The 85,119-nt window shown below is 74.8% G+C and carries 77 protein-coding genes and 1 pseudogene; 45 read left to right on the plus strand and 33 right to left on the minus strand.

The features are described 5' to 3' along the window. Positions 1-101: 101 nt before the first annotated feature. From pcp to ACZ7RU_RS34535, 5 genes are all read right to left on the minus strand, one after another. Positions 102-788: a pyroglutamyl-peptidase I gene (gene pcp, locus ACZ7RU_RS34515; RefSeq protein ID WP_470345010.1), complete on the minus strand. Its 687-nt coding sequence runs from the start codon at positions 786-788 to the stop codon at positions 102-104. 179 nt (positions 789-967) lie between these two features. Further along, the gene (locus tag ACZ7RU_RS34520; RefSeq protein WP_470344940.1) at positions 968-2,179 is read right to left on the minus strand and encodes an alpha-hydroxy-acid oxidizing protein; all 1,212 of its coding nucleotides are present in this window, start codon (positions 2,177-2,179) and stop codon (positions 968-970) included. Positions 2,180-2,356: 177 nt separating this feature from the next. Further along, on the minus strand, positions 2,357-3,604 hold the full coding sequence (locus ACZ7RU_RS34525; RefSeq protein ID WP_470344941.1) for an MFS transporter: 1,248 nt from the start codon (positions 3,602-3,604) through the stop codon (positions 2,357-2,359). An 84-nt stretch (positions 3,605-3,688) separates the two neighbouring features. After that, a complete protein-coding gene (locus ACZ7RU_RS34530; protein ID WP_470344942.1) occupies positions 3,689-4,486 on the minus strand; it encodes a MerR family transcriptional regulator in 798 nt (265 codons plus the stop codon). A 54-nt stretch (positions 4,487-4,540) separates the two neighbouring features. Then, complete coding sequence (locus ACZ7RU_RS34535; RefSeq protein ID WP_470344943.1) at positions 4,541-5,455, minus strand: alpha/beta fold hydrolase; 915 nt, start codon at positions 5,453-5,455, stop codon at positions 4,541-4,543. 208 nt (positions 5,456-5,663) lie between these two features. Here ACZ7RU_RS34535 and ACZ7RU_RS34540 point away from each other — a divergent pair, with 208 nt between their 5' ends. The 5 genes from ACZ7RU_RS34540 (at position 5,664) to ACZ7RU_RS34560 (ending at position 11,264) form a co-directional block, all read left to right on the plus strand. Further along, the gene (locus ACZ7RU_RS34540) at positions 5,664-7,157 is read left to right on the plus strand and encodes a DUF2079 domain-containing protein (protein ID WP_470344944.1); all 1,494 of its coding nucleotides are present in this window, start codon (positions 5,664-5,666) and stop codon (positions 7,155-7,157) included. A gap of 95 nt (positions 7,158-7,252) precedes the next feature. Then, positions 7,253-7,690 carry a GntR family transcriptional regulator gene (locus ACZ7RU_RS34545; protein WP_470344945.1) on the plus strand — a complete coding sequence of 146 codons (438 nt, stop codon included), beginning with the start codon at positions 7,253-7,255 and terminating at the stop codon, positions 7,688-7,690. Between the two features lie 86 nt (positions 7,691-7,776). Further along, positions 7,777-8,742 carry an ABC transporter ATP-binding protein gene (locus ACZ7RU_RS34550; protein ID WP_470344946.1) on the plus strand — a complete coding sequence of 322 codons (966 nt, stop codon included), beginning with the start codon at positions 7,777-7,779 and terminating at the stop codon, positions 8,740-8,742. After that, positions 8,739-9,740: a hypothetical protein gene (locus tag ACZ7RU_RS34555; RefSeq protein ID WP_470344947.1), complete on the plus strand. Its 1,002-nt coding sequence runs from the start codon at positions 8,739-8,741 to the stop codon at positions 9,738-9,740. Before ACZ7RU_RS34550 ends, ACZ7RU_RS34555 begins: the two co-directional genes overlap by 4 nt. A gap of 498 nt (positions 9,741-10,238) precedes the next feature. After that, a complete protein-coding gene (locus tag ACZ7RU_RS34560) occupies positions 10,239-11,264 on the plus strand; it encodes a hypothetical protein (protein WP_470344948.1) in 1,026 nt (341 codons plus the stop codon). A 27-nt stretch (positions 11,265-11,291) separates the two neighbouring features. Here the strand turns inward: ACZ7RU_RS34560 and ACZ7RU_RS34565 are convergent, their stop codons facing one another. After that, the gene (locus tag ACZ7RU_RS34565) at positions 11,292-12,398 is read right to left on the minus strand and encodes a GlxA family transcriptional regulator (protein WP_470344949.1); all 1,107 of its coding nucleotides are present in this window, start codon (positions 12,396-12,398) and stop codon (positions 11,292-11,294) included. Between the two features lie 109 nt (positions 12,399-12,507). Between ACZ7RU_RS34565 and ACZ7RU_RS34570 the strand changes: the two genes are divergently transcribed. Both ACZ7RU_RS34570 and uppS read left to right on the plus strand, forming a co-directional pair. Continuing rightward, positions 12,508-13,098 (plus strand): isochorismatase family protein, encoded by a 591-nt coding sequence (locus ACZ7RU_RS34570; protein ID WP_470344950.1) that lies wholly within the window; start codon positions 12,508-12,510, stop codon positions 13,096-13,098. A 137-nt stretch (positions 13,099-13,235) separates the two neighbouring features. Next, on the plus strand, positions 13,236-15,020 hold the full coding sequence (gene uppS, locus ACZ7RU_RS34575; protein WP_470344951.1) for a polyprenyl diphosphate synthase: 1,785 nt from the start codon (positions 13,236-13,238) through the stop codon (positions 15,018-15,020). On the opposite strand, the gene ACZ7RU_RS34580 is transcribed toward uppS, so the two are convergent. Next, the gene (locus ACZ7RU_RS34580; RefSeq protein ID WP_470344952.1) at positions 14,974-15,645 is read right to left on the minus strand and encodes a hypothetical protein; all 672 of its coding nucleotides are present in this window, start codon (positions 15,643-15,645) and stop codon (positions 14,974-14,976) included. The two genes, uppS and ACZ7RU_RS34580, sit on opposite strands and share 47 nt — an antisense overlap. 383 nt (positions 15,646-16,028) lie before the next feature. Here ACZ7RU_RS34580 and ACZ7RU_RS34585 point away from each other — a divergent pair, with 383 nt between their 5' ends. Genes ACZ7RU_RS34585 through ACZ7RU_RS34600 form a run of 4 tightly spaced genes read left to right on the plus strand, consistent with a single transcriptional unit; the run spans position 16,029 to position 18,636 of the window. Beyond that, positions 16,029-16,808, plus strand: coding sequence for a DUF2071 domain-containing protein (locus tag ACZ7RU_RS34585; protein ID WP_470344953.1), 780 nt, complete (start codon positions 16,029-16,031; stop codon positions 16,806-16,808). Then, positions 16,805-17,662: a class I SAM-dependent methyltransferase gene (locus ACZ7RU_RS34590; RefSeq protein WP_470344954.1), complete on the plus strand. Its 858-nt coding sequence runs from the start codon at positions 16,805-16,807 to the stop codon at positions 17,660-17,662. Before ACZ7RU_RS34585 ends, ACZ7RU_RS34590 begins: the two co-directional genes overlap by 4 nt. After that, the gene (locus ACZ7RU_RS34595) at positions 17,659-18,081 is read left to right on the plus strand and encodes a hypothetical protein (protein WP_470344955.1); all 423 of its coding nucleotides are present in this window, start codon (positions 17,659-17,661) and stop codon (positions 18,079-18,081) included. Before ACZ7RU_RS34590 ends, ACZ7RU_RS34595 begins: the two co-directional genes overlap by 4 nt. A gap of 48 nt (positions 18,082-18,129) precedes the next feature. Continuing rightward, positions 18,130-18,636 (plus strand): hypothetical protein, encoded by a 507-nt coding sequence (locus ACZ7RU_RS34600; protein ID WP_470344956.1) that lies wholly within the window; start codon positions 18,130-18,132, stop codon positions 18,634-18,636. Positions 18,637-18,656: 20 nt separating this feature from the next. Here ACZ7RU_RS34600 and ACZ7RU_RS34605 read toward each other — a convergent pair whose 3' ends face one another. Then, the gene (locus ACZ7RU_RS34605) at positions 18,657-19,304 is read right to left on the minus strand and encodes a response regulator (protein WP_470344957.1); all 648 of its coding nucleotides are present in this window, start codon (positions 19,302-19,304) and stop codon (positions 18,657-18,659) included. Then, the gene (locus tag ACZ7RU_RS34610; RefSeq protein ID WP_470344958.1) at positions 19,289-20,509 is read right to left on the minus strand and encodes a sensor histidine kinase; all 1,221 of its coding nucleotides are present in this window, start codon (positions 20,507-20,509) and stop codon (positions 19,289-19,291) included. The genes ACZ7RU_RS34605 and ACZ7RU_RS34610 overlap by 16 nt, the downstream gene beginning before the upstream one ends. 160 nt (positions 20,510-20,669) lie before the next feature. Between ACZ7RU_RS34610 and ACZ7RU_RS34615 the strand changes: the two genes are divergently transcribed. Both ACZ7RU_RS34615 and ACZ7RU_RS34620 read left to right on the plus strand, forming a co-directional pair. After that, positions 20,670-21,449, plus strand: coding sequence for an ABC transporter ATP-binding protein (locus ACZ7RU_RS34615; protein ID WP_470345011.1), 780 nt, complete (start codon positions 20,670-20,672; stop codon positions 21,447-21,449). After that, positions 21,449-23,824: an FtsX-like permease family protein gene (locus tag ACZ7RU_RS34620; protein WP_470344959.1), complete on the plus strand. Its 2,376-nt coding sequence runs from the start codon at positions 21,449-21,451 to the stop codon at positions 23,822-23,824. Before ACZ7RU_RS34615 ends, ACZ7RU_RS34620 begins: the two co-directional genes overlap by 1 nt. Before the next feature lie 18 nt (positions 23,825-23,842). On the opposite strand, the gene ACZ7RU_RS34625 is transcribed toward ACZ7RU_RS34620, so the two are convergent. Beyond that, positions 23,843-24,616 (minus strand): alpha/beta hydrolase, encoded by a 774-nt coding sequence (locus ACZ7RU_RS34625; RefSeq protein WP_470344960.1) that lies wholly within the window; start codon positions 24,614-24,616, stop codon positions 23,843-23,845. Between the two features lie 200 nt (positions 24,617-24,816). On the opposite strand from ACZ7RU_RS34625, the gene ACZ7RU_RS34630 reads away from it, so the two are divergent. Continuing rightward, a complete protein-coding gene (locus ACZ7RU_RS34630) occupies positions 24,817-25,623 on the plus strand; it encodes a mechanosensitive ion channel family protein (RefSeq protein ID WP_470344961.1) in 807 nt (268 codons plus the stop codon). 4 nt (positions 25,624-25,627) lie between these two features. Here the strand turns inward: ACZ7RU_RS34630 and ACZ7RU_RS34635 are convergent, their stop codons facing one another. Next, on the minus strand, positions 25,628-25,981 hold the full coding sequence (locus ACZ7RU_RS34635) for a DUF6401 family natural product biosynthesis protein (protein WP_470344962.1): 354 nt from the start codon (positions 25,979-25,981) through the stop codon (positions 25,628-25,630). A 217-nt stretch (positions 25,982-26,198) separates the two neighbouring features. Here ACZ7RU_RS34635 and ACZ7RU_RS34640 point away from each other — a divergent pair, with 217 nt between their 5' ends. The 4 genes from ACZ7RU_RS34640 to ACZ7RU_RS34655 all read left to right on the plus strand — a co-directional run bounded on the left by ACZ7RU_RS34640 (position 26,199) and on the right by ACZ7RU_RS34655 (position 29,500). Next, positions 26,199-26,867, plus strand: a complete 669-nt coding sequence (locus tag ACZ7RU_RS34640) for an AAA family ATPase (protein WP_470344963.1) — start codon at positions 26,199-26,201, stop codon at positions 26,865-26,867. Between the two features lie 94 nt (positions 26,868-26,961). Further along, on the plus strand, positions 26,962-27,951 hold the full coding sequence (locus ACZ7RU_RS34645; protein ID WP_470344964.1) for a zinc metalloprotease: 990 nt from the start codon (positions 26,962-26,964) through the stop codon (positions 27,949-27,951). A gap of 186 nt (positions 27,952-28,137) precedes the next feature. Continuing rightward, positions 28,138-28,599 carry a universal stress protein gene (locus ACZ7RU_RS34650; protein ID WP_470344965.1) on the plus strand — a complete coding sequence of 154 codons (462 nt, stop codon included), beginning with the start codon at positions 28,138-28,140 and terminating at the stop codon, positions 28,597-28,599. A gap of 52 nt (positions 28,600-28,651) precedes the next feature. Continuing rightward, entirely contained in the window at positions 28,652-29,500 is an 849-nt protein-coding gene (locus ACZ7RU_RS34655; protein ID WP_470344966.1) for a DNA-formamidopyrimidine glycosylase family protein, read from the plus strand. Here ACZ7RU_RS34655 and ACZ7RU_RS34660 read toward each other — a convergent pair. Further along, a complete protein-coding gene (locus ACZ7RU_RS34660) occupies positions 29,448-30,083 on the minus strand; it encodes a nucleoside/nucleotide kinase family protein (RefSeq protein WP_470344967.1) in 636 nt (211 codons plus the stop codon). The genes ACZ7RU_RS34655 and ACZ7RU_RS34660 overlap by 53 nt on opposite strands. 86 nt (positions 30,084-30,169) lie before the next feature. After that, the gene (locus ACZ7RU_RS34665; RefSeq protein WP_470344968.1) at positions 30,170-31,465 is read right to left on the minus strand and encodes an outer membrane protein assembly factor BamB family protein; all 1,296 of its coding nucleotides are present in this window, start codon (positions 31,463-31,465) and stop codon (positions 30,170-30,172) included. 179 nt (positions 31,466-31,644) lie between these two features. Here ACZ7RU_RS34665 and ACZ7RU_RS34670 point away from each other — a divergent pair, with 179 nt between their 5' ends. Continuing rightward, positions 31,645-32,211: a Uma2 family endonuclease gene (locus ACZ7RU_RS34670; RefSeq protein WP_470344969.1), complete on the plus strand. Its 567-nt coding sequence runs from the start codon at positions 31,645-31,647 to the stop codon at positions 32,209-32,211. Between the two features lie 8 nt (positions 32,212-32,219). On the opposite strand, the gene ACZ7RU_RS34675 is transcribed toward ACZ7RU_RS34670, so the two are convergent. Continuing rightward, entirely contained in the window at positions 32,220-32,552 is a 333-nt protein-coding gene (locus ACZ7RU_RS34675) for a DUF4326 domain-containing protein (RefSeq protein WP_470344970.1), read from the minus strand. Between the two features lie 135 nt (positions 32,553-32,687). On the opposite strand from ACZ7RU_RS34675, the gene ACZ7RU_RS34680 reads away from it, so the two are divergent. The 6 genes from ACZ7RU_RS34680 to ACZ7RU_RS34705 all read left to right on the plus strand — a co-directional run bounded on the left by ACZ7RU_RS34680 (position 32,688) and on the right by ACZ7RU_RS34705 (position 41,075). Beyond that, complete coding sequence (locus ACZ7RU_RS34680) at positions 32,688-35,216, plus strand: SpoIIE family protein phosphatase (RefSeq protein ID WP_470344971.1); 2,529 nt, start codon at positions 32,688-32,690, stop codon at positions 35,214-35,216. Positions 35,217-35,349: 133 nt separating this feature from the next. Beyond that, positions 35,350-37,017: a sensor histidine kinase gene (locus tag ACZ7RU_RS34685; RefSeq protein WP_470344972.1), complete on the plus strand. Its 1,668-nt coding sequence runs from the start codon at positions 35,350-35,352 to the stop codon at positions 37,015-37,017. Positions 37,018-37,187: 170 nt separating this feature from the next. Beyond that, a complete protein-coding gene (locus ACZ7RU_RS34690) occupies positions 37,188-37,859 on the plus strand; it encodes a response regulator transcription factor (RefSeq protein ID WP_470345012.1) in 672 nt (223 codons plus the stop codon). 553 nt (positions 37,860-38,412) lie between these two features. Then, on the plus strand, positions 38,413-39,156 hold the full coding sequence (locus tag ACZ7RU_RS34695) for a transglycosylase family protein (protein ID WP_470344973.1): 744 nt from the start codon (positions 38,413-38,415) through the stop codon (positions 39,154-39,156). 434 nt (positions 39,157-39,590) lie between these two features. After that, positions 39,591-40,364, plus strand: coding sequence for an SDR family NAD(P)-dependent oxidoreductase (locus ACZ7RU_RS34700; protein ID WP_470344974.1), 774 nt, complete (start codon positions 39,591-39,593; stop codon positions 40,362-40,364). A 111-nt stretch (positions 40,365-40,475) separates the two neighbouring features. Continuing rightward, complete coding sequence (locus ACZ7RU_RS34705; RefSeq protein ID WP_470344975.1) at positions 40,476-41,075, plus strand: TIGR03086 family metal-binding protein; 600 nt, start codon at positions 40,476-40,478, stop codon at positions 41,073-41,075. 63 nt (positions 41,076-41,138) lie between these two features. On the opposite strand, the gene ACZ7RU_RS34710 is transcribed toward ACZ7RU_RS34705, so the two are convergent. Then, positions 41,139-41,606 (minus strand): (2Fe-2S)-binding protein, encoded by a 468-nt coding sequence (locus ACZ7RU_RS34710; RefSeq protein ID WP_470344976.1) that lies wholly within the window; start codon positions 41,604-41,606, stop codon positions 41,139-41,141. A 15-nt stretch (positions 41,607-41,621) separates the two neighbouring features. Next, a complete protein-coding gene (locus ACZ7RU_RS34715) occupies positions 41,622-44,036 on the minus strand; it encodes a xanthine dehydrogenase family protein molybdopterin-binding subunit (RefSeq protein ID WP_470344977.1) in 2,415 nt (804 codons plus the stop codon). A 538-nt stretch (positions 44,037-44,574) separates the two neighbouring features. Here ACZ7RU_RS34715 and ACZ7RU_RS34720 point away from each other — a divergent pair. After that, the gene (locus ACZ7RU_RS34720) at positions 44,575-45,837 is read left to right on the plus strand and encodes an MFS transporter (RefSeq protein WP_470344978.1); all 1,263 of its coding nucleotides are present in this window, start codon (positions 44,575-44,577) and stop codon (positions 45,835-45,837) included. Positions 45,838-45,994: 157 nt separating this feature from the next. Next, positions 45,995-46,807 carry a Mut7-C RNAse domain-containing protein gene (locus ACZ7RU_RS34725; RefSeq protein WP_470344979.1) on the plus strand — a complete coding sequence of 271 codons (813 nt, stop codon included), beginning with the start codon at positions 45,995-45,997 and terminating at the stop codon, positions 46,805-46,807. Positions 46,808-46,886: 79 nt separating this feature from the next. On the opposite strand, the gene ACZ7RU_RS34730 is transcribed toward ACZ7RU_RS34725, so the two are convergent. Further along, positions 46,887-47,966, minus strand: coding sequence for a restriction endonuclease (locus ACZ7RU_RS34730; RefSeq protein ID WP_470344980.1), 1,080 nt, complete (start codon positions 47,964-47,966; stop codon positions 46,887-46,889). Positions 47,967-48,087: 121 nt separating this feature from the next. Then, positions 48,088-48,903, minus strand: coding sequence for a hypothetical protein (locus ACZ7RU_RS34735; protein WP_470344981.1), 816 nt, complete (start codon positions 48,901-48,903; stop codon positions 48,088-48,090). 120 nt (positions 48,904-49,023) lie between these two features. Between ACZ7RU_RS34735 and ACZ7RU_RS34740 the strand changes: the two genes are divergently transcribed. Then, positions 49,024-49,524 carry an inorganic diphosphatase gene (locus tag ACZ7RU_RS34740; RefSeq protein WP_470345013.1) on the plus strand — a complete coding sequence of 167 codons (501 nt, stop codon included), beginning with the start codon at positions 49,024-49,026 and terminating at the stop codon, positions 49,522-49,524. Positions 49,525-49,586: 62 nt separating this feature from the next. On the opposite strand, the gene ACZ7RU_RS34745 is transcribed toward ACZ7RU_RS34740, so the two are convergent. Next, positions 49,587-50,855, minus strand: coding sequence for a pyroglutamyl peptidase (locus tag ACZ7RU_RS34745; protein WP_470344982.1), 1,269 nt, complete (start codon positions 50,853-50,855; stop codon positions 49,587-49,589). A 69-nt stretch (positions 50,856-50,924) separates the two neighbouring features. On the opposite strand from ACZ7RU_RS34745, the gene ACZ7RU_RS34750 reads away from it, so the two are divergent. The 3 genes from ACZ7RU_RS34750 (at position 50,925) to ACZ7RU_RS34760 (ending at position 54,107) form a co-directional block, all read left to right on the plus strand. Then, a complete protein-coding gene (locus ACZ7RU_RS34750; RefSeq protein ID WP_470344983.1) occupies positions 50,925-52,118 on the plus strand; it encodes a cytochrome P450 family protein in 1,194 nt (397 codons plus the stop codon). Positions 52,119-52,331: 213 nt separating this feature from the next. Next, positions 52,332-53,378, plus strand: coding sequence for a TerD family protein (locus tag ACZ7RU_RS34755; protein WP_470344984.1), 1,047 nt, complete (start codon positions 52,332-52,334; stop codon positions 53,376-53,378). Positions 53,379-53,492: 114 nt separating this feature from the next. After that, entirely contained in the window at positions 53,493-54,107 is a 615-nt protein-coding gene (locus ACZ7RU_RS34760) for an SUKH-4 family immunity protein (RefSeq protein WP_470344985.1), read from the plus strand. 71 nt (positions 54,108-54,178) lie between these two features. Here the strand turns inward: ACZ7RU_RS34760 and ACZ7RU_RS34765 are convergent, their stop codons facing one another. Further along, the gene (locus ACZ7RU_RS34765) at positions 54,179-54,811 is read right to left on the minus strand and encodes a TetR/AcrR family transcriptional regulator (RefSeq protein WP_470344986.1); all 633 of its coding nucleotides are present in this window, start codon (positions 54,809-54,811) and stop codon (positions 54,179-54,181) included. A 135-nt stretch (positions 54,812-54,946) separates the two neighbouring features. On the opposite strand from ACZ7RU_RS34765, the gene ACZ7RU_RS34770 reads away from it, so the two are divergent. Further along, positions 54,947-55,984 carry an aldo/keto reductase gene (locus ACZ7RU_RS34770; protein WP_470345014.1) on the plus strand — a complete coding sequence of 346 codons (1,038 nt, stop codon included), beginning with the start codon at positions 54,947-54,949 and terminating at the stop codon, positions 55,982-55,984. A gap of 137 nt (positions 55,985-56,121) precedes the next feature. Here the strand turns inward: ACZ7RU_RS34770 and ACZ7RU_RS34775 are convergent, their stop codons facing one another. Further along, on the minus strand, positions 56,122-57,090 hold the full coding sequence (locus ACZ7RU_RS34775; RefSeq protein ID WP_470344987.1) for an NAD-dependent epimerase/dehydratase family protein: 969 nt from the start codon (positions 57,088-57,090) through the stop codon (positions 56,122-56,124). Positions 57,091-57,473: 383 nt separating this feature from the next. Here ACZ7RU_RS34775 and ACZ7RU_RS34780 point away from each other — a divergent pair, with 383 nt between their 5' ends. The 7 genes from ACZ7RU_RS34780 to ACZ7RU_RS34810 all read left to right on the plus strand — a co-directional run bounded on the left by ACZ7RU_RS34780 (position 57,474) and on the right by ACZ7RU_RS34810 (position 66,770). Continuing rightward, positions 57,474-60,233: an SdrD B-like domain-containing protein gene (locus ACZ7RU_RS34780; RefSeq protein ID WP_470344988.1), complete on the plus strand. Its 2,760-nt coding sequence runs from the start codon at positions 57,474-57,476 to the stop codon at positions 60,231-60,233. A gap of 147 nt (positions 60,234-60,380) precedes the next feature. Continuing rightward, entirely contained in the window at positions 60,381-61,286 is a 906-nt protein-coding gene (locus ACZ7RU_RS34785; protein ID WP_470344989.1) for a hypothetical protein, read from the plus strand. 188 nt (positions 61,287-61,474) lie between these two features. After that, positions 61,475-62,365: an ABC transporter substrate-binding protein gene (locus ACZ7RU_RS34790; RefSeq protein WP_470344990.1), complete on the plus strand. Its 891-nt coding sequence runs from the start codon at positions 61,475-61,477 to the stop codon at positions 62,363-62,365. A 31-nt stretch (positions 62,366-62,396) separates the two neighbouring features. Next, the gene (locus ACZ7RU_RS34795) at positions 62,397-63,401 is read left to right on the plus strand and encodes an amino acid ABC transporter permease (protein ID WP_470344991.1); all 1,005 of its coding nucleotides are present in this window, start codon (positions 62,397-62,399) and stop codon (positions 63,399-63,401) included. Beyond that, positions 63,398-64,198, plus strand: a complete 801-nt coding sequence (locus ACZ7RU_RS34800; protein WP_470344992.1) for an amino acid ABC transporter ATP-binding protein — start codon at positions 63,398-63,400, stop codon at positions 64,196-64,198. The genes ACZ7RU_RS34795 and ACZ7RU_RS34800 overlap by 4 nt, the downstream gene beginning before the upstream one ends. A 29-nt stretch (positions 64,199-64,227) precedes the next feature. Then, on the plus strand, positions 64,228-65,883 hold the full coding sequence (locus tag ACZ7RU_RS34805) for an N-acyl-D-amino-acid deacylase family protein (RefSeq protein ID WP_470344993.1): 1,656 nt from the start codon (positions 64,228-64,230) through the stop codon (positions 65,881-65,883). Next, a complete protein-coding gene (locus tag ACZ7RU_RS34810; protein ID WP_470344994.1) occupies positions 65,880-66,770 on the plus strand; it encodes a serine hydrolase in 891 nt (296 codons plus the stop codon). Before ACZ7RU_RS34805 ends, ACZ7RU_RS34810 begins: the two co-directional genes overlap by 4 nt. A 73-nt stretch (positions 66,771-66,843) precedes the next feature. Here ACZ7RU_RS34810 and ACZ7RU_RS34815 read toward each other — a convergent pair whose 3' ends face one another. Then, the gene (locus ACZ7RU_RS34815) at positions 66,844-67,767 is read right to left on the minus strand and encodes a LysR family transcriptional regulator (protein ID WP_470344995.1); all 924 of its coding nucleotides are present in this window, start codon (positions 67,765-67,767) and stop codon (positions 66,844-66,846) included. A 9-nt stretch (positions 67,768-67,776) separates the two neighbouring features. Next, positions 67,777-69,168 (minus strand): diaminopimelate decarboxylase, encoded by a 1,392-nt coding sequence (gene lysA / locus ACZ7RU_RS34820; RefSeq protein WP_470345015.1) that lies wholly within the window; start codon positions 69,166-69,168, stop codon positions 67,777-67,779. Between the two features lie 179 nt (positions 69,169-69,347). Here lysA and ACZ7RU_RS34825 point away from each other — a divergent pair, with 179 nt between their 5' ends. The 4 genes from ACZ7RU_RS34825 (at position 69,348) to ACZ7RU_RS34840 (ending at position 73,835) form a co-directional block, all read left to right on the plus strand. After that, a complete protein-coding gene (locus tag ACZ7RU_RS34825) occupies positions 69,348-70,016 on the plus strand; it encodes a GntR family transcriptional regulator (RefSeq protein ID WP_470344996.1) in 669 nt (222 codons plus the stop codon). Positions 70,017-70,139: 123 nt separating this feature from the next. After that, positions 70,140-71,387, plus strand: coding sequence for an MFS transporter (locus tag ACZ7RU_RS34830; protein WP_470344997.1), 1,248 nt, complete (start codon positions 70,140-70,142; stop codon positions 71,385-71,387). A 304-nt stretch (positions 71,388-71,691) separates the two neighbouring features. Further along, positions 71,692-73,197, plus strand: a complete 1,506-nt coding sequence (locus ACZ7RU_RS34835) for an MFS transporter (protein WP_470344998.1) — start codon at positions 71,692-71,694, stop codon at positions 73,195-73,197. Continuing rightward, positions 73,194-73,835: a maleylpyruvate isomerase N-terminal domain-containing protein gene (locus ACZ7RU_RS34840; protein WP_470344999.1), complete on the plus strand. Its 642-nt coding sequence runs from the start codon at positions 73,194-73,196 to the stop codon at positions 73,833-73,835. The genes ACZ7RU_RS34835 and ACZ7RU_RS34840 overlap by 4 nt, the downstream gene beginning before the upstream one ends. 26 nt (positions 73,836-73,861) lie before the next feature. Here the strand turns inward: ACZ7RU_RS34840 and ACZ7RU_RS34845 are convergent, their stop codons facing one another. Further along, complete coding sequence (locus ACZ7RU_RS34845) at positions 73,862-74,692, minus strand: ABC transporter permease (protein ID WP_470345000.1); 831 nt, start codon at positions 74,690-74,692, stop codon at positions 73,862-73,864. Beyond that, complete coding sequence (locus tag ACZ7RU_RS34850) at positions 74,689-75,612, minus strand: ATP-binding cassette domain-containing protein (protein WP_470345001.1); 924 nt, start codon at positions 75,610-75,612, stop codon at positions 74,689-74,691. The genes ACZ7RU_RS34845 and ACZ7RU_RS34850 overlap by 4 nt, the downstream gene beginning before the upstream one ends. Before the next feature lie 125 nt (positions 75,613-75,737). On the opposite strand from ACZ7RU_RS34850, the gene ACZ7RU_RS34855 reads away from it, so the two are divergent. Further along, entirely contained in the window at positions 75,738-76,964 is a 1,227-nt protein-coding gene (locus ACZ7RU_RS34855) for a sensor histidine kinase (protein ID WP_470345002.1), read from the plus strand. 5 nt (positions 76,965-76,969) lie between these two features. Further along, entirely contained in the window at positions 76,970-77,635 is a 666-nt protein-coding gene (locus ACZ7RU_RS34860; RefSeq protein WP_470345016.1) for a response regulator, read from the plus strand. Between the two features lie 67 nt (positions 77,636-77,702). Here the strand turns inward: ACZ7RU_RS34860 and ACZ7RU_RS34865 are convergent, their stop codons facing one another. From ACZ7RU_RS34865 to ACZ7RU_RS34900, 8 genes and pseudogenes are all read right to left on the minus strand, one after another. Next, positions 77,703-78,542: an SAM-dependent methyltransferase gene (locus ACZ7RU_RS34865; protein ID WP_470345003.1), complete on the minus strand. Its 840-nt coding sequence runs from the start codon at positions 78,540-78,542 to the stop codon at positions 77,703-77,705. Positions 78,543-78,656: 114 nt separating this feature from the next. Further along, complete coding sequence (locus tag ACZ7RU_RS34870) at positions 78,657-79,406, minus strand: hypothetical protein (protein WP_470345004.1); 750 nt, start codon at positions 79,404-79,406, stop codon at positions 78,657-78,659. A 278-nt stretch (positions 79,407-79,684) separates the two neighbouring features. Beyond that, entirely contained in the window at positions 79,685-80,695 is a 1,011-nt protein-coding gene (locus ACZ7RU_RS34875; protein WP_470345005.1) for a DUF1648 domain-containing protein, read from the minus strand. After that, a complete protein-coding gene (locus ACZ7RU_RS34880; protein ID WP_470345006.1) occupies positions 80,692-81,039 on the minus strand; it encodes a GntR family transcriptional regulator in 348 nt (115 codons plus the stop codon). The genes ACZ7RU_RS34875 and ACZ7RU_RS34880 overlap by 4 nt, the downstream gene beginning before the upstream one ends. Positions 81,040-81,112: 73 nt before the next feature. After that, a complete protein-coding gene (locus ACZ7RU_RS34885; RefSeq protein WP_470345007.1) occupies positions 81,113-81,781 on the minus strand; it encodes an oleate hydratase in 669 nt (222 codons plus the stop codon). A gap of 19 nt (positions 81,782-81,800) precedes the next feature. Next, on the minus strand, positions 81,801-82,376 hold the full coding sequence (locus ACZ7RU_RS34890) for a hypothetical protein (protein WP_470345008.1): 576 nt from the start codon (positions 82,374-82,376) through the stop codon (positions 81,801-81,803). A 110-nt stretch (positions 82,377-82,486) separates the two neighbouring features. Beyond that, a complete protein-coding gene (locus ACZ7RU_RS34895) occupies positions 82,487-82,615 on the minus strand; it encodes a hypothetical protein (protein ID WP_470345009.1) in 129 nt (42 codons plus the stop codon). A gap of 670 nt (positions 82,616-83,285) precedes the next feature. After that, a pseudogene (locus ACZ7RU_RS34900) lies at positions 83,286-84,494 on the minus strand (LysM peptidoglycan-binding domain-containing protein); the annotation flags it as partial. Positions 84,495-85,119 lie beyond the last annotated feature (625 nt).

Below are 85,119 nucleotides of genomic sequence, written 5' to 3' on the forward strand. Positions count from 1 at the left end.
GGGGACCCTGTGGGAGAGTAGGACGCCGCCGAACAATCATTGCTGAAGAACCCCCATCCGGTTTCCGGATGGGGGTTCTTCGCGTTTCCGGGCCGACACCGTCAATTGCCGCCCCGGCGGGACAGCCAGCTCCGTCGGCGCGGTGCGGCCACCGTGCCGGAGGTCGGCGGGTGGAGGGCGGCCACGGCGCTGCGGATCAGGATGCGCACCCCCTCGGCGGCCGTCTCCGCCGCCATCGACGCGCTCTTCTCCTGACCGGACGTCTGGCTCGGCAGGTACGGCAGGCGCGCGAAACCACCGCGCAGGTCCGGGCGTTCGGTGGCGATCAGGTGTGCCAGCCCGTAGAAGACGTGGTTGCAGAGGTGGGTGCCGGCGGTGTGCGAGAGGGTTGCCGGGATCCCGGCCTGCTGGACGGCTTCCACGCAGGCCTTCACCGGCAGGGAGGAGAAGTACGCGGCCGGGCCGTCCGGCACGACCGGCTGATCGATCGGCTGGTGGCCCTTGCGGTCCGGGGTCCGGACGGCGTCGTCGAGGTTGACCGCCACCCGCTCGACCGTGAGGTCCGGGCGGTTGCCGCCCTGGCCCGTGGCGATGACCAGGCCCGGCTCGAACCGGGCCACCGCCCGGCGCAGTTCGGTGATCGAGTCGCCGAACGCCCATGGCAGTTCGGCGAACTCCAGGGCCACTCCGGCCGGCGGACCGGCGGCGACCAGCCGGCCCGCCTCCAACGACGAGTTCAGACGATCGCGGCCGAACGGTTCGAAGGCGGTCAGCAGGACGCGGATGATGGTGGACCTCCGAGCTTACGGGATCGTGCGGACCCGATTTGTGCCGTTCGAGCGTAGAGCCGTCCCGAATGTCCCGGCAAGCCCCACTGGTCCCCGGTGGACACCATGACCTGAATTCACATCAGATCCGGCTCGGCGCATCAGGTAACGGGGCGGTGCACCAGGCCGGTCACGCCGCATCAGGTCCGGCGCAGCGCGCCGTCCGCCCGCAGGGAGGCGAGGGTGGGGTAGCCGTCGACGGCCATCAGGAGGTCGGCCTCGGCGAGCAGGGAGCGCAGCACGTGGACGATGCCGTCGGTGCCCTCCAGCGCCAGGCCGTAGGCGTACGGGCGGCCCACGCCGACGGCGGTGGCGCCGAGGGCGAGCGCCTTGACGACGTCGGCGCCGGAGCGGACGCCGGAGTCGAAGAGGACGGGCAGGCCGTCGGCGGCCGCGACCACGTCGGGGAGCAGGTCGAGGGCGGCCAGCCCGCCGTTGGCCTGGCGGCCACCGTGGTTGGAGCAGTAGACGGCGTCGACGCCGCAGTCCCGGGCGCGGCGGACGTCCTCGGGGTGGCAGATGCCCTTGAGGAGGATCGGCAGGTCGGTGAGCGAGCGCAGCCAGGGCAGGTCGTCCCAGGTCAGCGGATTGCCGAAGACGCCGGCCCACTCCAGGACGGTGGCCTGCACGTCCTCCTCCGGCGCCTTGGCGAGGCGGGCGCGGAACACCGGGTCGGAGGTGTAGTTGGCCAGGCAGTGGCCGCGCAGCTGCGGGAAGTTGGCGGTGGCCAGGTCGCGCGGGCGCCAGCCGGTGACCCAGGTGTCCAGGGTGACGACGATGCCCCGGTAGCCCGCGGCCTCCGCCCGGTGCACCAGGCTCTCGGCCAGCGCCCGGTCGGTCGGGGTGTAGAGCTGGAAGAAGCCGGGGGTGTCGCCGAACGCGGCGGCCACCTGCTCCAGCGGATCGACCGTCAGGGTGGAGGCGACCATCGGCACGCCGGTCCGGGCGGCGGCCCGGGCGGTGGCCAGGTCCCCGTGGCCGTCCTGGGCACACAGGCCGATCACCCCGATCGGCGCCATGAACAGCGGGGTCGGCAGGCGCAGGCCGAACAGCTCCACCGACAGGTCCCGCGTGCTCGCGCCGACCATCATCCGCGGCACCAGGCCCCACCGCTCGAAGGCGGCGACGTTCGCCCGCTGGGTGGACTCGTCGCCGGCCCCGCCCGCGACGTAGGAGAGCACCGAGGGCGGCAGCGCGGTGCTCGCCCGGGCCTCCAGTTCGGCGAAGGCCATCGGCATCGTCGGCAGCACGCCGCCGAGCCCGCGCAGGTAGATCTCGGTCTGGTAGTCGCCGAACCGCCCGTGGAACGCCTGGTGCCCGTCGAACGCCTGGTGGGTCTGCTGGCTGTCCATCCGCCGGCCGTCCTTCCGCCTCTCGCCCGCCCGGGACCGTCCCGGCCGGGGTGCCGTCCGCCCCGCCCCGCCGCACGGGCGGGAGGGCGGACGGCACCCCGGCATTCTCACCACGGACGGACCGGACGGCCAGGGTCCGGCGGGCAGGTGCGTGGCGGCGGCGTCCGATGGGCCGGGTCACGGCGCCGGCTCGGGGCGGACCCGGAGGCCGTACCGCCCCACGGCGGCGGCGGCGAGCAGGGCGACCGACCCGCCGAGCACCATGACGGTGCCGGGGGAGGAGTGGTCCACCACCAGGCCGCCGGTCAGTGCGCCGATCGAGAAGCTCGCCTGGAACGCGGAGGTGAACACCACGCCGGCGCCCTCCGGGGCGTGCGGCGCCGCGGCGAGGAACCAGCTCAGCGAGCAGACCGGGACGGCGCCGTACGCCACGCCCCAGAGCGTCAGCAGGACGGCGGCGCCCGGCCCGCCGGTGCCCAGCAGGGGCAGCAGCAGGGCCGCGCCGGCGAGCAGCACGGCCGCCGCGCCGAACACCGGCCGCAGTGCCCTGGCGGCCCGGCCGCCGGCCAGCAGGTTGCCGAGCAGCCCGGCGGCCCCGTAGGCGAGCAGCAGGGCGGTGATCAGGCCGGTGCCGGCGTGGGTGGTGTCGGCGAGGAAGGGCGTGACGTAGGTGTAGCTGCCGAAGTGGGCGAGCACGATCAGGAAGGTCACCGCGATGCCGGTACGGGTGCCCCGGCCGGCCAGCAGACCACGCAGCACGCCCAGTCCGGTGACGGTCAGCGGGGGCAGCGGCGGCAGCGACCGCAGGAGGGCGGCCAGCGCGAGCAGGGTCAGCGCGGCCATCGCGAGGAAGGCCGACCGCCAGCCGGCCAGCGAACCGAGGAACACCCCCGCCGGCACGCCGAGCACCGAGCCGAGCGGGACGGCGGAGAAGATCACCGTGTTGGCGCGTGCCCGCCGGTGCTCGGGGACGAGGCGCGGGGCGAGCCCGGAACCGATCGACCAGAACGCCCCGATGACCAGGCCGAGGGCGACCCGGGCGGCCAGCACCGCCCAGTAGGCGGGGGCGAACGCGCTGAGCAGGTCCGCCAGGGTCAGGACCAGCAGCAGCGCGCAGAGCATGGTCCGCCGGTCCGCCCGCCTGGTCGCGACGGTCACCACGGGTGCGGCCACCGCGGCGACGATGCCCGGCAGGGTCATCATCAGCCCGGCCGTGCCGGCGGAGATCCGGAAGGTGGCGCCGATCGGGGTCAGCAGACCGATCGGCAGGATCTCGGTGGTGACGATGGAGAACACGCCGGTGGTCACGGCGAGCACGGCGAGCGTGCCGCCGTCCCGGGCGCGCGGCTTCGGGCCCGGCGGCCGCAAGGCCGGCGGCTTCGGGGCGGGTGAGGACGCGGGGTGGTGGGTGGTGCCGGTCGGCATGGCGGAGGTCCCGTCGACGGGTGGTGGGTGTGTGACCCGAAGTCCACCAAGTCGACGGGGGGTCGGGCTGGCGTGAATCCGACGTCAACGCTTCCGTGCCGGGCCCGCGGTCGGGCCTTGTGCGGCGGCCCGGCGTTCCCCGGCGCGCTCGCGCTCCGCGGCGAGACGGCGCTGCTTGGCGCGGTGGACGAGCACGTCCAGGATGCGCTGCCAGGTCGGCGAGGCCTCGGCGATCCGGGAGAAGATCACCTCCTGGTTCCCGGGCCGGCTGCTGTCCCGCCCGTGGGCGACCTCCCAGGCGTCCAGGTCGTCGATCAGCCGGTCCACCCGCGGATCGTCCGGTTCCCAGTCGAGCGACTGGTCGCAGAGCAGGAACAGCCGCAGCGTCCCGGGGTCGTCGAAGCTGGCGTTCTTGTCCCGGACGCCCTGGCGCATGGCTTCCGGGTCCAGGGTCTGGAGCAGGATCCAGGTGTCGCGTTCGAGCAGGACGGACCGCTCGCTGACCCCGAGCGCGCGCATCCGGTCCAGGATGGCGACCACTTCCGGCGGCAGGGCGAGCCGCTCGCCGCTCGCCAGGTCGGCGATCCGGCGGCGGTGCTCGGCGAGTTGGGCGATCCGGCGCTCCAGTTCGGCGTCGAGGTCGGTGACGGCGGCGGCGAACTCCTCCGGCTCCGCCCGCAGCAGCGCGTCGATCCGGGCCAGCGGCACCCCGGCGTCGGCGAGCGTCCTGATCCGGATGAGGTCCACTGCCGCCTGCGCGCTGTACCGGCGGTAGCCGGAGGCGTCGCGCTCGGGCTCGGGCAGCAGCCCGACCTGGTGGTAGTGGCGGACGGTGCGCACGGTCACGCCGGCGGTCGACGCGAGTTGACTGATCGTTAGCACCGGTTCCGCTCCCACCCTGTTGAGACCCGCCGAGGTCGAGGTCGAGGTCGAAGTCTAGGCGCGGCCCGCCCGGTCCACGACGTCGCGGATCGCCTGGACCACGTCGTCGGCCCGCTCGAAGACGAACTGGCTGTGGCCGGTGTCGGGGAGGATGCGCTGCTCCCCGTTCGAGACCGAGTCGGCCATGTCCGCGTACAGCCGGGTCTTGCCGTCGTGCATGGTCCGGAGGAGCTCCTCCGACATCAACGCCTGCTGGCCAGGGTCGATGCCCAGCGGGGTGAGCGCGATCAGCGGGACGTCGGGCAGGTCCGCCCCGGCCCGCAGTTCGACGGCCAGGTCGGCCATCGAGGCGCGCTCGGCCATGCCGGCGTGGATCCAGCGCTCGCTCACGTGGTACTCGACCACCGCGTCCCGGACGTCCGCCGGATAGTCCACGAGGAGCTCCGCGGCCATCTGCCGGATCGCCGGGAGGGCCTGCCGCAGCTGCTCCTCGGTGGGCGACATCCGCACGCTGGCGGCCAGGTGGGCCTCGGCGGGCATGTAGTCGTCCCAGTCCCGGTGGAACGCGTCCAGCCAGACCAGCCCGGCCACGTCCTGCGGGTAGAGCTGCGCGAACCCGTGGGCGTAGGCGCCGCCGAGCGAGTGCGCGACCAGGACGTACGGGCCGGGAACGCCCTGGGCGCGCAGCAGTTCGTGCAGTTCGGTGGCGACCTCGGCGGCGGTGCGCGGCAGCGGGGCGTCGTCGCTGAAGCCCGTGCCGGCGCGGTCGTACACCACGGCGGTGGTGAACTCCGAGACGCCCCGCTGGACGGCGAAGTAGTCCAGGCCGATCGCGCTGGCGCCGGGCAGGAGGACGACGGCGGGTCCGCCGCTGCCCTGCCGGTGCAGGTAGAGGCGGCGGCCGTCGACCTCCTGGAAGCCGCCGACCGGGGGGTGGAGCGGGGTGGGGGTGGTGCGCTCGTTCGTCATGCGGCAAGCCTCCAACCCTGACGTAGCGTCAAGGTCAAGCGGCTGTCTCCGGGTGCTTCCCGCGGTCACGTCCCCGGCTTTTCGGGGGTGGCCTCCGAGCCTTCGCGGGCAGCCCGAAGGCCCGGCCGGCGTCGTCCGGCCGGGTTTGACGGCTGTCCGGGCATCCATCACCCTTCCACTAATCGAATAGTGAAAGGGTACTTTGCCGATGCCCGCTTCCTTCTCCCCACTCGCGCCGTCCGCCCACACCGCGCAACCCGCCCGGCCCGAGCGGTCCGCCCGGCCTGCGCGGTCCGCCGTGCTCGCGCTGGCCGTCCGGCGGGTGAGGCCCCTCGCCCGCCGCCCCGCCGTGCTCGCCTGGGGCCTGGCGGCCGGGTTCGCCGCGCTCTACGCCTGCGTCGCCGTCAACAGGCACCGACGCGGCCTCACCAAGGCCTACGACCTGGGCATCTTCGAGCAGGCCGTCCGGGCGTACGCCCACGGGCAGGCGCCGATCGTGCCGCTCAAGGGCTCCGGCTACCACCTGCTCGGGGACCACTTCCACCCGCTGATCGCGGTCCTCGCCCCCGTCTACCGGGCCTTCCCGGGCCCGCTCACCCTCGTCGTCGCCCAGGCGCTGCTGATGGCGTCGGCCGTCGTCCCGCTGACCCGCTGGGCCCACGAGGTCGCCGGGCCCCGGGTGGCGCTGCTCGTCGGCTGCGCCACCGGGGCCTCCTGGGGGATCGTCCGGGCGGCGGCCGACGACTTCCACGAGATCGCCTTCGCCGTCCCGCTGCTCGCCTTCGCCGCCACCGCGCTCGGCCGGCGCCGACCGCTCGCCGCCGCGCTCTGGTCGCTGCCGCTGCTGCTGGTCAAGGAGGACCTGGGGCTGACGGTGGCCGCCGTCGGCGCCCTGATCGCCTGGCAGGCCCGGCGGGAGCGGCACCGCAGCCCGCTGCCCGGGCTCGTCCTCGCCGCCGTCGGCCTCGCCGCGACCGCGCTCGCCGTGCTCGTCGTCCTGCCGGCGTTCAACCCGGGCGGGGGATTCGACTACTGGCGGCAGCTGGACGGCGGCGGGCAGCCCTCGCCCTGGTCGCTGCCGCTGCGGTTCGCCTGGCCGCCGGTCAAGTGGCTGCTGCTGTTCCTGCTCGCCGCCACCGCCGGCTTCGTCGGCCTGCGCTCCCCTCTCCTCCTGCTCTGCGTGCCCACCCTCGCCTGGCGGCTGGCCTCGTCCAACTCGCACTACTGGGGGGTCAGTTACCACTACAGTGCGGTGCTGATGCCGATCGCGCTCGCGGCCCTGGTCGACGCCCTCCGCCGGGTGGACGCGCGGCGCGCCAGGCGGGCGCTCGCCGTCAGCGCCCTGGTGACCGCCGTGACGCTGCCGCTCTACCCGCTGCACGAGGTGGTGATGCCCGAGGCCTGGCGCACCTCGCCCCGGCTCACCGAGACCCGGGCGCTGCTCCACCGGATACCCGACGACGCCACGGTGGCCGCCTCCAACCGGCTCGCGGCCCAGCTGACCGGCCGGGCGGAGGTCACCCTGGTGTGCCGGGCGCCGGAGGGCCCCGGGCCGCAGTGGGTGGCCGTCGACCTGCGCGATCCGAGCGTGCAGTCCCCGTGCGCCACCGCCGACACCGCCCGGATGCTGGCCGGCTACCGGGAGCGCGGCTACCAGCCGCTGATCGAGCGGGACGGCCTGCTCCTGCTGCAACGCCCCTGAGCGTTCCGCACGGGACGGACCCCCGGTCCGGCTTGACCCAGGCACCGCAGTGGGCCACCATTCCACTATTGAACTAGTGAAAGGCCGAATCGCCGGTGATCGAGTACCGCATCGAGCGGCGCAGCGGCGTCTCCACGTACCAGCAGATCGTGCAGCAGACCAAACAGGCCCTGCGGCTCGGGCTGCTGCAGCCCGGGGACAAGCTGCCGACCGCCCGTGAGGTGGTCGAGCTGACCGCGATCAACCCCAACACCGTGCTGAAGGCCTATCGCGAGCTCGAACGCGAAGGGCTGGTCGAGCCCCGCCCGGGGCTCGGCACCTTCGTCCGGCGCTCGCTCGCCCGGCCGGAGGCGGCGGCGGACGGGCCACTGCGCGCGGACCTGGTCGGGTGGGTGGACCGGGCCCGGGGAGCCGGACTGGAGCGCGAGGACATCGCCGCGCTGATGGCCTCCGTCCTGGAGCAGCGCTTCGACACCGGGGTGTCCGGCGCAGGCACCGGAGCCGGGGGCACGGGCTCCGACGCCGGGGCCTGAGGCCCCGACCCGGGGCCGCCATGGACCCCGGCACCGGGGACCGAGCCTCCCCGGCAACACCGAACCGAGAACAGTGGGGGGACCGGGTGGACGACCCGACGACCCCGGCGCCCGCGTCGGCGCCGGTGCAGGAGATGCCGCGGCAGACCGCGCAGGCGGCGGCACGGCAGGCGGCGGCCCTGGAGGCCGACGGCCTCGGCAGGAGGTACCGGGGCGGCTGGGCCCTGCGCGGCTGCGACGTCGCCGTCCCGGCCGGGCGGATCTGCGGCGTGGTGGGCCCCAACGGCGCGGGCAAGAGCACCCTGCTCTCCCTCGCCGCCGGTCAACTCCAGCCCACCGAGGGCGAGTTGCGAATCCTCGGCGCCACGGCGGGTGCGCCCGAGCTGCGCGCCAGGGTCGCCTACGTACCGCAGGACAAGCCGCTCTACCCGGGGCTCACCGTCGCCGAGACGCTGCGGATGGGCCGCGAACTCAACCCGGTGTGGGACGAGGTGCTGTCCCGACAGGTCATCGACCAGGGCGAGTTGAACCCCAAGGCGCGGATCGGCTCGCTCTCCGGCGGCCAGCGCACCCGGGTCTGCCTCGCCCTCGCCCTCGGCAAGCTCCCCGACCTGCTGCTGCTCGACGAACCGATGGCCGACCTCGACCCGCTCGCCCGGCACCAGCTGATGGGCACCCTGATGTCGGCCGCCGCCGAGCGCGGCACCAGCATCGTGCTGTCCTCGCACATCCTCCCCGAGCTGGACGGCGTCATCGACCACCTGCTCCTCGTCCAGCGCGGACGCATCCGGCTGGCCGGCGACCTGGAGGAGATCCTCGACGGGCACCAGCTGCTCACCGGCCCGGCCGCCCAGGGCGCCCCGGTGGCCGCCGGGGCGGTGGTCGAGCAGCGCGTCAGCGGCCGCCGGGCCGTCGCGCTGGTCCGCACCGACGAGCCGGTGGACGGCGCGTGGGAGAGCGAACGGCCGAGCCTGGAGGACCTGCTGCTCGGCTACCTCCGCGCACCCGCCGACCCGGACGACCCGAACGACCCGAACGAGGTGGCCGCATGAGCACGACCGTCCTGCCCGACCGCGCCACCACGCTGACCGCCCCCGCCGAAGCGCCCCGCCTGCGCGGGCTCTTCTGGCTGGTGCTCCGGCAGAACCGCCTCGTCCTCTGGATCCTGGGCGCACTGCTGCTCCTGGTCGTGGCCGACCTCCTCTGGATCCACGTGGCCTGCCGCCACGTCGTGGACGTGCTGCGCCGGACCGGCTGCTACAGCCCCACGTCCTGGTCCGACAACTACTGCTGGAACCTCCTCTCACCGATCCACCGCCCGGCCTCCTGGTACGTCCAGGTCCTCCAGCCCGCCGTCACGGCCGTCCCGCTGCTGGTCGGCGTGTTCATCGGCGCCCCGCTGCTGGCCCAGGAGTACGAACGCGGCACCATCCGGCTGATCCGCGCGCAGTCCGTCAGCCCGACCCGCTGGCTGGCCGTCCGCCTCGCGGTCCCGGGCCTCGCCGTCCTGACCGTCGGCGGCGTGCTCGCCGCGATGATGACCTGGGTGTGGTGGACCGACATCGTGCACGGGCCGTCCGCCTTCGACCCGCCGTTCCAGTTCTTCACCTACCCGGTCCTCGGCCTCGCCCCGATCGCCTGGTCCCTGTTCGCCCTGGTCCTCGGCGTCCTCGTCGGCCTGCTCGTCCGCCGCACCCTGCCCGCGATGTTCCTGACCGGCGCCCTCGTCGCCACCGCCCACGGCCTCGTCTACTGGGCCCGCCCCTCCTTCTACCCCGTCGTGGACCAGGTCGCCCCCGTGGGCACCCCCCAGCCCACCAACGCCTGGCTCCTCGGCCGCGGCATCGTCCTGCCCGACGGCACCCGCGGCAGCACCGACACCTGCCTCTTCTCCTACCACGACATCCCCAGCTGCAACGTCGCCACCGCCTCCTGGGCCCGCTTCCACCCGGCCGACCACCTCGTCCCCATCCAACTCGTCGAGGCCGGCATCCTCGTGGCGCTCACGGCATCGATGCTGGTCGCCGTCTTCCGCCTGATGCGGTCCTGACCCCCCACGGCCGGCCCATCCGAGGAGGACGGCGGACGGGCCGGCGGTGGCCGGTGTCGGGGGTGGGCTTGCCGGGCTTGCCGAACGTCTGCCGACGTGCTCGTCGACCGAACTCGCGGCGAGGAGGAGTCGGGCGACGGTCGGGTTGTCGTGGCCCCCGCCCATCAGGGCGAGCACCTCGCGCTCGCGTGGGGTGAGGGCCGCCGGCGGGGTCGGGGACGGTGCGGTGGGCCATCGGCTGGGGGGATGACCTCTGGGGCCGGGGAGTCGTGCGCGGCGGACCGGGGGCGGAGCGGACGGCCGATCGGACCGTGGGCGCGCGGTCCTGGAGGCGACAACCCTGGTGGCTCGCCCTACTGTTCAGTGCCTCCGAGCCTCCGCGCCGATTTTTCGACCGCCCTGACACCGGCCTCCAGAGCGGCTGCGGCCTGCGGCCCTTCCCTCGGCAGCGGGTCACCTCCACAATGGGGCGGTCGATCGCGGAAGTGGGGGACCGGGGTGGAATGGCTGCTGGGGATCGGTGGCGCCCTGCTGCTCGGGGTGGTGACCAATCTGGTGTACGACTTCGCCAAGTTCGGCAGCTCGCGGCTCGGTTCCCGCGTACCGGTGCCGCGCGTCCGGCGGGCGAGTCTGACGGCGGCGGCCCGGGCGCACGACGTGCGGGCGGACGGGCTGGCGCCGCTGGTCACCTGGTCGGCGACCCGGCCGCTGACGCCGAACACGCTGGTGACGGCGCACCACGGACGGGTGGAGCACCCGCACGTGCTGGACGCGGTCGGATGGGCCGACGAGGTGGCGCGTCAGCGGGCGGCCGGTGCGGCGGGCCGGACGGCGTACATCACGCGGCTGACGGTCGATCACGGCGAGCACGGCGGCGCGCGGGTCTGCGAGGTGGACATCGCCGAGAGCGACTACGCGGAGTGCATGGCGACCACCCGGCTGGGCCGGGAGGACCCGGAGGTGGCCCGGCTGCTGCGCGAGGCGCTGGACCAGGGCCTGACGAGCTTCGTGGCCGTCGCGCCGCCCACCATGGTCAGCGCCTGCGTCGCGGTGCGGGACCGGCTGGGCCGGCTGCTGCTGCTCCGCCGCTCTCTGGCGGTCAACACCTTCCCCGCGCAGTGGACGGTCGGCATCAACGAGACGATGAAGTACCGCGACGAGCCGGGCGCCGCCGAGGACTTCTACGGGCTGGTCCGGCGGGCGCTGGAGGAGGAGCTGGGGCTGCTGCCGGAGGACGTCGGGCCGACCGTGATCACCTGGCTGGGCTGGAGCGAGCCGGCCTCCTGCTACACCCTGGTGGCCACCGTCCGGTCCCGGCTCGACGCGGCCGAGATCGACCGCCGCCGCGAGGCCTGCCACAGCACCTTCGAGCACGACATGGCCGTCTGGGTGCCGTTCACCCGTCGTACGGTCTCCGAGCTGGTCGAGGGAGGCACCTGCCCGGACGGCTCGCGGCGCTGGTCGTACCTCGCGCCGCTGGTGGCCTGGGAGGCCTGGCGGGCGGCGCAGCAGGAGCGGGCGTAGACCGGCACGGGCCCGGCCGCGCGGTGTTCACCGTACGGCTGCCGTGACCTCCTGCTCCGCCGCGGAGGCCGCCGCCGAGGCCGTCCTGGTCGCTGTCGCGGGCGTCGTCGCCGTCGTCGTCCGGAACCGCTGCCGGTAGTCGGTCGGGGTGGTGCCGAGGCGGCGGCGGAACGCGCGGACCAGGGTGTCGATGGTGCCGAACCCGCAGGCGGTGGCGACGCGTTCGAGTGTGTCGTCGGTGGACTCCAGCTGGTGGCGGGCCAGTTCGACCCGGGCCGACTCGACGTAGGCGCTCGGGGTGGTGCCCAGCTCGGTCTTGAAGATCCGGGTCAACTGCCGCTCGCTGACGTGGGCGTGGGCCGCGAGGTCCGGGACGGTGAGCCGCCCGGAGAGGTTGCGCAGGATGTGGTGGCGCAGCTCCTCGATCCGCCGGGTGGTCGACACGGGCTCCAGCGGGACGCTGAACTGGCTCTGGCCACTGGGACGTTTGAGGTACATGACGAGCTGGCGGGCGACCCGCAGGGCCAGCTCCTCGCCGAAGTCCTCGGCGACCAGCGCGAGCGACAGGTCCAGGCAGGCGCTGATGCCCGCGCCGGTCCAGACCCCGCCCTCCCGGATGAAGATCGGGTCCGCGTCGACCTCGACCTCCGGGTGCTCCTCGGCGAGCTGGCCGGCCGTGGACCAGTGGGTGGTGGCGCGCCGTCCGTCCAACAGTCCGGCGGCGGCGAGCAGGTGGGCACCGACGCAGACGCTGGCGACCCGGCGCGAGCGGGCGGCCAGCGTACGGACCCGCTCGACCACCGCGGGGTCGGTGAGCGCGCGGACCCGGCGGCGGTCGTCCACCTCGACCGAGCCGGGCACCAGCAGGGTGTCGATCCGGCTCCGGGCGGCCTCGTCGAAGGTGACGTCGGGCAGGATGCGCACGCCCGCCGCGGTGGTCACCGGGGCCGTCGTCTCGGCGGCGAGCACGACCCGGTAGCCGGTGGCGTCGTCGGTCTCCCGGCGGACCAGGGAGAACACCTCGGGCGGGCCGGTCACGTCGAGGAGGTCGACGCCCTCGAACAGCACGATGACGATCAGCCGCCGCACGGCCTGGGTGGTCACGGTTCCCCTCCTCGATGTCGGAATCTGCATGTTAGGCGACATTGCCGACACCCGAGCGCCGCCCGTAGCGTTCGAGAGGCCGGTCGCACCAGGTGTGACCTGCGAGAACCCCGACTCCTGACCGTGAAGGCGGTACCCCGTGCCCACCACGACCCTGCGCACCCTCAACGGCCTCGACGAGACGCCGGCCGCGCTCGGCGACTCGACCCTGATCATGATCGACTACCAGAACACCTATGTGCGCGGCGTGATGGAGCTGGCGGGCTGGCGGGAGGCGCTGGACGCCGGCGCCGACCTGCTCGCCCGGGCCCGGGCCGCCGGAGCCACCGTGATCCACGTGGTCAACGACGGCGGCGAGGGCACCCCGTACGACGTCCGGGCCGAGATCGGGCAGATCCACCCGAGCGTGGCGCCGGGCGAGGGCGAGCGGGTGGTGGTCAAGCGGGCGCCGGACGCCTTCGTCGGCACCGACCTGGGCGAACTGGTCGACGCGGCCGGCCACCGGGATGTCGTTCTCGCCGGCTTCATGACCCACATGTGCGTCGCCTTCACCGCGGCCGGCGCCTTCCTGCGCGGCAACCGCCCCACCGTGGTGGCCGCCGCCTGCGCCACCCGGCCGCTGGAGTCGGCGGGCACCGCGCTGACGGCCGCCCAGGTCCACCGCGCCGCGCTGGCGACGGTCGACGACCTGTACGGGGTGGTGGTGGAGTCCCCGGCCGACCTCGGCTGACGTCGGCGGAGACCGGCCGGGCGGCCGTTCGACCGCCACTCGACGGCTGCTCGCCGGCGGCCGCCCGGATCGCCACCGATCGGCCCCCGCCTCGTTGACCAGACGGCGCACGGTGTCGGCGGCGGGAGGGAACGGCCATGGCGGGGAACGGGCCGGCGGTGGTGGGCGGCTCGCCGGAGCCGGCGGAGTCGTACCGGGTCTGCGAGCAGGAGGTGGCCGGTCACCTGCCCTCGCTGCGGGCGATCACCGACATGCTGCCGCCCGAGGTGCGTCCGCACTTCCACGCCGTCAACGCCTTCGCCTCCCGGTCCGACCGGATCGCCGACACCGGGGACGCCGATACCGGAGACGCGGATACCGACGGCGCCACCGTGCCGGCCGCCGACCCCGCCGAGCGGCAGCACCGGTTCGCCCGCTGGCGGGCCGACACCCTGGCCGAGCTGGCGGCCGGCCACAGCGGGCACCCGCTGCGCCGGGCCTTCGTGGACACCGTGCGCCGCTGGGAGCTGGACCCGGCCCTGGTCGAGGAGTTCCTGGACGCCACCCTGGCCGACGCCGCGCGCCCACCCGCCTTCGAGACCCCCGCGGACCAGCGCCGCCACCTGCGGGGCGTCGCGGGGACGATCACCGAGCTGTGGGCCCCGCTGCTGGGCGCGCGCGGCCCGCGGGCGGCGGGCGCGCTGTCCGCGCTGGGGGAGGCCTGCCAGCTGGCCGACATCCTGGAGGACCTCCCGCTCGACCTGGCGGCCGGACGCTGCTACCTGCCGCAGGGGGAGCTGCGTCGGCTCGGCCTGACCGCCGCCGACCTCGGCCGGGCCGGAAACCAGGCCGGAAACCAGGCCGGAAGCCGGGCCGCAAGTCCGGAGGACCACCCGGACCGGGACGCCTTGGACGAGCTGGTCGAGGGCCAACAGGCCCAGTGGCACCGGCTGTTGGAGCAGGCCCTGCCCGCCACCTGGCTCGCCGCACCCGGCTGCCGCCCGTTCCTGCACACCCTGCTGCTCGGGGCCCAGCTCCAGTACGACGAGATGACGCTGCTGCGCTCACGCGTCCTGACCGACGGCCTCACGCCGCTGAGCGCCGACGGCACCACGCCCCGCCGCCGCACCAGGCCCGAGCCCTCGGAGGGCGCGCCCGCCCACGTCGCCGTGATCATGGACGGCAACCGCCGCTGGGCCGAGGCCCGACGGCTGCCCGCCCAGCACGGCCACCGGGCCGGGCAGCGGGCCGCGCTGCGCCTGGTCAACGCGGCGCTGCGGCTGGGCATCCGGCACCTGAGCCTGTACGCGTTCTCCACCGAGAACTGGGGCCGCCCGCCGGAGGAGCTGACCGAGCTGTTCGACTCGCTGGCCGACGGCCTCACCCGCAGTGCGGAAGGCCTGCACGCGCTCGGCGTACGGATCCGCTGGTGCGGCCGGCGGGACCGGGTGGACGAGTCGCTGGCGTCCTCGATCGCGCTGGTGGAGAGCATGACCTCCAACAACGGGACACTGACCCTGACGGTCTGCGTGGACTACGGCGGACGGGAGGAACTGGCCGCTGCGGCGCGGAACCTGGCCGCCGAGGCGGTGGCCGGCGGAATCCGCCCGGAGGCGATCGGCCCGGCCGACCTCGCCCGGCACCTGTACCTGCCGGACCTCCCGGACGTCGACCTGCTGATCCGCACCTCCGGAGAGCAGCGGATCAGCAACTTCCTGCCCTGGCAACTCGCCTACGCCGAGCTGCTGTTCGACCCGACACCGTGGCCCGACTACGACCTGGCCCGGCTGCGCGCGGCGGTCCGGGCCTACGGGGCCCGGGAGCGCCGCTTCGGCGGCGTGCCCACCCAGTCCCGGCAGCCCCCGCAGGCCTCGCAGCCCCCGTCGGCCGCCCGCGCTACTCCTGCGCGGCCGGGGGAGGGGTGTACGTCCCCTCGGCCGTGACGTACCCCAGCACGGTGTCCACGGTGACCTGGTGCGGGCCGTAGTTCGTGGTGTACGCGTCCACCGCCTCCTGGGTGGGGCGCAGCGGCACCCCGCTGAGCCGGACCTTCATCGGCTGCCCGGCCGGCACCGGCTGGGCCGTCAGCTTCCCCTCCGCCAGGCCGCAGCGGAAGGCGGAGCGGTGCCCCATCTCGGCGCCGCCCACCTCGCACCGGCCGGAGGCCAACCCGTCCCGGATCGCGCCGACCAGCTTCACCACCTGGTAGTCGCCCTGGGCGGTGCGGACGGCGACCCCGCCCTCCAGCGCCCCGTCGCCCTGGGCCTTCGGCGGGTTCGCGAGGGACGGGTCGCCCTGGGCCGAGCGGATCGGCAGGCGCACCCCCGGGCCCCATTCGTCCGGTACCAGGCGTGCCGGGGCGACCACGTCCACCTTCGCCTGGAAGCGGTCCAGTTGGGCCTGGGCCGCCGGTGTCCAGCGCACCTCCAGCCAGCCGTCGGTGAGCGTGCCCAGGCTTCCGGAGCGGCCGGTGCCGTCGTCGACGGCACCGGCCGCCGCCCCGGTGAGCCACCCCAGCAGAGGGGTGGCCAACGCCGCGCCCAGCAGCGTCCGTCGCGTCGTGCTCATCGTCCCGATCCGTCCTTCCCGGGCCCGCCGAGTACGGCCCCGGGACGGATCATCGGTCCACCGGCCGCCCCCGGGGCCCCGCGAAGGGGGAAACCACCCGGGTGGGGGGCGCGGCGGTGTGGTTCCGGGTGGCGCGCCCGGAGAACAGCGCCCCCCGGGTGTCCGCACACCCCCTCGCCGACCGACGCGCCCGGCGACCGTCCAGGGGATCACCCCACCCTGAGTTGAACGCGTTCAAAGTCGTGCGCCATGATGAGGCCGCGCGAGAACACCCCCACCGCGGCCTGCGGCGAAGGGCGCCCGTGCTCCTCCGCAACGCCTCGAGCCCCGCAACCCCCGCACCCCGCAACCCCCCAACCCCGTACCGGACCACGGAGTCGACCGTGCGACACCTGCTGCAACGCCACCCCTTCGCGATGCGCACCCACTTCGCGCACTCGCTCGTCCTCACCTACGCCGTGCCGCCGCACCTGCTCACCCCGCTGGTACCGCCGGGCCTCGCCCTCGACACCTACACCGACCCCGACGGCACCGAGCACGGCTTCGTCGCCGCCGCCGTCGTGGACGCCCGGGCGCTGCGGCCGGCCGCGCTGCCCGCCCGCCTCGGCCGGGACTTCGTCCTGACCGGCTACCGGGTCTTCACCCGCTTCCCGACCCCCGGCGGCCGCACCATGCGCGGCCTGCGCATCCTGCGCTCCGACACCGACAGCCGGATGATGGCGCTCGGCGGCAACGCCTTCTCCCGCTACCACTACCGGCATGCCCGGATCGGCACCCGGCTGGTCGACGACACCCTGGAGTTCAAGGTGGTCAGCGGCGACGGCCGCGCCGACCTGCACGTGCGCGCCGACCTCGGCAGCGCCCCCGCCGCCCTGCCGCCGGGCAGCCCGTTCGCGGACGCCCGGGCCGCGCGCCGCTTCGCCGGGCCGCTGCCGTACACCTTCGAGTACGAGCCGCAGACCCGCTCGATGATCGTGGTCAGAGCCACCCGCGCCCACTGGGACCCGGCCCCGGTGGCCGTCGAGGTGCCCCGGCTCACCTTCTTCGACCAGGGTCCGCTGGCCGGCAGCCGGCCGGTGCTCGCCAACGCCTTCCACGTCGCCGGCCTCGACTACGGCTGGCACGCCGGAGAGCGCCGCACCCTCACCGGAGCCGCCCGATGACCAGCACCCCCGTCCCGTCCGGGCCCCACCCGCCCAGCGCTCGTCCTTCCGCCGGCTGCGCGGCCGTCCTCTGCCCGTCCACGGCCGGGCTCGCCGGCCCCCGTCCGTCCGGCGTGCTCGAAGTCGTCCGCTACAACTGGCCGATGTACGCGGCCGGCGCGTTCACCGTCGCCGCCGGCCGGGTGCTGGGCCGCCGACTGCCCGGCCCCGCCGCCGCGCTCGCCCGGACCGCCGCCGCCACCGCCGCCGGGTACCTCGCCCTCAGCACCCTCGCCACCTGGTGCGTCTACGACCGCTCCGAGCTCCACCGCTACGACTGGCTGCCCGAGTTGCTGCCCGACGGCCCCGGCGACCACCTGGTGGTCAGCACCGGCCTGGACGAGGCCAGCCGCCCGCTCGCCGCCCACCACCCCGAGGCCCGAGGGCGGCTCGCCGACCTGTACGACCCGGCGCTGACCGCGAGCGGCTCGATCCGCCGCGCCCGCCGTCACGTCCCGCCAACCCCCGGCGGCATCCCGGCCCGCCCGGACGCGCTGCCCGCCGCGACGGGCGCCCTGGACACCGTGGTCGCCGTCTTCGCCGCCCACGAGCTGCGCCGGCCCGCCGACCGCACCGCCCTGTTCGCCGAGGCCGCCCGCACCCTGCGCCCCGGTGGCACCCTGCTGCTGGTCGAGCACCTGCGGGACGCCGCCAACACCGCCGTCTACGGCCCCGGCGCCTGGCACTTCCTGACCCGCGGCACCTGGCTGCGGCACGCCGCCGAGGCGGGCCTGCACCGGGCCGCCGAACGCCGGATCGCCGGCCTGGTCACCGCCTTCGCGTTCCGGAAGCCGACCCGGGCCGACGCGTCATGACCGGACTGCTCACCCTCGAAGGCCAGTTGCGGCTGGTCGGCGCCGCGCTGCTGACCCTCGGCCTGGTCCACGCGGTACTGCCCCGCGCCATCGGCTGGCCCGCCGACCTGTCCGGCACCACCCTGCTGACCCGCCAGGTCTCCTACGCCCACCTCTTCTTCATCGGCCTCGCCTGCGTCCTGCTCGGCCTGCTCCCGCTCCTCCTGGCCCCCGAGCTGCTCGCCGGCGGCCGGCTCGGCACCGCCCTGCTGGCCGGCCAGACCCTCTTCTGGGGCCTGCGCTGGCTCTTCGAGTTCGCCTACTTCTCGCCCCGGCTGTGGCGCGGCGACCGCCTGCGCACCGCCGCCCACCTCGGCCTGTCCGTGCTGTGGACCTGGGTGGCGACGGTCTTCGCCGCCGCCCTCTGGCACACGGTCTAGGATCAGTCACGACCTCAGGAGCCCACACACCCCCTCAAGGATCATGCGGTGACCGTTGCTTTTCCCCGTGCTCGCGCCGTGCGGTCGGCCCTGTCGGCCGGCGCCGTCCTGCTGGCGGCCACCTCCTGCTCCGGTTCGGCCGAGGCCCCGCTGACCGGCGCCCAGGCCAAGCAGCAGACCGACAAGTACTTCAGCGAGACGTTCCTGGCCTTCCCGAAGCCGATCTCGCCGGTGGTCGAGCGGGACGGGGAGGAGAAGTGCTTCAAGAAGGACGCCCCCTCGGAGCCGGACGGCCGGGTCAAGGCCGTGACCTACCGCTTCCTGCGGGACATCCCGGCCGACCACCACGACACGATCTTCGACGCCTTCCGCGGCCACCTCGTCGTCGCCGGGTTCAAGGTCACCGACAGCAGGCCCGGCGTGATCGTCCTCACGAACCCGGACAACGGCTTCAAGGCCTCCATCTCGGACGGCGACAACTGGCCCGCCACGCTGGTCGCCGGATTCGAGTCCCCCTGCGTCTGGCCCGGGGGCACCAAGCCGCCCACCGGGTGAGCCGGCCGGCCCCGCCGCTCTCATGCCCCCAGGTAGCGCAGCACCGCCAGGACCCGCCGGTGGCCGTCCACGTCCATCGGCAGGTCCAGCTTGGCGAAGATGTTGCCGATGTGCTTGTTCACCGCCGCGTCGCTGATGAAGAGTTCCGCCGCGAGCGTGGCGTTGGAGCGCCCCTGGGCCATCAGCGCCAGCACCTCGCGCTCGCGGGCGCTGAGCCGCTCCAGCGGGTCGTGCCGAAGCCGCACCAGCTGCTGGACCACCTCCGGGTCCACCACCGTCCCGCCGCCGGCCACCCGTTCCAGGCCGGCCATGAAGTCGGCGACCGCGCCCACCCGCTCCTTCAGCAGGTAGCCGACCGAGCGACCGCCGTCGGAGTCCAACAGCCGCATCGCGTAGGACTGTTCGACGTACTGGCTGAGCACCACCACCGGCAGCCCCGGGTACTCCCGGCGCAGCTCGACGGCCGCCCGCAGGCCGTCGTCGCGGTTGTCCGGGGGCATCCGGACGTCCGTGACCACGAGGTCCGGCCGCTCCGCGCGCACGGCGGCGACCAGGGCGTCCGCGTCCCCGACGGCGGCCAGGGTCTGGTGTCCGAAACGGTGCAGCAGGCCGACCAGCCCCTCCCGGAGCAGGACGGCGTCCTCGGCGACGATCACCCGAAGTGGCACGGTATCTCCACGTGGAGCAGGGTCGGACCGCCGACCGGGCTGGACACCCGCATCCGGCCGTCGACGGCGGTGAGACGGTCGGCGAGCCCGGTCAGCCCGCTGCCGAGCGCCGGGTCCGCGCCGCCGCGGCCGTCGTCGGCGATCTCCAGGACGAGCAGGTCCGCGTGGTAGCGGCCGGAGACCCGGGCGCGGTCGGCGCCGCTGTGGCGGGCGATGTTGGTCATCGCCTCGCTGATCAGGTAGTAGACACCGGTCTCCAGCTGCCGGGGCAGCCGGCCGGGCAGGTCCAGGTCGACGGTGACCGGGATCGGGAACCGGCTGGCCTGCTCCCGGACGGCCGCGGCCAGCCCGTGGTCGGCCAGTACCGGCGGGTTGAGGCCGCGCACGATCCGGCGCAACTCCTCGTGCGCGGCGCTGAGTTGCTCCTGCGCCCGGGCCAGCTGCGGACCCAGCGGCGAGCCCGGCGGCACGTCCAGGTGCATCAACCCGAGCGTCATCCCCAGCGAGACCAGCCGCTGCTGCGCGCCGTCGTGCAGGTCCCGCTCGATCCGCTGCCGCTCGGCGTCGAAGGCGTCCACCAGCCGCGCCCGGGAGGCCTTCACCTCCCGCAGCTCCGCGCCCAGCTCCGCGTCGCGCGGGGCGAGCAGGGTCCGGGCGAGGGCCGCCCGGGCGCCCGCCCAGGAGGTCACCGTGTACGGGGAGGCCAGCAGCACGAAGGCCCCGAAGACCGACCACGGCCAGGTGGAGCCGTCGACCGACGAGAAGCAGAGCGCCGGCACCCCGAAGGAGAAGGACAGCACCAGCAGGTCCAGCCACCACAGCGCGGCCGCCGAGACCAACGCGAAGCCCAGTTCGCGCCAGGTCGCCGGCTCGGTCAGCCGGGTGGCCGCCCAGGAGCGCAGCCCCGGAGCGTCCGGCGCCCGGTGCGGGTCCTCGGCCGGGTCCAGGTCCACCAGCCGCAGCCGGCGCCGCTCGACGGCGGCGACCGCCACCGCCGACAGCACCACTCCGACCAGCGGCGCCACCCCCACCAGCAGCACCAGCAGCACCGCGCCCGCCACCAGCCCGGTGGCCAGCACGGCCAGCGCCGCGGCCCCCACCAGCACCCCGCTCGCCAGGTACGCCAGTGAGCGCCACGGCCACGCGGACGTGAGGAAGCTCAACGGCCGTTGGGCCATCGCCTGCCATGCCGTTCTCGGACGCATGCGACGAACGATAGTGCGGCGGGGCGCCGGGCGGGGTAGTGCAGGCACTACCTTGCCGGTAGTGCCCGGATCAGTGCCCCCGGCCTGCGGCTTCGCTGGAATGGCCGGCATGACGAACCATCGGGAACCCGCGGCGGACGGCGCCGCCGCACAGCACGACATGGCGGAACGGCACGACGTGGTGGAACACCGCGGCGTGGTGGAACTGCACGACCTCCGCAAGGTGCACGGCACCGGCGAAGGGGCCGTGACCGCGCTCGACGGGGTGACGCTCGGCTTCCCCCGCGGCACCCTGACCGCGATCATGGGGCCCTCCGGCTCCGGGAAGTCCACCCTGCTCCAGTGCGCCGCCGGCCTGGACCGGCCCACCGGGGGCCGGGTGCTGCTGGCCGGCCTCGACCTCGGCGCCCAGAGCGAGCGCCGGCGCACCGAACTGCGGCGCCGACGGATCGGCTTCGTGTTCCAGGCGTACAACCTGGTCGAGTCGCTGACCGCCGCCCAGAACGTCGAGCTGCCCTCCCGCTTCGCCGGCCGCGGGGACGGCGGGCCGGTCGGCCGCGCGGAGGTGACCGCCGCGCTGGGCGCCGTCGGACTGGCCGACCGCGCCGGGCACCGGCCCAGCCGGCTCTCCGGCGGCCAGCAGCAGCGCGTCGCCCTGGCCCGGGCCCTGGTCACCCGCCCCGACGTGCTCTTCGCCGACGAGCCCACCGGCGCGCTGGACACCCGCACCTCGGGCCAAGTCCTGCGGCTGCTGAGGCGGTTGGTGGACGAGCAGGCGCAGACCACGGTCATGGTCACCCACGACCCGACGGCCGCCGCCGTCGCCGACACCGTGGTCTTCCTCCAGGACGGCCGGGTCGCCGACCGGCTGGACCTGGACGGCGACACCGCCCGCTCCGCCGCCGCCGTCGCGGCCCGCATGGCCCGGCTGGAGGCGTGATGCTGATCCTCGCCAACATCCGTGAGCGCTGGGCCGGGTACCTCTCCTGCTGGCTCGCCGTACTGGTCGGCGTCGCCCTGATCACCGCGACCCTGACGATCCACGAGTCCGCCCGGCCCGCCGTCCAGCCCCGCCTCGCCGCCGCCCCCGCGCTGGTACTGCCGCCGCAGGCCACCGACCGCGGCGGCAGCCCGAAGGACCGCGTGCCGTGGAGCCCCGCCGAGGCGCAGTCCCTGACCGAGCGGCTGCGCGCGGTGCCCGGCGCGGCCGCCGTCGTGGTGGACCGCGTCTTCTACGCCCAGGCCGTCCGCGACGGCCGGCCGCTCCCCGACGACGGTGCGGCCGAGGCCGGCCACGGCTGGTCCTCGGCCCGGCTGGCCCCGTACCGGCTGCTCACCGGCCGGGCCCCCGACACCGCCGACGAGGTGGTGGTCGACCAGGCCCTCGGCGTCCCGGCCGGAGCCCGGCTGACCGTCAACCTGACCGCCGGACGCAGCGAGTTCACCGTCGTCGGCACCGTGGACGGCCCGGGCTACTACCTCAGCGACGCCGCGGCCGCCCAGCGCGACCCCGGTGTCCGGACGATCGCGCTGCTCCCCACCCCCGACACCACGCCCGCCCGCCTGGCCGCGGCGGCCCGTACGGCCGTCGGGGACGGGGCGACCGTGGTCACCGGCGACGGCCGCGCCGCGCTCCAGCCACGCCACGTCGAGCACCGGCGCTTCCTCGGCACCCAGCTGATCGCCGCGCTGGCCGCCCTCGGCCTGTTCACCACCGGCTTCGTGGTCGCCTCGGTGCTCGTCCTCGCCACCGGCCTGCGGCGCCGCGAACTCGGCCTGCTGCGCACCCTCGGCGCCACCCCGGGCCAACTGCGTCGGATGGTCCTCGGCGAGGCCGCGGTGGTCGGCCTGCTGGGTTCGGCGGCCGGCTGCCTGGCCGGCCTCGCCGCCGCCCCACTGCTGCGGGACGCCCTGCTGCGCCTGGACGTCGCCCCGCCGGGGCTCGCCGTCCGGGTGACGGCCTGGCCGCTGCTCACCGCCGCCGCGGTCGGCGTCGGCGTCAGCGTGCTGGGTGCCTGGGCGGCGAGCCGCACGGCCGTCCGGGTCGCACCGCTGGAGGCGCTGCACGAGGACCGCGCGGGGGAGCGGAGGCCGAGCCGCGCCCGGCTGGGCGCCGGACTGGCCGTGCTCGGCCTCGGTGCCGGCTGCGCGGTCCTCACCGCCACCTCCGCCGCGGACCGCCGGGTGGGCCTGGCGATCACCGCCACCATGGTGCTGATCACGGCCGCCGCTCTGCTCGCCCCGGTCCTGGTCGGCCCGGTGGGCCGGGCGGTGACCGCACCGCTGCGGCGGCTCGGCACGGCCGGACCACTGCTGCTGCGGGCCGGACTGACGGCCGGCGCGGGCCGCGCCGCCGCCACGGCGGCCCCGGTGATCGCGGCCGTCGGGTTCGCGGTGCTGCTCAGCGGTGCGGTGGAGACGATGCGGGTGGCCTACCCGGCCGGCCAGGCGCTGCGGCTCTCCGGCCAGGCGATCGTCACCAACGACGGCACCCCGGGCCTCACCGACGAGGCGGTCGCCGCCCACCCGGTCGGCAGGGCCGCCCTGCCGACCCGCGCCTTCGTCCACCGCTCCGACGGGACGACCGCCGTGATCGACGCCCTCGGCTCCCGCGACCCCGCCTGGGACCGGCCCGGCGAGGCGGTGCTGGGAGAGTCGATGGCGACGTGGCTGGGCGTGACGGCCGGGCAGCAGTACCCGGTCCGCTTCGCCGACGGGGCCACCGTCCCGCTGCGCGTCGCCAAGATCTTGCCGGACGACCCCGCCCGCGGCGACTTCGTCCTCGCCCGGAGCCTGGTCCGCACCCACGACCCGGCCGCCCTGAGCGACGACGTCTTCGTCCCGGCGGGCACCGAGGCCGTCGCCGTGGTCCCCGGCACGGCCGTCCACGACGCCGTCCGCTACGCCCTGGACGACTACGACACCGACGCCCGGCTGACCGACAGCCTCGCCGCGATGCTGATCGCCGTCGCCGTCGGCTACAGCTCGATCGCCACCGCCAACAGCACCGCGCTGTCCGCCCACGGCCGCCGCCGCGACCTCGCCGTCCTGCGTTCCACCGGCGGCACCGTCCGCCAACTGGTCCTGCTCGCCGCCGCCGAGGCGGCCCTGGTGACCGCTGTCGCCACCCTGCTGGGCCTGCTGGCCACCCTGCCACCGCTGGCCGGCCTCGCCTCCGGCCTCTCCCAGAGCACCGGAGCCCCGGTCACCCTCCACCTGAACCCGGCCGCCCTGGCCGCCGTGACCTGCGCCTGCCTGCTGTTGGCGAGTGCGACGAGTGCGGTGGTGACGTGGCGCTCGCTGCGCCGGCCGTGAGGCGGGGACCGGCCGGGTTCAGCCGTGACGCGCTTCCGCCGGGAGGGCAGGGGTGCGGCGGGGCTGGGGCGGGAGGGGGAGGGTGAGCGCCTCGGGGGAGGCGGCCGGGAGGGCGAGCGCGGAGGCGGTCTCGGCGGGCAGGGGGCGGAGGCCGAGGAGGGCCGTGGTGAGGCGGGTGGTGGCGCGGTGCCAGTCGGGGATCCGCTGGAGCATCGCGTGGCCGCTGCCGGTGACGGTGTAGCCGCAGACCCGGGCGCCGGCCGCGCGGCTGCGGGCGGCGAAGGCGCGGGTCTCGGCGGGCGGGGTGACGGTGTCGCGATCCCCGTGCAGCATCAGCACGTCCCGTCCGGCGAGCTGGTCGCACGGGTCGTCGGCCGGGCACCACGGTGCGAGGGCGACCAGGCCGGTGACGGACGGGTGCCCGCCGGCCCGGAGCGCGGCGCGCCCGCCCATCGAGTGGCCGACCAGCACGGTCGGCACCGGCCCGAGCAGCGCGGCCAGTTCGTCGAGCGCGGCGGTCGCGTCCCGAGCGGCGTCGGCCCGTTCGCCGTTCCATCCGCGGTGCCGGTAGCGGACGGTCCCGACGGCCACCCCGGCGTCCGCGGTCGCCCTGGTGAGTCCGCGCAGGAAGCCGTGCATCCGCAGCAGCGGGAGGTTGAGCCGGCCGGGCCGGGCGAGGTTGTGTTCCTCGCCGCCGTGCAGCACCAGGACGGCGGCCCGCGCCGCCTCCGGCCGGACCTGCCAGTGCAGCGCCCGGTGGTCCACCGCGCGCTCCGCCGCCGTACCGCTCACTGCCGCACCGTCCCGTCCGTCCCGCCCGTGGCCCGTCCCCCCTGGATCGTCACTGTACGCGCGCGGACGACCGGACCGTTCACCCGAGGGGACCATCCCGGACACCGGGCGCGCGCGGCCGGAGCGGGCGCCTGCTATCCACGAAGGGTGGGGGGCCGGAAGCGCCGCTCGTGGCGCCGTGTCACCGAGTGGAGGACTCCGTGGCTCAGCAGCTCGCACTGTCCGTCGACTTCGGGTCGGGTTTCACCGACGCCTGGTCGAAGGTCGCCAAGGTCATTCCGCAGTTCATCGCCTTCCTGGCGATCCTGGTCATCGGCTGGTTCGTGGCCAAGGCGATCGCCAAGATCCTCGACCGGGTGCTGCGCCGGGTCGGCTCGGAGCGGGTCGCGGCGCGCTCCGGCGTGGCCGGCTACCTGGCCGGCTCCAAGTACGACATGACCGGCATCATCTGCAAGGTCGTCTACTACATCGTCCTGCTGATGGCGCTGCAGCTGGCGTTCGGCGTCTTCGGCCCGAACCCGATCAGCACGATGATCCACAGCATCGTGGCCTGGCTGCCGCGCGCCATCGTCGCCCTGGTGATCGTGGTGGTCGCGATGGCGATCGCCAACGCGGTGCGCGACATCGTCGGCAACGCGCTGTCCGGCGCCTCGTACGGCCGGACGGTCGCCACCCTGGTCTGGGCGTTCATCGTCGGCCTCGGCGTGATCGCCGCGCTGGGCCAGGCCGGGATCGCCACCGCGATCACCGGGCCGGTGCTGATCGCCGCGCTCGCCACCGTCACCGGTGTGCTGGTGGTCGGTGTCGGCGGCGGCCTGATCATGCCGATGCGCCAGCGCTGGGAGCGGTGGCTGGACAGCGCCGAGCGGGAGACCGCCCGGCTGCGCGGCAGCTCCTACCAGGCCGGGCGCTCCGACGCGCTGTCCAACCAGCCGGTCCGGCCGACCACCCAGACCGGCCCGGGCACCCCGCCCGCGCCGGGCATCGACCCCGGCGACATCAGGTGAGGTCTCAGACCTCCAGCAGGCCCTGCTCGCGCACCAGCCAGCAGATGGCGGTGAGCCGGATCACGGCGTAGTCGTAGCCGACCGGCTCCCGCCAGCCGATCTCGGCGAGCGCGTCCAGGAAGCCCAGCGCGTAGTCCGACAACTCCTCACGGTCCAGGGGCCGGGGCGCGAGCTCCGGCCCCTGCGCGTACAGCAGCTCCCGCAGCATCGCGGCGTGCTGGTCGACCGCCGCGACGAAGCCGGGCTCGAAGGCGAACTCGGCCAGCCGGGGCGTGAAGGCCGTCACGATGCCGGGCAGCGGGCAGCCGGCCGGCTCGTCGGGGGAGCGCCGGAAGGAATCGTCGGAGGTGGCGAACATCCGTCCACGTTAGGCGAGCCCCGGCGCGGGAACGGGCGCCCGTGACGGTTCCGTGCTGAGACCTTGGCCACCCCGGCGACGCGCCCGGGACGTTCCGTGTTCCGGCGGATCCGCTCCGCCGACCACCGGGTGGTCCGTACCCGCCCCGACCTCCGCCCTTTACTCGCCCTTGGGAATGCGACATGCTCCTCGGAGGGGAACGGCGGGGGGAGACCGGGTGAGCGGGACGAGAACGGTGCGGACGGCGGCGGTGCCGACGGTGCCGCCGCCGCGTGCCGCCGGGGAGCGGGTCGTCCTGCCCGTGCCGCACGACCCGCCCGTACGGCACGAACTGCGCGGGCCCGGGCCGACGGTCCTGCGCTACCCGGCCGGGGACCTGCTGGTCGTCACCGGTCTGCCCGGCAGCGGCAAGAGCACCCTGATGCGCCGCTGCGTCCGCGCCCCGCTGATCGACTCCCAGCTGGTCCGCGAGGAGTACGAGGCCCGGCTGCCCGGCCGGCTGCCGTACGCGCTCTACCGCCCGCTGGCCCGGCTCGCCCACTACCGTCGGCTGCGCCGGGCGGTGCTGGACGGCGGGCCGCTCGCGGTGCACGACTGCGGCACCCAGCCCTGGGTGCGGGCCTGGCTGGTCCGGGCCGCCGCCCGGCAGGGCCGCCGGGTGCACCTGCTGCTGCTCGACGCCGACCCGGCCGAGGCGCTGGACGGGCAGCGGCGGCGCCGGCGCGTCGTCTCGCGCTACGCCTTCGCCCGGCACCGGGCCGCGGTCGCCCGGCTGCGCCACCGGGTCCTGGAGGCCGGACTGCTGCCGGCCGGCTGTGCGTCGGCCGTGGTACTCGACCGGGCCGCCGCGCGCGCCCTGCGGGAGATCGACTTCACGGCGTCGTAGTCTCGGCGAGTCCGCGCCGGGCGCCGGCGGGTCCGGCCGGAGCAGGCCCGGAGCGCGGCCGAGACTCCGTCAACTCCCCCCGTCAGGAGCGCTGATGCGCCGTACTGCCCGGGTGCGCTCGCGTGCCCCCCGCCTGTTCCCCTGCGCCGCCGCGCTGGTCGCCACGGCCGGTCTGAGCCAGTTCGCCGCCCCGGCTGCCCCCGCCCCGCAGCGCGCCGCCGCCGCTCCGCCCGTCGCCCCGGCGGTCGGGTGCGCGGACGACGGCGCCGGTGCCGCCGCCCGGCTGCCGGCCGGCAGCCGGGCGAAGCGGGACCCGAACGAGGTCAGCGCCGCGCAGGCCCGGGCGATGCAGGCCGACCTCGACCGGCGGCTCGCCGAACTGGGCACCGGCCGGGTCCGGGCCGGCACCACCGTCACCGTCCCGGTCTTCTTCCACGTGATCCACGACGGCGACGCCGGACGGCTGGACCAGGCCGCCGTGTCCGGCCAGATCGACCACCTCAACGAGAGCTACGGCGGCCAGGGCGAGGGCAACGTCGGGAGCCCGTTCCACTTCGAGCTGGCCGGCACCGACTGGAGCGACAACGCCTCCTGGTACACCGGCATGACCCCGGGCTCGGCGGCCGAGCGGGAGATGAAGACCGCCCTGCGCAAGGGCGACCAGGGCACCCTCAACCTCTACACCGCGCAGCTCGGCGAGTCCCTGCTCGGCTGGTCGACCTTCCCGAACGCGTACCGGACGAACCCGACCGACGACGGCGTGGTGGTGCTCGACGCCTCGCTGCCGGGCGGCGCCGCCACCCACTACGACGAGGGCGACACCGCGACCCACGAGATCGGCCACTGGCTCGGCCTCTTCCACACCTTCCAGGGCGGCTGCCGGGCCCCGGGCGACTACGTGGACGACACCCCGGCCGAGCGCAGCGCCGCCTCCGGCTGCCCCGAGGGCCGCGACACCTGCACCGGCCCGGGGCCCGACCCGATCCACAACTTCATGGACTACAGCTACGACGCCTGCATGACCCGGTTCACCGCCGGGCAGGTCAGGCGGATGGCCAACGCCTGGTCCGCCTACCGGAGTTGAGCGGCGGACCGGCCCAGCGGAACACCAGGGGGAGCGGCGGCCGGACCTCCTCCGGCCGGTAGCCGCCGACCGCGCCGGAATCGAACGCCGGAGGCCGCTTCCGGCGTGGCAGGGACCGGCCGTTTGTCCGATTTGATCTATGTTCGGAGGGTCGGGACCGATCAGAGCAACCGAAGGAGCAAGGGCATGAGTGCCAATCCCCGGATCGTCGTCGGCGTGGACGGCTCGCCCGCCTCGGAGCAGGCGCTGCGCTGGGCGATCGACTACGCGCAGGCCGTCGGCGGGACGGTCCACGCGATCGCCGCCTGGGAGTACCCGGCCTTCTACGGCTGGGCCGGGCAGGGCGTGCCGACCGTCGAGACCTTCAACCCCGAGGAACTCGCCGGGAAGACCCTCGGCGACACCATCGCCAAGGTGGCCGGCGACGGCGCCGGCGTGCGGATCACCGAGAGCGTGATGCCCGGCAACGCCGCCCAGGCCCTGCTGGAGGCCGCCAAGGGCGCCGCGCTGCTCGTCGTCGGCAGCCGCGGTCTGGGCGGCTTCTCCGGGGTGCTGCTCGGTTCGGTCAGCCGCCACCTCACCGAGCACGCGCCCTGCCCGGTGGTCGTGGTGCGCGAGGCGCACGGCGCCGCGCAGCAGTCGGAGTAGTGCGGAGGGGGCCGCCGCCCCCACGGGCCGCCGCGCGGACCAGAATGGAGACATGCCAGAAGGTGACTCCGTCTACCGCGTCGCGGCCCGCCTGCACGAGGCCCTCGCCGGACAGCCGCTGACCAGCGCCGACCTGCGGGTGCCCGCGCACGCCACCGCCGACCTCACCGGCCGCCGGGTGCTGGAGGTGGCCCCGCGCGGCAAGCACCTGCTCGCCCGCTTCGAAGGCGGCCTCACCCTGCACACCCACCTCCGGATGGACGGCCGCTGGGAGGTCTACCGCCCGGGCGAGCGGTGGACCGGTGGCCCCGACTGGCAGATCCGCGCCGTCCTCGGCACCGACCGGGGCACCGCCGTCGGCTACCGGCTGCCCGTCGTCGAACTGCTGCGCACCACGGACGAGCAGCGGATCGTCGGCCACCTCGGCCCCGACCTGCTCGGCCCCGACTGGGACCCGGTCGAGGCCGTGCGCCGGCTCCTCGCCCGCCCGGGCCGCCCGGTCGTCGAGGCCCTGCTCGACCAGCGCAACCTCGCCGGGATCGGCAACGTCTACGCCAACGAACTGTGCTTCGTGGCGGGCGTCACCCCGTGGACCGAGGTCGGCGAACTCCCGCACCCCGAGCGGCTGGTGGAACGCGCCCGGCAGATGCTGGAGGCCAACAAGCTGCGCCCCGGCCACATCACCACCGGCGACACCCGGCCCGGCTACCAGCACTGGGTCTACGGCCGGGCCGGACGGCCGTGCCCGCGCTGCGTCACCCCGGTGGCCGCCGGACGCCAGGGCTCGCCGCCGCGCGACCGGGTGGTGTTCTGGTGCCCGTACTGCCAGCGCGGGCCGGCCCCGGAGGTCAGGGCCGCTCGACCAGCGCGGGGTGGCGCGGGTCGTCCACCCGGACGGTGACGTCGGCGGCCCCGGTGGGCTCGGTCTCCGCCTCGTAGCGGGCGAAGGCGGGCAGCGTCCACTGCTGGTCGGCCGGGGTGCGGCGGGCCAGCGCGGCCGGGCTGAGCGCCAGGTGGACGGTCAGCTCCAGCGGCAGCCAGCGGCCGAGCAGCAGCGCGCCGTCCAGCAACAGCACGCCGCCGGGCGGGAGTTCGGTGTACGGGGCGCGGGTCGAACGGTCGGTGACCGGGTCGCGCAGGGAGGGCAGAACCCGGCCGCTGCCGCCCGGCTCCAGCGGGTCGAGCACCTCGCGGGCCAGGGCGCCGTCGTCCAGCCAGAGGTCGTGGAAGGCGTCCGCGTCCCGGTGGCCGTACTCCAGCCGGATCGAGGCCGGGCGCAGGAAGCCGGAGGCCGAGACCCGCAGCGCCGGGTGGCCGCGCAGCCGCAGCGGCTCCACCAGGGCGTCGGCGAGCGCCTCGGGGCGGGCGGCCGCCGCGCCGTCCACGGCCACCCGCAGGCGCCGGGCGCGGGCCTCGGGCAGGGCGGCGATGCGGTCGGCGAGCAGCTCGGCCAGGTTGTCGGGGGAGATCGGGCGTACCTGCATCGGGCCATCCTTCCGTTCCATGCCGTCCTTCCGTGTCGGGCCGTCCTGCCGTTCCGTGCCGTCCTGCCGCTTCGTCGGGGGCGCGCTCAGTTCAGCGGGAGGGCGTGCAGGACGTCGTCGTGGCCCGCGTAGAGGCGGCCGCCATCGGAGGCGAGGGTCCAGACGTCCTTGCCGGGGCCGGAGTCGTGGAAGGTCCAGCCGAGTTCGCCGGTCGAGGTGTGGATCGCGCCGACCCCGCCGACCGCCGTACCGGGGACGAACAGGGTCCTGTCGCCGGTCAGCGGACGGCTGCGGCGGTCCAGCGGGAACGGCAGCCGGCAGGACCAGAGCACGGCGCCGGAGGACGAGTCGTGGCAGGTGACGACGCCCTGGTCCCACGGGATGTACACCTGGGGGCCGTCCGGGACGGGCGCCAGCGCCCGCCGGGAATCGCCCCGGGCGGGGGAGTGCGTCCAGGCCGGCTCGCCGGTGGCGCGCAGCGCCCGTACGCCGCCGTTGCCGTCGGGGACGAGGAAGCCGCCCACGTCGCTGACGCACCAGCGCAGGTCCTCCTCACCGGGGGCGGTCCACAGCTCGCGGCCGGTGGCGGCGTCCCGGACCACCAGCTCGGCGCGGCCGCCGAGGAAGCGGACACAGGCGAGCAGGCTGCCGCCGCTGTGGGTGGCGGGGGTGACGGGCTGTTCCTCCTGCTCGGTGCGGACGGACCAGAGCAGGGAACGGTCGGTGACCCGCAGTGCGAAGACCCGGTTGTCCGCCGGGGTGCCGTCGGCCCGCGGGCGGCCCCAGGAGTAGCCGTAGAGGACGCCGGGGTCATGGCGGTCGTAACCGGAGAGCCGGGTCTGCCCCTGGAGCTCGTCGGGCAGCGGCAGGCTCCAGTCGGCGGCGGGGTCGGTGAAGTGGCGGGCCTCGACGTGGCCCTGGAACGTGGTGAAGAGGTGGTCGGGTCCCAGCACCAGCTTGCCGAGCGTGTCGAGGTCGCTGGGCCAGTTGCGGGAGGTCGGCGGGTCGAAGACCAGTAGCCGGCCCGGGGTGCCCTTGGCGGGGTCGAGGACCTGCAGACCGTTCCTGGAGAGGTAGAGGGGTCGCCTCGGCGGGTCGGTGAGCCGCTCCGGCGTCATCGCCTCCGGGCCGCGGTACGTCCAGAGCGGCGCCGGCCCGGACAGCGCGGTCGGAGTGGGCCTGGTCGGTTCCGGCGCGGGGAGGGCGCCGCCGCCACCCGAACGGCCGAACGCCCAGGCGGCTCCGCCCGCCGCGAGCGCCCCGGCCCCGACCAGCAGCCGCCGCCGGCTCGGCCGCAGCCGCTCCCCGCCGCCCGAGACCACGTCCTCGCCGGCCTCTCCTCCGCCCGTTTCCCCGTCCCACTGCCACGACGACTCGCGCACGGCCTCCCCGGACGACGGCGACTGCATACGGCTCTCGATTCCCCACCGGCGGCCCCACGCCACCACCCGCCCGGAGAATATCGAACGGTTCCCGAACCGTCCGAAACCCCCGCAACGCCCGTACTAGGCTGTGTGGCACACAGCACGACACCCGCCCAGCAGCCCAGGGGAGGTACGCCGTGACGGCCGAGATGACCGCACCCGAGTGGATGCACCGGCAGATCACCAGCGAGCAGTACGACTCCTGGACCGACGAGCAGTGCGCGGGCATCGAGGTCGTCGACGGGATGGTGGTCGTGTCCCCGAGCGCTCCCAAGCGGCACAAGCGGCTCGCCCGGTTCCTGGCGAACGCCCTGGACGTGGCGGGCGGCGTCGAATGGAACGCCGACACCGACTTCGACGTCCGGTTGCAGGACGTGCCGCTGAACAACCGCCGGCCGGACGTGGTGGTCTACCGCGCGGACACGATCGACGAGTCGCCGACCAGGCCCGACAACGTCGTGCTGCTGGTCGAGGTGGTCTCGCCGGGGTCGGAGACCACCGACCGGGTGGTCAAGCTCGACCAGTACGCGAAGGCGCGCATCCCGTTCTACTGGCGGGTCGAGCAGGCCGCCGGCCGGGTGCCGATCGTCCACACCTACGTGCTGGACGCGGCCGAGGACGCGTACCGGGCGGGGGAGCTGTTCACCGGGCTGGTCAGGGCCGTGGTGCCGTACCCGGTGGAGGTGGACCTCTCCGGGCTCTGACTACGGTGTCAGTGCCCGCCCGGCGGGTGGTCGGCCAGGTCGGCGAGGACGTCGGCGTGGCAGGGGAGCGGGGCGCACCAGCAGCCGAGGCGGTGGCCGCGCAGGGGCGGCACGAGGGCCAGCAGCTCGGGGTGGGCGAGCAGGTGGGCGCGGTACTCGACCAGCATCTCCTCCCGGGTGAGGTCCGGTCCCGGGCGGTACGGGCAGTGCAGCGGGGACTCGGCGAGGTGCCAGCCGCCGCGGTGCATGGCGCGGCCGACGTAGACGACGTCCTGGTACCCGGGGTCGTCGCGGTGGCCCTTGAGGTTGACCACGGTGGTGCGGCGGGATTCGCTCGGCATGCCGTCCATGCTGGTGCACGCCCCGCCCCGGGGCAGCTCGGGGCGTGTCCCGCGGACCTCCGCCGGGCCCGGTGAGGCCCGGGGCCGGTGCGGGCTCGCCTTGACACGGTTGCGGGCCGGGCGTAGCAAAAGAGCATGCGCCATCCGCACGCGACCGGTGGGGCCCCTGGTGCGCGGCCCGGTCCGGACCGGCCGCAGGAGCCCGGAGCCGGCGCGGAGGCGGACCGGCCGGTCCCGCGGTCCGTCCAGGACACCGCCGGGCAGGCGGACCACCGGCGGGACGAGCTGTTCGCCGAGGCGGTGCGCCAGGTGCTCGGGACCACCGGGGCGTACGGCGCGCTGGTGTACCTGCCCTCGCGGGACCGCCGGTCGCTGGTGCTGCGCACGGTCGCGGGCGTGCCGCTGGCGGTGATCAACCCGTTCCGGCGGGTGCCCGCCGCCGGGCGGCTGCCGGTCGCGGTCTGCTTCCGGACCGGGCACGTGATCACCCTGACCGACACCGAGGACACCATGCGGCGCTTCCCGCAGCTCGCGGTGGGCATGCCGTACGACTTCGCCTCCGCCTGCGTGCCGGTGGCGCACGGCGGCGAGCGGTTCGGGGTGCTGAGCGGGCTGTGGCCCGCCTCGGACGAGGGGGTGCCGGAGCCGGCCGTCCGGCAGCTGGCCGAGCTGGCCGACCGACTGGGCGGCGAACTGGCCGGGTTGGCGGAGCCCGCGCAGTCGGTGGAGCCGGGCGGCGAGGTGGCCGTGGTGGAGCTGCCGCCGCCGGCGGTGCCGACCACCCGGGTCGGGCTGTTCGACTGGGACGTGGCCACCGGGGCGCTCGCCGCCGACGAGCGGTTCCGGGAGATCTTCGGCTTCGGGCCGGGAGAGTTCGACGGGACGGTGGCCGCGCTGAACAGCCGGGTCGCCCCCGGCGACCTGCCGGAGTTCCGGGCCGCCGCCCGCATCGCGCTGGATCGCGGCGAGGTGCTGGCCGCCCGGGTCCGGGTGCTCGGACCGGACGGCGAGCCGTACCCGGTGGAACTGTGGGCCCGGGTGCCCGTGGCGATCTCCGACGGCCGGACCCACCTGGTCGGCGCGGTGCTGGACGTACGGGCCCTCACCGCCGCCGCGGCCGCCGTCGAGCGGCTGCACGAGGGCGTGTTCTCGCTCGACCCGGACGGCCGGATCCGATACGCCAACCGCGCCGTCGAGCCGCTGCTCGGGGCCCGCCGCGAGGACCTGCTCGGCCACCACCCCTGGGACGTGCTGCCCTGGCTCGCCGACCCCTTCTACGAGAACCGCTACCGCGCCACCCTGCTCTCCCAGCGGCCCACCGCCTTCCTGGCCGCCCGCCCGCCGGACGGCTGGCTCGCCTTCTCCCTCTACCCGGACGCCCACGGCGTCACCGGCCGGGTGGTCGCGGCCGATGCGCCGCCGGGCGCCGCCGAGCCGCCCGCCGTCCCGCCGTCCGCCGCCCCCACCCGGGTGGGCGGCACCCACCACGTGCTCCAGCTGGCCAGCGCACTCACCGAGGCCGTCACCGTGCGGGACGTCTGCCGGGCGGTGGCCGAGGAACTCCTGCCGGCCTTCGGCGGCCAGGAGCTCGCCATCTACGCCGTGCGCGAGCAGCGCCTGCACCTGCTGTCCCAGAGCGGTTACCCGGACGGTTTCCTGGACGCCTTCGAGGACACCCCGATCGACGCCCGGGTGCCCGGCGCGGAGACGCTCGGCACCGGCACCCCGATCTTCTTCGAGTCGGTGCGCGAACTCGCCGCCTCCTACCCCGGCCTGGCCCTGGACGAGATGGGCGCCTGGGCCTTCCTGCCGCTGATCGCCTCCGGCCGGCCGGTCGGCAGCTGCATCATCGGCTTCGACCTGCCGCGCCCCTTCACCGTGGAGGACCGCGGTCTGCTCACCGCGCTCGGCGGCTTCATCGCCCAGGCCCTGGAGCGCGCCCGGCTGTACGACGCCGAGTTCACGCTCGCCCGCGGCCTGCAACAGGCGCTGCTGCCGCACCGGCTGCCCGAGGTGCCGGGCATCCGGATCACCGCCCGCTACCTGCCCGGCACCCAGGGCATGGAGATCGGCGGCGACTGGTACGACGCGATCGTCACCGGCGGGGACGTCACCCTGGTGATCGGCGACGTCGAGGGCCACAGCGTGGGCGCGGCCGCCACGATGGGGCAGCTGCGCAGCGCCGTGCGCGCCTTCGCCACTGGCGGCGACCCGCCCGACGAGGTGCTCGCCCGCACCAACCGGCTGCTGCTCGACCTCGACCCCGGGCTGCTCGCCAGCTGCTGTCTGGTCCGGCTGACCCCGGCCCTCGGCCTGGCCCGGTTCGCCCGGGCCGGCCACCTCCCGCCGGTGCTGCGCCACCCCGGCGGCCGGGCCGAGGCGCTGGACATCCCGGGCGGGCCGCTGCTCGGGGTGGACGAGCGGGCCGACTACCCGGTCAGCGATCTGCGGCTGGGTCACGGAGCGGTGCTCGCCCTCTACACCGACGGGCTGGTGGAGGACCCGGCGGTGGCGATCGACCAGGGCGTGGACCGGCTACGGGCCGCCCTGGCCCGGGCCCCGGAGGGGGAGGGACTGGAGCAGGCGGCCGATCGGCTGCTGCGCGAGGTCGGCTCGACCCGACGGGTGGACGACGTGGCGCTGCTGCTCACGGCCTTCGGCTGAGCGGCCGCCGGGGCGAGCCGCTGGGCGGGCTCACCGGGCGGACCCGGGCGGCCGGACCAGGCGACTTTCGTCGGCACCGGGCGGCGACGAAGGAGGACGGCGGGTGCCCCGGCCGGACCGATAGCCTCGACGGGTGGAAGCGATCGCGCGGGCCTGGAAGACAGTGGTACGGACGGCGCTGCCGGGGCCCTGGCGGCCCCGGCGGGTGGTCGGCGAGGCGGTGCTCGCCCTGCTGATGGGCGGATTCGCCGCACTGCTGGAACTGCTCTCCGACAGCGGTCTGGCGGTGTCCTTCGGCCTCGCCGTCGCGGTGCTGTGGGTGCTGCGCAAGGGGCTGCCGGCCACGGTGCTGCTCGCCGCCGCGGCCCTCGCCGGCTGGGCGGTCGGGCCGATGCCGCTGCTGGTCTGCGCGGGATGGACGGCCGGGGCGCGGATCCGCCGGGTCTGGTCGCTGGTCGGCGCCTTCGCCGGGGGCTGGCTGCTGTTCACCGCCACGGGCGTACTGAAGGACTCCACCTCGCTCTCGCCGAAGCTCGTCCTGCCGCTGTCGCTCGGCTTCTTCCTGGTGTCCGCCGTGCTGCCCGCGCTCTACGGCCGCTATCGGGCGCAGCGCCGCGCCCTGCTGGACGCGCTGCGCGAGCGCAACGAGCAGCTGCTGCGCGAGCGGGTCATGGTGGTGCACCAGGCACGGCTGCGCGAGCGGCACCGGATCGCCCAGGACATGCACGACAGTCTGGGCCACCAACTGGCGCTGATCTCGGTGCACTCGGGCGCGCTGGAGGTGGACCGGACGCTCACCGACCGGCAGCGCGAGGCGGTCGGGGTGCTGCGGCAGGCGGCGGTCGCGGCGATGCGCGAGCTGCGCGAGGTGGTCGGGGTGCTGCACGACGAGTCGACGGCGGTGCCGCCCACTCCCGGGCCGGCCGCCGCCGGGCCGCCGGCCCGGGGCGGGGTGGACGGGGTCGGGGAACTGGTGGAGTCCTCCCGGGCGGCCGGGACGGAGATCGAGCTCACCGTGGAGGGCGAGCGGCGTCCGCTGTCGGCCTCCGTCGACCACGCGGCCTACCGGATCGTGCAGGAGGCGCTCACCAACGCGCACAAGCACGCCCCCGGCGCGCCGATCGGCGTCGCGCTGCGGTACGAGCCGGACGCGCTGGTCGTGGAGGTGACCAACACCCGTGCGCCGGAGCTCGTGGGGGCACGGGTCGGCGCGGGCGCCGCGGTCAGCGGCGGTCAGGGGCTGACCGGCCTGCGGGAGCGCGCCCGGCTGGTCGGCGGCATGGTGCACGCCGGTCCCACGCCGGAGCAGGGCTTCCGGCTGGCGGCCGTCCTCCCGTACGAAGGGGCGGAGCAGGACGCGGCGGCGGCGACGGGCGGGGCCGAGGACTGGATGGTGGACGGCCTGCCGCCGGTCGAGGAGGCGGAGGGCCGGCGGCGCAGCCCGGCGATGGGCTGCGCCCTCGGGGTGGTCGTGGTCGCGCTGATCGTGCTCGGCCTGCTGGTCTGGGGCGTGGTCGCCTTCGTCAAGGGCACCAACGACGCGACCGTGCAGAAGCCGATGTACGACCAGATCCGGGTCGGCACCGCGGAGTCCGAGCTGATGCAGACGCTGCCGCGCGGCAACGACTTCTTCACCGACTCCTATAAGGGGACGGGTCCCGAGGTGCCGGCGGGCGCGCACTGCCGCTGGTTCGTCCTGAGCGGTGCGCCCGGCGCCGGCTGGAACGAGGAGCACGTGGCGCGATTCTGCTTCCGGGACGGGGCGTTGGTGGAGAAGCAGGAGTACGTCGCCCGGGTCTGAGTGCTCCCGTGCGCGGGCGGGTGCTCCAGCCGGGCGGTCCGGTCCGGTTTCGGATCGGACCGGTTTCGGATCCGGGTGGGGTGGTCCGGATCGGGGTGGTTCGGAGCGGCCCCGCCGGGATGTGAGGATGGTGCCGCAGCCGAAGCACCGTTCGAGGGGGAATGACCAGCGTGATCCGAGTCCTCGTCGCCGACGACGAGCCGCTGATCCGGGCCGGGATCAGGATGATCCTCGGCTCCGCCGACGACATCGAGGTGGTCGCCGAGGCCGCCGACGGGCGGGAGGCGCTGGAGCTCGCGCGGGCGCACCGGGTGGACGTGGTGCTGCTGGACATTCAGATGCCGGTGATGGACGGGCTGACGGCGCTCGCGGAGCTGGCGAAGGTCGCCCCCGGCGCGCGGGCGTTGATCCTCACCACCTTCGGGGAGCGCGAGAACGTCCTGCGCGCCGTGACCGAGGGCGGGGCCGGCTTCCTGCTCAAGGACACCGCGCCGAACGAGCTGATCCAGGCCGTCCGGGCGGCCGCGGGCGGCAACGCCTTCCTCTCCCCGGCCGCCACCCGGCACATCGTCGACTCGCTGGCCTCCGGGCGCAGCGCCTCGCTGGCGGCCCGCGCGGTGGCGGCGCGGCGTCGGCTGGAGGTGCTCACCCCGCGCGAGCTGGAGGTGTTGGCGCTGCTCGGGGAGGGTCTGTCGAACGCCGACGCGGGGGCGCGGATCCACATGAGCGAGGCGACGGTGAAGACCTACGTCAGCCGGATCCTGGCCAAGCTGGGCTGCGAGAACCGGGTCCAGGCGGCGCTGCTGGCGCGGGACGCGGAGCTCGACGGGCGCCACGGATAGTCACTTCGCGGTATCGGTGCGTAGTGGTCGTGACGGATCCCACTCGGGGGCGGTGCGGAACCGGGAACTCCGGGTGCGGTGGTGACGGTCCGTCAGCGGACGATTCCTCAGTGTGGGTGGCGTGTGGGCTTTCTCGGAGGGATAGATGTGAGCGAGGGCACGGAATTCGACCATTTGATCTTGTAAATTCGGTCAGAAGTGGTCAAATCGGGCACCTTTTCTTGATCTTTACCGCCGGTAACAGTCAACTGACCTGCGGCGTCCAAGAATTGCTTGCTGCGTCCGGGTGATGCCCCCTAGCTTCGTTGGCGGCGCAACGAGCGCCACCCGGGTTCACCCCGACGCACTGCCCGCCGCCTGACCAGCGGCGCGAGGGCGGTGCCCGCCGACCAGGCCGGCTCGAACAGGCCGTCGGCGTGCGGAGGTGACCGGGGCGGCACGGCACGTCCGACACGTGTCCGGCCGCCCGTCGAGTGAGGTGAGCGAAAAACTGCCGGCCCATGTCCCGGGCCTGGTTCCGCATGCCCACCCGGGACTTGTCGAGAGGACCTGTATGAATTCCCGTCACGAGACCGCCGCTGCCACCGACACCACCGCCACCGCCAAGCGCCGCCGCGTTCGGATGGCGGTCGTCGCGGGCGCCGCCGTCGCGGCCCTGCCGGTGGCCGGCCTCGTCACGGCCACCTCGGCCTCCGCCGCTACCGCCTCGACCTGGGACGCCGTCGCCCAGTGCGAGAGCGGCGGGAACTGGAGCATCAGCACCGGCAACGGCTTCCACGGCGGACTGCAGTTCACCCCGTCCACCTGGGCCGCGTACGGCGGGACCGCCTACGCAGCCCAGGCCAGCAAGGCGACCAGGGCGCAGCAGATCGCCGTCGCGGAGAAGGTCCTCGCCTCGCAGGGCCCGGGCGCCTGGCCCGTCTGCTCGCAGAAGGCGGGCCTGGGCAGGGGCGGCGCCCCGGCCGCCGTCGACACCTCGGACGATGCGCCGGCCAAGCCGGCCAAGCCGAGCACGAAGGCGGCGAAGCCCGCGGCCAAGCCCGCTGCCGCGCCCGCCGCCAAGCCGGCGGCCAAGCCGCAGGCGCCCAAGGGGCAGCCCTCGGCCAAGCCTGCGCAGTCCGCGCCGGTCGCGCCGAAGAACACCGCGGCGGGTGGCTACACCGTCAGGAGCGGTGACACCCTGAGCGGCATCGCGGCCAAGTTCGGCACCGACACGGACAGCCTCTACCGGAACAACGTGCGCACCATCGGCGGCGACCCGGACCTGATCTTCCCGGGCCAGACGCTGGCCGTCTGACGGCTGACGCCTGACGGAGCCTTCGAGCCGGCCGAGCGGCCACCCTGGACGGGGGTGGCCGCTCGGCCGGCTCCGTCGCGTCAGCGGGCCGTTCACGGGCCGTCGTTGGGCCGTTCCAGGGCTGTTCCGCTGTGGCTCCCCGCGCGGGGGCGCCTGTTCGCCGTGCCGGCTCCCGCCGGCGGGAGTCGCCAGGAATCGGCGGCTCTCGTGCGGGACGGCGGACGGAAGGTCGCGCCGCCCTCCGGTCGCGCCGGAGCCGACCCGGCGGCCGGCGGTCGGGTCGTACGACCGGTGGCCGGTGTGCACGCCGGGGCGCGGGGTGCGTCGAGGTTTTGTTGAACATTGAACGCAACGTCCGAATACCGCCGGAGGTTTGAAGCGCCTCGCACCAGGATCGAGTCATGTCCGAGATCGGAACGAGGAGTTCTGGAGAGATGACCATGAACGGTGCGGCAGTGCGCGACGGTGGCAACGGCCTCGACGGCAAGGTGGCCCTGGTGACCGGCGGCAGCCGGGGGATCGGGGCGGCGGTCGCCCTGCGGCTGGCGGAGGACGGCGCCGACGTGGTGCTGACCTACCAGGGCGGTGCGGAGCGGGCCGAGGAGGTCGCCGCGAAGATCACCGCGATGGGGCGGACCGGCTGGGCCGTACGGGCGGACAGCGCCGACCCGCAGGCGGTGCAGGGCGTCGTCGAGGCCGTCGTCGAACGGTTCGGAAGGCTGGACGTCCTGGTGAACAACGCGGGCGTCGGCGTCCTCGGCCCGATCGGCGACCTCACGCTGGAGGACGTCGACCGGACGCTGGAGGTCAACGTCCGGGCGCCCTTCCTGTACGCCCGGGCGGCCTCCGCCCACCTGGCCGACGGCGGCCGGATCGTCACCGTCGGCAGCTGCATCGCCCAGCGCGTCGCCTTCCCCGGCGCCACGCTGTACGCGACCAGCAAGGCCGCGCTGATCGGCCTGACCAAGGCGCTGGCCCGGGAGCTCGGGCCGCGCGGGATCACCGCCAACCTGGTCCACCCCGGGCCGATCGACACCGACATGAACCCGGCCGACGGCCCCTCGGCGGAGTTCCAGAGCGGGCTCACCGCGCTCGGCCGCTACGGCACCGGCGCGGAGGTCGCCGCCGCCGTCGCCTACCTGGTGGGCGGGGACGGCCGGTACGTCAGCGGCGCCGAGCTGGCGGTGGACGGCGGCTTCGCCGCCTGACGCCCGGGGGTCCGCACGGTGTCGTGCCGGGCGGTGGTCGGCGCCCGCGCTTACGATCACCCGGCACGACACCGCGCTCCCGCACCGGGACCCCGTACCGAGAGGTGTGCCATGACCGCAGCGGAAGACCCGATCGGGCTGCTCGCCCGGGCCCTGGCGCAGACCGCCGGGCTGATCGACGGAACCGGCGTCGAGCTGGCCGGCCACCCGACGCCCTGCCGCTCCTGGGACGTCGGTGACCTGGTCAGCCACCTCCTGTACGACCTGCGGCAGTTCACCGTACGGGCGAAGGGCGGGCAGCCGGACTGGTCGCAGCCCTTCGACCGGGTGGAGGAGGACTGGCTGCACGCCTTCGAGGCCGGGGCCGAGGAACTGGTCGACGCCTGGCGGGCGGCCGGTGACCTCGGCGGCACCCTGGAGGTGCCCGGCCTCGGCACCCTGCCGGCCCGCTTCCCGGTGGACCAGCAGACCGCCGAATTCGCGGTCCACGGCTGGGACCTGGCCCGCGCCACCGGCCAGTCCACCGAGGGCCTGGACCACGAGGTCGCACTCGCCGCGCTGGCCTGGGCCGAGGGTGCGCTCAAGCCCGAGTACCGCGGCGCCGAGGAGGACCGGCACGCCTTCGGCCCCGCCGTCGCCGTGCCCGAGGACGCCCCGGCGTACGACCGGCTCGCCGCGTTCTTCGGCCGCGACCCCCGGGACGCGCCGTAGGTCCCGTTCTCGGATCAGCGGGCGGACCGGACGGCGAGGCCGGCCGGCGTTGCCGCGCGAGGGTCAGTGCTTGGTGGCCTGCCGGGTGGCGGCCTGCTTGATCGCCTCGCGGATGCGCGGGTAGGTGCCGCAGCGGCAGATGTTCTGGATCTGGTCGATGTCCGCGTCCGTCGGGTCCGGGGTGCGGCGCAGCAGGGCGACGGCGGTCATGATCTGGCCCGGCTGGCAGAAGCCGCACTGGGCGACGTCGCAGGCGATCCAGGCCTCCTGGACCGGGTGCAGGTCCTCGCCGTCGGCCAGGCCCTCGATGGTGGTGACGGTGTGGCCCGCGCAGTCCTTGACGGACCGGGTGCAGGGCTGGAACTCCCGGCCGTCCAGGTGGCTGGTGCAGGCGCGGCAGACGCCCACCCCGCAGCCGTACTTGGGGCCGGTGACGCCGAGCTTGTCGCGCAGGACCCAGAGCAGCGGCATGTCGTCCGGGGCCTCGACGGTGACGGGCCGCCCGTTGAGGACGAAGGTGTGGGTGGGCATGGGGGTCGGGGTTCCTCAGAAGTCGATCGGGAAGGAGCGCGGGCTGGTGCCGGTCGCCCGGGCGTAGGCGTTGGCGACGGCGGCGGAGGCGGCCGGGACGCCCACCTCGCCCGCGCCGCCGGGCGGTCCGCTCGGCGGCATCAGGTGGATCTCGACCACCGGCGGGGTGTGCCGCTGCCGGGCGTAGTGGAAGTCGCCGTAGCTGCCCTCCCGGAAGGCGCCGTTGTCGAGGTGGTTGCCGGCCTGGAGGATCACCGAGATGCCGTCGACCAGCGCGCCGGTCAGCTGGGCCTCCAGGCCCCTGGGGTTGATCACCCGGCCGACGTCGGCGACGATGACGGCCTTGGTCACCCGGGGGTCGGCCCGGTCGGTGGCGTCCAGCTCGACCAGGTAGCCGACGCAGGTGCTGTGCTCGTCGTGGTAGCCGATGCCCTGGGCCTGGCCACGGGGCATCGGGCGGCCCCAGCCGCCCCGCCGGGCGAGCTCGTCCAGCACCGCCCGGCCGGCGGCGCCGCGCATCCGGGCGCGGCGGAAGGCCAGCTCGTCCTCGCCCATCCGGCGGGCGAGTTCGTCCATCATGATCTCGTCGGAGACCCGGACGGTGCCCGAGTAGACCGAGCGCCAGCTGCCGGTGTTCAGCTCCAGCGGCAGTTCGGCGAGCAGCTGGGTGGGCACCCCGACGTCGTACGGGATCTTCTCGGTGAGCAGGAAGAACAGTTCGGAGGCGGTGAGCCCGGCCAGTGGGAGGTTGTAGCCGGCGGCGGTGAGCATGTCGCCGAGGCCGTGGCCGAGGTCGGTCCGGACGCCGGCCACGTGGTGCTCCCAGCTGAACACCCGGCCGAGGCCGTAGGTGGCCCGGACGAGGTGGTGGCTGGCCGGGCGGACCCGGCCGTGGCGCATGTCGTCGCCGCGGGTCCACATCAGCTTGACCGGGCGGCCGGCGGCCTTGGAGACCTGGGCGGCCTCCAGGGCGGCGTCGAAGAACAGCCGACGGCCGAACGAGCCGCCGCCGCGCACCACGTGGACGGTGACGGCGTTCTCCGGCAGGCCGAGTTCGGCGGCGATGGCGCCCTGGGCGAGGATCGGGCTCTGCGCGGCGAACCACACCTCGGCCCGGTTCGGCCGGACGTCGGCGACGGCGGTGAGCACCTCCATCGGGGCGTGGTTGACGAAGGCGAAGTCGAACTCCCCCTCCACCCGGTGGGCGAGCAGCGGCGGCGGGAGCGACGGCCGCTGGGCGGCGCGCAGGAGGGACCGTACGTCGGCGTCGGACAGGTGAGCGACCGGGCCCGGGTTCCAGGTGGTGCGCAGCGCGTCGCGGGCCTTGAGCGCCTGGTCGAAGGTCTCGGCCAGGACGGCGACGCCGCTCGGGATCCGCACCACGCCGAGGACTCCGGGCATCGCGCGGGCGGCGGAGGCGTCCAGGGACCTGAGCGTGCCGTTGACGGTGGTCGGGCGGGCGACCACGGTGGGCACGGCGCCCGGGATCCTCAGGTCCCCGGCGTACTGGGCGCGGCCGGTGACGATGTCGCGGGCGTCGATCCGGCCGGTCGGCCGGCCCACCAGGCGCATCCGGTCGGGGTTCTTGGGGATGGCCGGGACGGCGGGGGCGGTGACGCCGGCCGCCTCGGCGGCGAGGTCGCCGTAGCCGAGGCGGCGGCCGTCGGGGGCGAGGACGGCGGAGTCGGCGGTGCGCAGGGTGGTCGCGGGAACGTTCCAGCGCTCGGCGGCGGCGGTCACCAGCCGGGCCCGGGCGGCGGCGGCCGCGGCGCGCACCGGGTCGTACAGCGAGCGGATCGAGTTGGAGCCGCCGGTCAGCTGGTTGAAGAGCAGTTCGGGGCGGGCGTCGGAGAGCGGGACGTCGACGTCGGAGAGCCGGGCGTCGAGCTCCTCGGCGACGATCACGGCGATCGCGGTGGTGAGGCCCTGGCCGACCTCCAGCCGGGGCAGGTGGAGGACGGTGCGGCCGGCGGGGGTGACTTCGAGGACCAGCAGGTGCGCGGTCGGCAGCCCGGCGATGATCATCGCGTCGCCGAGGTCGACGATGTCCGGGATGCCGGGCAGGCCGACCAACTGCTGGGGGAGGGCGGTCTCGTGGACCGGCCCGGCGCCCGCGGGGGGAGTGGGGGGAGCGGGGACGGCGGCCTGTGCGGCGGCGGGCGCGGCGGTGTCGACGCCGAGGCCGGCGGCGACGGTGAGGGTGGGCGCGGCCAGCAGGTAGGTGAGGAAGCGCCGGCGGCGGGGGCCGCCGTCCGGGAGGGCGTGGGTGCGCGGGTGTCCGGGGTCGCCCGGCTGGCCGGTGGAGTCCGAGGGGGCGATGGAGGTGCTGATGGGAGGACACCCTTCGAGCCGGAGACGGCGACGGAACGGGCGGCCGGGGCGGCCGGGGCGGCCCCGGCCCGGTGCCGGGTCGCGAACGCCGTTGAGCATAGGAGCGCGCTACAGACGGGTCAACACGGTCAAAGCGGGCCCCGGGGCTGCCCGATCACGGTTTCGCGCGGGCCGGCGGAGGCCGATTCGGAGCGGGTACGGACGGTGCTTCGCAGGCGCGGGCGAGGCCGGTGCGGGACCGCCCCGAAGGGCTCGGAGGCGCCAACTGACGCTCCTCGCACGCGGGTTCAGCGGTCGGTCGGCGGTACGGCGGCGCCGTGGATTGGCCCAGGGAATTCCTTGATCACTGGACCGGTCCACTGGGCCGGTCCACCCGTAGGGTGAGGGGCGCACCGGAACCGGCCGTCGCGGAGACCGACTCCGCGCGCCGCCCGTCCGGGCGCAGCGAACAAGGGTGACGGTCCGTGAGGACGTTTACGGCGGTGGACGCGTGCGGGTGACGGACCGTGAGGACGTTCACGGCCGTGGGCCCGCGCGGGTGACGGACCGTGAGAACGTTCACGGCCGTGGGCCCGCGCGGGTGACCGTCCGTCCGGGTCCGGCGGGTGATTCCCCGCGAACGAGTGAAGGAGAATCAGTGCCGACCGACCGAGCCGCCCGTTGGGGCGCCCTGCCGCCCGCCGGGCCCCAGCGAACCCTCGCGGCCGCCCAGTTGGCCGCCGCCGTCGGCGACGGCGCCTACTACACCTGCTCCGCGCTCTACTTCACCCGGGTGGTCGGGATGTCGCCGACCGCCCTCGGGCTCGGCCTCACCCTCGCCTGGGCGCTCGGCTCCCTCGCCGGCGTCCCGCTCGGCTCGCTCGCCGACCGGCGCGGCCCGCGCCGCACCTCGGTGGCGCTCGCGCTCGGCACGGCGGCCGTGGTCGCCGCCTTCCTGGTGATCCGCTCCTACCCGCTGTTCCTGCTCGCGGTCTGCCTCTACGCCACCGCGCAGTCCGGCCTCACCGCAGCCCGGCAGGCGCTGGTCGCCGCCCTGGTGCCGCCCGCGCAGCGGACCGCGCTGCTCGCCCACATCCAGTCGACCCTCAACGGCGGACTGGCCGTCGGCGCGGCGATCGGCGGCATCGCGCTCAGCGTCGGCACCCGTACCGCCTACCTGGCCGCCTTCGCCGTCACCGCGCTCGGCTTCCTGATCGGCGCGCTGGTCCTGCGGCGGCTGCCCGAAGCCCCGCCCGCGGCAGGGCCGTCGGACGCCGGGCCGCGCCTCGCCGTGCTGCGCGACCGCCGGTACGCCGCCGTCACCGCCGTCAACGCCGTCCTGCTGCTGCGGATGCCGCTGCTCAGCCTGATCATCCCGCTCTGGATCGCCGCCCGCGCCCCCGGGATCGGCTGGCTCGGCTCGGCGCTGTTCGTGCTCAACACCCTCGCGGTGCTGGCCTTCCAGGTCCGGGCGGCGCGCGGCATCACCGGCCTGGACCCGGCCGCCCGGGCGGTGCGCTCCGCCGGGCTGCTGCTGCTCGGCTCCTGCGCCGTCTTCGGACTGTCCGCACTGGACGTGCCGGTGTGGGCGGTCGGCGCGCTGCTGGTCGCCGCCTCCGTCCTGCAGGTGGCCGGGGAGATGCGGCAGTCCGCCGGCAGCTGGCAGATCGCCTTCGACCTTGCCCCGCCCGGGCGGATCGGCCAGTACCAGGGCTTCTTCGGCACCGGTGTCGCCGTCGCCCGCACCCTCGGGCCGCTGCTGCTCACCGCGCTGCTGCTGGAAGGGGGCCTGGCCGGCTGGCTGGTCCTGGGCGGGGTGTTCCTCGTGGCGGGGTACGCGATGGGGCCGGTCGCCCGCTGGGCGGCGCGGGACCGCGGTCACGCCGTGTCACCGTCGGCGCGAGTGGCCGCGGGCGCCTGACCGCGGGCCTCGCGACGGTGCGACGGCGGAAGCCGGCGTGGCGGCCGGGTCGTCGCGGTGGCGGGCACGGCGGTGGCGGGCATCGGGTGGCGGGCACGGCGGTGGCGGGCCGGAAACCGGGTGGCCCCGGCCCGCCGCCCGCTGGCATGCTGGCCGCGTGGACCGACCCCAGATCTCGCTCGACTTCGCCCCCGAGCTGCACCTCTTCGTCTCCGCGCCCCGGCGGGCCGGCCGCACCGCGCTGCGCACCGACGGCACCTCCACCCTCGGCCACGTCGTCGAGTCCCTGGGCGTCCCGCTCACCGAGGTCGGCGCGCTGCTGGTGGACGGCCGGGCCGTGCCCGACACCCACGTCCCGGCCGACGGCGAGGAGATCGCCGTCCGGGCCGTGGCCAGGCCGCAGCCCTCGCCCGTCCCGGCGCGGTTCCTGCTGGACGTCCACCTCGGCACCCTCGCCCGCCGGCTGCGCCTGCTCGGCGTGGACGCCGCGTACGAGAACCCCGACATCGGCGACGCCGCCCTGGCCGCCCGCTCGGCCGCCGAACAGCGGATCATGCTCTCCCGCGACCGCGGCCTGCTGCGCCGCCGCGAACTGTGGGCCGGCGCCTACGTCTACAGCCACCGCCCCGCCGAGCAACTGCGCGACGTGCTCTCCCGTTTCGCGCCGCCGCTCGCCCCCTGGAGCCGCTGCACCACCTGCAACGGCATCCTGCTCCCGGCCACCAAGACCTCGGTGCGCGAGCAGCTGCGGGACGGCACCGAGCGCTCCTACGACGCCTTCGCCCGGTGCACCGACTGCGGCCAGGCCTACTGGCGCGGTGCCCACCACGCCCGGCTGGAGGCGATCGTCACCGAGGCGGTGCGCGACTTCGGTGGCGGGACGGGCGCGACGGCCGGGCCTGGCGGGGCCGGCGCGACGGGCCAGGAGTCCGGGGACGGCCAGGACCGGATCGAGGCCGTCTCCGGGTAGCGCACTCCGGCGGACGGCCCGTCGTCGTAGCACACCAGGTCCGTCGTACGGGGCGCCCGGCCCGGGCGCCCCGCCCCCGTCAGGCGTCCACGACCTCCAGCCCGTACGCGATTACGGCCTGGCGCAGCCCGCCCGGGTACCCGGCGAGCGCCGGGGTGAACTCCCAGTCCCCGGACGGCTCGCGGTCGAACCGGCCGAGCCGCATCGCGGTGTTGGTCTCCGCGCCGTCCGCCAGGTGCACCACGGCCGCGTCCTGCCCGGAGCCGGCTTCCAGGATCAGCGCGGGCCCGGCGAACCCGCCCATGGTGGCCTCCGGGTGGTTCTCGGTGTCGGCGGCGGCGATGACGACCAGCCGGTCGACCTCGGCGGGCAGCGCGTCGAAGTCGACCATCAGACAGGCGTTCGCGTCGCCGTAGCCGGTCACCAGCCGCACCGAACCGTCGGGCGTCGAACCGTTGTTGTAGAACACCAGGTGGTCGTCGGAGAGCGCCACGTTCCCCGTGCAGACCAGGGCGGCGATGTCGTACTCCTCCTCCCCGGTCCAGTGCAGCAGCAGCCGGGACGGCTCGGCGGCCACCTCGATCGCGGGCAGCCCGTCCAGGCCGGCGGCCCCGGGGGCCCCGTCCTCGGCGTCCGCGTCCGCGAAGACCTCGTGGAAGCCGTGGTGCTTGAGCAGCCCGACCAGCTCGGCGCCGTTGAGCAGGGTGATCGGCTTGCCCGCGACGAACTGGTGCGAACTGGGGCCGAACCTGCTGGTGGTGACCAGGACGGCCTTGGTCGCGGCCTGGTCGTGCCGCAGCGTCCCGTACAGGTCCCGCACCGCGGAGGGCGCCACCGTGTCCCGGTACCGCTTCACCTGCACGATGACGTTCCCGCCGCGGAACGGGTCCGGGTCGATGCCGCGGACGTCCACCCCGCCGTCCCGCGACCGGGCGGTCAGCTCGACCTTCATGCCCATCGCCTCCATCAGCCGGGCGATCAGACCCTCGAACTCGACCGGGTCCATCGCCAGCAGCAGCTGGAGTTCGCGGACGCGCCTGGCCATCCGGCCGCGGTTGGCGTTGGTGTCGTCGCGCAGGTGCCGGAACAGCGCGCGCTGGGCGCGGCGTTCGTCGGTGTCGGGGTTGCTGAGGCGGTGGAGCTTCCGGCTCCGGGACATGGGCGTGCCCCCTCTTGCGTGGTGACGGTTGTTGCAGGCGTCACCGTAGGGGAATCGTGGACGAAGAACTGTCGGGCCGTCAGTTCGCCGCACAATCGAGACCTGGGACGATGCGCGGCCGCTACGGCGCCCGCAGGTCCAGGGTCCAGGCGTGGGTGGTGTAGGCACCCATCCGGGTCGGGTGGCGTTCCACCAGGTTGACGGTGAGGCGGTCGGCGGTGCGGTGCAGCGAGCCGCTGAAGCGCGGCCGGTCCTCCGGGGCCAGCGGGAGCAGTTCGGCCAGCACGGCGTCGTCCAGGTCCCGGTCGACCGCGCGCAGCACGCCCGCGTCCAGCACCAGCAGGGTGCCGTCCGGCAGCACCAGTGGCGCCGGGGTCTGCGGGTCGGTGAGCCGCGGGCCGGGCTCGATCCGGCCGCCGGGCAGCAGGCGGACCACCCGGCTCCCGGTGGGGTGGCGGCGGTCCGTCTCGACCACCCGCAGGCCGCTGCCGACCACGTAGTGGCCGTAGCTTCGCCAGGAGTCGACCAGGGCGCCGTCCCGGTCGTACGCCCAGGTGTCGAAGGTGTCGTAGCCCTCCAGGCCGAGCACGAAGCGGCCGCCGCCGAGCGCCGCGCCGCGCTCGCCGCGCAGCTCGGCGACGGTGCGGCCGTCGGCGAGGTCCAGCAGCATGGCCGGGCCGAGGTGGCCCCAGGCGGTGTACTCGAAGGAGTCGGTGGTGACCAGCGCCCGTCCGGAGGACAGGTGCGCCGCGTTCGGACGGCCCGGGCAGGACCGCCGCCAGCGGACGCCGCCGGTGGCGTCGACGCGGACGAGTCCGCCGTCCCGGACGTGCAGTTCCACCCCGTCCCGGCGGGCCAGCGGCCCCTCCGGGAGCCCCTGCGGCCGACCGCCCCCGCGGCGACGTTGGTCCAGGACAGTGACCCGCCAGCTCCCCATGGGCGGGATGCTAGTGGAGCCGGCTGAACGGCGGGGGTGCTTTCGGTGACCGCCCGGACGGCGGACAATCCCCGCAGAAGCCGAGGAGGAGCCGAGGAGGAGGCCGCGGTGGAGTTCGAGGTGGAGTTCGAGGTCATGATCGAGACCCCGCAGGGGTCGCGGAACAAGTACGTGATGGACTTCGTCGCGGGCCGGATCCGGCTGGACCGCACCCTCTTCACGGCCACCGCCTACCCCACCGACTACGGCTACGTCGAGGGCACCCTCGGCGGCGACGGCGAGCCGCTGGACGCCCTGGTGCTCGGCGGCGAGCCGGTCGTCCCCGGCTGCGTGCTGACCTGCCGGGCGGTCGGCCTGTGGGTGATGCGCGACGAGCGCGGCCCGGACCAGAAGGTGCTCTGCGTCCCGGCCCGCGACCCGCGCTACGCGGACCTGCGGGACATCGGCGACCTGCGCGAGTTCGACCTGCTGGAGATCACCCACTTCTTCCAGGTGTACAAGGACCTGGAGCGCGGCAAGTCCGTCGAGGGCTCGCACTGGGCGGGCCGCGACGCCGCCTACGCCGAGATCGCCGAGTCGCGCGCCCGCGCGGCGGGCACCCGCTACGCCGACCCGGCGTAGCGGGCGCCGAGGTCCCGGCCGGGCCGTCGTTGCTGCTCGGCCCGCCGTAGCCGGCCGGGCCGTCAGAGCCGGGCGGTGATCAGGATCGCCCGCACCTCGTCGCCGATCGCGGCCTCGTTCCGCTCGAACTCCGGGGCGGTGAGCAGGTTCGGGTCGGACGGCAGGCCGGTCAGCACCGGGGTGTGCAGATGGCCGCCGGGCAGGTCCGGGGCGAGGAACGCGCGCAGCCGGTTGGAGCGGTAGGCGACCTCGTTGGAGAGGTACCCGCCGCCGCCACCGGCGACCGCGCGGGAGCCGGGGGTGGGGCCGTCCGGCCGGAAGACCGGGGCGGTGGCGCCCGCCGGGATCTCGGTGACGAAGGCGTTGACCAGCACCGGGAAGGGCTGCTGGACGGCCGTCATGGCGTCGGTCGGCAGTGTGGTGCGGATGAACTGCGGGCCGGGGCCCAGCCCGGGGGCGTCCACCGGGTGCAGGGAGGTGCCGCCGGAGAGCGCGGCCGCGTTGTCGGTGGCCGGGTCGGCGGAGCGGGCGCGCCCGGCCCACTGCTCCAGGGTGAACTTGCCCGGGTAGCCCTGGCTGATGCTGGTGATCAGGTCGGCGGACTGCCGGCCCGGCCGCAGGTGCGGGGTGAAGGCGCGCTCCACGATGCCGTCGTCGAAGTCCCGGTAGCGCACCGGCAGCACGACCGCCCGGACCTCGGCGGTTCTGCCGTCGGCGAGCGTGATCCGCTGCCCGTGCAGCTGCAGGACGGCCGAGCCGGACGGGTTGGCGCGGCGCGGCTCGGCGTCCAGGCCGAACGGGTCGAAACCGCTGACGAAGATCCGCCGGACGCCGGGGGCGGCGCTGAAACCGTCGTCCAGACCGCGCGAGGCGTCCTCGAAGCGGGCCCGCAGCGCGGCGTGGTCGACATCGAACCGGGGCTGCCAGCGCGCCAGTTGAACGGTCATGGCGAGCCTGGTCCAGTACAGCGGGCGGTCGTCCCGGGCGGGCAGGTCGCCGCTCGGCCGCCGGCCCTGGGCGCGGTCCAGGCCGGCCTGCCAGAGCGTCCGGCCCCAGGCGGCCACCGCCCGCTCGGCCTGCCGGGCGTTGCGGGCGGCGCACAGGGCGGCGGGGAAGGCCCCGGGCAGCTCGCCCAGGCCGGCGCGCTCGGTGAAGCCGGCCGTACGGGTGTCCCGGAGGCGGGCCTGCTCGGCGTCCAGCGGGACGGTGGCGGAGGTGCGGCAGCCGGCCGGGGCGGCCGGGGCGGCCTGGGCGGCGGCCGGGGCCAGCAGGGCGGCGAGCGTTCCGGTGAGGGCGGCGGCCAGACCGGCGGCGCGGCGTAGACATGTCATGTCCGCTGACAATAGGTCCGGACCTGACGGCACGCCAGGGTGCCCGCGCGGTGCCCGTAGGCTGGGCCGGTGACCTCGCCCGACCTCTCCCTGAAATCCCTGATCGCCGACCCGTACGGCGGCTACACCCGGCTGCGCGCCGACGCCCCGGTCCACCGGGTCGTCGGCCCGGACGGCCTGCCGTTCTGGCTGGTGACCCGCTACGCCGACGTCCGCCAGGCGCTCGCCGACCCCCGGCTCGCCCTCGACAAGGCGCACGCCGCGCCCGGCAACTACCGGGGCTTCGCGCTGCCGCCCGCGCTGGACGCCAACCTGCTCAACATGGACCCGCCGGACCACACCCGGATCCGCCGGCTGGTCTCCCAGGCCTTCACTCCGCGCCGGGTCGCCGCACTGCGCGGGCCGATCGAGAAGGTCGCCGAGCAACTGCTCGACGCCATCGAGCCGCTCGGCCGCGCCGACCTGCTCGCGACCTACGCCGCGCCGCTGCCGATCACCGTCATCTGCGACCTGCTCGGCGTCCCCGAGGACGACCGGCACGACTTCCGCGCCTGGACCGACTCCCTGATCACCCCCGACCCCGACCGCCCCGAGGCGGCCGGGGCCGCCGTCAAGGCGATGCTCGGCTTCTTCACCGGCCTGATCGAGCGCAAGCGCACCGAACCCGGCGACGACCTGCTCTCCGACCTGATCGCCGCCCGGGACGACCAGGAGGGCGGCGGACGCCTCAGCGAGGACGAGCTGACCTCCCTCGCCTTCCTGATCCTCTTCGCCGGCTACGAGAACACCGTCCACCTGATCGCCAACGCCGTCCTGGCCCTGCTCACCCACCCCGGGCAGCTGGCCGCCCTGCGCGCCGAACCGGAGCTGATCGGCGGAGCGGTCGAGGAGTTCGCCCGCTTCGACGGCCCCGCCCCGCTGGCCATCCGGCGCTTCCCGCGCGAGGACCTCGCCATCGGCGGCGTCACCGTCCCGGCGGGGGAGACCGTGCTGCTCGCGCTCGGCTCCGCCAACCGCGACCCCGAGCAGTTCACCGACCCCGACCGGCTCGACCTGCACCGCCGGGAGACCGGCCACCTCGCCCTCGGGCACGGCATCCACTACTGCCTGGGCGCGCCGCTCGCCCGGATGGAGACCGCCCTCGCGCTCACCGCGCTGCTGCGCCGCTTCCCCGGCCTCGCCCTGGACGTGCCGGTCGAGCGGCTGCGCCACCGGCCCACGCTGCGCGCCCGGGGGCTGCTGGAGCTGCCCGTCCGGTACTGAGACCGGTGCCGAGAGGGTCGCCGAGGGGTGCCCGGGTCGTCGGACCGGGGCGCCCCTCGGGGTCTTCCGGTGCCGGTCGGGCGGGGTTGCGCCGCTGGTGGGACGGTGTTCCGCGATGACGGAAATCCGGCGGTTCGCCCGGGAACCGATGCGAGTTCTACAGCGTTGTCGAGGTTGAAACAGCGGTACTCGTACGGTGGTGGAGGAAGTTCCATGAGCGTGGCCCTGACGAAGGGCGGCAACGTCTCCCTGGGCAGGCAGGCCCCCGGGCTACAGGTGGTCCGGGTGGGCCTCGGCTGGACGGCCGGGGCCGGGTACGACCTGGACGCCAGCGCGCTGCTCTGCGGGGCGGACGGGAAGGTCGCCTCGGACCAGCACTTCGTCTTCTTCAACAACCTGAGGAGCCCGGACGGCTCGGTCCGCCACCAGGGCGCGGCCGGCGGCGCCGACCGCGAGCAGATCGAGGTCCGGCTCGCGGAGGTCCCCGCCGGGGTGGAGCGGATCGTGTTCGCGGTGGCGATCTACGACGCGGCGCGGCGGCGGCAGTCCTTCGGACAGGTCCGAGGTGCCCACATCCGGGTCGTCGACCCGGACGGCGGCGCCGAGGTGGCCCGGTACGACGTGGCGCCGGAGGCCGGCAGCGAGACGGCGATGGTGTTCGGCGAGCTGTACCGGCACGGCGCGGACTGGAAGTTCCGGGCGGTCGGGCAGGGGTACGCCGCGGGGCTCGCGGGCATCGCCGCCGACTTCGGGGTGGACGTCCTGCAACCGGCGCCCGCCGCCGCCCCGCCCGCTCCGCCCGCCCCGCTCGCACCGGCGAAGCCTCCGGTCGCGCCGCCGGTGCCCGCCGTACCGCCCGCCGCTACACCCGCCGTTCCGACGGCCTGGCCCGGATCAGGGAGTTCCCCCGTGACGTGTTTCTTCGACCCCTCGCACGGCGCCGGCACCACGGCGGTGCTCTGGTCCCCGCAGTGGGGCGCGCCGCGCCAGATCGAGGCCTGCGCGGCCTGCGCCCAGCGGGTGCAGACCACCGTCCCGCCGTTCTACACCCCGGTGCAGGCCGGCTACCCGCAGCCGGTCCAGCAGGGCCAGCCGCAGGCACCCGGCCAGCAGGCCCAGGGCGGGCGGCGCTTCGGCACCGGCGCGCTGATCGGAGCCGGCGCGGCCGGCCTGGTCGGCGGTGCGCTGCTGAACGAGGCCTTCGACGACGACCCGCAGGTGGTCGTCAACAACTACTACGAGGACGACGGCTTCTTCTAGGCCGTCCGGCTACGACCCCGGAAGGGCCGTCGGGGGTGCCCCCGGCGGCCCGAACCGTCGGTGCGGTGCGCTTGAATGCCTCGGAGCACCGTTCCGACCGGGGGAGACGTACCGATGACCAGGTCCGACGCCGAGCTGGCGGCCGCCGCCGCGAACCCCACCGCGGCCTGGCTGGAGTCCTGCTTCGGGCCGGGCACGCTGTGGCGGCCCGAGCCCGGGGCGCTGCCCGAGCGGCTGACGTCGCCGGGCGCCCGGGCGTTCCTGACCGAGGTCGGCGTGCCGGCCGTCGAGCTCGACTTCCTCGGCTTCGACGCCACCGACCTGCCCGAGCGCGGGATGTGGGAGGCGGACCTGGGCGATCTGTTCGGTGAGCGCACGCCGGACGACGACACCCCGCCGAGCAACCGGGGGTACTGCGTCGGCACCTTCGACGAGTGGCACCTGATGGTGTCCGGCGACACCGGCGCCGTACGGATCTACAGCCCGGACGGCTGGGACCACGGGCGCGGCTACGGCGGTCGGGCGGCCGACTCGCTGCCCGCGCTGGTCGGCGCGCTGGCGGTGCTGGCCCGGCTGGAGGAGCGGATCTGCGAGGGGGACGCCAAGGCCGCGCTGGACGGGTTCGCCGCGCTGGTGGCCGAGTTGGGGCAGGGGCCGGACGACTCGGACCTCTGGGTGAGGCTGCTGGAGGACCTGCGCGAGGAGTACGAGGAGCTGGACGAGGACTGACCGTCCCCTCCCGGGCGGCCGCACAACGCTGTTGCGCTGTGCGGCCGTTCGCGTTTCCGCCGGCCGTGCGGTCAGGCTCCCCGGTGCCGGTACGCCCCGGCCCGGGCCGCCGCCGCGGCGGCCTCCGCCGCGCGGTCGGCGGCCGCCTCGTCCAGCGGCTCCCCGGTGGTGAGCATCCGGTAGTAGAGCGGCGCCGAGACCGCCCGGACGACCTCGAACCCGTCCGTGTCCGGTGGGAGTTCGCCGCGTTCGACGGCCGCGGTGACGCACGGCGCCCACTCCTCGACCCGGCGCCGGTAGAAGTGCCGCAGCGCCTCGGCGGCGTCCGGGTCGCAGGTCGCCGCCACGATGACGGCGCGGAACAGCGCGCCCTGCCGGGGGTCGGCCAGGGTGTGCTGGACGAGCCGGGCGTTGGCCCGCAGGTCCCCGGTGAGGGAGCCGCTGTCGGTGCGCGGCAGCGACTGTTCGGCCATGTCCGCGAGCAGGTCCGCGACCAGCGCGGTGGTGCTGCCCCAGCGCCGGTAGACGGTGGTCCGGCCGACCTCGGCCCGCTGGGCGATGTCGCCGAGGTCGAGACCGCTGAAGCCGTGCTCGACCAGGGCGTCCTCGGCGGCGCGCAGGACGGCGGCGCGGACCCGGGCGGTCCGGCCGCCGGGGCGGACCGTTCCGGGCGTCGACGGCTCGGACGGGGAGGGATCGGCCATTAACGGGATTCCTGTTCCATTAGGTGGTGGGAGTCTGCTACGTTCGACGCATCCTAACGGAACGGGAGTCCCATTAGGGGCTTCGAGGGGAGAACCGCCATGACCGACACCACCGGCACCACCGGCAGCACCGACATGGAGTACCGCCGCCTCGGCGCGTCCGGCCTCAAGGTGCCCGCACTCAGCCTCGGCACCGGCACCTTCGGCGGCCGCGGCCCGCTGTTCGGCGCCTGGGGCACCACCGACGTCCAGGAGGCCCGCCGGCTCCTCGACATCGCCATCGACGCCGGGGTCACCCTCTTCGACACCGCCGACGTCTACTCCGACGGCGCCTCCGAGGAGGTGCTCGGCCAGGCCGTCCGCGGCCGCCGCGACCAGGTGCTGATCTCCACCAAGGCCGGACTGCCCACCGGCGACGGCCCGCAGGACGCCGGCACCTCCCGCGCCCGGCTCGTCCGGAGCGTGGACGACGCGCTGCGCCGCCTCGGCACCGACTACCTGGACCTCTTCCAGCTGCACGCCTACGACGCCGGCACCCCGATCGAGGAGGTGCTCGCCACCCTGGAGGACCTGGTCCGGGCCGGCAAGATCCGCTACACCGGCGTCTCCAACTTCTCCGGCTGGCAGCTGATGAAGTCCCTCGCCCTCGCCGACCGGCACGGCCGCCCCCGGTACGCCGCGCACCAGGTCTACTACTCGCTCGTCGGCCGCGACTACGAGTGGGAGCTGATGCCGCTCGCCCGGGAGGAGGGCGTCGGCGCCCTGGTCTGGAGCCCGCTCGGCTGGGGCCGGCTCACCGGGAGGATCCGCCGCGGTCAGCCGCTCCCGGCCGGCAGCCGGCTGCACGACACCGCGGACTACGGCCCGCCGGTGGAGGACGAGCTGCTGTACCGGGTGGTCGACGCGCTGGACGGGATCGCCGCCGAGACCGGCCGCACCGTCCCTCAGGTGGCGATCAACTGGCTGCTGCGCCGCCCGACCGTCTCCTCGGTCATCATCGGCGCCCGCAACGAGGAGCAGCTGCGCCAGAACCTCGGCGCCGTCGGCTGGTCCCTGACAGAGGACCAGGTGGCCCGGCTGGACGCGGCCAGCGCCCGGACCGCGCCGTACCCGTACTTCCCGTACCGCCGGCAGGAAGCCTTCGCCCGGCTCAACCCGCCGCTGGCGGGCTGAGGCCCGGTCGGGAGAGCTACGCGCCGTCACCTCGCAGCGCTCGCGGCCACGCGCGGTGGGATCGGATGGCGCGTGTCGCCGGGGCGGGGAGGTGCCGTAAGGCTGACGGCCCCGCAGGAGCGAGGGTGACGCAGGCCCTAGCGTCGGTGCCAGGCGGCGAGGAGGGTGGCCTCCCGGGCGGGGTCGAGGGTGCCCGGCACGGGCGTGAACGGCTGGATGTCCCGGGCGGTGTCGGCCACCGGGCGCAGGGCCAGGCCGGTGGCGAGGGCGGCGGCCGGATCGGCGGTGCTGGTGGCGCGGGTCTCCGGGTCGGCCGGCCAGAGCGGGAGCGCGCGTTCGGTGACCCCGGCCGCGCGGAGGAACTCCTCGTCCACCCAGGTGAGCGTGGTGCCGGGCGGGGCGACCGCCGAGGCGACGGCGTCGAGCAGGTCGCCCAGGCCGAACGGCGGGGGAGTGGCGGCGTGGTACGCGCCGGAGGCGCCCCGCTCCAGCAGGGCGAGCATCCAGGCGGCGAGGTCGCGGGCGTCGACCACCTGCACCGGCGCGTCCGGCCGGCCGGGGGCGAGCACCTCGCCGCCCCGGGCGAGGCGTTCCACCCAGTAGTCGAAGCGGTGGGTGTAGTCGTGGGGGCCGATCACGTACGTCGGGCGGATCAGCAGCGCCCCCGGGCCGAAGGCCTCCCGGGCGGCGCGCTCGCACTGGACCTTGAGGACGCCGTAGCTCTCGGCGGTGATCTCCTCGGCCTCCGGTCCGTCGGCGGGCAGCAGCGGGGAGTCCTCGGCGTAGCCCGGGGCGGCCGGGACGTCGTACACCGCGAGCGACGAGACCAGCAGGTAGCGCCCGGCGCTGCCGGGGTCCAGGGCGGCCGCCAACCCGCGGACCTGGCGCGGGAAGTAGGCGCAGAGGTCGACGGTGGCGTCCCAGCTGCGGCCGCGCAGCACGGACAGGTCGGCGTCGCGGTCGGCGATCAGGTGGGTGGCGTCCGGGAGCAGTCCGGCGCCGGACCGGCCCCGGTGCAGCACCGTGACCTCGTGCCCGGCCGCCAGTGCCGCCCCGGCGAAGTGGAGACCGATGAAGCGGGTGCCGCCCATGACCAGAATGCGCATCGGAACATCGTGCCAGCCCGCCCGGTACCGGCGCCAACCGGCGTCCGCCTGGTGCCCGAGTTGTGAGTGGGGTGCGTGAGTCGGCGGGTGGTGTGTACGGTTCCGGCGGGAACTGTGTTCGACGGTCAACGGCATCGAACGGCGGGCGTCGGCCCTGGTGGAGCGCGGTGGACCCGATCGTCGCTGGTCGACCGCCCGGCGACGGGAAGGGAAAGTGGAGCCGTGACGGCCTCGAAACGCCTGATGCGCTGTCAAAGTTCCTTGTTTCCCGGCGAACTTGTGTGAAGGCCCTTTAAGCTCCCGTTAACAATGGCGGTTTTTCGCCGCTCACGAACTCCCTCACGAGGTCGGGCGGAAGGCCCAACTGAACGATGAGAGCAGGGATGACGACGACAACTGAACGAACGGCCGGTGGCGCGCGCGGCCCGGACCGTCGGCGACACGGCGGGATCGGCCGCACCGTGGCCGGTGCGGCGGCCCTGGCCGTGGCGATCGGCGCCGGCGCGTTGGCGGCCGCCCCCGCGGCCTTCCCGGCGGCCGGCGACGGGACGGTGACGGTCCGGGTGATCCGGGCCGTGGACACCGACGGGGTGTGGTCGCCCGGGCTGGAACCGACCATGGCGGGCGTGCGGGTGACGCTCACCGACGACGCCGGGGTGGCCGTCGAGGGCACCACGGCGGCCGACGGCACACTGACGCTGTCGCCGGCCACGAGCAAGCTGACCGGCGGCAAGTACCGGGTGCAGGTGGTGAACCCGAAGCCGGACGTGCTCCACCCGGCCTTCGCCTCGCGCCAGGGCCTGGACGGCGCGCCCAACCAGCTGAGCTCCAACGAGGAGTTCGTCGACCTCTCCGGCGGCAAGAAGGTCGAACTCACCACGGGGCTGTGGAACCCGGCCGACTACTGCCAGAAGAACGCGCCGCTGGTGACGACCTGTCAGAACCCGCCCGGCGAGGGGGACGCCCAGCACACGCTGGTGTCCTTCCCGTACAACTCCCGCGGAACGGCCGGCGCGGGCTTCACCCTGACCGACGTGGCCACGGCGGGGCAGACCGGAAACCTCTACGGCATCGCCTGGAACAAGGCCGATCGGAGGGTGTTCTCCTCGGCCCAGGCCAAGCGGACCACCAGCTACGGCCCCGGCGGCCCCGGCGGGATCTACGTCACCGACTGGGACAAGAAGAAGACCACGCTGTTCGCCACCGTCCCGGACGCGGGCACCACCCCGCACGGGCCGGGCAACGACGACGGCTTCCTGGCCGCGGTCGGAAAGGAGAGCCTCGGCGGCATCAAGATCACCGACGACGGCAAGGACCTGTTCGTCGTCAACCTCCACGACCGCAAGCTCTACCGCTACGACGCCACCGCGGCGACGGCGGCCGCACCCAAGGCCGCCTACGCCATCCCGGACCCGGGCTGCCCGGCGGCGGGGGACTGGCGTCCGTACGGCCTCGGCATCCAGGACGGCGTCGGATTCCTCGGCGGTGTCTGCTCGGGCGAGTCCACCGGCAAGGCTGCGGACCTGCGGGCCGTGGTGCTGCCGTTCGACCTGGCCACCGGGGCCTTCAAGCCGGCGGTGCTGAACCAGCCGCTCGACTACCCGCGCGGCACCACGGTGGGCGGGCCGTGCCCGGGCACCGGCTGGTTCCCGTGGCGGGACACCTTCCCGACCACCCAGAACGGCCAGGCCTGCGGGGACAACTACCTGGCCAACCCCGAGCCGGCGGTGGCCGAGATCGCGTTCGAGACGGACGGCTCGATGCTGCTCGCCTTCCGGGACCGCTTCGGAGACCAGTCGGCGGCCAGCCCGACGGGCAACGCGATGGCCAAGGTCCTGCCTGGCGGTGACCTCCTCAAGGCCTGCCTGGCGAACGGCACCTACGTGCTGGACACCAACCTGGGCTGCGGTTCCACGGCCCGGGGCCAGCGGTTCTTCGACAACGCCCGGATCGGCCACAACAACCCCGCCAACGCCGGGATGGCGTTCTCGAAGGTCGAGGACTCCATCGTGGCCTCGGGCTATGACAGCGACAGCCGGGCCTACGGCTACGGCAGCGCCTTCCAGAAGCGCGACGGCAAGGCGGACGGCGGCGTGCGGCTCAACTCGGGCGGCGGGATCCCCCCGTTCGGCAAGGGCGCCGCGATGGGCGACCTGGAGGTCCTCTGCGACCAGGCGCCGCTCCAGATCGGCAACCGGGTCTGGTACGACCCCGAGCGCAGCGGCCTCCAACTGCCGGGCCAGCGCCCGGTTCCGGGCGCCACCGTCCACCTGTACGACGCGGCGGGGAAGCTCGTCGGGACGACCAGGACGACCAAGCGCGGCGAGTACTACTTCGACGACAGCAACGTCGAGGGCGGCCTCAAGCCGCGGACCAAGTACACGATCAAGCTGGACAACCCGGCGGACTACGCCAAGGACGGCCCCCTGTTCCAGTGGGTGCCGACCGCCCACGACGTCGGTGACAACCACTTCATCGACTCCAAGGGCGTCGTCCCGAAGGACGGCAGGTACCCGGAGCGGGCGCTGACCACCGGTGGCCCCGGTGAGAACGACCACACCTACGACTTCGGCTTCCGCCAGCAGGAGGGCGCGCTGCGCCTGGTCAAGCACGACCAGGACGGCAAGCCGCTGGCCGGCGCCAAGTTCCAGTTGTGGCACGAGACCAACGGGACCGACGGGCTCCAGTCGACCGGCGCCAAGCCGGACGCCAAGGTCGGCGACCCCTGCACGACCGGGGCCGACGGCATCTGCCAGGGCACGGGCCTACCCGGCTCGTACTACTGGCAGGAGTTGAGCCCGCCGGACGGCTACGCGGCGCCGGAGGTCACCGTCTTCGGCCCGCTGAAGCTGACCTCGGCGAACCTCGACGCCGGTGTGGAGGTGACGGCCGTCAACAGGCTGATCCCCACCCCGACGCCGACGCCGACGCCCACCCCGACCCCGACCGCGACGCCGACCCCGGCGCCGACGTCGGCGGCTCCGGTGCCGCCCGCACCGCAGCCGCCCGCACCCGGGCACCTGCCCAACACCGGTGCGGGCGAGGGGATGCCGATCGCGCTGACCAGCGCGGCGGCGCTGATCGTCCTCGGCACCGCGATGGTGCTGGTGGTCCGTAGGCGCAAGGCCGCCCAGCGCGGCTGACCCTGACGGGCGCGCGGAGCGGGCGTCCGTCGTGGGGCCCGGTGCGGGGAGACCCGTACCGGGCCCGATCGGGCGGGTTCGTGGGACCGTTGGTCCCCCCGGACCCGCCCGACTGTCGTGTCCGACCGAGGAGAGGGAGCGGGCCGTATGCCCCGCAAGACGAAGGCCGACGGCGCGCCCCGCGAGGCCAGGACGAATGCCACGGCCAAGGCCACGGCCAAGGCCACGGCCACGGCGGAGGCCGACGGCCGCGGGCCCCGGCGCCCCGGCTGGCTCAAGGCCCTGATCGCGATCGTGGTGTGCGGCACCGCCGCGGGTGGCCTGGCCGTCTACCGGACGGTCTCCGACGAGGCCGCCGAACGCCCGGTGACCACCGACGAGGCGGGGCGGCTCGCCCTGTCACGCCTGAACCTCTACCAGGCCAGCCCGGTGGCGGTGGCGGTCACGGCCGACGAGGGCGGCGGCGTCAGCATCCGGGTCGACGGGGTCGTCGACTACCGCAACCACCGGGGGGTGGGCCGCTACCGGACCACCGGCGCGAGCGGACCGCTGGACCACGGCCTGATCGTCTGGGACACCGGCGGCCTCGGGCTGGCCCCCGACCCGGCCGGCGGCACCGCCCCCGCTCCCGGCGGCGGCTCCGGTACCGGCCCCGCCACCGACGCCCCGGCCTGGCAGCAGGCCGAGCACATCCCGCGCCAGGGCTGGTCACCGCGCAGCTACACGGCGGACCCGTTGGACGCCGGGCTGAACCTGCTGGTCCAACTCGGCGCGGACCGCCCCGACAACCCGTTGCTGCTCGGCCAGTCCGGGGCCCGCTGGCTGGGCCGGGACCGGATCGACGGCCGGAGCTACGACCGCATCGCCGGGCCGCGCGCCCAGGGCGCCGCACCCGACGGGGCCCGTTCGCCGCTCACCTACTGGGTCGACGGCGACGGTGGACTGCGCCGGGTGACGATGCGGATGCCGGGGCTGGGCACCCCGACCACCGTCGAGTTCACCGGACGGCAGCCGGACGCCAAGCTGCCCGAGGCCCCGTGGCTCACCGGCTGAGCCGGCTGACCTGGGTGGCCGGCTGACTCGGCCGACGTGGCTGAGCGGCCCCCGGCCGCAAACCCGCAGGACAGCCCGGGTCAGCCGTACAAAAATCGTCGGTGAGGCAGCAATGGCTTCATCATCTTCCGTTCACCAGGACTCGGCTGCCAGCATCGGCGCACCGTCACCGCCCGAGGGAGTAGCCGATGAACCGCCCCCGTTCCCTGCGCTGTCTGGCCGCACTGTCCCTGGTCGTCCTGGCCGCCACCGCCTGCGGGCGCTCCGACCAGGGCGGCGCCGCAGCCGCCGGTGCGGCGCACGCCGGACAGAACTCCGGGAAGAGCGCCGCCGAGCTGCTCCCGGCGAAGAACAGGCAGAGCGGCGTGCTCAGAGTGGCCACCTCCGTCGGCTACCCGCCGATGGAGATGTACAAGGCCGGCACCACCGAGCTGACCGGGGTCGACCCGGACCTCGCCGCCGCCCTCGCCGGGAGGCTCGGCCTGAGGCTGGAGCTCTCCAACTCCTCCTTCGACGGCCTGATCCCCGGCCTCCAGGCCGGCCGCTACGACCTGGTGATGTCCTCCATGACGGACAGCGCGCAGCGCCGCCAGGCCGTCGACTTCGTCGACTACTTCCGCACCGGCGGGGTGATCATGACGAAGAAGGGCAACCCCGAGGGCATCAAGTCGCTCGAGGACCTCTGCGGCAGGAAGGTCGTCCTCGCCAAGGGCAGCTCCAACCTGGAGATCGGCGAGCGGCAGAACGCCGAGTGCGCCACCAAGATGGCGATCTCGCAGAGTGAGGACGCCCCGACCGGACTGCTCCAGCTGGACAGCGAGCGGGCCGTGGCCACGATCGTGGACTACCCGGTGGCGCAGATGTTCGTGCGGAACAGCGGCTCCTACGAGGTGCTGCCGGAGCAGTACGGGACGGCGCCGTGGGGCATCGCGGTGGCGAAGAAGGACTCCGGGCTGCGCGACGCGGTGCAGACGGCGCTCCAGGAGCTGATCGAGAGCGGCGAGTACCGCAAGGTCCTGGACACCTACCAGGTCGGCGGCAGCGCGGTGGAGCGCGCCACCGTCAACGCGGCGCAGTGAGAACGGCGGCACCGACGAGATGAGCACCGACATGAGAGACCCCGCGATGTCCGCCGACCCGCCGAAGCCCACCGACCCGTCGAAGCTCGACCCGACGCCCGCCGCGGCCGCCGCCGACGACGACCTGGCCTTCGAGGTGACCGGGCGGCCCCGCCCGGCGCGCTGGTTCGCCGTACTGGCGGCCGCCTTCACCGCCGTCTGGCTGGCCTGGACCGTCATCGTCAACCCCAACCTGCACTGGGACATCGTCGCCAGGTACCAGTTCGACGGCGTGGTCCTGGAAGGGCTCTGGGTGACGGTCCAACTCACCCTGATCTCCCAGGTGGTGGGCATCGTCATCGGCGTGGTGGCCGCGGTGATGCAGCTGTCCGACAGCCCGGTGCTGCGGACCACCGCCGGGGCGTACACCTGGTTCTTCCGCGGCACCCCGCTGCTGGTCCAGCTGATCTTCTGGTTCAACCTGGCGCTGCTCTTCCCGGAGATCAGCATCGGCATCCCGTTCGACGGGCCCAAGCTGGTCAGCTGGCAGTCCAACACCCTGATCACCGGCTTCGTGGCGGCGCTGCTCGGCCTGTCGATCAACGAGGGCGCCTACATGTCCGAGATCGTCCGGGCCGGCATCCAGAGCGTCGATCCCGGGCAGCGCGAGGCGGGCGCCTCGCTGGGCATGTCCAACCGGCAGATCCTCACCCGGGTGGTGCTGCCGCAGGCGATGCGGGTGATCATCCCGCCGTTCGGCAACCAGTTCATCTCGATGCTGAAGACCACCTCGCTGGTCTCGGTCATCGCCGGCGCCGACCTGATGACCGTCTCGCAGCACCTCTACCTCGCGAACTTCGAGGTGATCGCGCTGCTGATCGTCGCGTCCGTCTGGTACCTGGTGCTCACCACCGTCGCGAGCGTCGCCCAGCACGCGGTGGAGCGGAAGTTCAACCCGGCCGGCGCCCCGCCGGCGCTGCACCGCCGGGTGCTGGCCAACCTGCGCCCGCGGCGCGGCGGAGCGCGGAAGCGCGTGAGGAAGGGGGAGGGCAAGTGAAGAGTGCGGACCTGGAGAAGCCGGCCGCCGAGGTGGTCCTGTCGGCCCGGGGGGTGCGCAAGCACTTCGGGGACCTGGAGGTGCTGCGCGGCATCGACCTGGAGGTCCGGGCGGGGGAGGTGCTCTGCGTGATCGGCCCCTCCGGTTCCGGCAAGTCCACCCTGCTGCGCTGCTTCAACCACCTGGAGAAGATCGATGCCGGGCGGATCGAGGTGGACGGCGAACTCGTCGGCTACGAGCCGCACGGCGCCTCCGGCAGCAGGCTGCGCGAGCGCCGGCCACGCGACATCCGCCACCAGCGCGAGCGGATCGGCATGGTCTTCCAGCGCTTCCACCTCTTCCCGCACCGCACCGCGCTGCAGAACGTGATGGAGGGCCCGGTCGCCGTCAAGGGCCGCCCGCGCGCGCAGGCCGAGCGGCAGGCCCGCGAACTGCTCACCCGGGTCGGCCTGGCCGACCGCGCCGACCACTACCCGGCCCAGCTCTCCGGCGGCCAGCAGCAGCGGGTGGCGATCGCCCGGGCGCTGGCCATGGAGCCGACCCTGATGCTCTTCGACGAGCCCACCTCCGCGCTCGACCCGGAGCTGGTCGGCGAGGTGCTCGGGGTGATGCGCGACCTCGCCCGCAGCGGCATGACGATGATCGTCGTCACCCACGAGATGGGCTTCGCCCGCGAGGTCGCCGACCGGGTCGTCTTCATGGACCAGGGCGCCGTCGTGGAGGCCGGCAGCCCGGCCGGGTTCTTCACCGCCCCGCGGCACGACCGCACCCGGGCCTTCCTCTCGACGGTGCTCTGATGGGAGCCATGGGACTGATGGGAACGGACGTGACCACGACCCCGGTCGACCTGCTGCTGCGCGGTGCCACCCTGGTGGACGGCACCGGTGCGCCCGCCCGTCCGGCCGACGTCGCCGTCACGGCCGGCCGGGTCACCGTCCTGCCACCGGGCACCGCGGTGGCCGCGACCGAGACCCTGGACGTCGCCGGACGGGTCGTCACCCCCGGCTTCATCGACGTCCACACCCACTCGGACGCGCTCGCCGCCCCCTTCGGCGGCGGCCGCACCGACGGCGCCCGTACCGACGGCGCCCACCCCGACGGTGACGCCCTGGACGAGCTGCGGCTGGCCCCGCTGCTCCAGGGCGTCACCACCGAGATCAGCGGCAACTGCGGGATCAGCCTGTTCCCCGCGCTGCCCGAACGGCTGCCCGAACTGGCCGGGCACCTGCGGGTCTCCTTCGGCCTCGGGCCGGTGCTGCCCGCCGAGGACTTCGACGCCTTCGCCGCCGGCCAGCGGCCCGAACTGCGCCGCAACCACATCGCCTCGCTGGTCGGCCACGGCACGTTGCGCGCCGGGGTGATGGGCTTCGAGGACCGCCCGCCCACCGCCGAGGAGCTGGCCGCCATGTGCGGGCTGCTCGACCGGGCCCTGGGCCAGGGCGCGGCCGGGCTCTCCACCGGCCTGATCTACCCGCCCGGGGTCTACGCCGACACCGAGGAGATCGTGGCCCTGGCGAAGGTCGCCGCGCGGCACGGCAAGCCGTACGTGACGCACCTGCGCGACGAGATGTCCCAGGTGGAGAAGGCCCTGGAGGAGGCACTGGAGATCGCGGCGCGCTCCGGCGCCGCGCTCCAGGTCTCCCACCACAAGACCGCCGGGCGGCACGCCTGGGGCGCCACCCTGCGCACCCTGCCGCGGCTGGAACAGGCCCGAGCGGAGGGCGTGGACGTGCTCTGCGACGTCTACCCGTACACCGCCGGCAGCACCGTGCTGCACGCGATGCTGCCGCCGTGGACCAGCGAGGGCGGGCCGGCCGCCCTGCTGGATCGGCTGCGCGGCCGGGAGGTGCGGGACCGGATCCGGGCGGACATCGCCCACGGCGTCGAGGGCTGGGAGAACACCGTCGGCAACGGCGGCTGGGACCTGATCTCGGTGGCCGCCGCCCCGGCCCGCCGCGCCGTCGAGGGCCGCCGGATCGCCGACCTGGCCGCCGAGAACGGCACCGACCCGGTGGACTACGTCTGCGACCTGCTGCTGGAGGCGCGAGGCGAGGTCACCATCATCAGCCACTCGATGCGCGAGGACGACGTCCGCCGGGTGCTGGCCAGCCCGCTGTCGATGATCGGCTCGGACGGGGTGCCCAAACCCGGCCGCCCGCACCCCCGTTGGGCGGGCAGCTTCGCCCGGGTGCTCGGCCACTACGGGCGCGAGCACGGGCTGCTGCCGCTGGAGCTCGCGGTGCACAAGATGACCGGTCTGCCCGCCGGGCGCTTCCGGCTGGCCGGGCGCGGGGTGGTCCGGGACGGCGCCGTCGCGGACCTGGTGGTGCTGGACCCGGCGGCCGTGCTGGACGGCGCGACCTTCGAGCAGCCGCTGCTGCCGCCGGTGGGCGTGGAGACCGTCGTGGTGGCCGGGCGGGTCGCGGTGCGCGACGGCCGGCCGACCGCCGACCGGGCCGGAGAGGTGGTGCGGGTCCGATGAGTCTCGCCCAGGTGGCGGCCGCCGCGCGCAGTTCGGCGGCGCTCCCGCTGACCCTCGCGGTGGCCGCCGTCGACGTGGACGCCCCCGACGCGGGCGAGGCGGCCGGTGGTACGGCCGGCGGTGCGGTCGGCGGTGCGGTCGGGGTGGACGACACCGTCGTGCTGCCCGTCGCCAGTGCCTCCAAGCTGCTGCTGCTGGCCGAGGTCGCCCGGCGGCTGGACACCGGAGAACTGACGGCCGGGCAGCCGGTGGAGATCCTCCCCGAGGACGTCACCGGCGGCACCGGCCTGCTCGGCCGGCTGAGCCGCCCCGGCTGGACGGTGGAGGACCTGGCCTGGCTGACCGCCGCGGTCAGCGACAACACCGCCACCAACGCGCTGCTGCGGCTGGTCGGCCTGCCGGCCACCGCACGGCTCGCGGACGGGCTCGGCCTGGACCGGCTCACCCTGCACGACCGGGTGCGCGACGAGCGCGGGCCCGGCGTCCCGCCGGTCTTCGCCACCGGAACCGCCCGCGACCTGGCCCGCCTGGTGGCCCTCGCGGTCCGGGGCACCATGGCCACCCCGGCGGCCTCGGCCCGGCTGCTCGGCTGGATGCGCGCCAACACCGACCACGGCCTGGTGCCCGCGCTGATCGACCACGACCCGTACGCGCCCGGCTTCCCCGAGCCGCTGCCCGGCCGCCTGCTGGTGGCCAACAAGACCGGGACGGACGCCGGGGTGCGGGCCGACGCGGGGGTCGTCGTGGGCGCCCGGCGGGTGGCCTACGCGGTCGTCGCGCACTGGGACGTGGCGCTCGGGCCGAGCACCGAACGGGCCGCCGTGCACGCCATCCGGGACGTCGGCCGGGCCCTCGCGGCCTGGGCGCAGCGGCCCGCCCAGAACTGACCGGCCGCCGCCCGAGGGAGCCGGACCGGAGCCGGGCCGGAGCCGGCCCGGGAACGGATCCGCGCCGGGGGGATCAGGTCCACTGCATGTCGAGCAGGGACCTGATCTCCCCGGCGGCGGCGCCGAGTTCGGCGAGGAAGGCGCGCAGCACCGGGTTGCGGTTGGTGGCCCGGGTGGCCACCCCGATCCGGCGGTGCAGCTGCGGGTGGTCCAGCCGGCACACGTGCACCCCGGCGCTGTCGGCCAGGCCGAGCGCCGGGATCAGCGCGACGCCCATGCCGGCCCGCGCGAGGTTGATGGTCACCTGGTAGTGGTCGCTGCGGCAGCGCACTCGGGGGCGGAACCCCTCGGCCGCGCAGGCGCGTTCGAGCACCGGCTCACCCGTGCTGCCGCCGTGGGTGCCGATCCAGCTCTCGCCCTCCAGCTCGGCCAGCCGAACCGCCGAGCGCCGCCCGAGCCGGTGCCGCAGCGGCACCACGACCAGCTGCGGCTCCTCGAAGTACATCCGCACGTCCACCGCCGCCTGGCGGCACCACGGGTCCAGCGGGTGTTCGAAGACCACGGCCGCGTCCAGCCGGCCGGCCTCCAGGTCCGGGACCAGCTCGTGCGGCTGGCCCATGATGAGCTCCAGCTCGACCTGCGGGTTCCCGGCGGCGAACGCGGCCAGCGCCCGGGGCAGCAGGTCCAGCCCGGCGGAGGCGAAGAAGCCGATCCGCAGGACGCCGGCCGCACCCTGGGCGTGCGCCCGCAGGTCGTCCTGGGCGACGGCCATCAGATCGGCGATCGCCTGGGCGTGCTCGGCCAGCCGGACACCCGCGGGCGTCAGGCGCAGGGACTGCGGAGCCCGTTCCACCAGCGCGACACCGAGCTCCTGCTCCAGACGGGCGAGCTGGTGCGAGATGGCGGACGGGCTCAGGTGCAGCGCCTGCGCCGCGGCCACGATGGTGCCCCGGCGGGCGATCTCCAGCAGGACGAGCAGTCGGGCGCTGTTCAGCATCGGCCCAGGTTAGGCCGTGTACGTCTGTCGTGCGGTGACCAGCTCCCCGGTGGGCCGCTCCGGCTGGGCGGCGGCCACGTCCAGTCGGAGCAGGTCGTGCTCGGTCTCCCGGCGCACGACCAGGCGGGCCTCGCCGTCCCGGACGAAGACCACGGCGGGCCGCGGCAGCTTGTTGTAGTTGGACGCCATGGCGTAGCCGTAGGCGCCGGTCACCGGGGTGGCCAGCAGGTCGCCGACCCGCAGGTCGGCGGGGAGCGCGGCGTCGTCGACGATCACGTCACCGCTCTCGCAGTGCTTGCCGACCAGCCGGGCGCGCCGTGGCCGGGGCGCCTGCGCACAGCGCGGCAGGAAGGCCTCGTAGCGGGCGCCGTACAGGGCGGGGCGCAGGTTGTCGCTCATCCCGCCGTCCACGCTGACGTAGGTGCGCACGCCCTCGATCCGCTTGACGGTGCCGACCCGGTAGAGGGTCAGCCCGGCGCGGGCGGCGATCGAGCGGCCGGGCTCGACGCCCACCTCGCCGCTCCAGCCGGCGCCGCGCACCGCCGCGCGGACCCGCTCGGCCCAGACGGCGAAGGAGGGGGCGCTCTGCCCGCTCAGGTAGGCGACGCCCAGGCCGCCGCCGACGGTCAGCCGGCGCAGTCCGTGCTCCACCGCGAACCGGGCCACCGCGGCGGCGCCGTCGGCGAGTTCCGCCGGGTCCAGTACCTGGGAGCCGACGTGGGCGTGGACGCCCTCCAGCCGTACGGCGGCGGAGCCCTCGGCCCGGCGCACCGCGGCCGCGGCGGCGCCGTCGGCCAGGCCGAAGCCGAACTTGGAGTCGTGGCCGCCGGTCTGGATCGCCTGGTGGGCGCCGGCCGCGACCCCGGGGGCCACCCGCAGCTGGACCCGGGCCGGGGGCAGGCCCTCCTCGCGGTGCAGCCGCTCGATCCGGTCCAGCTCGTCGAAGCTGTCCACCACGATGTGGCGCAGGCCGACGGCCAGCGCGGTGCGCAGCTCGGCCTCGTCCTTGTTGTTGCCGTGCAGCACGATCCGGTCCGGGTCGACTCCGGCGTACAGCACGGTGCGCAGTTCGCCGCCGGAGGCGACGTCCAGCAGCAGGCCCTCCTCGGCGGCGAGGCGGGCCATCGCGGTGCACAGGAAGGCCTTGGAGGCGTAGGCGACGTTGCCCCGGCCGAAGGCGGCCACCGCCTCGCGGCAGCGCCGGCGCAGGTGCTCCTCGTCGTAGACGAACAGCGGCGTGCCGTACCGGCGGGCCACCTCGTCCAGCAGCACCCCGCCGACGGACAGGCCCTCGGGGCGGCACTCGGCGGTGAGCGGCAGCAGGCCCGGGTCGACGGGCGGCAGGGCCGGCGGCTCGGGGTACGGAGACCCAGGGGGCGGCGACCCGGGGGACGGCGACACAGGGGACAAGGCTTTCCTCCCGACAGGCTGGTGGCCCCGCCATCCTCAGCCCTGCGGGAGGAGCTGAGAAAGCGCATTCTTCCGGCCCTGAGCAGTACCGAAACCGATGCTCCGGCCCGGGTCGACGGCCCGCCTCCTGTTGCATCTAAGCTTGCATCTATGGTGCTACGGTGTGTTCCATGGCCGACACCCCGCCCCCCGTCCGCGTCCCGGCCGCGGACCGCGCGTACGAACTGACCAAGGACCTCATCCTCGGCGGCGGCCTCCCCGGCGGCACGCTGATCAGCGAGGGCGAGATCGCCGAGCGCGCCGCGCTCAGCCGCACCCCGGTCCGGGAGGCCTTCCTGCGGCTGGAGGCCGAGGGGCTGCTCCAGCTGTTCCCCAAGCGCGGAGCCGTCGTGGTGCCGGTCGGCCCCGGCGAGGCCGAGGACGTGCTGGAGCTGCGCGAGGCGCTGGAGAGCACCGCCGTCCGCCGGATCACCCGCCGCCCCGACGGCCTCGACGCGCTGGTCCGGCAGCTGTCCGAACTGATCGACCAACAGCGAGAACCCGCCCGACGGGCCGACCTCGGCGCCTTCGCCGACGCCGACGAGGCCTTCCACCGGGGCATCGTGACGGCCGCCGGCAACCGGCTCGCCGAGCGGTTCTACGAAACGCTGCGCGACCGCCAGCGCCGGATGGCCGTCCAACTGCTCCAGGTGCGGCCGGAGCGGCAGCCGCAGCGGCTGGCCTCGCTGGTCGAGGAGCACACCGTGCTCGTCGAGCGGATCGCGGCCCGCGACGCCGAGGGCTTCACCGCCGCCCTGCGCAGCCACCTGGACGCCCACCGCGCCGTCACCGACGGCTGAGCCCGCCTCATCGCGCGCCGCCCGCTCCGAGCGTGCGCCGAACGGCACGGGCGCGCCGAAGGAGCGGGCGCACACCCCCGACGGACCGCCGGGACCGACCATCCGACAAGGAGCAGCACCGCCATGAGCACCACCCGGCCACCGTCCGCCGGTCCCGTCGCACCGTCCGGCCGGGGGCGGCCGTGGCTGCCCGCGGCCCTGGCCATGCTCTGCTGCGGCTGGGGCGGCAACCAGTTCACGCCGCTGCTGCTGATGTACCGCCACCTCGGCGGCTACTCGGAGGTCACCGTGGACGCCTTCCTGGGGGCGTACGTCCTCGGGCTGGTCCCCGGACTGCTGGTCGGCGGCGCGGCCTCGGACCGCTACGGGCGCCGCCCGCTGATGATCGGAGCGGTGGCCGCCTCGCTCGCCGCCAGCGGGGTGCTGTGCGGCGGCACGGTCGGCCAACTCCCCATCTACGCCGGGCGGTTCCTCACCGGCACAGCCGTCGGCATCGCGATGGCGGTCGGCACCAGCTGGGTCAAGGAGCTCTCCCAGGCCCCGCACGACCCGGCCGCCGACCCCGGGGCCGCCGCCCGCCGTGCATCCCTCGCCCTGACCGTCGGCTTCGGCCTCGGCGCGGGGGTGGCCGGGGTGCTCGCCCAGTGGGGGCCCTGGCCGATGGTCAGCCCGTACCTCGCCCACCTGCTGGTCACCCTGCCCGCCCTGTTCCTGCTCCCGAGGGCCGTCGAGACCCGGGCCCGTACCGGCGCCGTCCGCAGCCTCCGGGCCGACCTCAGGGTCCCGGCGGCCGGGCACCGGCGCTTCGTGCGGGTGGTCCTGCCGATGGCCCCGTGGGTGTTCGGCTCGGCCGGCGTCGCGTACGCGGTGACCCCGCAGCTGGTCGGCGACCGGCTCGGCGACCGGTCGCTCGCCTACGCGACCCTGCTGACCGTCCTCACCCTCGGCACCGGCGCCCTCGTCCAGCCCCTTGCCAAGCGCCTGGACTCGCTCTCCTCGGCACGGGGCGTGATCGTCTCCATGGCACTGATGGCCTGCGGCATGGCCGTCTGCGCCGCCGACGCGGCGGTCCGCTCCCCGCTGCTCGGCCTGGCCGGCGCCGTCCTCCTCGGCGCCGCCTACGGCATCGGGGTGGTCTCCGGTCTGCTGGAGATCCAGCGCATCGTCACCCCCGACGACCTGGCCGGCATCACCGGCGTCTACTACGCGCTCTGCTACTCGGGCTTCCTGCTGCCCGCCGTGCTCGCGGCGCTCTCCCCGCTGGCCTCCTACACCGTGATGCTCGGCGTGCTGACGGCCCTCGCCCTCGCCAGCCTCACCGTGATAGCCGTCTCCTCCCGCCGCCCCACCCCGGCCGAAGCCGCCCGCTGACGGCCGCCCGACCGCCCCGCCCCCGGGCGGGCGGGCGGCGGCATGGTCGGGCGGAACAGCCACCTGGTCGGGGGAGAATCACCAAACGGCTCCAGATGCTCGCCACGTCCTTCGGGCGGGCGTGGGCGGGGAGGCCGTTGGTGAGGTCCTCGACGAGGAGGCGCCAGGCGATGGCGTCGGCGGTGGCGCGGCGGGCGGTAGCGGCCCGGGTGGCGGCCCCGGGTGGGCCGGGCGACGATGGCCGGACGTAGCCGACCGACGGCCCCCTGGGCCAGGACGCCCCGGCCCCCGGGAAGAGGCTCCCATGAACGCCGACCCCCCGCGCGGTACCGCGCACCCGACGCATCCCGGCGCCACCGCCGTGGGCGGCCGGGCCGCCGCCCGGCGCTGGCGGGCGCTCGCGGTCTGCCTGGTCGCCGGCTTCATGACCCTGCTGGACGTCAGCATCGTCAACGTCGCCCTGCCGACCGTACGGGACGGGCTGCACATGTCCGACAGCGGCCTGCAGTGGGTGATCACCGGGTACTCGCTGGCCTTCGGCCTGGTCCTGGTGCCCGCCGGGCGGCTCGGCGACGCGCGCAGCCGGCGGGCCGTCTTCCTCGCCGGGCTCGCCCTGTTCACCACGGCCAGCGCGCTCGCCGGGGCGGCCCGCAGCCAGGAGTGGCTGGTGCTGGCCCGGCTGTTCCAGGGCGCGGCCGGCGGGGTGCTGGTGCCGCAGGTGTCCGGCTTCATCCAGGTGCTGTTCCAGGGCCCCGACCGCGGCCGGGCCTTCGGCGCCCTGGGCGCGACCATCGGGCTGTCCACCGCCGTCGGGCCGCTGCTCGGCGGGCTGCTGATCCACCTGGTGGGCCCGCAGGACGGCTGGCGCTGGGTGTTCCTGGTCAACCTGCCGATCGGTGTCGCCGCCCTGCCGATCGCCTACCGGCTGCTCCCGGCACCGCCGCCTGCCGCCCAGCGGGCCGGGCACCGGGACTTCGACCCGGTCGGCGTGCTGCTGCTCGGCGCCGGGACGGTCGCGCTGCTGCTGCCGTTCGTCCAGGCGCAGCAGTGGCACGGCGCGGCGCGCTGGCTGCTGCTGCCGCTGGCGGCGGTGCTGCTCGCCGCCTTCGTCGGCTGGGAGCTGCACTACGGGCGGCGGCGCGAACCGCTGGTGAGCATGGCGCTGTTCGCGGTGCGCCCGTACGCGGCGGGGGTGCTGCTGTCGCTGGTGTACTTCGCCGGGTTCACCGCGATCTTCTTCATCTTCACGCTCTACCTCCAGGCGGGCCTGCACTACTCGGCGCTGACGGCGGGCCTGGCGATCACGCCGTTCGCGGTGGGGTCGGGGGTGTCCGCGGCGGTGGGCGGCCGCCTGGTGAGCCGGCTGGGGCGGCGGCTGGTGGTGACCGGGCTGGTGATGGTGCTGACCGGACTGCTGGCCTCGGCGCTCGCGGTGCAGCTGTGGTCGGGGCCCCGGGTGGGCTGGACGACGGCGCTTCCGCTGCTGGTCGCCGGGGCGGGTAGCGGACTGGTGATCGCCCCGAACCAGACGCTGACCCTCCAGCAGGTGCCGGTGGCCCGGGCGGGCAGCGCGGGCGGGGTGCTGCAGACCGCGCAGCGGGTCGGCTCGGCGGCGGGCATCGCCGTCGTCGGCTCGGTGTTCTTCGCCCATGCCGCCGGCCCCCGCCCGGACTGGGCGCTGGCCTTCCAGCTGGGGGTGACGGTGGCGGCCGGCCTGGTGCTGACGGCGCTGCTGGTGGCGGTCGCCGACATGGCCTCGGGCCGGGGAAGTTTCCGGGCCGCCGGGCCGCGGGTAGGGGACGGGCCGTGACGGACCCCCGAACGGACTTCCTGGCCGCCGCCGGTGCGGCCGAGGAACTGCTGCGCCGCCCCGAGGTGGCGCAGGCCTGGCAGCGGCCGAGCGCGCTGGCGCGGTGGAGCGTCGGCGGCCTGGCCGGGCACCTCGCCTACCAGGTGTTCTGTGTGCCGGAGCTGCTGGCCGCCGCCGTACCGACGGAGCCGGTGGTCGGTCTGCTGGACCACTACGCCCGGTCGGCCTGGGTCGACGCGCCGCTCGACGCCGACCTCAACGTGCGGATCCGGCAGGGCGGCGAGGCCTTCGCGGCCGACGGGCCGGCCGCGCTGCACCGCCGGCTCGCCGCCGTGCTGCGGGAGCTCGCGGCCGACCTGGAAGCGGCGGACGGCACCCGCCCGGTCCGGCTGCCGTTCTGGGGCCCGTGGTCGCTCACCCTCGACGACCTGCTGCTCACCCGGACGATGGAACTGGCCGTCCACGGCGACGACCTGGCGGTCAGTGTCGGGGTGCCGGGTCCCGAACTCCCCTGGGACGCCGCCGAGTCGGTGTTCGGCCTGTTGACCCGGCTGGCCGCCCGGCGGCACGGCAGGGCGGCGGTGCTGAGGGCGCTCAGCCGGGCCGAGCGGGCACCGGGGAGCATCGCGGCGTTCTGAGCCCGGGGACGGACCCTTGAGCCGGATCAGTGGTCCCGGCGGTGGACGGCGACCGCCGCGACGGCCACCGAGGCCAGCGACCACACCGCGAAGGTGATCCAGGCGCCCGTGACGGTGGCCGGGTACTCGGACGGACGCAGGCCGGCCAGGGTGGTCCGGGCCAGCCGCTGCCAGGCGGGCAGCGGCAGGGCGTGCAGCAGGTCGGCGCTCCAGCGGTAGCGCTCGGTGATCAGCGACGGGACGAAGAACAGGACCGCGACGGTGCCCACCACGGCGCCCGCGCCGTGCCGGATCAGGGTGCCGAGGGCGAGGCCGACCAGTGCGCAGACCGGGCCGAACAGCACCGCCGCCGCCACGTACCGCAGCGCGGTCGGGTCGGTGACGGACTGTCCGATGCCGGTGCCGGACAGGATCGCCTGGCTCGCGCCGAAGGAGACGCCGACGGTGAGCACCCCGTAGCCGAACAGCACGGAGGCCAGGACGCAGGCCTTGGCGACGAGCACCGCCCGGCGGTCGGGTACGGCGGCCAGGGTGGTGCGGATCAGCCCGCTCGCGTACTCGCCCGTGATGGCGATCGCGCCGAGGCCGCCCGCGACCAGCAGCAGGATGTCGGCGGAGGCGAGGTTGAACGCGTCGTTCAGCGCCACCTGCGCCATGACCGCCGGGTCGCCGTCCCCCGGCGTCCAGTGGTCGCGGGTGTACAGGGCGGACTTGAGGTTGGCGGCGACGATCGCCAGGGCGCTGAGGCCGAGCACCCAGGGGATCGAGCGCAGCGACCAGAACTTGATCCACTCGGCGGCGAGCAGGTCGAGGAACCGGGGGGCGGGTTCGGCGGACGCTGGGGTCACGGTGCTCATCGGGTCTCTCCGGCGGGGTACTCGACGCTGTCGGCGGTCAGGTTCATGAACGCCTCTTCCAGGGAGGCGCCCCGGTCGGTCAGGGCGTGCAGCAACAGGCGGTGTTCCAGGGCGAGTTCGCCGATCCGGGCGGCGTCCAGGCCGCTCACCGCGAGGGCGCCGTCCGGGCCGGGCCGGACGGCCGCGCCGGCCGCCGTCAACACGGCCGCCAGCCGGTCGGGTTCGGCGGCCCGGACGGTGACGGTGGCCCGGCCGGCCCGGGCGGCGAAGCCGGTCAGGCTCTCGTCGGCGAGCAGCCGGCCGCGCCCGATCACCACCAGGTGGTCGGCGGTGTGCTCCATCTCGGCCATCATGTGACTGGAGACGAAGACCGTGCGGCCCTCGTCCGCGAGCCGCCGGAACAGCCCGCGCACCCAGAGCACGCCCTCCGGGTCCAGCCCGTTCAGCGGCTCGTCGAAGAGCAGCACCGGCGGGTCGCCGAGCAGCGCACCGGCGATGCCCAGGCGCTGACGCATGCCGAGCGAGTAGCCGCGGATCCGGCGCCCGGCCGCTTCGGCGAGCCCGACCTCCTGCAGCACCCGCTCGACCCGGGTGAAGGGGATCGCGTTGGCCCGGGCCAGCGCCCGTAGCTGGGCCCGCCCGGTGCGCCCGCCGTGCGCGTCGCCCGCGTCCAGCAGCGCCCCGGCGTGCCGCAGCCCGCGGGGGCGGTCGCGGAAGGGGCGCCCGTCGACGGTGACGGTGCCCCCGGTGGGGGAGTTGAGGCCCAGGACCAGCCGCAGGGTGGTGGACTTGCCGGCGCCGTTGGGGCCGAGGAAGCCGGTGACCCGGCCGGGCCGGACGGTGAAGGAGAGGTGGTCGACGGCGGTGCGGAGGCGGTGGCCGCGGCCGTAGCGCTTCGTCAGCTCGGTGACTTCGATCATGGACCCCACGGTGCCCGGGGCAGCCGGGCGGCCGCATCGGACCGGTGTCGACACCGCAGGTCACCCACGGACGTACAACCACGGTCGGATGACGGCGCCGCGGACCGTCGTTACGATCTTGAACCATGCCCTCGACTCCCTCCCCGCCACTGCTCCGGCGCGTCCCGCCCGAGGCCTGGGTCGGCCTCGCCTGGTGCGTGGCCGCCGGCTACCCGGCCGTCCTGCTCGGCGGAGCCGCCGCGCAGCACCCCGGCGCCGCCGCGCACGGCGGCTGGGCGTTCACGCTGGCCGACACGGTGGTGGCCTTCGCGGGCGCGGCGCTGGTGCGGCGGCTGCCGGTGCTCTCCGTCGCCCTGCTGCTGGTCGCCGCGTTCACCGAGACCGACGGCTGGGCCGCCGGCGCTCAGGTGCCGCCCGGCGCGCTGCTCGCGGTGGACGCCGCGCTCTGCCTGATCACGGCGACCCGGCCGCGGCGCAGCTCCCGGGCCGCGTTCGCGCTGGTCATGCTCTTCCTGGTGCTGCACATCGGCCTGGTGCGCGGCAGCACGGTGGGTATCTTCACCGGTACCCACATCGGCTCTGCCGACGGCGCCGCGCTGCTCGCGCTGGTCGCCTGGCTGGTCGGCCGCTCGGTGCGGCAGAACCGGGAGCACGCCGAGGCGCTCAGCGCCCGGGCGGCCGAGGAGGCGGTCACCGCCGAACGGCTGCGGATCGCCCGCGAGATGCACGACACCGTCGCGCACAGCCTCGGCATCGTCGCCCTCCAGGCCGGTGCCGCCCGCCGGGTGATCGGCCGTCGGCCGGAGCGGGCCGAGCAGGCGCTGGGTGAGATCGAGGCCGCCGGACGGGACACCCTGGCCGCGCTGCGCCGGATGCTGGTCGTGCTGCGCCGGGCCGACGGCGAGGCCTCGGCCACGGTGCCGCAGGGCCTGGCCGACCTCGACCGGCTGGCCGGGGCGACCACGGCCGCGGGGGTGCGGGTGGAGGTACGGCGGCACGGCGAACCGGGGCCGCTGCCGCCGGAGGTGGACCTCGCGGCCTTCCGGATCGTCCAGGAGTCGGTCACCAACGTGGTGCGGCACGCGGACGCCGGGGCCTGTGTGGTCGCGGTGGACCACCGCACGGCGGGGGAGCTGTCCGTCGAGGTCACCGACCGCGGGCGGGGCCGGGGCCGGGGCCACGGGCCCGGCGCCGGGGTCGGGCTGGCGGGGCTGCGGGAACGGGTCGCCCTGCTGCGCGGCGAGTTCGCGGCCGGGCCGCTGCCCGGGGGCGGCTTCCGGGTGGCCGCCCGGCTGCCGGTGCCGGTGCCGCCACCGGTGCCTTCCGCGTCGGGCGGGGAGGTGGAGGCGTGATCCGGGTGGTGCTGGCCGACGACCAGCCGCTGGTGCGCGCCGCGCTGGAGATGGTGATCGCGGAGACGGCGGACGTCGAGGTGGTCGGCGAGGCGGGCACCGGGGCGGAGGCCGTCCGGTTGGCCGCCGAACTGCGGCCGGACGTCGTGGTGATGGACATCCGGATGCCCGGTATGGACGGCATCGAGGCGACCAGGGTGGTGACCGCCGACGGCGGGCCGACCAGGGTGGTGGTGCTCACCACCTTCGACGAGGACGAGCACGTGTACGCGGCGCTGCACGCGGGGGCGTCCGGCTTCCTGGTCAAGGACATGGCGCTGGACGACATCCTCGGCGCGGTGCGGGTGGTGGCCGCGGGGGACGCGCTGATCGCCCCGGGTGTGACCCGGCGGCTGATCGGGGCGTTCGTCGCGGGGCGTCCGCCGACGAGCGCCCCGGGCCCGGCCGCCGCCGTCGAGCGACGGCTGGCGGCGATCACCGGGCGCGAGCGGGAGATCCTCACGCTGGTCGGGCGGGGCCTGTCCAACGCCGAGATCGCCGCCGAGCTGGTGCTCAGCGTCGCGACCGTCAAGACCTACATGACCCGGCTGCTGGCCAAGCTCGACGCCCGGGACCGGGTGCAGCTGGTCATCCTGGCCTACGAGGCCGGCCTGGTCTCGGTGTCCGGCTGACCGGGGCCGCCACGGCGACGACCCCGCCACAGAAACGATTCAGCGCTCGATCGCGAAGCGCCGGTGCTCAGCGCTTGACCGCCACGCCCGCGTACATCGCGATGTCCTGGTCGCGGACGGGCGCGGCGCCGGCGTCCGGCCGCCAGTGGTGCACCAGCGTGACCCCCGGGTCGAGCAGCTCGTAGCCGTCGAAGAACGCCTCCGCCTCGGCCTTGTCCCGGATCTGGAGCGGTATGCCGCGCGCGTTGTACTCGCGGCCGACGCCGCCCACGCCCACCGGGTCGGTGTCGCCGGTGAAGACCGTCAGGGCGAGGAAGCTGCCGGGCGCCAGCGCGTCCATGAAGCGGCGCACGATGCCCTGCGGGTCGTCCTCGTCCAGCACGAAGTGGACGATCGCGATCAGCGACAGCGCCACCGGCTGCGAGAGGTCGAGCACCTCGCGCAGCCGGGGGTCGGCGATGATCGACTCCGGGTCGCGGAAGTCGGCGTCCACGTAACAGGTGCGGCCCTCGGGCGAGCTGTCCATCAGGGCCCGCGCGTGGGTCAGCACGATCGGGTCGTTGTCGACGTACGCGACCCGGGCCCCGGGGGCGACCGCCTGGGCGATCTCGTGGACGTTCGGCGAGGTCGGGATGCCGGTGCCGATGTCGAGGAACTGCCGCACGCCGTACTCCTCGGCGAGCCGGCGCACCGAGCGCTGCATGAACTCGCGGGTGGTGCGCATCGAGATCGGCAGCGCCGGCCAGGCCTGCACCGAGGCGTGCGCCGCGGTGCGGTCCGCCTCGAAGTTGGTCTTGCCGCCGATGAGGTAGTCGTAGACCCGGGCGGAGTGCGGAACGTCCATCCGCAGGTCCACCGACGGGTAGTCCTCACGCGGAGCGCGCTCCGTCCGGATCTCGTTCGCCATGCTCGTTCTCCCGCTCCTGGGCGTCCGTTCCCGGACGATCCGTCACCGGCCGCCGTGGTGGCGGTCCACGGTGCGCATGGTAACGGTCGCCGGGAACGGCGGGATGACGAGGGCTCAGGCCTGTGCCTCCGGGGCCACCGGTTCGAGCACGGCGGCGCCCGGCTGGCGGGGGACGGCGGCGGTGTCGGCGTCGCCCCGGCCGTGCGCCGCGAGTTCGAGCGCGGCGCCGGTCCAGGCGACGCCGAAGGCCCAGGTCGCCAGCCACTCGCCCAGGTACAGCGGGCGCACCGACCAGTCGGAGCCGACACCCGTCACCCCGGCCAGGCCGGAGAGCGCCAGGGCGGCCAGGATCACCACCCCGGCCACCAGGTAGGCCCTGCCCACCCGGGCCGGCTGGGCGGAGCGGGGATTGCGGAAGGAGAAGAGGCAGAACAGCGCCAGCATGACGAACAGCAGCCCGGCGAAGACCAGGTGGAACACCCCCACGGTGCGCTGGACACCGGACGCGCCGTCCGGGGCCGTCGGGCACAGCGCGACCCCGAGCGCGAAGAAGCCGGCGGCCGTGCTCCAGCGGTCGTCCCGGCGGTCGAAGCGGTAGCAGATCAGGAACACCCCGAGGGCGCACAGCCCGCCGACGAAGAGGTCCCGGGTGTCGGTGTAGTACGAGCCGCTCATCGAGTCCGGCCAGAAGCCGTCGGTGCCGCGCCCCGTCACCTGGGCGGCCAGCCAGTTGCCGAACGGCAGGGCCGGCGGCAGCAGGATGCCGATCAGGCCGACGCCGAGGCGCAGGATAGCGATGGTCCGAACGTCCTGGACGCTCTGCCGGACATCGGGGGAGTGCTGCGTGCGCGAGTCGTTGGGCACGGACGCCTCCTTGCCTTTCGCACGGGCGCGGGGCCCGCTGGTCCTCCGGTCGCGAGGGGACGGCGTGGGGCGGTGCGGACGGGCGCCGCCACACACCTGAGCGACCGTCAACTGGTGTACCCGGATCGGCGTTCGGAGCACCACCGATCCGGGCGGTTTTACGCCCTCGACGACCGTCCGGAGAACCAGGGTCACCATCGACCACGGCTGCCCGGCCTCCACCTCCCGTCGGCGCGGCCGGACCGCCTCCGCCGCCTTCCGGTCTCCGTCGAAGCGGTTCAGCCGGTGGGTTGCCGGGTGCGCGCGATCAACGCGTTGAGCAGGGCCGCCCCGCGCTCGGCGTCGTCCACGCTGACCGCGAAGTCCGTGCCCCGGCGGGTGCGCACCACCAGGCAGACGCCCCGGCGCAGCATCACGGTGGTGCCCAGCCCGTTGATCCGGTAGCCCCAGCCGCCCACCTGCGCGGCGGTGCGCTGCTCGGCGCGGGCGGAGTCGAGCTCGGCGGGGGACCAGTGGCGGGCCGGCCGGCCGAACGGGCCGAAGCCGACGGTCAGGCCGCGGGCGGTCACCCGCACCCGCACCGAGGAGCAGGCCAGGCACGCGAGGGAGGCGACGGTGAACGGCAGCACCAGCGCCCAGTCCAGCTCGGCGACCCCGCTCGCGACGGCCAGCAGCCCCGCCACCGCGGCCAGTCCGAACACCGCCGCGGCCAGTTGCAGCCACGGGTTGGCGGCCCGGGAGAGCCAGACGAACCGCTCACCCGCCGGCACCTCCAGTGCCGGTGCCCCGGCCGCCGGGCGCGGCTCGGGCCGACCGCCGTAGCGGCGGCCCGCCAACCAGGCCAGCAGCCCGGCGAGGCCGGTGGCCAGCAGGATCAGGACCACCTCGACGCCCACCGGTGCGGCGTCCTGCCAGCGGGTGCGGTCCAGGTTGGCGTGCACGATGGAGGCCTGCGCCCCCGTCAGCAGCACCCCGCCGGTCGCCAGCGTGGCCGCCGCGGCCCCCGGCAGCCGACCGGCCCGGTAGCGCTTCAGGACCACCGCGGTCAGCACCAGGACCGCCCAGAACACCGCCGGGACGAGCGTGGCCGCCGTCAGCGACATCGAGTCGTTCGGCTTCCGCCCGTCCCAGTGGGTGGCCAGTGGGTCCGGCAGCCGGTGGCGGGCCACCAGCGGCAGGGCGATCAGCAGTGCCAGCACGCCGACCGACCAGGCCGTCGCGGCCCAGACGGCACCGCGCGGTGCCTGCCGCTCCGCCGCCGTCGGCTCGGTCGTTCCCTCGTCCGTCACGACATCCCCCTGATCATGTCCACGAGATCGTTCCTGCTGTAGCCGGCCCGGGCCGCGTCCTCGACCAACCGCCGTACCCGCTCGACCAGTTCGGAGCGGGTGTCGGCGCCGGTCGCGATCGTGATGCCGCGGCCCCGGCGGAACTCCAGCACCCCCTCGTCGCGCAGCGTCCGCAGCCCGCGCAGGACGGTGTTGGTGTTCACCCCCAGGGCCCGGGAGAGCTCCCGGGCCGGGGGCAGCTTGTCCCCGGGGGCGCACTCGCCCTCGGCGACGGCGCGTCTGATCGCTCCGGCGACCTGTTCGTGCAGCGGTCGGGTGTCCCCGATGTCCAGCTTCAGCAACATGGTGCTAGTGACGATAGCACCATTCATTTTTGCTGCCACCCTCCCGGGCCCGCCCGGTGCGCGTGGGCGGCGGCTACCCCCGCTCGTCCCCGAGCAGGCCGAACTCCTGCATCAGCTCGCCGATCTCGGTGGCCTCCAGTCGGCGCAGCAGTCGCTTGCGCAGGAACTCCGGTCCGGGCAGGTCGAGTTCGGCGCCGTCCCGGAGCCTGGTGGTGGCGGCGAGCAGCCTGCGCACGTCGTAGGTGGAGTTGAACACCTCGGGTACACCGCGCTCGACGTCGAGCAGCCGGTAGACGGCCTCCATGCCGGCGGGGGAGTCGGCGGTGGCCGGGGTGAGGTCGAAGTCAATGTCGGTGACCTCCACCTCGTAGCGGAACCGCACGCCCTGGTCCATCAGCCAGTGGGTGAGCGGCAGGACCATGGACTCGTACTGGCTGTACTTGGTGAACTTCAGCGCGGACAGGTCCGGCAGGCCGCCGATGTGGTGGACGAAGCGGTGCAGGTAGAGCTTCATCTCCAGCGCGCCGTGCCACTCCTCGAAGGCGAACATGGTGCGCCAGTACAGCCAGAATTTGCTGTCCAGGAAGTTCCGCGAGAAGACCTCGTCCATCCGCTGGCCCTCCAGCTCCTCGCGGGTGGCGAGGAACACCCGGACCAGGTCCTTCTGCGCCTTGTCGTCGAGCGCGAACCGGCCGTCGGTGCCGGCGTCCTGGCCGCGGCGCTCGGTGACCCGCTGGAGCAAGAAGTTCGGGTCGTCCTTGTTAGCCGCATGGACACCCCTGCACCCGCCGGATTGCGTGGGCACGCGGCGGAAAGGACGGTGGGACAGTGGCAGGTGCGCGAGGAAACGATCTTCCGCAGGTGGACCTTCTACTTCGCAAGTCGCAAGAAGTGCGTGGGGTGGCGACCCGGGGCATCCTGTCCATCAAGGCGCTCACCGGGCGGAACTCGGCTCGATGCGGGGGGATGTGCAGCACCGCCCCGGCGTCGACCTGCGGGAACGGGACGATCTTGCGGTCCACGGTGATCAGGTCGTCCGCGTGGGCGTACGCGGCGAGCCGGTAGGCGACCGACAGGTAGACCGACTTGGCGGTCTTCAGGTCGCCCAGGACCGTCTTCCCGTTGATCCTCACCATGAAGTCGAACGAGCCCGCGTACTCGTGCTCGCGCGACCAGGCGACATCTTCGGCGTGCAGCAGCTCGGGCTGGTAGCGGTCGAGCCACGCCTCGATGTGCGGCACGTACGGCTCGACGTCGTGGTGCGGGTACGGCACCTCTTCGCCGCGCAGCCGCAGCTCGAAGTAGTCGTGTACCAGGCTGCCGACATCGGCCCGCACCTCTTCGCCGCGTACTTCAGGAAGTCCACGGCGGCCTGGCGGTCGCGGGCGGCGATGCGCTGGACCACCTCCAGGTCGGTCACCGCAGCCTCGGCCGCCATGCCGGCCGATCAGGTTTGCAAGAACGGCTTCGCCTCCATGTTCAGGATGGACGTCGCCGAGGGGGCGAGGTCGCCCGAGGCCGGGTGGACGTAGTAGCGGGAGCCCCGCTGGTGGATCGTGCGGACGCCGTCGGACATGCGTTCCTTCCATATGCGGGCACGCAAAAGCCCCGGCTGTCCAAGCGACAACCGGGGCTGATGGAGGCTTACTTACTTACTTACCTTACCGGCCCGTGCTCAGCGCTGACGGCGCAGCAACTCCCACATCACCGGACCGGTCAAGCCGACGGCGGCAGCAGTCGCGGTCGGCCAACTGACCTGAAAGTGGAGGGCCGCAGTCGTGAGCAGCCCGTGCCCGTAGACCGCGACGTCTCGCCACGTGACGGGACGGTCGCTACCACCGTTGGCCGGGAGGGGGCTGCACTGGTGTGTCATGATGGGACCTCTTCCGATGCTCTTTCGCAGGGGCAGCGAGGAAACGCGGGCCACCTCTCCTAGACCGAGATGTGGCCCGCACTCGCTTGCAGTGAGAGTACCGTCACGGATGACATCCCATCAAACGCGCATGTCTGCAGGTGTCTTCATGTGGAGAGCAAGTTTGAAGGCTGCTCTCTCCAGTCCTCGACCGCCTGAGGTTGCTACTGGGGATTTCCCTAGTTGCAAGTATCGCCGCAGGTCAGGGGGCAACTTGTCATGCATATGATCTCATGGTAAAGGCTATCCGCCGAAATCGCACCGGAATGCATAGAGTGTTCACGAATAATCCCTGGTCATCGCCCGTGCCTGGTGATGTGCGAGGTTGCTTAACTCAATGACTGCGAGTATGGAATTCACGTCTGAAGTGATGGCAGCGAGTCCGAGTAACCCGGCACCTCCGCCTCGACACGGGCGGTCGCGGCCTGCTCGTCGGCCTCGCGCTCCTCCGGGGTCCGCAGGTGCGGCACGGGGGTGTAGACGAAGACGACGTTCTCGATCGCGGTTGCGGTGCGGTCGATCGCGTCGAAGCGGTCGCGCAGGGCCATGCAGTGGCCTCCAGGGCTTCGCGGATTCGGGCGTGGAAGTCGGCCAGGGTGCCGGTGTTCGGGACGACGAGGTCGGCGTGGTCGGGGCCGAGCTGGTGCTCGGGTGGTCGGCGGCTGCTCGACGGGCCGGGAGCGGCGGGTTCCGGGGCCTTCGGGGCTGCCGGTCGCGGGACGGGTGCGGAGCCGTCGGGGATCACGATGCCCTGGCCCGGGAAGATCAGGTCGGGATAGGCGACGGTGGCGGCGTTCGCGGCAACCAGGGATTCCAGGGTGACGCGGTAACAGGCGGCGATCTCCCACAGGGTGTCGCCGGGGACGACGGTGTGAACCGGCGGCTCGGCGGTCGGCGCGGTGACGGTCGGCAGGCTGATGACCTGCCCGACCTCGATCCGGTTCGGGTTGGGCACCTGCGGGTTGGCGTTGATCACCGCGTCCAGGCCGACGCCGTAGCGGGCGGCGACGGCGGCGAGGGAGTCACCCGCGGCGATGGTGTGGGTGGCAGCGCCCGGGGCCGGGGTGGGCAGGGGGTCCGGGACGGGGGCGGGCTGCTCGGTCTCGGCCGGGGGAAGCACCTGGTCCGCGGGGGCTGGCTCGGCGGTCGGCGCGGCCGTTGGCGACGCGGACGCGGCGGGCACGGTGATCTCCTGGCCCTCCACGATGCGGTCGGGGTTGGAGATCTGGGGGTTGAGGGAGAGCAGCCCGGTAACCGTGGTGCCGAGCGCGACAGCGATCCCGCCCAGCGTCATGCCCCGGCGGATGGTGATGGTCGGGGTGGCCGTCGGCTGCGGAGCGGGCGCGCTGCCGAACTCGATGAGGAGGCGGGCGAGCTGCTTGGGGCCGGGGATGCCGTCGGCGTCGGCGGTGTCGCCGAGCTTGAGCTGCCAGACGCGGAAGCTCTCGGTGTCGGCGTTGCCCCACACCGGCCCGGGGCCCTCGGTGTAGCGGGAACAGCCGGCCTGGACGAGGGCGCGGCCCATGACGGTGATGTGCTCGCCGCGCGGGCGCGGGCCTCCAGCAGCCGGGCAGCGTCGACGGAGACGTGCTCACCGGCCGTGAACGGCAAGGTCATGTCGTGGGCCCACAGCTCGCGAGCGGTGGCATGCGGGACCTCAGAGTCCAAGCACGCCTCGTAGTAGACGATGGTCCGCGCGATGCGCAGGGATTCGTCTGAGGGGTCGGCGGCCCGGGTCTTGCGGCGTGCCACGGCGTGCTCCTCTCAGACGTCTGGTGCGCTATCTGGGGATCCCGGGAGGTAGGCCCGGCCACCCCGGGTAGGGTGGAGGCGGAGGCGGCGGTGGAGGCTGGTAGACGGGCGGGTCGTACTTAACCGGATTGTTTGAATGGCCGGGAGCAGGCCCGCGGACGACGGCGAAGACGGTGATCACCGCAATGAATACGGCTACGAGGGCGCAGGCGGCCCAGCTCAGAATGAGCAAGAGTCCACTTAGGCGTTGAAGTGCTGCTCGGCTCTTGCTCCGCATAGCCACCTCTACGCGTAGGTCAATTGGCGTCCGCCTTCATGATGCCCTAGGGCCTGTGTGAGGTTGTGATCAGTCGGTCGTCCGCAGGAGGTCGTCGATCCAGATCATCGAGGCGCGGAGGTGGAGGCCGGCGAGGTAG

Source organism: Kitasatospora sp. NPDC114501 (assembly GCF_055633695.1).

Bases quoted from the DNA above. Each gene is read 5' to 3' on its own strand.
- ACZ7RU_RS34520 (WP_470344940.1), bottom strand. From the start codon at position 2,179: ATGGACAGCCAGCAGACCCACCAGGCGTTCGACGGGCACCAGGCGTTC.
- ACZ7RU_RS34525 (WP_470344941.1), bottom strand. From the start codon at position 3,604: ATGCCGACCGGCACCACCCACCACCCCGCGTCCTCACCCGCCCCGAAG.
- ACZ7RU_RS34535 (WP_470344943.1), bottom strand. From the start codon at position 5,455: ATGACGAACGAGCGCACCACCCCCACCCCGCTCCACCCCCCGGTCGGC.
- ACZ7RU_RS34540 (WP_470344944.1), top strand. From the start codon at position 5,664: ATGCCCGCTTCCTTCTCCCCACTCGCGCCGTCCGCCCACACCGCGCAA.
- ACZ7RU_RS34555 (WP_470344947.1), top strand. From the start codon at position 8,739: ATGAGCACGACCGTCCTGCCCGACCGCGCCACCACGCTGACCGCCCCC.
- ACZ7RU_RS34565 (WP_470344949.1), bottom strand. From the start codon at position 12,398: ATGCAGATTCCGACATCGAGGAGGGGAACCGTGACCACCCAGGCCGTG.
- uppS (WP_470344951.1), top strand. From the start codon at position 13,236: ATGGCGGGGAACGGGCCGGCGGTGGTGGGCGGCTCGCCGGAGCCGGCG.
- ACZ7RU_RS34580 (WP_470344952.1), bottom strand. From the start codon at position 15,645: ATGAGCACGACGCGACGGACGCTGCTGGGCGCGGCGTTGGCCACCCCT.
- ACZ7RU_RS34590 (WP_470344954.1), top strand. From the start codon at position 16,805: ATGACCAGCACCCCCGTCCCGTCCGGGCCCCACCCGCCCAGCGCTCGT.
- ACZ7RU_RS34595 (WP_470344955.1), top strand. From the start codon at position 17,659: ATGACCGGACTGCTCACCCTCGAAGGCCAGTTGCGGCTGGTCGGCGCC.
- ACZ7RU_RS34610 (WP_470344958.1), bottom strand. From the start codon at position 20,509: ATGCGTCCGAGAACGGCATGGCAGGCGATGGCCCAACGGCCGTTGAGC.
- ACZ7RU_RS34615 (WP_470345011.1), top strand. From the start codon at position 20,670: ATGGCGGAACGGCACGACGTGGTGGAACACCGCGGCGTGGTGGAACTG.
- ACZ7RU_RS34620 (WP_470344959.1), top strand. From the start codon at position 21,449: ATGCTGATCCTCGCCAACATCCGTGAGCGCTGGGCCGGGTACCTCTCC.
- ACZ7RU_RS34635 (WP_470344962.1), bottom strand. From the start codon at position 25,981: ATGTTCGCCACCTCCGACGATTCCTTCCGGCGCTCCCCCGACGAGCCG.
- ACZ7RU_RS34645 (WP_470344964.1), top strand. From the start codon at position 26,962: ATGCGCCGTACTGCCCGGGTGCGCTCGCGTGCCCCCCGCCTGTTCCCC.
- ACZ7RU_RS34650 (WP_470344965.1), top strand. From the start codon at position 28,138: ATGAGTGCCAATCCCCGGATCGTCGTCGGCGTGGACGGCTCGCCCGCC.
- ACZ7RU_RS34655 (WP_470344966.1), top strand. From the start codon at position 28,652: ATGCCAGAAGGTGACTCCGTCTACCGCGTCGCGGCCCGCCTGCACGAG.
- ACZ7RU_RS34660 (WP_470344967.1), bottom strand. From the start codon at position 30,083: ATGCAGGTACGCCCGATCTCCCCCGACAACCTGGCCGAGCTGCTCGCC.
- ACZ7RU_RS34675 (WP_470344970.1), bottom strand. From the start codon at position 32,552: ATGCCGAGCGAATCCCGCCGCACCACCGTGGTCAACCTCAAGGGCCAC.
- ACZ7RU_RS34680 (WP_470344971.1), top strand. From the start codon at position 32,688: ATGCGCCATCCGCACGCGACCGGTGGGGCCCCTGGTGCGCGGCCCGGT.
- ACZ7RU_RS34695 (WP_470344973.1), top strand. From the start codon at position 38,413: ATGAATTCCCGTCACGAGACCGCCGCTGCCACCGACACCACCGCCACC.
- ACZ7RU_RS34700 (WP_470344974.1), top strand. From the start codon at position 39,591: ATGACCATGAACGGTGCGGCAGTGCGCGACGGTGGCAACGGCCTCGAC.
- ACZ7RU_RS34705 (WP_470344975.1), top strand. From the start codon at position 40,476: ATGACCGCAGCGGAAGACCCGATCGGGCTGCTCGCCCGGGCCCTGGCG.
- ACZ7RU_RS34710 (WP_470344976.1), bottom strand. From the start codon at position 41,606: ATGCCCACCCACACCTTCGTCCTCAACGGGCGGCCCGTCACCGTCGAG.
- ACZ7RU_RS34715 (WP_470344977.1), bottom strand. From the start codon at position 44,036: ATGCTCAACGGCGTTCGCGACCCGGCACCGGGCCGGGGCCGCCCCGGC.
- ACZ7RU_RS34730 (WP_470344980.1), bottom strand. From the start codon at position 47,966: ATGTCCCGGAGCCGGAAGCTCCACCGCCTCAGCAACCCCGACACCGAC.
- ACZ7RU_RS34735 (WP_470344981.1), bottom strand. From the start codon at position 48,903: ATGGGGAGCTGGCGGGTCACTGTCCTGGACCAACGTCGCCGCGGGGGC.
- ACZ7RU_RS34745 (WP_470344982.1), bottom strand. From the start codon at position 50,855: ATGACATGTCTACGCCGCGCCGCCGGTCTGGCCGCCGCCCTCACCGGA.
- ACZ7RU_RS34755 (WP_470344984.1), top strand. From the start codon at position 52,332: ATGAGCGTGGCCCTGACGAAGGGCGGCAACGTCTCCCTGGGCAGGCAG.
- ACZ7RU_RS34760 (WP_470344985.1), top strand. From the start codon at position 53,493: ATGACCAGGTCCGACGCCGAGCTGGCGGCCGCCGCCGCGAACCCCACC.
- ACZ7RU_RS34765 (WP_470344986.1), bottom strand. From the start codon at position 54,811: ATGGCCGATCCCTCCCCGTCCGAGCCGTCGACGCCCGGAACGGTCCGC.
- ACZ7RU_RS34770 (WP_470345014.1), top strand. From the start codon at position 54,947: ATGGAGTACCGCCGCCTCGGCGCGTCCGGCCTCAAGGTGCCCGCACTC.
- ACZ7RU_RS34775 (WP_470344987.1), bottom strand. From the start codon at position 57,090: ATGCGCATTCTGGTCATGGGCGGCACCCGCTTCATCGGTCTCCACTTC.
- ACZ7RU_RS34780 (WP_470344988.1), top strand. From the start codon at position 57,474: ATGACGACGACAACTGAACGAACGGCCGGTGGCGCGCGCGGCCCGGAC.
- ACZ7RU_RS34785 (WP_470344989.1), top strand. From the start codon at position 60,381: ATGCCCCGCAAGACGAAGGCCGACGGCGCGCCCCGCGAGGCCAGGACG.
- ACZ7RU_RS34790 (WP_470344990.1), top strand. From the start codon at position 61,475: ATGAACCGCCCCCGTTCCCTGCGCTGTCTGGCCGCACTGTCCCTGGTC.
- ACZ7RU_RS34795 (WP_470344991.1), top strand. From the start codon at position 62,397: ATGAGAGACCCCGCGATGTCCGCCGACCCGCCGAAGCCCACCGACCCG.
- ACZ7RU_RS34810 (WP_470344994.1), top strand. From the start codon at position 65,880: ATGAGTCTCGCCCAGGTGGCGGCCGCCGCGCGCAGTTCGGCGGCGCTC.
- ACZ7RU_RS34815 (WP_470344995.1), bottom strand. From the start codon at position 67,767: ATGCTGAACAGCGCCCGACTGCTCGTCCTGCTGGAGATCGCCCGCCGG.
- ACZ7RU_RS34825 (WP_470344996.1), top strand. From the start codon at position 69,348: ATGGCCGACACCCCGCCCCCCGTCCGCGTCCCGGCCGCGGACCGCGCG.
- ACZ7RU_RS34830 (WP_470344997.1), top strand. From the start codon at position 70,140: ATGAGCACCACCCGGCCACCGTCCGCCGGTCCCGTCGCACCGTCCGGC.
- ACZ7RU_RS34835 (WP_470344998.1), top strand. From the start codon at position 71,692: ATGAACGCCGACCCCCCGCGCGGTACCGCGCACCCGACGCATCCCGGC.
- ACZ7RU_RS34845 (WP_470345000.1), bottom strand. From the start codon at position 74,692: ATGAGCACCGTGACCCCAGCGTCCGCCGAACCCGCCCCCCGGTTCCTC.
- ACZ7RU_RS34850 (WP_470345001.1), bottom strand. From the start codon at position 75,612: ATGATCGAAGTCACCGAGCTGACGAAGCGCTACGGCCGCGGCCACCGC.
- ACZ7RU_RS34855 (WP_470345002.1), top strand. From the start codon at position 75,738: ATGCCCTCGACTCCCTCCCCGCCACTGCTCCGGCGCGTCCCGCCCGAG.
- ACZ7RU_RS34865 (WP_470345003.1), bottom strand. From the start codon at position 78,542: ATGGCGAACGAGATCCGGACGGAGCGCGCTCCGCGTGAGGACTACCCG.
- ACZ7RU_RS34880 (WP_470345006.1), bottom strand. From the start codon at position 81,039: ATGTTGCTGAAGCTGGACATCGGGGACACCCGACCGCTGCACGAACAG.
- ACZ7RU_RS34895 (WP_470345009.1), bottom strand. From the start codon at position 82,615: ATGTCCGACGGCGTCCGCACGATCCACCAGCGGGGCTCCCGCTACTAC.